At 69.4% G+C, this 113581-nt stretch carries 101 protein-coding genes and 1 riboswitch (2 of these 102 running past the window's edge); of the genes, 39 read left to right on the top strand and 62 right to left on the bottom strand.

Annotation, left to right across the window (positions count from 1 at the left end):
- A protein-coding gene (locus tag GGD82_RS12800) for a homoserine O-succinyltransferase (RefSeq protein WP_150062622.1) crosses the window boundary here: on the bottom strand, positions 1-280 show its 5' portion. 656 nt of this gene lie to the left of the window's left edge; only the first 280 of its 936 coding nucleotides appear in the window; the start codon lies at positions 278-280; its stop codon lies beyond the left edge, outside the window.
- A 61-nt stretch (positions 281-341) separates the two neighbouring features.
- Positions 342-449, bottom strand: a riboswitch (SAM-I-IV-variant riboswitch).
- A gap of 222 nt (positions 450-671) precedes the next feature.
- On the opposite strand from GGD82_RS12800, the gene tcuA reads away from it, so the two are divergent.
- The 3 genes from tcuA to GGD82_RS12815 are packed head-to-tail and all read left to right on the top strand — an operon-like array spanning position 672 to position 3790.
- Positions 672-1931, top strand: coding sequence for an FAD-dependent tricarballylate dehydrogenase TcuA (gene tcuA, locus GGD82_RS12805; RefSeq protein ID WP_246163911.1), 1260 nt, complete (start codon positions 672-674; stop codon positions 1929-1931).
- Complete coding sequence (gene tcuB / locus GGD82_RS12810; RefSeq protein WP_150062624.1) at positions 1918-3027, top strand: tricarballylate utilization 4Fe-4S protein TcuB; 1110 nt, start codon at positions 1918-1920, stop codon at positions 3025-3027. Before tcuA ends, tcuB begins: the two co-directional genes overlap by 14 nt.
- Positions 3002-3790 (top strand): cobalt-precorrin-6A reductase, encoded by a 789-nt coding sequence (locus tag GGD82_RS12815; protein WP_150062625.1) that lies wholly within the window; start codon positions 3002-3004, stop codon positions 3788-3790. The genes tcuB and GGD82_RS12815 overlap by 26 nt, the downstream gene beginning before the upstream one ends.
- Before the next feature lie 79 nt (positions 3791-3869).
- On the opposite strand, the gene GGD82_RS12820 is transcribed toward GGD82_RS12815, so the two are convergent.
- The 6 genes from GGD82_RS12820 to GGD82_RS12845 form a co-directional block, all read right to left on the bottom strand.
- Complete coding sequence (locus GGD82_RS12820) at positions 3870-4637, bottom strand: NAD kinase (protein ID WP_150062626.1); 768 nt, start codon at positions 4635-4637, stop codon at positions 3870-3872.
- Between the two features lie 187 nt (positions 4638-4824).
- Positions 4825-5412, bottom strand: a complete 588-nt coding sequence (locus GGD82_RS12825; RefSeq protein ID WP_150062627.1) for a hypothetical protein — start codon at positions 5410-5412, stop codon at positions 4825-4827.
- 12 nt (positions 5413-5424) lie between these two features.
- Positions 5425-6600 (bottom strand): succinyl-diaminopimelate desuccinylase, encoded by a 1176-nt coding sequence (dapE, locus tag GGD82_RS12830; RefSeq protein WP_221240791.1) that lies wholly within the window; start codon positions 6598-6600, stop codon positions 5425-5427.
- A gap of 52 nt (positions 6601-6652) precedes the next feature.
- Entirely contained in the window at positions 6653-7495 is an 843-nt protein-coding gene (dapD, locus tag GGD82_RS12835; RefSeq protein WP_150062629.1) for a 2,3,4,5-tetrahydropyridine-2,6-dicarboxylate N-succinyltransferase, read from the bottom strand.
- A 112-nt stretch (positions 7496-7607) separates the two neighbouring features.
- Positions 7608-8255 carry a hypothetical protein gene (locus tag GGD82_RS12840; RefSeq protein ID WP_221240788.1) on the bottom strand — a complete coding sequence of 216 codons (648 nt, stop codon included), beginning with the start codon at positions 8253-8255 and terminating at the stop codon, positions 7608-7610.
- Between the two features lie 263 nt (positions 8256-8518).
- Complete coding sequence (locus GGD82_RS12845; RefSeq protein ID WP_150062631.1) at positions 8519-10018, bottom strand: DUF4139 domain-containing protein; 1500 nt, start codon at positions 10016-10018, stop codon at positions 8519-8521.
- Between the two features lie 172 nt (positions 10019-10190).
- On the opposite strand from GGD82_RS12845, the gene GGD82_RS12850 reads away from it, so the two are divergent.
- The 3 genes from GGD82_RS12850 to GGD82_RS12860 all read left to right on the top strand — a co-directional run bounded on the left by GGD82_RS12850 (position 10191) and on the right by GGD82_RS12860 (position 13817).
- Positions 10191-11354, top strand: a complete 1164-nt coding sequence (locus GGD82_RS12850) for a peptidase C39 family protein (protein ID WP_150062632.1) — start codon at positions 10191-10193, stop codon at positions 11352-11354.
- Positions 11351-12814, top strand: a complete 1464-nt coding sequence (locus GGD82_RS12855) for a RimK family ATP-grasp domain-containing protein (protein WP_150062633.1) — start codon at positions 11351-11353, stop codon at positions 12812-12814. Before GGD82_RS12850 ends, GGD82_RS12855 begins: the two co-directional genes overlap by 4 nt.
- 364 nt (positions 12815-13178) lie before the next feature.
- Entirely contained in the window at positions 13179-13817 is a 639-nt protein-coding gene (locus GGD82_RS12860; protein WP_170284305.1) for a VPLPA-CTERM sorting domain-containing protein, read from the top strand.
- A gap of 127 nt (positions 13818-13944) precedes the next feature.
- On the opposite strand, the gene GGD82_RS12865 is transcribed toward GGD82_RS12860, so the two are convergent.
- From GGD82_RS12865 to hisG, 4 genes are read right to left on the bottom strand one after another with little or no spacing between them, the layout of a single operon-like run.
- A complete protein-coding gene (locus tag GGD82_RS12865) occupies positions 13945-14412 on the bottom strand; it encodes an arsenate-mycothiol transferase ArsC (protein WP_260178413.1) in 468 nt (155 codons plus the stop codon).
- A gap of 4 nt (positions 14413-14416) precedes the next feature.
- Positions 14417-14917 carry a UPF0262 family protein gene (locus GGD82_RS12870; RefSeq protein WP_246163918.1) on the bottom strand — a complete coding sequence of 167 codons (501 nt, stop codon included), beginning with the start codon at positions 14915-14917 and terminating at the stop codon, positions 14417-14419.
- A gap of 2 nt (positions 14918-14919) precedes the next feature.
- Positions 14920-16242 (bottom strand): histidinol dehydrogenase, encoded by a 1323-nt coding sequence (gene hisD / locus GGD82_RS12875; protein ID WP_150062636.1) that lies wholly within the window; start codon positions 16240-16242, stop codon positions 14920-14922.
- Positions 16232-16894 (bottom strand): ATP phosphoribosyltransferase, encoded by a 663-nt coding sequence (gene hisG / locus GGD82_RS12880; RefSeq protein WP_150062637.1) that lies wholly within the window; start codon positions 16892-16894, stop codon positions 16232-16234. The genes hisD and hisG overlap by 11 nt, the downstream gene beginning before the upstream one ends.
- Before the next feature lie 230 nt (positions 16895-17124).
- Between hisG and GGD82_RS12885 the strand changes: the two genes are divergently transcribed.
- A complete protein-coding gene (locus GGD82_RS12885) occupies positions 17125-17709 on the top strand; it encodes an EF-hand domain-containing protein (protein ID WP_170284306.1) in 585 nt (194 codons plus the stop codon).
- A gap of 44 nt (positions 17710-17753) precedes the next feature.
- Here GGD82_RS12885 and GGD82_RS12890 read toward each other — a convergent pair whose 3' ends face one another.
- The 5 genes from GGD82_RS12890 to GGD82_RS12910 all read right to left on the bottom strand — a co-directional run bounded on the left by GGD82_RS12890 (position 17754) and on the right by GGD82_RS12910 (position 25801).
- Positions 17754-18476 (bottom strand): gamma-glutamyl-gamma-aminobutyrate hydrolase family protein, encoded by a 723-nt coding sequence (locus GGD82_RS12890; RefSeq protein ID WP_150062639.1) that lies wholly within the window; start codon positions 18474-18476, stop codon positions 17754-17756.
- Positions 18473-19858 carry a carboxylate--amine ligase gene (locus GGD82_RS12895; RefSeq protein WP_170284307.1) on the bottom strand — a complete coding sequence of 462 codons (1386 nt, stop codon included), beginning with the start codon at positions 19856-19858 and terminating at the stop codon, positions 18473-18475. The genes GGD82_RS12890 and GGD82_RS12895 overlap by 4 nt, the downstream gene beginning before the upstream one ends.
- 85 nt (positions 19859-19943) lie before the next feature.
- Positions 19944-21362 (bottom strand): efflux transporter outer membrane subunit, encoded by a 1419-nt coding sequence (locus GGD82_RS12900; protein ID WP_150062641.1) that lies wholly within the window; start codon positions 21360-21362, stop codon positions 19944-19946.
- The gene (locus GGD82_RS12905; protein ID WP_150062642.1) at positions 21359-24481 is read right to left on the bottom strand and encodes an efflux RND transporter permease subunit; all 3123 of its coding nucleotides are present in this window, start codon (positions 24479-24481) and stop codon (positions 21359-21361) included. Before GGD82_RS12905 ends, GGD82_RS12900 begins: the two co-directional genes overlap by 4 nt.
- 15 nt (positions 24482-24496) lie before the next feature.
- On the bottom strand, positions 24497-25801 hold the full coding sequence (locus GGD82_RS12910; RefSeq protein ID WP_150062643.1) for an efflux RND transporter periplasmic adaptor subunit: 1305 nt from the start codon (positions 25799-25801) through the stop codon (positions 24497-24499).
- A gap of 238 nt (positions 25802-26039) precedes the next feature.
- Here GGD82_RS12910 and GGD82_RS12915 point away from each other — a divergent pair, with 238 nt between their 5' ends.
- On the top strand, positions 26040-27098 hold the full coding sequence (locus tag GGD82_RS12915) for an AbrB family protein (RefSeq protein ID WP_150062644.1): 1059 nt from the start codon (positions 26040-26042) through the stop codon (positions 27096-27098).
- Here GGD82_RS12915 and GGD82_RS12920 read toward each other — a convergent pair.
- The 8 genes from GGD82_RS12920 to GGD82_RS12955 form a co-directional block, all read right to left on the bottom strand.
- Positions 27095-27700, bottom strand: a complete 606-nt coding sequence (locus tag GGD82_RS12920) for a uracil-DNA glycosylase family protein (RefSeq protein ID WP_246163913.1) — start codon at positions 27698-27700, stop codon at positions 27095-27097. The genes GGD82_RS12915 and GGD82_RS12920 overlap by 4 nt on opposite strands.
- Before the next feature lie 10 nt (positions 27701-27710).
- Positions 27711-28613: a 4-(cytidine 5'-diphospho)-2-C-methyl-D-erythritol kinase gene (locus GGD82_RS12925; RefSeq protein ID WP_150062645.1), complete on the bottom strand. Its 903-nt coding sequence runs from the start codon at positions 28611-28613 to the stop codon at positions 27711-27713.
- A complete protein-coding gene (locus tag GGD82_RS12930) occupies positions 28610-30439 on the bottom strand; it encodes a tetratricopeptide repeat protein (RefSeq protein WP_170284308.1) in 1830 nt (609 codons plus the stop codon). The genes GGD82_RS12925 and GGD82_RS12930 overlap by 4 nt, the downstream gene beginning before the upstream one ends.
- 70 nt (positions 30440-30509) lie before the next feature.
- Positions 30510-32141 carry an electron transfer flavoprotein-ubiquinone oxidoreductase gene (locus tag GGD82_RS12935; RefSeq protein WP_150062647.1) on the bottom strand — a complete coding sequence of 544 codons (1632 nt, stop codon included), beginning with the start codon at positions 32139-32141 and terminating at the stop codon, positions 30510-30512.
- A 382-nt stretch (positions 32142-32523) separates the two neighbouring features.
- Positions 32524-33270 (bottom strand): SAM-dependent methyltransferase, encoded by a 747-nt coding sequence (locus GGD82_RS12940; protein ID WP_150062648.1) that lies wholly within the window; start codon positions 33268-33270, stop codon positions 32524-32526.
- 97 nt (positions 33271-33367) lie between these two features.
- Positions 33368-33652 carry a YjhX family toxin gene (locus tag GGD82_RS21595; RefSeq protein WP_221240789.1) on the bottom strand — a complete coding sequence of 95 codons (285 nt, stop codon included), beginning with the start codon at positions 33650-33652 and terminating at the stop codon, positions 33368-33370.
- Between the two features lie 391 nt (positions 33653-34043).
- A complete protein-coding gene (locus tag GGD82_RS12950) occupies positions 34044-34889 on the bottom strand; it encodes a fumarylacetoacetate hydrolase family protein (RefSeq protein WP_150062650.1) in 846 nt (281 codons plus the stop codon).
- 36 nt (positions 34890-34925) lie between these two features.
- Positions 34926-36299: an amidase gene (locus GGD82_RS12955; protein ID WP_150062651.1), complete on the bottom strand. Its 1374-nt coding sequence runs from the start codon at positions 36297-36299 to the stop codon at positions 34926-34928.
- Between the two features lie 208 nt (positions 36300-36507).
- Between GGD82_RS12955 and GGD82_RS12960 the strand changes: the two genes are divergently transcribed.
- Positions 36508-37713 (top strand): hypothetical protein, encoded by a 1206-nt coding sequence (locus tag GGD82_RS12960; protein WP_150062652.1) that lies wholly within the window; start codon positions 36508-36510, stop codon positions 37711-37713.
- 21 nt (positions 37714-37734) lie between these two features.
- Here GGD82_RS12960 and GGD82_RS12965 read toward each other — a convergent pair whose 3' ends face one another.
- Positions 37735-38442, bottom strand: a complete 708-nt coding sequence (locus tag GGD82_RS12965; protein ID WP_221240790.1) for a nucleoside deaminase — start codon at positions 38440-38442, stop codon at positions 37735-37737.
- 142 nt (positions 38443-38584) lie between these two features.
- Here GGD82_RS12965 and GGD82_RS12970 point away from each other — a divergent pair, with 142 nt between their 5' ends.
- Positions 38585-39361, top strand: a complete 777-nt coding sequence (locus GGD82_RS12970) for a hypothetical protein (protein WP_150062653.1) — start codon at positions 38585-38587, stop codon at positions 39359-39361.
- Between the two features lie 162 nt (positions 39362-39523).
- Here the strand turns inward: GGD82_RS12970 and GGD82_RS12975 are convergent, their stop codons facing one another.
- From GGD82_RS12975 to GGD82_RS12990, 4 genes are all read right to left on the bottom strand, one after another.
- Entirely contained in the window at positions 39524-40069 is a 546-nt protein-coding gene (locus tag GGD82_RS12975) for a hypothetical protein (protein WP_150062654.1), read from the bottom strand.
- A 149-nt stretch (positions 40070-40218) separates the two neighbouring features.
- Positions 40219-40686, bottom strand: coding sequence for a thioredoxin-dependent thiol peroxidase (gene bcp, locus GGD82_RS12980; protein WP_150062655.1), 468 nt, complete (start codon positions 40684-40686; stop codon positions 40219-40221).
- Positions 40687-40941: 255 nt separating this feature from the next.
- Positions 40942-41856, bottom strand: a complete 915-nt coding sequence (gene rpoH / locus GGD82_RS12985) for an RNA polymerase sigma factor RpoH (RefSeq protein WP_150062656.1) — start codon at positions 41854-41856, stop codon at positions 40942-40944.
- A 159-nt stretch (positions 41857-42015) separates the two neighbouring features.
- A complete protein-coding gene (locus GGD82_RS12990; protein WP_150062657.1) occupies positions 42016-43071 on the bottom strand; it encodes an RluA family pseudouridine synthase in 1056 nt (351 codons plus the stop codon).
- A 51-nt stretch (positions 43072-43122) separates the two neighbouring features.
- Between GGD82_RS12990 and GGD82_RS12995 the strand changes: the two genes are divergently transcribed.
- Both GGD82_RS12995 and GGD82_RS13000 read left to right on the top strand, forming a co-directional pair.
- Positions 43123-43506: a hypothetical protein gene (locus GGD82_RS12995; protein WP_150062658.1), complete on the top strand. Its 384-nt coding sequence runs from the start codon at positions 43123-43125 to the stop codon at positions 43504-43506.
- Positions 43503-43967 (top strand): M67 family metallopeptidase, encoded by a 465-nt coding sequence (locus GGD82_RS13000; protein ID WP_150062659.1) that lies wholly within the window; start codon positions 43503-43505, stop codon positions 43965-43967. Before GGD82_RS12995 ends, GGD82_RS13000 begins: the two co-directional genes overlap by 4 nt.
- Before the next feature lies 1 nt (position 43968).
- Here the strand turns inward: GGD82_RS13000 and GGD82_RS13005 are convergent, their stop codons facing one another.
- From GGD82_RS13005 to GGD82_RS13015, 3 genes are all read right to left on the bottom strand, one after another.
- Complete coding sequence (locus GGD82_RS13005) at positions 43969-46806, bottom strand: ATP-binding protein (RefSeq protein ID WP_150062660.1); 2838 nt, start codon at positions 46804-46806, stop codon at positions 43969-43971.
- Complete coding sequence (locus GGD82_RS13010; protein ID WP_150062661.1) at positions 46803-47465, bottom strand: biliverdin-producing heme oxygenase; 663 nt, start codon at positions 47463-47465, stop codon at positions 46803-46805. The genes GGD82_RS13005 and GGD82_RS13010 overlap by 4 nt, the downstream gene beginning before the upstream one ends.
- Before the next feature lie 104 nt (positions 47466-47569).
- Positions 47570-48292: a cytochrome b/b6 domain-containing protein gene (locus GGD82_RS13015; protein WP_170284309.1), complete on the bottom strand. Its 723-nt coding sequence runs from the start codon at positions 48290-48292 to the stop codon at positions 47570-47572.
- A 226-nt stretch (positions 48293-48518) separates the two neighbouring features.
- On the opposite strand from GGD82_RS13015, the gene GGD82_RS21440 reads away from it, so the two are divergent.
- On the top strand, positions 48519-49700 hold the full coding sequence (locus GGD82_RS21440; RefSeq protein ID WP_150062663.1) for a LysM peptidoglycan-binding domain-containing protein: 1182 nt from the start codon (positions 48519-48521) through the stop codon (positions 49698-49700).
- A 70-nt stretch (positions 49701-49770) separates the two neighbouring features.
- On the opposite strand, the gene GGD82_RS13025 is transcribed toward GGD82_RS21440, so the two are convergent.
- Positions 49771-49992, bottom strand: coding sequence for a hypothetical protein (locus tag GGD82_RS13025; protein WP_150062664.1), 222 nt, complete (start codon positions 49990-49992; stop codon positions 49771-49773).
- A gap of 316 nt (positions 49993-50308) precedes the next feature.
- Between GGD82_RS13025 and GGD82_RS13030 the strand changes: the two genes are divergently transcribed.
- The gene (locus GGD82_RS13030) at positions 50309-51034 is read left to right on the top strand and encodes a hypothetical protein (RefSeq protein WP_150062665.1); all 726 of its coding nucleotides are present in this window, start codon (positions 50309-50311) and stop codon (positions 51032-51034) included.
- 144 nt (positions 51035-51178) lie between these two features.
- Here the strand turns inward: GGD82_RS13030 and GGD82_RS13035 are convergent, their stop codons facing one another.
- Both GGD82_RS13035 and GGD82_RS13040 read right to left on the bottom strand, forming a co-directional pair.
- Positions 51179-51541: a DUF1318 domain-containing protein gene (locus tag GGD82_RS13035; protein ID WP_170284310.1), complete on the bottom strand. Its 363-nt coding sequence runs from the start codon at positions 51539-51541 to the stop codon at positions 51179-51181.
- Positions 51542-51579: 38 nt separating this feature from the next.
- Positions 51580-51780 (bottom strand): YnbE family lipoprotein, encoded by a 201-nt coding sequence (locus tag GGD82_RS13040; protein ID WP_246163914.1) that lies wholly within the window; start codon positions 51778-51780, stop codon positions 51580-51582.
- 277 nt (positions 51781-52057) lie between these two features.
- Here GGD82_RS13040 and GGD82_RS13045 point away from each other — a divergent pair, with 277 nt between their 5' ends.
- Complete coding sequence (locus tag GGD82_RS13045; RefSeq protein WP_150062667.1) at positions 52058-53662, top strand: calcium-binding protein; 1605 nt, start codon at positions 52058-52060, stop codon at positions 53660-53662.
- On the opposite strand, the gene fmt is transcribed toward GGD82_RS13045, so the two are convergent.
- From fmt to GGD82_RS13090, 9 genes are all read right to left on the bottom strand, one after another.
- On the bottom strand, positions 53649-54587 hold the full coding sequence (gene fmt, locus GGD82_RS13050) for a methionyl-tRNA formyltransferase (RefSeq protein WP_150062727.1): 939 nt from the start codon (positions 54585-54587) through the stop codon (positions 53649-53651). The genes GGD82_RS13045 and fmt overlap by 14 nt on opposite strands.
- Before the next feature lie 17 nt (positions 54588-54604).
- Positions 54605-55126, bottom strand: a complete 522-nt coding sequence (def, locus tag GGD82_RS13055; RefSeq protein WP_150062668.1) for a peptide deformylase — start codon at positions 55124-55126, stop codon at positions 54605-54607.
- Positions 55127-55325: 199 nt separating this feature from the next.
- Positions 55326-55985 carry a response regulator gene (locus GGD82_RS13060; RefSeq protein ID WP_150062728.1) on the bottom strand — a complete coding sequence of 220 codons (660 nt, stop codon included), beginning with the start codon at positions 55983-55985 and terminating at the stop codon, positions 55326-55328.
- A gap of 203 nt (positions 55986-56188) precedes the next feature.
- On the bottom strand, positions 56189-56617 hold the full coding sequence (locus GGD82_RS13065; protein ID WP_150062669.1) for a SufE family protein: 429 nt from the start codon (positions 56615-56617) through the stop codon (positions 56189-56191).
- A 112-nt stretch (positions 56618-56729) separates the two neighbouring features.
- Positions 56730-57596 (bottom strand): division plane positioning ATPase MipZ, encoded by an 867-nt coding sequence (locus tag GGD82_RS13070; protein ID WP_281292740.1) that lies wholly within the window; start codon positions 57594-57596, stop codon positions 56730-56732.
- 118 nt (positions 57597-57714) lie between these two features.
- Positions 57715-59814, bottom strand: a complete 2100-nt coding sequence (locus GGD82_RS13075) for a molybdopterin oxidoreductase family protein (protein WP_211364785.1) — start codon at positions 59812-59814, stop codon at positions 57715-57717.
- Between the two features lie 260 nt (positions 59815-60074).
- Entirely contained in the window at positions 60075-61475 is a 1401-nt protein-coding gene (aroA, locus tag GGD82_RS13080) for a 3-phosphoshikimate 1-carboxyvinyltransferase (protein WP_211364778.1), read from the bottom strand.
- Positions 61476-61673: 198 nt separating this feature from the next.
- Positions 61674-62378 carry a Crp/Fnr family transcriptional regulator gene (locus GGD82_RS13085; protein WP_246163916.1) on the bottom strand — a complete coding sequence of 235 codons (705 nt, stop codon included), beginning with the start codon at positions 62376-62378 and terminating at the stop codon, positions 61674-61676.
- Between the two features lie 485 nt (positions 62379-62863).
- Positions 62864-63628, bottom strand: a complete 765-nt coding sequence (locus GGD82_RS13090) for a substrate-binding periplasmic protein (RefSeq protein WP_150062672.1) — start codon at positions 63626-63628, stop codon at positions 62864-62866.
- A gap of 176 nt (positions 63629-63804) precedes the next feature.
- Here GGD82_RS13090 and GGD82_RS13095 point away from each other — a divergent pair, with 176 nt between their 5' ends.
- Positions 63805-64920, top strand: a complete 1116-nt coding sequence (locus tag GGD82_RS13095; RefSeq protein WP_150062673.1) for a toxic anion resistance protein — start codon at positions 63805-63807, stop codon at positions 64918-64920.
- 26 nt (positions 64921-64946) lie between these two features.
- On the opposite strand, the gene urtE is transcribed toward GGD82_RS13095, so the two are convergent.
- The 7 genes from urtE to uca form a co-directional block, all read right to left on the bottom strand.
- Positions 64947-65645 (bottom strand): urea ABC transporter ATP-binding subunit UrtE, encoded by a 699-nt coding sequence (gene urtE, locus GGD82_RS13100; RefSeq protein WP_150062674.1) that lies wholly within the window; start codon positions 65643-65645, stop codon positions 64947-64949.
- A 16-nt stretch (positions 65646-65661) separates the two neighbouring features.
- The gene (gene urtD / locus GGD82_RS13105; protein ID WP_150062675.1) at positions 65662-66405 is read right to left on the bottom strand and encodes an urea ABC transporter ATP-binding protein UrtD; all 744 of its coding nucleotides are present in this window, start codon (positions 66403-66405) and stop codon (positions 65662-65664) included.
- Positions 66402-67631, bottom strand: a complete 1230-nt coding sequence (gene urtC / locus GGD82_RS13110; protein WP_150062676.1) for an urea ABC transporter permease subunit UrtC — start codon at positions 67629-67631, stop codon at positions 66402-66404. Before urtC ends, urtD begins: the two co-directional genes overlap by 4 nt.
- 3 nt (positions 67632-67634) lie before the next feature.
- Positions 67635-69590: an urea ABC transporter permease subunit UrtB gene (gene urtB, locus GGD82_RS13115; protein WP_150062677.1), complete on the bottom strand. Its 1956-nt coding sequence runs from the start codon at positions 69588-69590 to the stop codon at positions 67635-67637.
- Positions 69591-69654: 64 nt separating this feature from the next.
- A complete protein-coding gene (urtA, locus tag GGD82_RS13120; RefSeq protein WP_170284311.1) occupies positions 69655-70950 on the bottom strand; it encodes an urea ABC transporter substrate-binding protein in 1296 nt (431 codons plus the stop codon).
- A gap of 94 nt (positions 70951-71044) precedes the next feature.
- Entirely contained in the window at positions 71045-72865 is a 1821-nt protein-coding gene (atzF, locus tag GGD82_RS13125; RefSeq protein ID WP_150062678.1) for an allophanate hydrolase, read from the bottom strand.
- Positions 72866-72876: 11 nt separating this feature from the next.
- Entirely contained in the window at positions 72877-76473 is a 3597-nt protein-coding gene (uca, locus tag GGD82_RS13130; RefSeq protein ID WP_150062679.1) for an urea carboxylase, read from the bottom strand.
- A 197-nt stretch (positions 76474-76670) separates the two neighbouring features.
- Here uca and GGD82_RS13135 point away from each other — a divergent pair, with 197 nt between their 5' ends.
- The gene (locus GGD82_RS13135; protein WP_150062680.1) at positions 76671-77570 is read left to right on the top strand and encodes a LysR family transcriptional regulator; all 900 of its coding nucleotides are present in this window, start codon (positions 76671-76673) and stop codon (positions 77568-77570) included.
- An 18-nt stretch (positions 77571-77588) separates the two neighbouring features.
- Here GGD82_RS13135 and atoC read toward each other — a convergent pair whose 3' ends face one another.
- Both atoC and atoS read right to left on the bottom strand, forming a co-directional pair.
- Positions 77589-78977 (bottom strand): acetoacetate metabolism transcriptional regulator AtoC, encoded by a 1389-nt coding sequence (atoC, locus tag GGD82_RS13140; protein ID WP_150062681.1) that lies wholly within the window; start codon positions 78975-78977, stop codon positions 77589-77591.
- The gene (gene atoS / locus GGD82_RS13145) at positions 78974-80830 is read right to left on the bottom strand and encodes a two-component system sensor histidine kinase AtoS (protein WP_150062682.1); all 1857 of its coding nucleotides are present in this window, start codon (positions 80828-80830) and stop codon (positions 78974-78976) included. The genes atoC and atoS overlap by 4 nt, the downstream gene beginning before the upstream one ends.
- 427 nt (positions 80831-81257) lie before the next feature.
- Between atoS and GGD82_RS13150 the strand changes: the two genes are divergently transcribed.
- From GGD82_RS13150 to pta, 6 genes are all read left to right on the top strand, one after another.
- A complete protein-coding gene (locus GGD82_RS13150; protein ID WP_150062683.1) occupies positions 81258-81911 on the top strand; it encodes a CoA transferase subunit A in 654 nt (217 codons plus the stop codon).
- 4 nt (positions 81912-81915) lie between these two features.
- Complete coding sequence (locus GGD82_RS13155; RefSeq protein WP_150062684.1) at positions 81916-82572, top strand: 3-oxoacid CoA-transferase subunit B; 657 nt, start codon at positions 81916-81918, stop codon at positions 82570-82572.
- Between the two features lie 47 nt (positions 82573-82619).
- Positions 82620-84071 (top strand): short-chain fatty acid transporter, encoded by a 1452-nt coding sequence (locus GGD82_RS13160; RefSeq protein WP_150062685.1) that lies wholly within the window; start codon positions 82620-82622, stop codon positions 84069-84071.
- Positions 84072-84236: 165 nt separating this feature from the next.
- Positions 84237-85409, top strand: coding sequence for an acetyl-CoA C-acetyltransferase (locus GGD82_RS13165; RefSeq protein WP_150062686.1), 1173 nt, complete (start codon positions 84237-84239; stop codon positions 85407-85409).
- 110 nt (positions 85410-85519) lie between these two features.
- Positions 85520-86761 (top strand): acetate/propionate family kinase, encoded by a 1242-nt coding sequence (locus tag GGD82_RS13170; protein WP_150062687.1) that lies wholly within the window; start codon positions 85520-85522, stop codon positions 86759-86761.
- The gene (pta, locus tag GGD82_RS13175) at positions 86758-88575 is read left to right on the top strand and encodes a phosphate acetyltransferase (protein WP_150062688.1); all 1818 of its coding nucleotides are present in this window, start codon (positions 86758-86760) and stop codon (positions 88573-88575) included. The genes GGD82_RS13170 and pta overlap by 4 nt, the downstream gene beginning before the upstream one ends.
- A 161-nt stretch (positions 88576-88736) precedes the next feature.
- Here the strand turns inward: pta and GGD82_RS13180 are convergent, their stop codons facing one another.
- Genes GGD82_RS13180 through GGD82_RS13190 form a run of 3 tightly spaced genes read right to left on the bottom strand, consistent with a single transcriptional unit; the run spans position 88737 to position 91556 of the window.
- Positions 88737-89732: a DctP family TRAP transporter solute-binding subunit gene (locus GGD82_RS13180; RefSeq protein ID WP_150062689.1), complete on the bottom strand. Its 996-nt coding sequence runs from the start codon at positions 89730-89732 to the stop codon at positions 88737-88739.
- A gap of 46 nt (positions 89733-89778) precedes the next feature.
- Positions 89779-91059, bottom strand: coding sequence for a TRAP transporter large permease subunit (locus GGD82_RS13185; protein WP_150062690.1), 1281 nt, complete (start codon positions 91057-91059; stop codon positions 89779-89781).
- Positions 91056-91556 (bottom strand): TRAP transporter small permease subunit, encoded by a 501-nt coding sequence (locus GGD82_RS13190; protein ID WP_150062691.1) that lies wholly within the window; start codon positions 91554-91556, stop codon positions 91056-91058. The genes GGD82_RS13185 and GGD82_RS13190 overlap by 4 nt, the downstream gene beginning before the upstream one ends.
- Before the next feature lie 533 nt (positions 91557-92089).
- Between GGD82_RS13190 and GGD82_RS13195 the strand changes: the two genes are divergently transcribed.
- Positions 92090-93127, top strand: coding sequence for a LacI family DNA-binding transcriptional regulator (locus GGD82_RS13195; RefSeq protein WP_150062692.1), 1038 nt, complete (start codon positions 92090-92092; stop codon positions 93125-93127).
- Between the two features lie 41 nt (positions 93128-93168).
- On the opposite strand, the gene GGD82_RS13200 is transcribed toward GGD82_RS13195, so the two are convergent.
- Complete coding sequence (locus GGD82_RS13200) at positions 93169-94203, bottom strand: L-idonate 5-dehydrogenase (RefSeq protein ID WP_150062693.1); 1035 nt, start codon at positions 94201-94203, stop codon at positions 93169-93171.
- Between the two features lie 26 nt (positions 94204-94229).
- Positions 94230-95180, bottom strand: a complete 951-nt coding sequence (locus GGD82_RS13205) for a 2-hydroxyacid dehydrogenase (protein WP_150062694.1) — start codon at positions 95178-95180, stop codon at positions 94230-94232.
- A gap of 180 nt (positions 95181-95360) precedes the next feature.
- Between GGD82_RS13205 and GGD82_RS13210 the strand changes: the two genes are divergently transcribed.
- The 4 genes from GGD82_RS13210 to GGD82_RS13225 all read left to right on the top strand — a co-directional run bounded on the left by GGD82_RS13210 (position 95361) and on the right by GGD82_RS13225 (position 98050).
- Positions 95361-96131 (top strand): SDR family oxidoreductase, encoded by a 771-nt coding sequence (locus tag GGD82_RS13210; protein ID WP_246163917.1) that lies wholly within the window; start codon positions 95361-95363, stop codon positions 96129-96131.
- On the top strand, positions 96100-96663 hold the full coding sequence (locus GGD82_RS13215; protein WP_150062696.1) for a gluconokinase: 564 nt from the start codon (positions 96100-96102) through the stop codon (positions 96661-96663). Before GGD82_RS13210 ends, GGD82_RS13215 begins: the two co-directional genes overlap by 32 nt.
- A gap of 35 nt (positions 96664-96698) precedes the next feature.
- The gene (locus GGD82_RS13220; protein WP_150062697.1) at positions 96699-97589 is read left to right on the top strand and encodes an NAD(P)-dependent oxidoreductase; all 891 of its coding nucleotides are present in this window, start codon (positions 96699-96701) and stop codon (positions 97587-97589) included.
- A 128-nt stretch (positions 97590-97717) separates the two neighbouring features.
- On the top strand, positions 97718-98050 hold the full coding sequence (locus GGD82_RS13225) for a hypothetical protein (protein WP_150062698.1): 333 nt from the start codon (positions 97718-97720) through the stop codon (positions 98048-98050).
- Positions 98051-98316: 266 nt separating this feature from the next.
- On the opposite strand, the gene GGD82_RS13230 is transcribed toward GGD82_RS13225, so the two are convergent.
- On the bottom strand, positions 98317-98919 hold the full coding sequence (locus GGD82_RS13230; RefSeq protein WP_150062699.1) for a cupin domain-containing protein: 603 nt from the start codon (positions 98917-98919) through the stop codon (positions 98317-98319).
- Between the two features lie 453 nt (positions 98920-99372).
- Between GGD82_RS13230 and GGD82_RS13235 the strand changes: the two genes are divergently transcribed.
- From GGD82_RS13235 to GGD82_RS13265, 7 genes are all read left to right on the top strand, one after another.
- Positions 99373-100539, top strand: coding sequence for a branched-chain amino acid ABC transporter substrate-binding protein (locus GGD82_RS13235; RefSeq protein WP_211364779.1), 1167 nt, complete (start codon positions 99373-99375; stop codon positions 100537-100539).
- A gap of 115 nt (positions 100540-100654) precedes the next feature.
- Positions 100655-101575, top strand: coding sequence for a branched-chain amino acid ABC transporter permease (locus GGD82_RS13240; RefSeq protein WP_211364780.1), 921 nt, complete (start codon positions 100655-100657; stop codon positions 101573-101575).
- Positions 101576-101583: 8 nt separating this feature from the next.
- The gene (locus GGD82_RS13245; RefSeq protein WP_184013281.1) at positions 101584-102774 is read left to right on the top strand and encodes a branched-chain amino acid ABC transporter permease; all 1191 of its coding nucleotides are present in this window, start codon (positions 101584-101586) and stop codon (positions 102772-102774) included.
- Complete coding sequence (locus tag GGD82_RS13250; protein WP_150062700.1) at positions 102771-103559, top strand: ABC transporter ATP-binding protein; 789 nt, start codon at positions 102771-102773, stop codon at positions 103557-103559. The genes GGD82_RS13245 and GGD82_RS13250 overlap by 4 nt, the downstream gene beginning before the upstream one ends.
- Positions 103560-103564: 5 nt before the next feature.
- Positions 103565-104272 (top strand): ABC transporter ATP-binding protein, encoded by a 708-nt coding sequence (locus GGD82_RS13255; RefSeq protein WP_150062701.1) that lies wholly within the window; start codon positions 103565-103567, stop codon positions 104270-104272.
- Between the two features lie 42 nt (positions 104273-104314).
- A complete protein-coding gene (locus GGD82_RS13260) occupies positions 104315-105457 on the top strand; it encodes a M20 family metallopeptidase (RefSeq protein WP_150062702.1) in 1143 nt (380 codons plus the stop codon).
- A complete protein-coding gene (locus GGD82_RS13265) occupies positions 105454-106737 on the top strand; it encodes an amidase (RefSeq protein WP_150062703.1) in 1284 nt (427 codons plus the stop codon). Before GGD82_RS13260 ends, GGD82_RS13265 begins: the two co-directional genes overlap by 4 nt.
- Positions 106738-106831: 94 nt before the next feature.
- Here the strand turns inward: GGD82_RS13265 and GGD82_RS13270 are convergent, their stop codons facing one another.
- Positions 106832-108046, bottom strand: coding sequence for a putative manganese transporter (locus tag GGD82_RS13270; protein WP_170284312.1), 1215 nt, complete (start codon positions 108044-108046; stop codon positions 106832-106834).
- 277 nt (positions 108047-108323) lie between these two features.
- Between GGD82_RS13270 and GGD82_RS13275 the strand changes: the two genes are divergently transcribed.
- From GGD82_RS13275 to GGD82_RS13290, 4 genes are all read left to right on the top strand, one after another.
- A complete protein-coding gene (locus GGD82_RS13275) occupies positions 108324-109040 on the top strand; it encodes an ATP-binding protein (protein WP_170284313.1) in 717 nt (238 codons plus the stop codon).
- Between the two features lie 13 nt (positions 109041-109053).
- A complete protein-coding gene (locus tag GGD82_RS13280) occupies positions 109054-109953 on the top strand; it encodes an ion transporter (protein ID WP_150062706.1) in 900 nt (299 codons plus the stop codon).
- Positions 109950-110744, top strand: coding sequence for a potassium channel family protein (locus tag GGD82_RS13285; RefSeq protein WP_150062707.1), 795 nt, complete (start codon positions 109950-109952; stop codon positions 110742-110744). The genes GGD82_RS13280 and GGD82_RS13285 overlap by 4 nt, the downstream gene beginning before the upstream one ends.
- Before the next feature lie 569 nt (positions 110745-111313).
- Entirely contained in the window at positions 111314-111799 is a 486-nt protein-coding gene (locus tag GGD82_RS13290) for a response regulator (protein ID WP_170284314.1), read from the top strand.
- Between the two features lie 72 nt (positions 111800-111871).
- Here GGD82_RS13290 and GGD82_RS13295 read toward each other — a convergent pair whose 3' ends face one another.
- Together GGD82_RS13295 and GGD82_RS13300 are read right to left on the bottom strand one after the other, a co-directional pair.
- Complete coding sequence (locus GGD82_RS13295; protein WP_150062709.1) at positions 111872-112705, bottom strand: metallophosphoesterase family protein; 834 nt, start codon at positions 112703-112705, stop codon at positions 111872-111874.
- Between the two features lie 19 nt (positions 112706-112724).
- Positions 112725-113581 carry the 3' portion of a diacylglycerol/lipid kinase family protein gene (locus GGD82_RS13300; RefSeq protein WP_170284315.1) on the bottom strand. The gene runs 271 nt beyond the window's last position, so the window shows 857 of its 1128 coding nt (coding positions 272-1128); its start codon lies off the right edge, out of view — the gene reads right to left on this strand; the stop codon is at positions 112725-112727.

A 113581-nucleotide genomic window follows, 5' to 3' on the forward strand; every position in this document is an offset into this window, starting at 1 on the left:
CGTCCCACGGCCGGTAGAACGAGGCCATGTGGTCGGCGGCGGTGTGCCGGGCGACGTGGCTGCTGATGCGCACCAGGGTCAGTTCCACCTGCAACGGCGTCGAGCCGACCAGCCGCGCGAGCTGGGTTTCGGTGCTGATCTTGTTCGGCATCAGGTTGAGCAGGCCCACCCGCATGGGCCGGATATCCTGGCGGACCGCGTCGGTCTCGCGCATCACCACCACGCCTTCCGCCTCGAGAACACGGCGGGCGGGCAGATCGTCGGGAATCGTGATCGGCATGAACGCTTCGGCCCCTTGTTCGAGCGGGTGAGCTTCGATCCAGGGGGGCGGCTGCGGTGGCGAAGATCCGTTTGGTTGCCGGAACGGCCACATCCTTCCCTGCGGAAGCGCCACCTTGCCCGGATCGGCAGGTTGGCGTTGGGCATTGCCCCAACTCTGGATGTGGCTCTGGGTCTACCGTCTTGAACGCCGCGTGGCAAGAGGGTGGGCAAGAGGGTGGGCAAGAGGCTGGGCAAGAGGGCGGGCGGGGGCCGCTCCCGCGACTTTTTCCGTGACGCCGACGGAGCGGTGACGCACAACCGACGGCATGGCTTGCCCCCCGCCCCCGCCCCCGCAGTCCCCAGGCCGATCCCATGAGCCGGCCCCCGTTGCACCGGGCCCCGACGTCCTGGTGGCCGGCGGAGGGTTGGCGGCGCTGTGCGCGGCGCTCGCCGCGCGGCGGAAAGGCGCGCGCGTGTGGTTGGTGGACGCGGCCCCGCCCATCCTGCGCGGCGGCAACACGCGCCACGCCCGCAACATGCGGGTGGCGCACGACGGGCCCTCCGCGCTGGTCCCGGATGCCTACTCCGTTGCGGCCTTCGCCGCCGACCTGCGCCGGGCCGATCCGGCCGCCGACCCGGCCCTGGTGGAGACCCTGGCCGCCGATTCGGTGGACCTGCCGCGCTGGCTGGCGGGGCAGGGTGTCGCGTTTCAGCCGCGCGCCGACGGCATGATCCCCTATTCGCGCCGGACCGTGTTCCTGCTCGGCGGTGGCACGGCGATGGTGAACGCCCTGTACCGCACGGCGATGGCGCTCGGGGTGCGCGTGCGGCACGACACCCGCGTGGAGGCCGTGACGCCGGAGGGCCGCGTGACGCTGCGCCGGGGCGAGGCGCGCTCTACGGTCGCGGCCCACGCCGTTGTGGTGGCGACCGGCGGCTTCCAGGCCAACCGGCGCTGGCTGGCGGAGGCCTTCGGTCCCGACGCCGTCGGTTTCGTCAACCGGGGGACGCCGCACGCGGACGGTGCCCTGCTGCGCGCGCTGCTGGAGGCGGGCGCCGCCCCCGTCGGTGAGGCCGCGCACGCCCATATCGTCGCGGTGGACGCGCGCAGTCCGGCCGACGACGGCGGCATCGTCACCCGGGCCGACGGCATGCCCTGGGGCCTTGTGCTGGATCGGGACGGGCGGCCGGTGGACGACGGCGCGCACGAAACCGGCTCGGCGCGCTATTCGGCCTGGGGGCGGCTCGTGGCCGGCTGCCCCGGCGCCCTTGCCCATGTGATTCTCGACGCGGCGGGGGTGGCGCGCCTTGGCCGCCGGGTGTATCCCCCCGAGACCATGCCGGATACCGACACCCTCGCCCGCGCCTTGGCGCTCGATCCGGGCGCGTTGGCCGCTACGCTGGACCGCGCCGGACCGGCGGGCGGCCCGCCCTGGCATGTGATCCCCATCCGGCCCGGGATTACCTTCACCGGCCTGGGGGTGCGGGTGGATGCGGAGGGCCGCGTGCGCGACGGGGCGGGCGAGACGATGCCCGGGCTGTTCGCCGCCGGCATGATCATGGCCCCGGGGGTGCTGGGCGGGCGCTACCTGTCGGGCACGGCGTTGACGATCAGCGCGGTGTTCGGCCGGCGCGCGGGGGAGGCGGCGGCGCGCCATGCCTTCGCCTGACGATCCCCTTTTCGAAGAAGCGCGACGGCAGATGACCGTGTGTGTCGTCTGCAAGTTCTGCAACGGCTATTGCGATGTGTTCCGCGCCGCCGATGAACGGCCGGCGCTGACCGACGGCGACCTGATGTACCTCGCCAATCTGTGCCACCACTGCCGGACCTGCTGGTACGCTTGCCAATACCGCCCGCCGCACACCCTGGCCGTCGCGCTGCCGGCGGTGCTCACCCGCGTGCGGACGCGGTCGTGGCGCCGCTGCGTCGGGTTTGGGCCGCCGGGCGGCCCGGCGCTCCTGGCCCTGGTCGCCACGCTGCTCGTGCCGGTGCTGGCGTTGCTGCTGGTGCCCGCCGAGGTGCTGTTCGCCGCGCACAGCGGTCCCGGCGCGTTCCATGCCGTGATCCCGCGCGGCCCGATGGTTTGGGGCGCCGCCCTGGCCGTGCTGGCGCCGGTCGGACTGGTGGCGGTGGCGATGGCGCGGTTCTGGCGCATGATCGGTGGCGGATCACCCCGCGCCGTCTGGCGCGCCCTGCCGGACACCCTGCGCGCCATTCTCGCGCTGCGGAACCTGCGGGGCGGCGGCCCGGGCTGCAACGACCGCGACGACCGCGTTTCCAGCGGGCGCCGGCACGCGCATCACCTGGTGCTCTGGGGCTTCCTGCTGACCCTGGCCGCGACCCTGGCGGCGGCGGTGGCCCATCACCTGGTCGGGATGCGCGCGCCCTATCCGTGGATCAGCGCCCCGGTGCTGTTGGGCACCGTCGGCGGCGTGGCGCTGCTGGTGGGCATCGCCGGGATGGCCTGGATCAAGCACCGGTCCGATCCCGCCCCTGATGCGCTGGAAAGCCGGCCCGCGGAGTGGACCCTGCTCGCCGTGCTGGGCGCGACCGCGGCGACCGGGCTGGCGCTGCTGGTCCTGCGCGAGACCGCCGCCATGGGCCTGCTGCTGGCCCTGCACCTGGGGACGGTGCTGGCCTTTTTCGTCACCCTGCCCTTCGGGAAGATGATGCACGCCCCGTTCCGCGCGCTCGCCCTGTTGCGCACCACGATCGAACACCAAAGCTCGGACCGCCGTCATGACCGCACCACGCCTCCCGTTTGATCGCCCCTCTGCTGATCGTCGTCGAATCCTGGTTCTGGGCGGCACCACCGAAGGCTACGCGCTGGCCGAGGCGCTGGTGGCGGCGGACCGCTGGGACCCGGTGTCCTCGCTGGCGGGGCGCACCGCGACCCCGCGCCCGCCGGCCGGGACCCTGCGGGTCGGCGGGTTCGGCGGGCCGGAGGGGCTGGCGCGCTATCTGACGGCGGAGGGGATCGCGGCGGTCATCGACGCCACCCATCCTTTCGCCAGCCGCATGGGGTGGAACGCGGCCACCGCCTGCGCCGCCACGGGTGTGCCGCTGTTGCGGCTGGAGCGGCCGCGCTGGGTGCCGGGCGACGGGGATGCCTGGACGCTGGTTCCGGATTGGGAGGCCGCCGTGACCGCCCTGCGCACCCTGGGCGCGCGCCGCGTTCTGCTGGCCATCGGCCGCCAGGAGGTGGCGCCCTTCGCCGGGCTGGAGGCCGTGTGGATGCTGATCCGCTCCGTGCAGGCGCCCGACCCCATGCCGCCCTTCGCCCAGGCCGAGGTGCTGCTGGCGCGTGGCCCCTTCACCCAGGAGGACGAGGCCGCCCTGCTGCGCGACCGGCGCATCGACACCATCGTGTGCAAGAACAGCGGCGGCGTCACCGATGCCAAGCTTGCGGCCGCCCGGTCGCTGGGGGTGCGGGTGGTGATGCGCGACCGCCCGACGCGGCCGGACACCGCGACCGCCGCCACCGTGGCCGAGGCGCTGGCGTGGGTGGCGCGGTCTGAGACGGCCTGACGATGGCGGGGCTGGGCCGGAGAGTGTTGTTTTTGACGCACATCGTCGTCGCGATCTGTTCCAGATCGCTGGGGATGTGCTAGGGCGTGAACTGCTCGTTCAGGATGCGCTCTTCCAGATTGTGCTCGGGATCGAACAGCATGTGCAGCGTCACATCGCGGTTTTCCCGCACCTCCACCCAGTCCACATCCCGGACCTCGGTGTAGTCGGCCACCGCGCTGACCGGTCGCTTGGCGTTTTCCAGCACGTCGATGCGCACGGTGGCGGTGCAGGGCAGAACGGCGCCACGCCAGCGCCGGGGGCGGAAGGCGCTGATCGGCGTGACCGCCATGACGTTCGCGCCCATGGGCAGGATCGGCCCGTGGGCCGAGGCGTTGTAGGCGGTCGAGCCCGCCGCCGTACACACCAGCACCCCGTCGCAGATCATTTCCGGCAGGCGCACGCGGCCGTCCACGCTGATGCGCAGCTTGGCCGCTTGTCGGGTCTCGCGCAGCATCGAGACCTCGTTGATGGCCAGCGCCTCGACCGTGCGGCTGTCGTGGGTGCGGGTGATCATGCTGAGCGGATGGATCTCCACCGGCTGGGCGGCCCGCAGCCGCTCCATCAGCCCGTTGATGCGGAACTGGTTCATCAGAAAGCCGATGGAGCCCTGGTTCATGCCGAAGATCGGCGTGCCCAGGGTGATCGCCTCGTGCAGGGTTTCCAGCATGAAGCCGTCGCCGCCCAGCGCGACGATGACGTCGGCCTGGTCGGGTGGCACATGGCCGTAGCGGGTGCGCAGAAGGTCGCCGGCGGCGCGGGCGGCGTCGGAGTCGGCGTTGACCACGCTCAGGGTCCGGATGTCCATGGAGTCCCTCAGCGAGCCGGAGGATGGATGACCGCGCGGCGGCTCTGTGACCGCCCCCGCGCGGCCCTATCAAAAACCGGGGATCCGGGTTCTGTCCAGGGCCGTTTCCACCCCCGTCCTCGCGACGGGTGGGGCTTCCCACCGGATTGCGGGCGGTCCCGGTCGCGGGACACGGGCCGCGCAGCGGTCAGGGGCGAAGAATCATCGCCGAGGCCACGCTGAGCAGGAACAGGCCCAGCGTGATGTTGAGCAGTCCCATCCCGGCTGCCGCCCACCACGGCACGTCCAAGGCGTAGCGCGCCAGTGCGACGGTCATGGCCAGCAGGGCCACGACGATCACAAGGTTGATCAGTGTGGCCACCGCCGCCGGGATGGCCATCACGCTGAACAGCAGAATGAGCACCAGCAGGCCAAGGTTGATTGGCACCTGAAGCCAGTTCAGCGGCACCAGGAACCGGAACACCCGGTCGTCGAGGCCGATCATGGGTGCGAGCGACAGGATGGCCAGCGGGAACGCCACCCAATCGATGACGTAGGTGATGGTCTTGACCGTGATATACCGCAGCGGATCGACCGACACCGAGGCGTCCGCCGTGGCCAGCACGACCACGAGGGTTACCAGATACAGCGGCAGCAGCGCGATCGCGCCCCAGTACGACTTCAACAGCCCGGCCGGGGTCGCCTCGAAAAAGTCGAGTCCGGCCGGCTCCAGCCGCGCGAGCCGGGTCAGACCATACAGCGCCGCGGCGATGTCGGACGCACTCAGGGGCGGCATGGCGGAGGATCCTTAGCCCTGGAAATACCCGGCGATGACGCGGCGATAGATCTCGGTCAGCGCCTCCAGGTCGGCGACGGGCACCTGTTCGTCGGCCTGGTGGATGGTGCGCCCGACCAGCCCGAACTCCGCGACGGCCGCGATGTCCTTGATGAAACGGGCGTCCGACGTACCGCCGGAGGTGGAAAGCTCGGGCCGCCGGCCGGTCTCGGCCTCCACGGCGGCCACCAGCAGGTCCGACAGGGGGCCCGGCGGCGTCAGGAAGCTTTCCCCCGACACGGTCACGTCCATGTCGAACGATCCCGGCCGCTCCGCCTGGACGCCTTCGAACACCGCCTTCATATGCCGGATCAGGGACAGGCCCGTATGCTGGTCGTTGAACCGGATGTTGAACCGTGCCGTCGCCCGTCCCGGAATAACGTTGGTGGCCGGGTTGCCGACGTCAACGCTGGTCAGGGCCAGCGTCGAGGGCTGGAAGTGCTCCGAGCCGGTGTCGAGCGGTTCGGCCGTGATCGCGGCCAGCATGTCCATGAGGCGCGGAATGGGATTGTCGGCGCGCTGGGGATAGGCCGAATGCCCCTGCCGCCCGTGCACCGTGAGGGTGACGTTGAGGCTGCCGCGCCGGCCCACCTTGATCATCTCGCCCAGGTGATCGGGGCACGACGGCTCCCCCACCAGGCAGTGATCGACCCGTTCTCCCTCGCTCGCCAGCGTTTCCACCATGCGTTTGGTGCCGTTCAGGGCCGGGCCTTCCTCGTCGCCCGTGATCATCAGGCTGAGCGCGCCCGCCGGCGCATCGGCGCCGCTGTCGCGCAGATAGCGCGCGCAGGCCGCCACGAAGCAGGCCACGGCCCCCTTCATGTCGGCGGCGCCCCGGCCGTACAGCACGCCGTCGATGACCTCGGCGGCGAACGGGTCGCGGGTCCAGCCGTGGCCGACCGGCACCACGTCGGTGTGCCCGGCGAAGCATAGGTTCGGCCCGTTCTTCCCGCGGCGGGCATACAGATTGTCCACGTCCGGCGTGTCCGGGCGCGAAAAGGGCATGCGGCGGCAGCGGAAGCCCAGCGCGGTCAGCGCCGCCTGAAGCACGTCCAGCGCGCCGTCGTCGGTGGGCGTGACGCTCTGGCGCTGGATCAGCGCGCGGGCCAGAGGCAGCGGGTCGACGAGCGCCGCCGCCGTCCACTCCAGGACGGGCGCGGGACGCCGGTCCCCGTGCGGGGCCGGTGCGGGGGGAACGGGATTAGTCACGCAGCAGATCGTTGATCGAGACCTTGGCGCGCGTCTTTTCGTCCACGCGCTTGACGATGACGGCGCAGGCCAGATTGGGGCCGGGCGTGCCGTCGGGCAGCGGCTTGCCGGGCAGGCTGCCCGAGACCACCACGGAGTAGGCCGGCACGCGCCCCACGAACACCTCGCCCGTGGTGCGGTCCACGATCTTGGTGGACGCGCCGATGAACACGCCCATGGACAGCACGGCGCCTTCCTCGACGATCACGCCCTCGACCACTTCGGAGCGCGCGCCGATGAACACGTTGTCCTCGATGATGACCGGATTGGCCTGCAACGGCTCCAACACGCCGCCGATGCCCACGCCCCCGGACAGGTGCACGTTCTTGCCGATCTGGGCGCAGGACCCCACGGTGGCCCAGGTGTCCACCATGGTGCCGGAATCGACGTAGGCGCCGAGGTTCACATAGGACGGCATCAGCACCACGCCCGGTGCGATATAGGCCGAGTGGCGCACGGCGCAGGGCGGCACGGCGCGGAATCCGGCGGCCTTGAAGCGGGCCGCGTCCCAGCCCTCGAACTTGGACGGGACCTTGTCCCACCAGGTGGCGCCGCCGACGCCACCGGGGATCGGCGCCATGTCGTTCAGGCGGAAGCCCAGCAGCACGGCCTTCTTGAGCCACTGGTTGACCTGCCAGGCGCCGCCGATCTTCTCGGCTACCCGGTACAGCCCGGCGTCGAGGCCGTCCAGCGCGGTTTCGACCGCGCCGCGAATGGGGCCCGTCGTGGTGGGGTCGACGGTATCGCGGGCCTCCCAGGCGTCCTCAATCGTACGTTCCAGGTCGGTCAGGGTCATGGGATGGACATCCGTGCGGGTGAGCGGTCGGGACAAACCCTCACGGAGAGGGCCGCCCGACCATACCCGCGCCGCCGGTCAAGTCAACACAACCGAGACCACCGGCGGACGGTCATTGCCCCGATCCATCCCGCGCGACGACCTGTGCGGACGACCGCCGTCGCAGGGCTCCGGCCCCGGCCAGTCCCCCCAGCGCCGTCACCAGGAACCATGCCGCGGCGGGCAGGGGCGCGTGCGCCACGCTGCTCGACGTGTACTCAAGCTGGTCGAGGCCGAACAACGTGCTGGAAATGTCGGTGTACCGGCTGTTCGGCACACCGCCGGCGGCCGCAAAGATCAGGGTATCGATGTCGGTCCAGTTCGCATCGAACGCGGTCGGCCCCGACGTGTCCAACGTCAGGGTGTCGGTGTATTTCTGGAGACCGTCCCGCAGCCCCGTCACGGTGACCTCCAGCCCGTCGTTGTGGGCGGCCATCAGGTCCGTTCCGACGAAGGTGAAGGCCGTATCCCGCGTCAGAGACGCGGCGCCGCCGCCCCGGTTGATGGCGACGGAGCCGATATAGGGGTACGGCAGCAGGTTGTAGAGCGCGTTCGGCGGCGGAACCTCCGCCGGGTCATCAAAGATATAATCCGACGGACTCTCGGCATAGAAGGTGTCCCAGGCGAACCCCCCATAGCCGTCCGGCACGAACGTCGTCCCCAGTCCTTCAAACGACAGCACCGCCGCCTGCGCTGGCAGCGCCGCCAGTATAAGGGCCACAGCCCCTGCGAATCCTACGCCTATACGTTTCATACGCCTAATCCCTCCATCCAGGACATGTCGTTTCGATTGGAACACAACACGTCGGGCCTGCGCAAGCAATCCGATAACGGAGGGATCCCTGAGATCCTGTAAATCCGCCCGTTGGGGCCCCGACACCCGATCCACGGGGACCGCATGCGGGGCCCGGTGCGGGGCTATGCCCAACGGTTGATGTGAATTCGAGGGCCACGTCAAGAGAACGCCCCCGGTCGCGCCGCCGCTTAGAACTGCGTGCGAATCGCGTACGTCAGGCGCGTCTCGCCCTCGGCCGGCACCTCCAGGGTCCAGGCGACCCGGTTGGCGGACTCCCGCGTGCGTTCGTGGGATTCGGACAGCAGGGTCCGGTCTCCGGGCAGGTCGGCCTGCACCGTCACCGTGACCGGCTGGTCGGACTTGCCATTGTGGACGACGATTTCATGCTCGCTTTCCGTCACGCGCTCCCCGATGCGGCGGAAGGCCAGCCGGCGCCGTTCGGCGGTGATGTCGAAGTCGGTGCCCAGGCGCAGTGTGGCCTCCGCGCCCACGGCGGTGTGCCCGATCTGGTCGGCGCCCAGGAAGCGCGGCGCGCCGTCCGGACCGGCCTGCCACACCCGCACCGTGCCGGCCGGCAGCGGCCGGCCGAGCCCGGCGTCCTCCGTGTTCGTCAGCACCAGCCAGCGCGCGGCGTTCACCTCGTCTTCGTCGGTGCGCGCGTTGGCGTAGACCTCCGGCGACGGGGCCGGGATCACATAGCGCGGCGTGACCGTCACCCCCGGGGCGTCCACCAGGGCGACCTGCTTGGTCTGACGGTGCGCGAGACTGACGGGGCGCTCCACGGGATAGAAGTACAGCCCACCCTGGGCCTGCGGGGCGGGCGTCGCCGGCATCGCGGCCATGGCCAGACTGTCGGACCGCATGGCCATCTCCGGCCGAGCGCCGCCGCCACCGCCGGTGTTGACCGTGCCGGCGGCGAGTGTCAGGTGGGCGTCGTCGAACGACCGCCCGCTGGTGTTCGTCACCGTGGCCCAGCCGCGCAGATCGCCGCCGCTCAGGCTGTCGCCCAGATCCAGCGCGTAGTCAGCCTGCCAGTTGAGACCACTGGTCAGATAGGTGAGGTCGAGGGTTTCGTCTCCGCCGGCCTCGGTCGCCACGGTCGCCAGCAGCGTGGGTGACGCCCGCAGACCCTCGGGCAGGCTGTCCAGCACCAACTCGCCGGGCAGGCCGACGCGGATCGCGCCGTCCATCTCCAGAACGACGTCCTCGGCCACGGATAGTACCCGGGCGGTGGCGCGGCGCGGCGGCGCGTCCGGCCCCTGGTCATGGATCAGCAGGCCGATCTCCTGACCCACCGACAGCTCCAACAGGCGCTGCTGGCTGGGCACATCGGCGGACAGCGCCCGCTCCAGCACCCGCAGCGACCCCGCGTCACCGCCCGAGACCGTCAGGCGCACCGAGGTCGCATCGGCGCCATCGGGCACATCGGGGAAGGCCAGCACGCTCTCTCCGGCGGGCAGGGACGCGGGCCGCCGTTCCCGCACCACGGCGGTGCCGTTGTGCACCGTCAGAGCGACCGAACCGGGCCCCCCGGCCGGAACCGCGATTTCGGCGGCGTCGGCGGGCGGAGCGGCGGCGACACCGGTCATCAAGGCCGCGCCCAGGACGAGCGCGGACGCCATCGAGGCGCGGGGCACCCAGGGGCGGGGGGGCTTCGGGCGAGACTCAGGAACAGCAACGGGCGGCATGGAACCCTCTCGTCGTCTTGGGGTGGGGGGACGGGGCACCCCTGCCGGCGAACCGGTAGGCGAACCCACGATGCCGCCGACCCTGCCCCGCCTTCATGGCGATGGTGTGGTTACGGTCGCTGCGACACAATGCGGCGAGACGCGGGGTCGCCCCGCCCCAGGAGATGCCGCCATGCGGTCCGACGCCGATCCCGACCGTGACGCCGCCGCGCCGCCCGTCCTCCGGCCCGCCCGGCTGGAGGACCTGGATGCGCTGGTACGCCTGGAGGCCGCCGCGTTCGAAACCGACCGGCTGTCGCGCCGCAGCTTTCGCCGCTTCATCGAGCACGGCCGCGCCGATTGCACCCTGGCGGAGGTGGGCGGCCGGCTCCTGGGCTACGCCCTGATTCTCTTCCGCGACGGCACCGCGCTCGCCCGCCTGTATTCCATCGCCGTAACGCCCGACGCCCGGGGGCAGGGCATCGGCGCGCATTTGGTCCGCGCCGCCGAGGCCGCCGCGCTGGAGCGGGATTGCGTGCTGCTGCGCCTGGAGGTGCGGGCCGACAACGGACCGGCCCAGGCGCTGTACCGGCGGCTCGGGTATCGGCCGTTCGGGCGGCTGCGCGACTACTACGAGGATCACGCCGACGCGGTGCGGATGCAGCGCGCCCTGCGGGCCGTCGCGGCCTCGCACACCGCGCCGCCGTACTACGCCCAGACGACGGACTTCACCTGCGGGCCGGCGGCGCTGATGATGGCGCTGGCGGCGCTGAAGCCCGGCCAGCCGCTCGACCGCCGCACCGAGTTCCGGCTGTGGCGCGAGGCCACCACCATCTTCATGGCGGCCGGGCATGGTGGCTGCGAGCCGTTCGGGCTGGCGCTCGCCGCCGTCCGGCGCGGGCTGCGGGTCCGGGTGCACGTCAACCAGCCGCCGCCCTATTTCCTTGACAGCGTCCGGGATCCCGACAAGAGGGATGTGATGGTCCTGACCCAGGCCGATTTCGGGGAGCAGGCGGCGGCCGTGTCCATGCCGATCCACGAAAGCGCCCTGACTATGGCGGAGCTGAGGGCCGCGCTCGACGGGGGTGCGGTCGCCGTCCTGCTGGTCAGTCACTACCGCATGCTGGGCGACCGGGCGCCGCACTGGGTGCTGGTGTTCGGGCACGATGGCCGGCGGGCGCTGGTGCACGACCCCTGGGTGGAACCCGACGACCTTGAGACGCCGCTGGCCGCCGCCGACCTGCCGATTCCCTGGTCAGAGCTGGACCGCATGGCCCGCTACGGCCGCCGCCCGCTCCAGGCGGCCCTGATTCTGGAGCACACTGCCGCCCTGGCGCCGGAGTCCCCCGTTTCATGACCGATTGGCTTATCCTGATCGACCAACCCCGCGACCTGAGCCAGGGCGACACGCCCCACAAGGTCATGACCGTGCGGGAGTATCTGGCGCGCCCTCAGCTGTTCGACGGGCGCCGTCCGGGGGTCATCAACCTGTCGCGCAGCTATGCCTACCAGAGCAGCGGCTACTACGCCGCCTTGCTGGCCGAGGCGCGCGGCCACCGCACCCTGCCGACGGTCCAGACCATGCTGGAGCTGAGCCGGAAGGCGCTCTACAAGGCCGCGCTGCCCGATCTCGAGGAAAGCCTGAACGAGGGCGTCGGCAAGCTTGATGCGCCGCCGGCCGAGCCGTTCAAGCTGCTGGTGGTGTTCGGCCAGGCGGAGGTCGCCGGCTACGCCCGCTTCGCCCGGCTGCTGTTCGACTGGTTCCGCTGCCCGGTGATCGAGGTCGCGGTGCAGCCCGGGGCGTGGTGGCGCATCGACCGACTCCGTCCGCTGGCGCCGTCGCGCCTGAACGCGGAGCAGCGCGCGTTCATGTTCGAGCAACTCGGCCGCTACACCACCCGGGCGTGGCGCGGTCCGAAGGCCCGGGTGCCGGCACGCTGGTCTCTGGCCGTGCTGCACAATCCGCGCGACGCGATGCCGCCGACCAAGGTCGCCTCGCTGGAGCGGCTGGCGCATGTGGGCGCCCGCATGGGCATCGAGGTGGAGCCGATCCAGAAGGGGGATTTCGCCCGGCTGGCCGAGTTCGACGCCCTGTTCATCCGCGAAACCACCAACATCGACAATCACACCTACCGCTTCGCCCGCCGCGCCGAGCAGGAGGGCATGCCGGTCATCGACGACACCCAGTCGATGATCCGCTGCACCAACAAGGTCTATCTGAAAGAGGTGCTGGAAGCCGCCGGCCTGCCGATGCCGGACAGCCTCGTGCTGGCGACGCCCGCCGATCTGGCCCGGGCCGAGGAGCGGCTGGGCTTTCCTCTGGTGCTCAAGGTGCCGGACGGCTCCTTCAGCCGGGGCGTGCACAAGATCGAAAGCCGCGCCGCCCTGGCCGAGCGCGCCCGCGCCCTGTTCGCGGACACCGATCTGCTGCTTGCCCAGACGTTTATGCCGACCACGTTCGACTGGCGCGTCGGTGTGCTGGGCGGGGAGCCGCTGTTCGCCAGTCAGTACCTGATGGCCAAGAACCACTGGCAGATCATCAACCACCGCGCCGACGGCAAGGTGATCGAGGGCGGGTTCAAGACCTTCGCGGTGGAGGATGCCCCGGCCGAGGTGATCGATATCGCCGTGCGGGCGACCCGTCCGATCGGCAATGGCCTGTACGGGGTGGACCTCAAGCAGAACGAGCAGGGCGTGTTCATCATCGAGATCAACGACAACCCCAACCTCGACACCGCCATCGAGGGCGCCGTGCTGAAGGACGCCCTGTGGCGCCGCCTGCTGGAGTGGTTCCTCGCCCGCCTGGAACGGCGGTGACGGCGGTGTGCTGAGCGCCGGTCATACACCGGGCCCAAGTGCGAAAATAAAACCATTCCGATATATGAGTCAGGGCAGACGTCCGCCGTGGGGGGCGCGGCGTCCGTCCGGCTGGCATCGCACGGCCACGGGGGTGATCGGGCGCGGCGGCGCCCCGGTCCGGCGGGGTCCGCAATCTTTGCGGCATAATTTATGTAGTTTTTAATCAATATTGACACAGATATGCCCCTTTTTTTAGAATGCGGCCCGTTGGACGACCACAGCGGAGCACGGCTTCGCGCCATCCCTGCGGCTCCGGCCGGGTTGGGGGGGGACGTGGACGTTGCGTGGCATAGTGCAATACACACGATAGGGGAGAGAGCCTATGGCTATCCGGAGTTTAGTGGTGGGGGCGTGTGTGGCGGCCTCTGTGTGTCTGTCGGGGGCAGCGCACGCGGCCGTCTTCACGTATGGATCCGTGGCGACCGACACCAATCACGGCTCGTCGCTGGCGTTTAGCAGTGGGGGGGTGTCCGGGACCATCACGGCGGAACTGACCGGAATCGGCAGCGGGATGGCCTCGCCGGCCATCATCGAGGAGGTCGGGGACGGCCTTGGGATTCGGAGTTCGTGGATCGACCCGGATGACGATATTGACTCCGAGGGCTTCGAGGAGACGATGGTCTTCACGTTTGATCGTGTCGTGCAGTTGGACTTCATCACTTTCGGCGATGTCGACAGTGACGATGACTGGACCATTTCGGTCAACGGCACGACGGTGAATTCCCAGAGCGATCCGTTCTATTTCAGCAACTACTTCTCGAACATCTGGGCGGACACATTTACGGTGTCCGCGTTCCGGGATGGGCTTCTTGGCCTCAATGCCGATGACAGCTTTACCATCCAGAGCTTCGGTGCGTCGGTCGTCCCTCTGCCGGCGGCGGCCTGGTTCCTGCTGACGGCGGTCGGTGGTCTGTTCGGCGGCCGGTGGCTGAGGGGAAGCCGCGGCGCGGCGGCGGCCTAACGGCGGCGATCCTGAGCATCCGCGCGTCGGGCGCGTAACGATCGGCCTGTCCCTGGTGTCCCTTCGTGGGCACTCTGGGGCGGGCCGGTTTCGTTTCGAGGGGTGGTCGCGCTCCCCCTCGTGGGGCCTACACCTGCCCCATGGGTGGAACGGGGAACTGCTCCAGGATGCGGCGTTCAAGCTGGTCGCGGATCTGGCGATAGGCGTCCAGGCGGGTCTCGCGGTTGCCCTCCACCAGGGACGGGTCGAACGTGTTCCAGAACAGCACCTCGCAGTGCATGGTCCGGGTCATGTCGACCGCCTTGTGCTGGGCCTCCGGCGACAGCGAGACGATGACGTCGAAGTTCTCGTCGTCCAACTGCTCGAAGCTGCGCGGCTTGTGCTTCGTCAGGTCCACGCCGATTTCGTCCATGACCGCGATCATGAAGCCGTCGGTGTCGTGTGGCCGCACCCCCACCGAATCGACCCACACCCGCGCGCCGTGGTAGCGCCGCAGCAGCCCCGCCGCCATGGGCGAGCGCAGGGCGTTGTGGGTGCAGGCGAACAGCACCGCGCCGGGCAGGGTGAGCGACGGCGTGACGGGGGGGGTAACCAAGGGCTTACGCCTTGATGTGGAGCACGCAAATCAGGGTGAACAGCCGGCGCGCGGTGTCGTGGTCGATCTCGATCTTGCCGTCGAGCCGCTCGCGCAGCAGCGCGCTGCCCTCGTTGTGCAGGCCGCGCCGCCCCATGTCGATCGACTCGATGCGCGACGGCGAGGCGCCGGACCGGATGGCGCCGTAGTAGCTTTCGCACACCATGAAGTAGTCCTTCACGATGCGTCGAAACGGTTTGGTGGAAAACATAAACCGGTGCAGCGGGTCGTCGTTCTCGGCGCGCACGTCCAGCACCAGCCGGTCGTCCTCCAGGCTCAGGTGCAGCACATAGGGCCCGCGCGCCCCCTTCAGGCGAAAGCAGTTCTCCTCGATCAGGTCGAAGATCGCGACCGCCCGTTCGTGCTCCACCTCCGGCTTGCGCCGCACCAGGGTCGTTTCGTCCAGGCGCACGTCCACCAGCCGTTCATCCGGCCGAAACGTTCCGGGGTCGCCGCCCAGACCCATCATCACGCGGTGTCCCGCACGTCCGGCCGCGCCATGTTCAGGCGGATCGCGACCGACAGACCGTGGGCCTGCAACCCCTCCGCCTCCGCCAGCCGGACGGCCGAGGGACCGAGGGTGGACAGGGCGTTGGCGTCACAGCTCAAGAGGCTGGTGCGCTTCATGAAGTCCAGCACCCCCAGCCCCGATGAGAACCGGGCCCCGCGCGAGGTCGGCAGGACGTGGTTCGGGCCGCCGACATAGTCGCCGACCGCCTCGGGCGTGTGCCGTCCCAGGAAGATCGCGCCGGCGTGGCGCACGCGCGCCGCCAGGGCGTCCGGCTCGCCCACGGCCAGTTCCAAATGCTCCGGCGCTATCTGGTCGACCAGGGGCGGGGCCTGCTCCATCAGGTCCTCGACCACGATGACGGCGCCGTGCCGCTCCCAGCTTTCGGCGGCAATGGCGGTGCGGGGCAGGGTCTTCAGGTGGCCCGCGACGGCCTGCATGACCGCTTCCGCGAATCCCGCGTCGTCGGTGATGACGATGGCCTGGGCGGCGGCGTCGTGTTCGGCCTGGCTGAGCAGGTCGGCGGCGATCCAGGCCGGATCGTTGGCGCCGTCGGCCACCACCAGGATCTCGGACGGGCCGGCGATCATGTCGATGCCGACGGTCCCGAACACCTGCTTCTTGGCGGAGGCCACATAGGCGTTGCCCGGCCCGACGATCTTGTCGACCGGGGCAATGGTGCCGGTACCGTAGGCCAGCGCGCCCACGGCCTGGGCGCCGCCGATGCGGTAGATCTCGTCCACCTCGGCGAGCCGCGCCGCCGCCATGACCAGCGGGTTGATGACGCCGTCGGGTGTCGGCACCACCATCACCAGCCGCCCGACCCCGGCGACCTTGGCCGGGATGGCGTTCATCAGCACGGAGGAGGGATAGGCCGCCGTGCCGCCCGGCACGTACAGGCCGACCGCGTCCACGGCGGTGTGGCGCTGGCCCAGCCGCACGCCGGCGGAGTCGGTGAAGGCGATGTCCTGCGGCTTCTGATGCTCGTGAAAGCGCGTGATGCGCTCCGCCGCCACATTCAGGGCGGCCAGCGTCTCCGGATCGACCTGTCCGGCCGCGCCGTCGATGGTCTCGTCGTCCAGGCGCAGGGTGTCGGTGGTCAGATGGACGCGATCGAAGCGCTGCGTGTACTCGATCACGGCGGCGTCGCCGCGCGCGCGCACGTCCGCCAGGATATCGGCGACCACCGGGTCGACGCTGGTGTCGAACTCCGCGCGGGCCGCCAGCAGGGTGGCAAATGCATCCTCGAAATCGGGGTCTATCGTGTTCAGCTTAACGGGCATTGTTGACGGCCTCGGCCAAAGCATCGATCCAGTGGTTCATCTCAGCCGCGCGGGTCTTCAGGGCCGGCCGATTCACGATCAAACGCGACGTGATGTCGGCGATATGTTCGATCTCGACCAGGCCGTTGGCGCGCAGCGTGGAGCCGGTCGAGACCAGATCCACGATTCGCCGGCACAGCCCGAGCGCCGGGGCCAGTTCCATCGCGCCGTTCAGCTTGATGCATTCGGCCTGGACCCCGCGCGCCTGGAAGTGTCGGCGTGTCACCTCTGGATACTTAGTGGCGACCCGCACGTGACTCCAGCGGCTGGGGTCATCGCGGCCGCTCAAGGCCTTCGGTTCGGCCACCGCCAGCCGGCAGGCGCCGATTCCCAGATCGAGCGGCGCGTACAGCTCGGGATAGCCGAACTCCATGATGACGTCCTGGCCGCACACGCCCAGATGCGCGGCCCCGAACGCCACGAACGTCGCCACGTCGAACGAGCGCACCCGGATCAGGTCGATATGCGCATGATTGGTATGGAACCGCAGCGCGCGCGAGTCCGGATCGGTGAAGGCGGGTTCGGGCTCGATGCCGACCGCGCGCAGCAGGGGCATGGCTTCGGACAGGATGCGGCCCTTCGGCAGGGCAATGACCAGAGTATCCCGGGGCATGAAACGGCTCGACAGGTGGAGGACGGCCTTCTGTGTAGCACGGCCATCCCCCCCGATGCCAAGAAACCCGGCCGCATCGGGCCTCGGCCCCTGGCGCCCCCCCCCTTGCGCCGGACTCGTTTCGATATCAAATCTTTTAGGCTTTGATGTACGGACCGCGCGGACTCCGGCGGGTCCTCCGCCGGATGCCGCCGCGTGTGACGCGACACCAGACGACAGGGAACCGGACGATGGTTGTCGATGCGATCTCCAGCGGCCTGTTCGATGCCTTCGGCCTGCGGGACCGCCTGGATCAGGTTGTGGCCGCGCGCTTCGCCCGCGCCGATGCCGACGGCAGCGGCGGATTGAACCGGGCCGAATACGGCCGCCTGGCCCCCAATGCCAACGCTACGGCGGTGGATGAGGCGTTTGCGGCGCTGGACAGGGACGACAGCGGCGCGATCAGCGAACCCGAATTCGAGGCCGCCGGCCGTGCCGGCCTGTCCGGGACGCTGTCGCCGGACATGGTCTCCGTCCTGCTGCTGGCGCAGGAAGAGGCCCGCCAGACCGGCCTGACGGGGGTTCTCAGCGACGCCATCACGCCGCGCGAGGAGGACTCGACCCCGATCGATACGGAGGGGCTTCTGGCCACCGGCGCCGGGCTCGGCGCGACCGGACGGGGTGAGGCCGGAACGGGCGCTCCCGAGCCGACCATCGCCGCCCCGGATCCTGAGACGGATCCCTTCGCCGCCCTGACCGCGACCCTGGTGGACACCGCCGAGGATGACGAGACCCTGACGGCGGAGACGCTGGGGACGGAGAGCGAGGGCGCGTAACGCCGGGTCTGGGCGCGCGGCCCGCATAGGGGCCCCATTTGGGCCTAGGCCGCGCCCGCGGCCCTCCGGCGGCCCCTGGCCGCAGCCCGCGTAAGGGCGTGATACAGCCCGACCTGACGCCCCTGGTAGAACAGCAATTCTGGATGCCACTGCACGCCCAGCAGGAAGCGGGGACCGCGCGCCTCGATGGCCTGGACGATGCCGGCCCGGTCCCGGGCCGCCACATGCAGCCCGGTTCCCAGGCGGTCGACGGCCTGATGGTGCAGGCTGTTGACCCGGATCGACGACCGCCGCAACAACCGGCGCAGTCGGCCGCGCGTTGCGAGTGTCACCTGCTTGCGCGGCAGCACGGTGCGATGGCGCGGCGCGTCGGCGAAGGCGCGGTGGATGTCCTGGTGCAGCGTGCCGCCGCGTGAGATGTTCAGAAGTTGGGCGCCCCGGCAGATGCCGAGCACGGGCAGCCCCCGCACCGCCGCCCGCTCCAACGCCGCCAGTTCGAATCGGTCGCGCGCCGGATCGATGCGCACGTCCAGGCGCACATCGCCGCCGTAGACCCCGGCCGCGATGTCGTCGCCCCCGCCGATCACCAGACCGTCGAGCCGATCCACTCGCGACGGCGAAACGGTCGGCGTCAGGCGGTGCGGTCGCGCCCCCGCCCGCCACAGCGCCAGGGCGTGCAGCGGCCACAGCCGAGCGCCCCGGCAGCCGGCCGACGTGGTCACGCCGATCCGGGGCCGGCGCCCGGTGTGACTCGAACGGCGGCTCATCGCGACAGCTCCTCCGGCAAGCGGCCGTTGCGGATCATGTAGCCGACCGTATAGAGCAACCCCAACCCCGCCATCGGATCGTCGGCCGTGAACAGTTCCGGCCGGGCGGAGGCCGCATTGCGCCAGCGCGCCACCAGCCGCTCGCGCGCCGTGGTCGGCAGCAAACCCTCGCTCAAGGCCGTGCCCAGCGTGCCGGCTGCCTTGCCCCAGGCGCCGTCGCGCGCGCGCGCCCGTGCGTCCTGCCACGCCGATTCCAGGGCGTCGAAGCGGCCGGTGTCCTCGGCCAAATCCTCCACGGCGCCCAGGATCCACAACAGCGGCACCTTGGTCCGCTGGCCCAGCTCGACCGGCGGCGGCTCCGGCACTGCGCCGTCCACGGTCAGCCGGTACAGCAGCCAGGGATAGTCGAGACCGGATTCGATCGACTGGAACAACCCACCCCAGAAGCGCGGGTTGACCTCGATCAGGTGCGGCCGGTCGTCGGCCGCGCCGCTCCAGCGGAAATCGAGCTGAACCACCCCGGTCCAGCGCAGTTCGGACAACAAGGCGTCCGCCGCCGCCGGCATGGGGCCGGGGGCCACGGTCTCGCGCAGCACGCCGAACCCACCCGCGCCGGGAAAGGTCTCCAGGTTGCGATAGGCCATATGGGCGCGCATCACGCCGTCCTGGTACAGCGCGGTCAGGCAATAGTCCTCGCCGGGCGCCAGGCCTTGCACCAGGATCGGCCGGTCCGGATCCAGGCGGCGCGCCTCGTCGAAGGCGGCGTCCATATCCTCCGCCGCATCCACTTTGGCGATGCCGCGCCCGCCGGTGGCGGCGGGCGGCTTGACGAACACCGGGTAGCCGATGGCGTCGCCGGCCGCGCGTGCAGACGCGGCGTCTTCGACCATGCGCGTTGGCGGCGCGGCCACGCCCAGGCGCTCGACGGTGCGGGCGAGCCGGTCCTTCGGGAACACCTGATCGATGAGGGCGACGTCCGGTGCCGCCACGCGCACCCAGGGTGGGAAACGGTCGGCGGCCCGGGCGATGGCCGTGGTGTCCTCGTGGATCGGCATCAGGACGGTGGGGCGCCCGTCATCGGGCACCTCGGTGCGGACGGCTTCGATCAGGGAGTCGAGATAGGCCGCCTCGTCCTCCACCTTCGGCGCGTGCAGGAAGGTGTGGGCGACATACCGAGAGAACGACAGCGCCATCATGGGGCTGTCGTCGCACCCGATGACCTCGATTCCGCGCCGGCCCAGCGACCGCGCGACCGCCAGCGCCATCAGGCTGCGGCCGTGCGTCACGATGACCCGCTCGGCGGGCGTGGCGGTGTCGGCCGCAGACTCGCCCCCCTGGGTGGAGGTCTCTGGAGTCGTGGTCGTGGGGGTATCCTGCGTCATGATCCTGCCTTTCGTTTCCGGACAAACGCGGGGATCGCGGCGCGGTTCCATGACAGGTTCGGGGCGGTCCCGGAGATGCCGGGCGCTATACCGCGCCGCCCGGACCGGGCACCGGGGCGCCGACGGCGGCGTACAGATCCGCGATGGCGCGGGCCTCGGCGCCGTCGGCTTCGACCCGGGCCTGGCGGTTGTCGAGCAGCGTCCGCTCCGCATCCAGCACGTCCAGGAATCCGACCAGCCCCTGGGCGTACAGGCCCCGGGCCTCGGCGGCGGCGGTCTCGCTGGCGGCCACCGCCTCGCGCAGGTCGGCCGCGCGGGCGCGCGCCGCCTCCAGCGTCGCCAGGGCGGTCTCCACCTCGGCCACGGCGTTCAGCAGGGTGGCGCGGTAGACCAGCAGGGCCTCGCGCGCCTGGGCCTCGGCGGCGGCGATGTCGGCGTCGCGCGCGCCGCTGTCGAACAGGGGAATATCCAGCGTGGCCGCCAGGGTCGCGACCAGCGACCGCACCACGTCCCCGGTGCCTAGCCCGGCGGTCGACAGGGTGAGCGTGCCGGGCAGGCTGAGCTGAGGATAGAGCGCGGCTTCGGCCAGGCCGATCTCCGCCGTGGCGCGGGCCAGGTCCGCCTCCGCCGCGCGCACGTCGGGGCGCGCCCGCAACAGGTCGCGGGGCAGTCCGATCGGCGGCCCCCCGGCGTAGGCGGGCACCGCCACCGGCTCCGGTCCAGCCTCCACGGCGGGCGTTGTCACATCCTCGAGGCGCCCGGTGAGCACGCCCAGCGCGGCCTGCGTTCCGGCGATTCCCTCCCGCAGTGGGCCGCGCCGGGCGCGGGTGGAGGCCACCTGTGCCTCCGCCCGGCTGACGTCCAGCGCGGCGGCGAGCCCGGCGGCATAGCGTTGGCGCACCAACCCCAGGGTCTGCTGCTGGAGGTCCAGCGAAGCGTCGATCAGGTCCAGGCTGGCCCGGTCGCGCGCCACGTCCAGATAGCCGCGCACCACATCGGCCGCCACCTGCCGGCGCAGGTCGTCGCGCAGCAGGGCGCGGCGGCGGGCCTCCGCTTCGGCCGCCTCGACCGCGCGGCGCTGCCCACCGAACAGGTCCGGGATCCAGCCGAAGGCCAGCCCGGCGCGGGCGGCGCCCGACAGGGTGTCGGTGTTGCGGCGGGGATCGCGCGCCAGCACCGCGTCGGCGTCGCCCCCCACGTCGGCGTCGAGCGTCGGGCCGCCGCGGGCTCGCGCCGTGCCGATGCGCGCGCGCGCCTCCGCCAGCCGTTCCCGCGCGGCGGCGATATCGAGGTTCCCCTCCAACGCTCGCGTCACCAGGGCGTCGAGGCGCGCGTCCCCGAAGCCGCGCCACCATGCGGTGTGGTCGGCCGCTGCCGGGGGCAGGTCCGCCGCGCCACCGTAGGCCGCTGGGGGATCCATATCCGGCGCGGCATAGTCCGGCCCGGCCGTGGTCAGGCACCCCGACAGCAGCACCGCCGCGCTCATGGCGAACAAGGCCCTCATTCCGCCGGAACCTCCTCGCCGCGATCGGGAATGGTGGCGGCCTGGATCAGCTCCCGGTCCAGACGGTCGCCCTCGGCGGCGCGCGGTTTCACCAGCCGCGCCAAGCCCAGGTAGGCCAGCGGCGTCAGGTACAGCGTCACCAGCGCCGCCAGCCCCAGCCCGCCGAACACCACCCAGCCGATGGCGCCGCGTGCCTCCGCCCCCGGACCGGTGCTCAGGATCAGCGGCAACCCGCCCAGGATGGTCGACACCATGGTCATGATGATGGGCCGCAGCCGCACCGAGGCCGCCAGGGTTACCGCCTCGCGCACCGACCGGCCCTTGTCGCGGAGCTGGTCGGCGAACTCCACCACCAGAATCCCGTTCTTGGCCATCAGACCGATCAGCATCACGAATCCGATCTGGGAGTAGATGTTGAGCGATGTCCCCGTGACATGCAGCGCCATCACGGCGGCGGCCATGCCGAACGGCACCGTGGTCATGACCACCAGGGCCGAGACCATGCTTTCGAACTGGGCCGTCAACACCAGGAAGACGACCACCAGCGCCAGGGCGTAGGTCACGGCGACGTCGTGGCCGGTGTCCTCCAGAGCTTCGGCCTCGCCCAGCGGGATCATCTCCACGTCGTTGGGCAGGACCTCGGCGGCCAGGGTCCGAATCTCCGCCAGCGCCTCGGCGAGGGGCACGCCGGGCGCAATTTCGGCGTCGATGTCGATGGCGCGGCGCTGACGGCGGCGGTCGAGTTCGGCTGGGATGCCGCCCTCCTCCAGCGTGATGAGCCCGGAGAGCGGCACCAGCGCTCCGGCGTCGGAGCGGACATACAGGTTCGCCAGATCGCCGGGATCGTTGATGGCGCCGCCCTTCGATTCCAGCAGGATCGGGATCGCCTCGTCGTCCATGTTCAGGTCGGCGAGGTCGTCGCCGTCGATCATGGCGCGTAGCGTGTCGGCCAGGGTGTCCAGGGAAATGCCCAGGTCGGCCGCCGCCCGCCGATCCAGCCGCACCGACAACTCCGGCTGGGTGGGCTGATAGGAGATGTCCGGGCGGCTCAGCGTGGTGGCGCGGTCCTCAATGGCGCGCGTCAGGGCCTGCGCCGCCTCGAACAGATGCGGGTAGTCGTTGCCGATCAGCGCGACCTCCATGCCGCCGCCGCTGCCGCGCAGCCCGAGCGAGTTGGAGGCATAGACCCCCGCGCGTACCCCGGGCAGTTGGGACAGGGGGCCGCGCAGGTCGTTCATGATCGCCTGCTGGCCGCGCGCACGCTCCGACCAGGGGGCCAGGGGGGCGATCACGAACACCCGATTGGGGTCCCAGCGGCCGACGATGGTCAGAGCGCGCTCGACCTCGCCGGAGGCGATGAAGGGCGCCAGGATGGTCTCGATATGATCGGCCTGCCGGCCGGCGTAGCTCAGGTTGGCGCCGTCCGGTCCGCTGGCCGAGATGAACAGCACGCCCCGGTCCTCGGGCGGCAGAAGCTCGCGGTCGAGGTCGCCGTAGAGCAGGGCGCCGCCCGCGCCGAACACCGTCACCACCGCCAGCACCACCAGTGGCGCCCCCAGCACCGCCGCCAGGGAGCGGTCGTACAGCCGCGCCAGGGCGTGCCCGGCGCGCCCCACCACGGACGGGGTCCCGCTGGGTTTGATGTCCGGCAGGCGCGCGGCCAGCGCCGGCACCAGCGACAGCGCCACGAACGACGAGATCGTCACCGCGATGGCCAGGACGTAGCCGAACTCCTCGAACAGGCGGCCGGTCAGCCCGGGCAGGAACGAGATCGGCACGAACACCGACACCAGCGTCGCCGTCGTCGCCACCACGGCGAAAAACACCTGGCGGGTTCCCAGCACCGCCGCCGCGCGGGCGCCCAGCCCCTGGGCCTTGCGGCGCTGCACGTTCTCGAGCACGACGATGGAATCGTCCACGATCATGCCCGTGGCCAACACCAGCGCCAGCAGCGTCAGGATGTTGATCGAAAAGCCCAACAGCCAGATCGCGGAAACGGTGCCGACCAGGGCGATCGGAATGCTCACCGTCGGGATCAGCGTGGTGCGCAGGGATCCCATGAACAGCCACAGGGTGGCGACGACGATCGCCACCGCCAGCGCCAGGGTGGTCAGGACCTCCCGCACCGACCCCTTGATGAACACGGCATCGTCGGAGGTGACCAGGATCCGCACATCGGTCATGCGGTCGTTCAGGCGCTCGACCGCCGCCCGAACCCCGTCGGAAATGGCGATGGTGTTGGACCGCGCCTGCCGGATGACCCCGAGGCCGATGACCTTTTGGCCGTTGAGGCGGAAGACGCTGGTCTCGTCCTCCGGTCCGAACCAGACATCGGCCACATCGCCGATCCGCACGGTGTCGCGGATCACCAGGGCCTTGACCTCATCCGCCGTGGCGACGCGGGCGTCGGCGCGCACGATCAGGTCCATGTCGCGGGATTTGAAGCTGCCGGCCGGCACGTCCATGGGGGCCGTGCGCAGCACCGCCGCCACGTCGCCCACTGACAGGCCATGCGCCGCCAGCCGCAACGGATCGACCACCACGCGCAACTGGCGTTCCCGGTCGCCGTAGAGCGAGACATCCGCGACCCCGGGCACGGACAGCAGGGCCGGCACCACGTCGGTGTCGGCCACGCGGGTCAGCGCGTCCTCCCCCAGGGTGTCGCTGGCGACCGCCAATCGCAGCACCGGGTCGGCGTCGGCGTCGGCCTTGACGACGGTCAGGTCCTCCACGCCGTCGGGAAGCTGCCGTTCCACGCGGCTGACGGCCTCGCGCACGTCGGCGGCGGCGTCCTCCAGGTCGATGCCCGGATGGAACTCGGCTCGGATGCGGAAATTGTTCTCCTCGCTGGAGGAGCGCAGGCTGCGCAGCCCCGACACCCGGGCCACGGCGGCCTCGACCTCGCGGGTGACCTCGGCGTCCATGGTCTCCGGCGCCGCGCCGGGGAAATTGCCCTGGACCGACACGATGGGCCGGTCCACGTCGGGCAGCTCGCGCACCTCCACGCCCAGCATGGCGGCGACGCCGGCCAGGGCGATCAGCAGGTTGAGCACCATGACCAGAAGCGGCCGGCGGATGGCCAGCGAGGGCAGGTCGGCGCGCGTTTCGGGCTCGGCCATGGCGGGGGATCCGGTCTAGGTTCCGGGCGGCGTCGGCAGGGGGTCGGCCAGGGAGACGTCAATGCCGGGGCGCATGCGTTGGATGCCTTCGACGACCACGGGCTCGCCGTCCTCCAGCGCGCCCTCGACCAAGGTGATGCCCTGGCGCCGTTCCACGATGCGCACGGACTCGCGGGCGGCCTGACCGCCGCGGATGACCCACAGATACGGCCCCTCGGCCCCCCACTGCACGGCGATTTCGGGCACAAGCGGATAGGTCTGGCCGGTCAGGTTCACATGCACGACGAAGCTCATGCCGGGCCGCAGGGTGTCGTCGGTGTTCTCGACCCGGGCGCGCAGGGTCACCGAGCGGGTCGTGGTATCGATCCGGCTGCCGATGTCCACCAGCCGCGCGGTCCGTTCGGCCTCGGGCGATCCCCACGGCGCGATCGTTACGGACTGTCCGACCGCCACGCGGCCCAGCACCGTCTCGGGCAGGGCGAAGCGCACCAGCAGGGCGCTGCGGTCGTCCAGGGTGGTGATGGCGTCCTCGGTCGTCACGCGGTCGCCGATATCGATTTCGGTGATGCCCACATGGCCGGCGAACGGCGCGGTCATGGTGCGGTCGTCGAGTGCCACCTGGGCCTCGCGGCGGGTGATGCGGGCGGCCTCCAGCGTCGTGCGCGCTTCGTCCACCGTGGAGGCCGGCACGGCCCCGCGCCCGGCGGTCTCGTAGCGTTTCAGAAGGCGCTTGGCCTCCGCCACCCGGGCCTCGGCGAGATCCAGCGCGAGGTTCTCGCGGCGGGCGTCCAATTCCAGCAGGATGTCCCCCGGCGCCACGCGCTGGTCGGGGCGGAAGCCCACCGCGACCACCTCGCCCGCCGACGCCGGATGCAGGGTGGCCGAGCGGATGGCCTCGCCGGTGCCGATGGCCTCCAGGTTCGTGGTCTGCGGGCGCATCACCACGGGTTCGACCACGACCGGCGGGCCGGCGCGCGTGGCGGACGCCGCGTTCGGACCGCCGGTATCGCCGGCCGCCAGAATCGGTCCTCCGTACTGATAGGCCACCGCCGCGGCCCCCAGGATGGCCACGGCCAGCAGGCTTTGAACGGCCATGCGCATGGGAATCCCTTGCCCCAAGACCCGGTGGCGCGGCCCGGCGATCCGGAGCCGGGCGCTGAACAGGTGCTGCCGTGAACATAAGGTCTCCGGGCACCCTGGTCGAGGTATCGCGTCGCGGTTTGGCGTCGCGATGTCCCGGGCCACGCCGCGCGCGTCCTTCAGGGGCAGCGTCACGGAGCGCGTGTCGGCGTTCTGCACCAGAAACGCCCCCCATGTCACGACCCACCGTCCTTGCTCTCCGAACCGGGGCCCGGATCGCCAGCCGCGCTGCGTCGACCATGCTCCCCGCCGCACACGATCCGGATGCACTTTAGTCCCTTGATTTCGCGCGGCGTCTAAGCCCGCATCACGCGCATTGGGCTGATGTCATGAGGATCCGATCGAGTCTAGACTGCCGTGTCCCGTCCGGCCGAGGCAAGGAAAATGGCCGGCGTCGGCGCGACCCGGGAGCCCCAGCATGATCCGTCCATCCGCCCTGAAACAGCCGCTCGGCCGCTTCGCGCTGGCTCTTGGGGTCGGGCTGGCCGGCGGGCTGGTGGCGGCGGCGGTCGGATTGCCGGCGCCCTGGCTGATGGGCAGCGCGGTGGCGGTGTCGCTGGTCGCCCTGGCCGGCGTGCCGGTGGCCATACCGGCGCTGGCCCGCAACGCGGCGTTCGCGATGATCGGGATGTCCATGGGGTCGGCTATCACCGTCGAGACCCTGCGCTCTGCGGTGCACTGGCCCCTGAGCCTCGTGGTCATGGCCCTGTCGTTGGCCGTGGCGATGGTTCTGGGGGTCTGGTACCTGCGCCGGTTCGGTGGGTTCGATGGCGCGACGGCGGTGCTCGCCACGGCGCCGGGCGGGCTGGCGTTCTCGCTCGCGCTGGCGACCGAAGGGCACGGCGATGTTCGCCGGGTGACCGTGAACCAGTCGCTGCGCCTACTGACGTTGACCGCGATCATGCCGCTGCTGGTCGGCACCGCCGCCGCCCCGACGCACGGGGCCGCCGCCCGCACTTTGGCTCTGGACTGGACCCTGCCGACGCTGGTGACCGCCTGTCTGGCGGGCGGCTGGACGGCAACCCGCCTGCGGGTCCCGGCCGGCTTTCTGTTGGGCAGCATGGCGGTCAGCGTGGCGGCGCACATCGCCGGCGTGGTGGAGGGGCGCCCGCCCGCGTGGCTGCTGGCCCCGGGCTTCGTCGTCACGGGCGGTGTGATCGGGACGCGCTTCCTGGGCGTGACGCGGGCCGACCTGTGGCTCGGCCTGCACACGGCGTCGGTGACGGTGCTGATAGCCCTGGGGGTCACCGGCGTCGCCGCCATCGGCGTCGCCTGGGCGCTGGCCCTGCCGCTCGGTCAGGTCTGGGTGGCCTATGCGCCGGGTGGGGTGGAATCGATGGCGGCGATGGCGCTCGCGCTGGGGTACGATCCGGCCTACGTCGCGACCCACCATGTGGCGCGGCTGATCGTGCTGACGGCGCTGTTGCCGCTGCTGCTCCGGCTGGCGGAGGGGCGGCGGAGCCGGGACCGGCGTTAACGGTCCAGCAGCGCCGCGACGCGGGCGCGCAGCACCGGCAGCAGCGTGCTCTCGAACCAGGGATTGCGGCGCAGCCAGGCCGTGTTGCGCCAGCTCGGGTGCGGCAGGGGCAGATGGCCCGCCCGCTCCAGAAACCCAGCGAAGCCGCGCACGGTCTCGGTCATGGTCGCGGCCCGGGCGGCGCCGAGGTAATACGCCTGGGCGTACTGCCCGACCAGCAGGGTCAGGGCCACCTGGGGCAGCCCGGACCGCAGCGGCGGATGCCACAGCGGGGCGCACTCGGGTCGGGGCGGGGCGTCGCCGCCGCGCGGCAGGCGGCCGGGATAGCACAGCCCCATGGGCACGATGGCGATGCGGGTTTCGTCGTAGAAGGTGGCGCGGTCGACCCCCATCCAGTCGCGCAGCCGGTCGCCGGAGGGATCGTTCCAGGGTACGCCGGTGGCGTGGACCTTGGTGCCCGGCGCTTGCCCCACGATCAGCAGGCGGGCGGTTGCCTGGGCGCGCAGCACCGGACGCGGCCCCATCGGCAAATGCGCGGCGCACAGGGTGCAGGCGCGCGCCGCCGCGACCGTGTCCTCAAGGGAGGGCGCCCCATCCGTCACGCCCCACCTGTCAGGCTTCGGCGTCGAGCGCCCGGGCGTCGGTGATCAGCCGTGTGCGCTCGATCCACCAATCCGGCCGTGCCTCCGCGATGATCTGGCGGGCGGTCTCGGCCTCGTCCTCGCCGCCGAACAGGGCGAAGCAGGTGCCGCCGCTGCCGGACATGCGGGTGAGCAGCGCGCCGGCCTGATCGGTCAGCCGCTCCAGCGCCTCGCTCACCTCGTCGGCGACGGTGCGGGCTGCGGTCTCCAGGTCGTTGCGCCGCCCGGCCAGATCGTTGGCCAGCGCGAGCGCGTTGACCGGCGCGTCGTGCAGCGGCGCCGGGCCGGAGTAGGGACCGTTGCGCAGGCCGAAGACCTCCTTGGTGGGCACCGGCACGCCCGGGTTGACCAGCAGCATCGGCACCGGCGGCAGGGCCGGCGCGGGGGTCAGCACCTCGCCGATGCCGGAGACGTTGGCAGCCCGTCCGTACAGGCAGATCGGCACGTCCGCGCCCAGGGTCAGGGCGAGGTCGAGCATGGCGCCGTCGTCCAGGTCCAGATTCCACAGGCGGTACAGGCCACGCAGCACGGCGGCCGCGTCCGCCGAGCCGCCACCGATGCCGCCGGCGGTCGGCAGGCGCTTGATCAGCGTCAGGTGCGCCCCGGTCTCGATGCCGGCGACGTCGGCCAGCGCGCGGGCGGCGCGCAGCATGAGATTGTCCTCGGGATCCAGGCCGTCCAGGGCGTCGGCGCGCGGCCCCTCCACCGTCAGAGATAGGGTGTCGGCCGGGGTCACGACCACGGTGTCGAACACGGCGGCGAAGGCCATCAGGCTGTCGAGCCGATGATAGCCATCGGGACGCCGGCCGATAATATGCAGGTACAGGTTGATCTTGGCGGGGGCCGCCAGTCGCACGGAGGTGTTCTGGTTCACGGGCGCGACTCCCCGGCGGCCGTCAGACCGATGCTCAGTTTCTCCTCGATGCCGGGTACGGCGTCCTCTCTCGGCTCCAGACTCAGCGCGCGCTCCCACTGGAACCGGGCCTCGGTGCGGCGGCCGACGCGCCAATAGGCGTCGCCGAGATGGTCGTTGATGGTCCAGTCCTGCGGGCGCAGCGCGACGGCGCGTTCCAGTTCCTCGACCGCCTCGTCGTAGCGGCCGAGCAGGTAGTAGCCCCAGCCCAGGCTGTCGACGATATAGCCGTCGTCGGGCCGCTGGCGCACGGCCTCGCGCACCATCTCCAGAGCCTGTTCGATGTTCTCGCCCCGGTCCATCAAGGAATAGCCGAGGTAGTTCAGGACCTCCGGCTGGTTCGGCTCCAGCTCCAGCGCGCGCTCGAAATCGGCGCGCGCCGCGTCCCAGGCTCCGGCGCGCTCATGGGCGATGCCGCGCCGGTACAGGATGGGCCAGACGGCGGCGGGGTCGGTCTCGCCGGCCTCCAGGCGGGTCAAGGCCACGCGATAGGCGTCCGCCGCCGCGGCGAAGCGGTCGGCGCGGCGCAGCAGGTCGCCCTTGTCCACCAGCGGCTCGACCTGCTCCGGGTGCGCCTCGGCCAGGGCGTCGTAGTGCGCCAGAGCCTCGTCGATGCGGTCCAGGCGCTCCAGGTTCTCGGCCCGATAAAGCTGCACCACGTAATCGAGCGCCGCGTCATCCCGGGAGTCGATGCCGTCGAGCACCGCGTTGGCGGCCTCGAACCGCTCCATCCGGCGCAGCGTCTCAGCGATGCCCAGGGCCGCGCGCGGGAAGTCCGGCTTCACCGCCAGCGCCATGCGCATCAGAACGATGGCGGTGTCGGAGCCCTGCCCCTGATTGACCACCAGACCGATGTGGTAGAGCGCCTCGGCGAAGCCGTCCGACGGGGTCGTCAGCAGATCCGGCACGCCGGCCGCGCCCTGGGCTTCCAGGCGGGCGGCGAGGTCCGTCACCGCCAGCGGCACCGGCCCGCCCGCGATGTAGGTCCGCACCATCTCCAGCGCTTCGTCGGTGCGGCCCTGGTGCACCAGAAGCATCGCCATCAGTTCGAGCGGCCGGGCGTTGTCGGGCGGCCCGTCCTTCAGGTAGGCGTCAATCAGCGTCGCGGCCCGGGCCTTGTCGCCGCCGATGTCCGCCAGCAGCGCGGCATGCAGGTCCACCAGCCGGCGGGCCGAGACCATCTCGCGCGCCGGGTCCAGATCGCGCAGGGCGTCCTCCAGGTTGCCGTCGCCCAGGTGTGCCCAGGCCACCAGCAGCGGCTGCAACAGCCCGTTGAGGCCCTGCGGCTCCAGCGGCCACAACCAGCCCACCGCCTGATCGGGCCGCCCGTCGCGCATGGCGGCGGTGGCCATCAGCAGGGGCGCGAAGTCCTCGCCGCTCATGGCGACGACGGCCTGATGGGCGACGTCCACCGCCTCGTCGAACCGGCCGTCCGCCATCAGGTAGTAGTACGCCCGGCGCATCAGCATGGTGTTGCCCGGGTCGGCCTCCAGCGCGGCCGAAAAGTGCGTGGCCGCCGCGCTGATATCGTTGGCGTACTGCGCGGTGCGGCCCGCCAGATACTGCCCCAGCGCGCGGCCGGACGGCCGGTCTTCGTCGTCCGTGGTCGCCGTGCTCTCCGCGTCCTCGGCCGCGTCGGCCGGGGGCACGGCGTCGGAGGCGGTGGCGAGCACCGCGGTGCGGTCCTGCGCGGCGCCGTCGGCGGCGACCGGATGGGCGCAGGCGGCGGGAGTCAGGGCCAGAGCGGCGCCGACCGCCACCAGCGCGGCCCGCGCCGGCGATCGCATCCGTCTCGCTGACCGAAGGTTCGTTGCTGACTCCGCCATTCAGTGCTCCTGGGCAGGCAATGCGCCGGGTTTACATGTTGGGATAATTGGGACCATCCCCACCCTGCGGCACCACCCAATTGATGTTCTGGGTCGGATCCTTGATGTCGCAGGTCTTGCAGTGCACACAGTTCTGGAAGTTGATCTGAAGACGCTGGGCGCCGCCCTCGCCGTCCGCCACGAACTCGTACACCCCGGCCGGACAGAACCGAGCCTCCGGTCCCGCGTACGTGGCGAGGTTCACCCGGGTCGGCACGCTGTCATCCTTCAGCGTCAGATGACAGGGCTGGTTTTCCTCGTGGTTGGTGTTCGACAGATACACCGAGGACAACCGGTCGAAGCTGACCTTGCCGTCCGGCTTGGGGTAGGCGATGGGTGTGCAGTCGGCCGCTTTCTTGAGCGCGGCGTGATCCTCGTGATGGCTGAGCGTCCAGGGCGCGTGTCCGCGCAGGGCATACGCCTCGATCGCGGAGTAGGCAAGGCCGCCCCACAGGCCCCACTTGAACGACGGCCGGATGTTGCGGACCTGCTTCAGTTCCTGGCCCATCCAGCTTGTCTTGAGGGCCTCCTGATAGCCCGCGACCGGGCCGGTGGCCTCGGCCTTCAGGTGCTCGAACACCGCCTCCGCCGCCAGCATGCCGGACTTCATCGCGGTATGCGTGCCCTTGATCTTCGGCACGTTCAGGACGCCGGCCGTGTCGCCCACCAGCACGCCGCCCGGGAAGGTCAGCTTGGGCATGGACTGCCAGCCGCCCTCGGTCAGCGCACGGGCGCCGTAGGCAATCCGGCGGCCGCTTTCGAAGATCGGGCGCATCTTCGGATGCGTCTTCCACTGCTGGAACTCGTCGAACGGGCTCAGATAGGGATTGCGGTAGTCCAGCCCGACCACGAATCCGACCGAGACCAGATTGGCGCCGAAGTGGTACAGGAACGAGCCGCCGTACACGTCGCGCGGCACCGGCCAGCCGATGGTGTGCACGATCTGGCCGGGTGTGTGGACGGAGGGATCGACCTCCCACAGCTCCTTGATGCCGATGCCGTAGGTCTGCGGCTGCACGCCCTCACGCAGATTGAAGCGCGTCATCAGGCCCTTGGTCAGCGACCCCCGGCACCCCTCGGCGAAGATCGTCTGGCGGGCGTGCAGCTCCATCCCGGGTTCGAACTGCGGAGTCGGCTCGCCGTCGCTGCCGACACCCATGGCCCCGGTGGCCACGCCCTTGACCGCGCCGTCCTCGGTGTACAGCACCTCGGCGGCGGCGAAGCCGGGGTAGATCTCCACCCCCAGGGCCTCGGCCTGCTCGGCCAGCCAGCGGCACACGTTGCCCAGGCTGACCACGAAGTTGCCCGCGTTGTGCATCTGCGGTGGGGTGGGCAGCCGAAGGGCGCCGCCCTTGGTCAGGAACAGGAAGCGGTCCTCGCCGGCGGCCTGATCCAGCGGCGCGCCCTTGTCGCGCCAATCGGGGATCAGCTCGTCGAGCGCGCGGGGCTCGATCACCGCGCCGGACAGGATGTGCGCGCCGACCTCGGAGCCCTTTTCCAGGACGCACACGCTCAGATCATGGCCGCTTTCGGCCGCCAGGGTCCTCAACCGGATCGCCGCAGACAGCCCGGACGGACCGGCGCCCACGATGACCACGTCAAATTCCATCGCTTCGCGTTCCATGACATCTCCCCTCGCCCGCGCGGGCGCGGGCCGTCCTGCCTGCCGGCCGGTGCATTCGAGGCCCGGCCTTATGTTCGTGCGCGCATCGGCTGTGCGGGGCGCGCATTCCCCTATAGCATAGGCCCCTATAGCACAGGAGAGTTTGAGGCACCAAAATCTACGCTGCGGTGCCGCACCCGCCATTGGTGTTCTGGCGTCCGGTGCCGAACACGCTCACCGGTCCTGTCCGGTCGCGGATCCTGGTCGCGTGACCGCAAGGAAGCCGGGGCATTTCGGCCTGGTGCGGCGCACGGCGGCGTCGAGCCCAAGGCGTCCTTGACACCGGACGTCATCCCCATGTTCAAGCGACCAGAGGCCGCTCGAACTGGGTGTGTAACGAGTCTTATCGCGCCATCAGCGCAAAGACGCCCCATCCCACGTATTCACGTGTGTAGGCGGCGTAGCGTGTGGGTTCGGACGACAGATGGCGTCGCACGTCCTGCGCAAAGTCATCGTCGGGATTGTCTTCAAGCCAGCGCCGCATGGTGAGCCATTTCGCGGCTTCGTACCTGTCCCACCCTTCGAGGTCCGCCAGAACCATTTCCACGACGTCGTAGCCCAGATCGCCGAACCACGCGAGCAACTCTGGAAGCATGAGAAAATCCGAGAGCGCTCCGGCATGGCATTCTTTGATTGCGGCCTCGCTCTGTGGCTTCCTGCGCCAATACGGTTCGCCGATGAGAAGGATCCCGTTGGGAACGAGGCTTTTCGACAGAAGCTCTATGGCACCCGCCACGCCCCCGCCAATCCATGTGGCCCCGATACAGGCGGCGATATCGACCTTCTCCTCCGCGACATAACCGGTTGCGTTGTCGTGGAGGAACCGAACCTGCCCCGCGACATCAAGCTCTTCGGCACGGCGTTTCGCCTGTTCGGAAAACAGGCGGCTCATGTCGACACCGGTGCCCGTAATCCCGAAATCGCGCGCCCACGTGCACAGCATCTCACCCGAGCCACTGCCGAGATCGAGCACGCGGGCTCCGGGCTCCAGGCGAAGCACCCGTCCGAGCGTGTCGTACTTATCGGGGGTGAAGGGGTTGTGAATCCGGTGTTTGCTTTCCGTAATGGTGAAAATACGTGGGATATCCATTGTTTAACGTCCTTGGAAGTCAGGCTGGAACGCGCCGTCGCCGGCCCGCGTCGGATCGCGATGCCGTCCGTTTGCGTGCTCCGGTCGGGTCTGGGTGTCACGTCCCCGGATTGTCGCGGTGGGCCGGCGCAGAGACGCGCCCGCGCGGCGAGATGCGATAGGGGCGGCCGGACGGGGACTCGATGAGAGGCGTGTGCCGTCGGCGGGTGAAGGCCGTCCGAGTGTCGTCAGACAGCCCTGTCCCCGCGCGTGTGACGCTGGTGACGGAGATGACTGTGGGGCCCTTACCCGGTGTGTGGCGACGGTGGCCATGCGCGCCCTGTGCGCGACCTCGGAATCCTGCGCCATGCTCGAGGCGTCTTGACGCACATCGTCCCCGCATATGGGGCGATCTGCTCCTGATCGCGGGGGATTTGCCCGCCGGGCCATACGGGCCCGAAGGGTCACAACGTGAAAACCACGGTGTTTGGGGCGTGAAACAGTCATGGATGTCTCGTGAGAAGGCATGAAAAAACACCCCGAGCGCAAAGCCCTCGGTGGCTCTCAATTCACCCGGCTCTCTGAAGGGTCAGAGAGCCTTATCTCACAAGCTCGAACATCCAGTCCTCGTGGGACGCGCGATGAGGAATCCATCGCTTCAGCCCCGTCACTCTAAGGTCCGCGCGCCGACAAAGCAACCATACCGTTTTCCAGTGTGGCGGCATCTGAGAGTTCGATTCGAACCGCTGTGTGCCCGATCCGATCCGTGCGCGGCGCCCATGCCGTGACCGACGTCAGGGGGCGGCCGTGACCGTCTGGCACTGCTCGCCCAGGCCGTCGATGCTCAGGCGCATGACGTTGCCGGCCGTCAGATACACCCGGGGTCGGCGGCCCATGCCGACGCCCGGCGGGGTGCCGGTGGCGATGATGTCGCCCGGGTGCAGGGTCATAAGCTGGCTGAGGTAAGATACCAGGAACGCCACGCCGTAGACCATGGTGGTGGTGGAGCCGTCCTGCATGCGCTGGCCGTCCACGTCCAGCCACAGACCGAGGGCTTGCGGGTCGGCGACCTCGTCGCGGGTCACCAGCCAGGGGCCCAGCGGACAGAAGGTGTCGCAGCTCTTGCCCTTGGTCCACTGGCCGGCGCGCTTGATCTGGTAATGCCGCTCCGAGACGTCGTTGACGATGGTATAGCCGGCGACGTGGTCCATCGCGCGCTCTTCGGTCACGTATTTCGCCGGGGCGCCGATGACCACGCCCAGCTCGACCTCCCAGTCGGTGGCGACCGAGCCGCGCGGCAGGACCACGGGGTCATTGGGGCCGTTGATGGCGCTGGTGGCTTTCATGAACAGCACCGGCTCCGGCGGGACCTCGCCCCCGGTTTCGGCGGCGTGATCGGCGTAGTTCAGGCCGATCGCCATCACCTTGCCGACGCCCGTGACCGGCGGGCCGAGGCGCCTGCCCTCCGCCACCAGGGGAAGGCTGGCCGGGTCGAGCGCGCGCAGGCGGTCCAGCCCGGCGTCGGACAGCACCGGTCCGGCGATGTCGTCCACATGACCGGACAGGTCGCGGACGCGGCCGTCCGCATCCAGAAGACCGGGCTTTTCCTGGCCCCGGGGGCCGTGACGGAGGAGTTTCATCGAAGCCTCTTCAAGGTATGGCGCCGCCCTATAGGGTCAGGGGGCTTGGCCGATGGCCGCTGTTCCCACGGCGCCCTCGACCGCCTGAGCCAGGGCCAACAGCCGCCGGTCGCCTCCGTGGGGACCAATCAGCATTAGGCCGACCGGCGCATCCCCGGGTGTGTGGCAGGGCAGGGAGAGCGCGCAGGCGTCCATCATGTTGACTACGGACGGGTTGCGCAGCATGCGCATGTTGATCGCGACGTAATCGGCCTCCGCCCGCAACGCATCGACCGGCGGCGCCACCGTGGGCACGGTCGGCCACACGAAGGCATCGAACGGCGCCAGGGCATCGTGAAACTGACGACTGAGGTCGATCCGCCCGCGCTGGACGTCCACCAGGTCGGCGGCGCCCATGGCCGCGCCGCGCTCGATCCGCACCCGCACGCGGGGATCGAAGGCCTCCGCCGCCTCGGCCAGACGGGTGCGATGGATGGCATAGGACTCCGCCGCCGAAAGCCCGCCTTGCGCGTTCAGGTCGGCCAGCGCCGCGATGGCGGGCACGGGCACTTCGATGATGCGCGCCCCGGCTTGCGAGAGCCGGTCCAGCGCCCGCGTGAACGCCGCCGTCACGTCCGCATCCATGCCGTCCAGCCCGACCGTCGTCGGCACACCCAGCCGCAGGCCGGCGACGTCCGAACCGGCGGGCAGAGGCTCCATCGGCGTGCCGGACAGGATGGCGTCCAGCATCGCGCAGTCATCCACCGTGCGCGCCAGCGGGCCCACCGAATCCAGGCTGTACGCCAGCGGAAACACGCCGTCGCGGGGCACCCGCCGCGCCGTCGGCTTGAACCCGACCAGCCCGCACACGGCGGCCGGAATGCGGCACGAGCCGCCGGTGTCGGTGCCGATCGCCGCGTACGCCATGCCGTCGGTGACCGAGACCGCCGCGCCGGAGGACGATCCGCCGGGAATGCGCCCGGTGGCGCGGTCCCACGGGTTTAGCGGTGTGCCGTGGTGCGGATTGAGACCCACGCCCGAAAAGGCGAACTCTGTCATGTTGGTGCGCCCGAGCACGATCAGCCCGGCGGCGCGCAGCCGGGTGACCACCAGGGCGTCGCGCTCGGCCGGGGCCGCGTCTGCCAACAGGCGCGACCCCGCGCGGGTGACCTGGCCGGCCTCGTCGAGCAGATCCTTGATCGAGATCGGCACGCCGGCCAGAGGATGGGGGTGCAGGCCGCTCTGGCGCAACTGGTCGAAGGCGTCGGCGGCCTGACGCGCGGCGGTCGCGTGCAGCTTCAGATACACGCGCTGGCCTTCGCCGGCGGGGTCGGCGATCCGCTCCAGGCAGGTTTCGACCAGCGCGCGGCTGGTCGTCTCTCCGGTGTCCAGGGCGTGCGCCAAGTGGCGCAGGCTCGGGGCGTCGGTCATACGCGGCGATCTCCCGTGATGGGGCTGTCAGGACCGGCAGCCTATCGGGCGCCGGAGATCTTGGGAAGCCCGTCCCCGCGCGGTGCTGGGGGCGCGCACCGCCGCGCGCGCATGGGCGGTTTCCTCCGGCGCCGATCCGTCCTAGGTAAAGACGGGGCCGGCGATCGTCGTCCGGCCGTCGCCGCGTGTGAGGACCGCGACCCCGCCCATGATCGAAACCTTGACCGTCATCACCGCGCTTGTCGGCGGACCGGCGCTGTTCCGCGCCGTGGTCGGCCCGGGGCGCGGCGCGCCCATGCCCGGCGACGACGAGCGCCGCCTGCGTCTCGCCGTGCGCGGCGGCAGTCTGGTGGCCATCGCCCTTCTGGTGGCCGCGCCCCTGGGCCTGTTCGGCGCCTGGGCGGCGGCCCTTGGCCTGTGCGCCCTACTCAGCCTGCTGCGACCGGACTGGATGATCCCCGGCCGGGGCGCTCCCAACGCGATGCGCGGCGCGGCGGGCTACGCCCTGCTGGCGCTCATCATGGCGCTGGCGTGGTTCGGGTTCACGCCTCAGCACGGAATGGGCCCCCATATGGGGGGCGGACACGGCCCCGGGGCCGGTGGGATCGGTGAGTTCGATCTGCTGGCCCTCGGTACGCTGTTGGTCGGTCGCGCGTGGCTGTGGTTCGGGCGCGAGGGCGCGCCGTTCTCCAAGAAGGCGCGGCGCTTGCACCGGGAGCGCGCGCGGGCCGGCCTCCACGACCGCAGCCACGAGGATATGGGACGCCGCGCGGGTCAGGCGTGGTGGGACCGTGTGTGGAGCCAGCGGCGCGCGCGTGAGGATGCCGATTTTGCGGAGGCCGAGTGGTCACCGGTGGATCCAGAGCCGACCCCGGAGCCCGAACCGCAGCCGGAGCCGAAGCGCGAACCCGCCTATGACCCGGCCGCCGCCGACGCGGCGCTGCGGGTGCCGGGGTACGATCCCGCCTTGCTCGGCGAGGAACTGGCCACGTTCCGCGACCACCTCCGCCTCATCGACCGTGTGGCCGTGACCTGGCCGAGCCACCCGGTGTCGGAAGCCCTGATCCACGTCTCGGTCATCCTGAACGAGACTCGCCGCTTCCTCCAGGCTCACCCGGACAAGTACCGCGATCTGCGTCCTATCCTGGTCGGGCACGCCGCCACCGCCGCCGACATTGCCCGGCTGGTGGACCGTATCAAGAGCACGGGCGAGACCATCGACGACGCCGACGGTGTGGCACACCGGCTGTTCGCGCTCGCCAGCCTGATGCGCGAGACCCGGCGCAAGTCCACCCAGGCCGAACGCGATCGCCTGAAGGCCAGCATGGCCGTGATCGACGACGAACTGAGCGCCCTATCCGCCGTCCAGGATCTGCGGGCGCGCATGGCGGCGGAGCGGCCGCAGAAGGGATAAGATGGGCTGCGTCCGAGGGACCTAGTACGCCACGCCCTCCGCATCGCGCCATGCGGCGAAGGCGGCCGTGGCCTCGGGAGTCTCCGCCCGGCGCACCACAACATCGGGGCGGTTGCGGTAGGGTAGCGCGACGGCGTCGTGCAGCGCCCGGTCCAGGAAGCCCAAGCCGCCCTCCTCCGCGTCGTAGCGCGTGGCCGCGAACACCAGCACCGGAATGCGCGCCCAAGCGAGCGCACCGTAGCACATCGGGCAGGGCTCCGTGCTGGAGTACAGCACGCAATGCGACGTCGCCCCGGTTTGCGGCCGCCGCGCCACCTCTCGCGCGATGCCGCTCAGGTGGACCACGCCCAGGTCCCGCGTCGCGGCCCGGATGGCGTGAATTTCCGCGTGTTCGGTGGGATCGTGGGTCAGCGTCACCCGGTTGCGTCCGATCCAGTGGCGCAGCACCCGGCCGGTCTCGTCGTCGATCTGGACCAAGACGGCGCCGAACGGGCCGCCGCCGTCCGCCACGGAGGCCACCGCCTCGGCGCAGGCCCGCCGGATCCAGGGGTCATCCTCCGCCGCGATCCCGGCGTAGGGGTCATCCCCGGCGTTGGCGGGGGAGGGAGCGGACGACCGCACCGGCGGCGGCCCGGGATAGGGCGTGCCGGCGGGCGGGAGGGGCGGCTTGGACTCACGATCGCACACGGTGGCGGACCCTTGTTTCCGGAAGGACGACGATCCGGTCACGCTATCCGGTCCCCGCCCCGAAGCAAACAGGCTCGTCTGCCGCCGCCTTTGCCATCGGGTTGCCACGGATCTGCGGTGACCTGGACGGGCTTCCGCCTCGGGGCGGTCGATGTCCCCCCCCCCCAGAGAAGGAGATTCCGTCATGGCACGCCACCGCACCCCGTCGCGCCCGGTTCGGTTTGCGCGGGCGCTGGTCCTTGCGGGCGGACTCGCGGGGGGCGGACTGCCCGCCCCGGCGGCCTGGGCCGATCCGCCGGACCAGCCTCGCGTGTGGCGGCCGGACGGGCCGGTCACCTTCGGTCCGACCCACGAGCATCGGGGCCGTTGGACGCGGCCCGACCGTCCGCGCCCGCATCCGATGCCGCAGAGCGTGGCGCCCTCGGGGGGCATCGTCGTTACACCGAACGGCGACCGGCCCCCGCCGGGTGTGGTGATCCTGCCTCAGGCGCCCCAAGATCGGCCGCAGTATCGGCCCCAACACCGGCCCCCGCACCCGCACCGGCCGCACGATTACGGCGGTTACGACCCGCGCCCATATTACGGCGACGGGGTGCGGCCCGCGCGGCCCTGGCCCGGCGATACCGATGCGTGGGGCAACCGGTACGAGGAGCCGCCGATCTACATCCGCTTCGGCATTCGGGATCGGCAGTTGATCGTCGACTATTTCGAGCCGTACCGGGACGGCCGCAAGCCGCTGCCGCCCGGGCTGGCCAGGCGGCGCGGCCACCTGTCGCCGGACATCGCGCGACGCGGCGGTGTGATGCCGCCGGGCGTGCGGTCCTACGCGCTGCCGTGGGAGCTGGCCGAGCGTCTGCCTCCGCCCCAGGCGGGCTTTGAGCGCGTGATCGTGGGGCGCGACGTGCTGCTGATCGAGAGGACGACCGGGCTCATCGCGGACGTGCTCCGCGATGTTCTGTGAGCCCGGTTCTGTGAGCCCGGCTCTGCAAATCGGGCGCCCCCCGTCCCGTCACGCGGCGGGGCCCCGCCCCCGGTCTTCCGAACCGGGGGCGGATCGGGGACGGGCGGGAGGCAAGCCGCCCCCGCGCCTGGATGTCCCTTCACCGTGTCCTCGTGCTCGACGTTACCGCCCCATGAGCTGGAGCAGCAGGCCGGCGCGGTCGTTCGTTTGAGCGAACGGCTCGGCGGCGTACTGGATCATCACCATGGTCATCGGCATATCGCCGAAGGTCAGCTCCGGGATGGTGCCGTTTTCCACGGCCTCCGAATCGGCCCAGGTTTCGCCGCGATAGCCAAACGCGCCGTCGGGCTTGTCATAGATCGTGCCGTCCGCGCCGTACTGCGCCACAAGCGCGGCCTGAACGGCGGCGTAGTCATCGGCGGTGGCGTCGGGGACATGAACCTCGCACAGGGCGTTGCCAAACTGGTCCCCGACGGTGACCACGACCGGCGCGCCGTTCCAGGTCCCGGCATAGGCCGTTTCGCCGAACGGATTGGCGATCGGGCCCTCGTGGATCGCCAGGCCGGCGTCCTCGGCCTGACCGCTCAGGGCTGCCGGGCACAGCGTGGCCGCGCCCTCCACATACGGAGCCTCGGCATGAGCGACGGAGGCAACAGCCATGACGGTGCCGAGCGCGATGCCGGCACCGAAAAAGGATTGAACGCGCATAAACGTGACCTTGTTTGCCAGTGTTGACCGCCCCCACACGACAAGACCGGGTCATGTAGGGGACGGCCCGTCCGGCCGCAAGGGGCGTTTTGGCGGCGGGGCTATGGGGTGGCGGGACGGGGGAGGGGAGAACCGGACCCGGCGCTCCGTTACGCCAAGCCGCGCACGGCGTCCAGCACCTTCGCGGCGTGGCCGGGCACCTTGACCTTGGGCCAGACCTGACGGACCACGCCGGTTCCGTCGATCAGCACCGTGGTGCGCTCGATGCCCATGTAGGTCTTGCCGTACATGCTTTTTTCCTTCCACACGCCGTAGCGCTCGCAGACATCCCCCTCCGCGTCCGAGGCCAGGGTGAACGGCAGCTCGTACTTGGCCTTGAACTTGTCGAGCTTGGCGACCGGATCCTTGGAGACGCCGACGATGACCGCACCGGCGGCCTCGAAGTCGGCGATGGCTTCCTGGAAGGCGACGGCCTGCTTGGTGCAGCCCGACGTGTCGGCCTTGGGGTAGAAGTACAGAACGACCGTCTTGCCCTTCAGGTCGGGCAGCGACACCTGTCCGCCGCCGTCGGTGGGCAGGGTGACCTCCGGGGCGGGCTCGCCGATCGTGACGCTCATGCGGATCTCCTCTCTTTGTTCTACGGATCGGCCCTGAACCGGACGCGCCCGCGTCAGGGCCTTCGCTGCTTTGCGGCGCCGACGCGGGGGCGCCGGACGGTGCCGCGTGGCGGATGAAACACACGCCCCGTCACAGGCATATGGGTTCAAAGGTATATGGGGCTTGGTGCCGGACAGAAAAACGGCGGGAGACCGAGTCCCCCGCCGCTTCCGAGATGGCGGTCCAAGTGCGAACCCGGGACCGGACGACAGGACTTACGCCATGGCAGGTTCCAACTCGCCCCCCGCCGGCGCGGTCGGCGCCGGCACGGCCTTGTGCATCCACTTCTGCAGCTTCTCGAAGGCGCGCACCTCGATCTGGCGCACCCGCTCGCGGGAGATTCCGTATTCCCGGCTCAGGTCCTCCAGGGTCATCGGATCCTCGCTCAGCCGCCGCTCCGTCAGGATGTGGCGTTCGCGCTGGTTCAGGGTCTCCATGGCCTGCTTGAGCAGGTCGCGGCGCTGGCTCAACTCCTCGGAGTCCGCCAGCATCGCCTCCTGGCTTTCGCCGTCGTCGACCAGCCAGTCTTGCCACTCGCCCTCGCCATCCAGGCGGACCGGCGCATTCAGCGAGTGGTCCGGGCTGGCCAGACGGCGGTTCATGTTGACCACGTCCTGCTCCGGCACGCCCAGCTTGGTGGCGATGGTGGTCACACTTTCGTGCGGCAGGTCGCCGTCTTCCATGAGCTGAAGCTGCCCCTTCATCTTCCGAAGATTGAAGAAGAGCTTTTTCTGGGCCGCGGTCGTCCCCATCTTAACAAGAGACCAGGAGTGCAGGATGTATTCCTGAATGGAGGCCCGGATCCACCACATGGCATAGGTCGCCAGGCGGAACCCGCGTTCGGGGTCGAACCGCTTCACGGCCTGCATCAGGCCGACGTTGCCTTCGGAGATCACCTCGCCCATCGGCAGGCCATAGCCGCGATACCCCATGGCGATCTTGGCCACCAAGCGCAGGTGGCTCGACACCAGCCGGTGGGCCGCGTCGGGGTCTTGGGACTCCTGGTACCGCCTGGCCAGAAGGTACTCCTCGTCCGGGGCCAGCATGGGGAACTTGCGGATGTCCTGGAGATAGCGCGACAGGTTGCTCTCAGGTTCCAAGCCGAGCAGGCTGCCAGTTGCATTCGCCATCGGTCGCTCTCCTCTTCGCCATCGCGGCCGGCGCCCCGTGCGGGGTGCTGCGGCGCCGCTGTCACCATGCCGGTGGACCGTTGCTGCCCGTCCGGCTTCCTTTGAACTAATCCTAACGAGGCCCCGGTACCCGAGTCCACCGAAATGGTACCAAATTGGTCAGGAATTGGAATGAAAATTCTGTAACGTTTCCAGGGTTGCCAGGATTTCCGCGATATCCAGGGGGATACGCGATTCGAAGTGCATCGGTTCACCCCGCGTCGGATGCATGAACCCCAGCGCTACGGCATGCAAAGCCTGACGCGGGAGCCCGATCAATCGAGTCATGATTTCCGGGGGCAGGGGGGGCGGTCGGCGCGCCGATACCGGTCCCCCTCGTCCGGAGGGGTTGCGTCGTCCATAGGTTTGATCGCCCACCAACGGGTGGCCGATGTGATCCATGTGCACGCGGATCTGGTGGGTCCGCCCGGTGGCAAGGCGGCATTCGACCAGCGCCAGGGCGGTGCTGCCGTAGGCGCGCAGCGTCTGATAGCGGGTCAGCGCGGCCTTGCCGCCCGAGGTCACCACCGCCATTTTGGTGCGCTGGGTCGGATGCCGGCCCATGGGGGCGTCGATCTCGCCCCGCGCCGGACTCGGCACACCCCACACCAAGGCGTGGTAGGTCCGGTGCAGGGTGCGGTCGCCGAACTGGAGTGCCAGGGCCTTGTGCGCGGCGTCGGTCTTGGCCACAACCATCAGGCCGCTGGTGTCCTTGTCCAGCCGATGGACGATGCCCGGCCGTCGCACCCCGCCGATCCCCGAGAGGCTGTCCCCGCAATGCGCCAACAGGGCGTTGACCAGCGTATGATCCGGGGCCCCCGGTGCCGGGTGCACAACCAGCCCCGCTGGCTTGTCGAGCACGATCACCGCATCGTCCTCGAAGACCACCGTCAGCGGGATCTCGCGCGGCAACGGCACGGGGTCCACCGGCGGCGGCTCGGCCAGCCGCACACTTTCCCCGCCGCGCAGGCGCCGACTGGGATCGGTCTCCGGTGCGCCGTTCAGGGTCAGGGCGCCCCCCTCGATCAGGGCCTTCAGCCGCGAACGTGAATGCCCGCCGTGCGCGGCCGTCAGCCAGCGATCCAGGCGCATGCCCCCGCCATCCGCCGGTACGGTGCTCGCGAACACCGGCGGTGCCTCCCGTGATAGGACGGTCGCGTCGTTGCCCTCGCCCATGCTCTGCCTCTATACCGTCCATGCGTGATTAACGATCGGGAGGCCAATTCGATGCGTGCCGTCAAGACTTTGGTCGCGGTTATGGGCCTATTGATCGTGCTCGGCCTTGGTCTGCTTATCTACGGTGTGCTTCGGACCACGGATCGGCTGGAGGCCTCGCGGCCCGTGCCGTCGACGCCGAGCGCGCCGGCATCGACGCGGGCCCCAGCCTCCCCCCTGGCGCCGTTCGATCCGGTGTACCTGGGCGAGCCGGCTGGCAGCCGCCTTGAACACCTGACCGCCGACGGCCGGGGCCGCCTCATCCTGGGCGTCACCGGGGGCGGTGTGCCGGATCGGGTGATCGTCGTGGATCCCGCCGAGGGCCGCCGCCTGGGCGCGATCCGGCTCGACGCCGTCCCGGCGTCACGCGAGTCCGGCGCTTCGTCCGCACAGTGATCCCGGCTGCGCTGAGTCTGTCCGCTGCGGCGCGCGCCGTGATCGTGGCGGCGGCCCGGAGCGCCTGGCCGCGCGAGGCCTGCGGCCTGCTCAGCGGCGCCGACAGCGCCGACGGGACGGTGCGGGTCGATGCGGTGCACCCCACCGCCAATGTCGCGCCAGCCGACCGGCCGGACCGGTTCGAGGTGGACCCGGCCGCCCGCTTCGCCCTCATGCGGCGCCTGCGCGGCGGCCCGTCCCGCCTGATCGGCCACTTTCACAGCCACCCCGGGCATCCCGCAGTGCCCAGCGAGACCGACCGTCGCGCGGCCTACGAGCCCGATCTGCTCTGGCTGATCGTCGGGCTGTCCGGGGCGGATGATCCCGCGCCCGTGCTGGCCGCCTGGGCCGTCCAGCCGGGATCCCGTTCCGGCGAGCCGGCGGAGGGGTTCCACCCCGTGGACCTGCGCGCGACGGGCTGACTCACTCGCCCTTCGGCCGGTTCACCGGCGCGTCGCCGGTGTTGTCCCGGTCCACCACGCGATGGCGCGGCAGCGAGACATGCACCGTGGTGCCCGACCCCGGGTTGGTCGTGACGGAGAGCCCGCCGCCGTGCAGGTCGATCAGCCCGCGCGCCAGCGCCAGTCCGAGGCCCCGGCGTGGCTCCAGCACGCCGGTGCCGTGGGTTAGGGCGGCGTCCAGCGGCCGCTGCAAGGCCATCAGGTCGTCCTCGCCCAGGCCCAGGCCCGTGTCGCTGACGGAAATGCGCGGCTCGCCCCCCCGCTCCATGGTCAGGCGCACCATGACCGAGCCATCGGGCGGACTGGCGCGCAGCGCGGCGTTGATGAGCGTCCACAGGGCGTTGCGCAGGGCCGACGCATCGCCCTGGATCAGGATGCGCTCGTTCGGCAGGTGCCAGTCCCAGGCGATATCCGCGCCCCGGCCGCTGTTGCGCAGGCCCTGGCAGACCTCGCCGACCAGAAGGGTCAGGTCGAACACGCTGCTCGACGCCATTTCGCCCACGCCCTCCAACCGGGCCACGTCGAGCAGCTCGTTCAGTAGGTCGAGCAGACCGCCGCTCATGGCGCGGATCTCGCCTGCGTATTCGCGGTAGCGGTCGTGGAGGCCCGGTGTGTCCGGTGCGTCGCCCGATTCGAGCGAGCCCGCGAAACCCTGGATGGCATGCAGCGGCGCGCGCAGGTCGCGGGCCAGATGGGCCAGGAACTCGGTCCGGCCCCGGCTGCGGGCCAAGGCCTGATTGCGGGCGACGCCGAGCGCCCGCTGCGTGCGGTACACGCTCGTCACGTCGTCGAATGTGAACACGACCCAGGACCGCGCCACACCGTCGCGCGCCACCGCGAATAGCCCCCGGCGGACGATCTGCAAGGTGCGATGCCCGGCGTCGCCCGACCACCATTCGACCTCCAGCGTGCCGCCCTGCGGCAGGTTGGCAATGGATGCGGGCAGGCCGAGCGCGGTCAGCACGTCCACCACGCGCCGGCCGGCGATGTCGGCGGCATCGACGTCGAAGCGGTTGCAGAACGCGGTGTTGGACAGCAGCGCGATCTCGTGGTCGCTGGCCCCAACCCCTGGGGACCGGTTCGGGGCGGGGGCGGCCAGCAGCGCGCCGTTGTCGGCGAGATCCAGGCCTTCGACCATGGCCGAGGCCCGACGCTCGAAGTCTGTGGCCAGATCCTCGATGGCGGTGTTCATGGCCGCCGTCCCGGTCGTTCCGTCCTGGGATTCCCTCGCCAGGGTTTCGGCCAGGATCTCCGTCAGGCCGCGCATGAGATCCAGGCTCCAGGCCTCCCAGGGGCGCGACTGGTCGAGGACGGTCTGACGCCACAGGTTGAACGACTTGCGTGGCGAGACCCGGTTGGACGCGCTGTCCACCTCCACCGGCTTGTTGGGATCGCCGCCCCAGTGGACCTCGTGCACGACCTCATCGCGGAAGCAGGCCAACGCGATCAGAGGAGTGCGCGACACCACGCCCACCAGGGCGCCGCAGCAGCCGAGCGGGCCGAGGTCGTCGAACAGCCCGGATTCGGCCAGATCGTGGCAGGCGAACACGCCGGCCTCGGCTTGGGCGGCGGCCCGCTCCAGCACGGTCGCCATGAGAGCCAGCGGCGGGGTGTTGCCGGTGGTGGCCGTGCGGCCCGGCGCATGAACGACCAGCCCGTCGCAGCGCAGCACGTCGGCGAGGCGGGGTGCGCCGAAAAACAGTCGGTCCAGCAGGTGGCGCCCCGACTCCTCGGGGGCGCGCCGGGCGAGATCCATGAAGCGCGCGTTGCGCCGGGCCTGCCGGGTGCGTTGCAGGCTCAGGATATCGCTAATCCGGTTGGCGATGCGTTCCGTCAGCCGGTCGACCGCCTCGCGCCGGTGCCAGGGCATGGTTTTCGGCCGCATGTTGTGGCAGGCGATCAGCCCCCACAACGCCCCGTCTACCACCAGCGACGTCACCAGGGTGGCTCCGACGCCCATGTTGCGCAGGTATTCAATGTGATAGCTCGACACGCTGCGCAGCACCGCCGGGCTCAGGTCCAGCGGCCCCGTGTCCGGATCCACGGCCTCCGTGCTGCGCGCCATCGGTGCGGGGGCGCCGTGGACGTCGGCGATCACCCGCAGCCGGTTGGTGAGATACAGCCGGCGGGCCTGCGCCGGAATGTCGGAGGCCGGGTAGCGCAGGCCGAGGAACGGGGTCAGGTCCGGGACCCGCGATTCGGCGACCACTTCGCCCGACCAGTCCGGATGGAACATGTAGGCCATGACGCGGTCGTAATCGGTCAGGCCCGCGACCGCGCTGACCGCCTGATCCAGCAGGCGGTACAGGTTCTCGCCCTCGGTCAGGGCGGCGATGGCGAACCCCTCGGCCTCGAACGTGCGTTCGGCGTCCTCCTCGTCCGTGTCGGAGGACGCCTCCAACTCCACCAGCACACAGGGCTCGCCCGCCCGGGCGAGGCGGTGCGCCGTGCCCCGCAGGCGCTTGCCCTTGAGGCCGGGCATTGGCGAGCGGGCATAAAAGCCCACCGGCGCGCCGCCGACGCGGTGCCCGCCCCGGCTCGCCATCAGATCCGTCAGGACCATGACGGCTAGATCGTCCAGCAGCCCCCGGATCGATTGGCCGAGAACGGCCTCGCAGGGATGGCCGAGAAACGGGTCGGTGTTCTGGCTGGCCTGTGTAATCCGCAGCGACGGGCCGAGCAGGACCAGAACGCACCCATGCCCCTGCACCCGTTCGAGCAGGTGGATGGGCTCGTTCTCGCATTCGCTCAGGTCGACCGTCGGCAGATCGGGGAACCCGTCCGTGGGGCGTTGGGTCATCGCGGCCGTTCAAACCAGAGAGTGAAGACGGAGAAGGTGTGAACCGCCGCCGCGACCGCCGCGTCGGCCGTCGCGGGGTCCGCGCCCGCGCGGTCAATGAGCCCGCCGACCCGCCGCCAGTGGGCGCCCAGGTCCACCCCGGGCGAGCCGAGAAACCGCGTGGCGCCGGTGATCGGGCGGGGCAGGGCGCCCTGAAGGTGGCGGGCGAGGCCGCGTCCGCCCAGGCGGGAGCCTTCCAGAACATACAGCACGCCGAGGGCGGCACCGGGTGTTGCCGGCAGGTCGAGGGTCGGGGGCGACGGGCGGGGGCGGCCCGGGGCCGCTGCGGCGCTGTGATCCGCCAGATCGGCGAGGTCGCGGGCCAGCGCGTCGCGGCGCGAGGTCCAGTCAAAGCCCTGCGCCGCGAACCAGGGTGCGGCCGGGATCAGCACCTGCGTGTCCGCAGCCTCAAGGAGGGCGTCGAATCGCTCCAGGATCGCGCCGTAAGCGGCGGCGCTCAGGGACGGCGCCAGCAGGAGCCCGAGGGCCGAGGTCTCGTGCAGCGCGTCGTGAACCTCGCGCGTGGCCGTGCGCAGCCGAGCCATCAGGGGCTCCGTCTGCGGATCGGCGGGCGTCGGCGGATCGGTCGGGGCAGGGGCGAGCGCCAGGGAATCGGTCACGGAGCGGCCCTTGGAACAGGGGTGGAGCGGCCGGAGGCTCCTACGCTAGCAGGCGGGGTGCGCCTGTGCCATGACCAACTGGACCGGGGCGCGCCCGTCCCCGGTTACATCAGCCGGTACAGGCCCCACGCCGCGCCGGCCGCCACAAGCGCGACCAGCCATCCCAGCCAGGGCCGGGCCAGACGCGGCGCCTGGGCGGTCGAATGCGCCGGCAGAGTCTTGCGGCCGAGAACCATCGGCCGGATGAGGTTCTCCCGCTTGACGATCAGGTAGAAGAACGCGGCCAGGATATGCACGCCCGCCAGCGTCAGCAGGGTGTTGAAGATCACGCCCTTGTGCAGCCCGGTGATCGTCTCCGACAGGTCGGCGCTCACGAACGACCGCAGCGGCCCGGAGACGAAAGCATAGGTGTTTTCGCTGGCGAACAGTCCGCTGACGGCCTGAACGGTCACCGCCAGCAGCAGCAGGATGACCATGATCGCGCCGGCGGGGTTGTGGCCGAGCGCTTTGTCCGGCGCCGGTCGGAACATCTGCGCCAGATAGCGCACGACCGCCCCGGGACCCCGGACGAACTGGGCGAAGCGCGCCGTCTCGCTGCCGATGACGCCCCAGATGAGGCGGAACACGATCAGGCCGATCACCACATGGCCGGCGATGAAGTGGACGGTGAACTGCCCCTCCTCGCCGCTCCACCACGCCACGCCCAGTGCGATGGCGAGCGCCCAGTGAAAGGCGCGGGTCGGGATATCCCAGATGATGACGGAGCGGGGCGCGGAAGGCGCCGCATTGGCGGGGCCTTCCGCGGTGGTGTCCTGTGATCGGACCATGGGGCCTTCTTCCTCGTCAGCGATGCGGTTGTCCGGGACTCGGGAATCGGTTGACCCCGGCGCGTCCCCGCGCCCATATCGATTCATATCCGGTGTGTCCAGCCTTTCGTGCCTGGAATGCGCGTCGGTCGGGGTTGACGGGCGGTCATCGGGGTGCGTCCGAAGGCAATGGGGCCGGCCGGAACGGGGCGGGGCGAACGGGCCCAACGACGGGGGAGAATGAGCCGTGGACACGCGTCTCCTGGTGGGTGTCATCGTGGCTACGGTGGTTGCCGTGGCGATCATCCTGAGTGTGCACGGCATCCGGTCGATCCCGTCCGACGGCGATGCGGACCGGGCGGTGGCGGTCGGGTCGGCGGCCGAGCCGGCGGGGACGGATGTCGTCGGCGAAGCGTCCGCGCCCACCAGGCCCGGCGGCGCCTTCGGCCGGGCCGTGGATGCAGCCCGCGACACCCTCGCCGGGGTCGATACGAACGCCGCGCCGGATGCCTCCGTCCCCGCCGACGCGGGGGGCGGAACCGTCCCCGGTCAGGTCACGCCAAGCGGCGCCCCCGCGGATCCGGACGCGCCCACGTTCGACGTCGTCCATGTCGAGCCGGGAGGGCACGCGGTCATCGCCGGACGGGCCGCCCCGGGGGCCACGGTGACGATTCTCGACAGCGGCGCCCCTCTCGGTGCGGTCACGGCGGACGGCGCGGGGCAATGGGTGTTCGTGCCGGAGGCCCCGCTGACTCCGGGGGATCGGGAGCTGTCGTTGGAGGCCCGGGGCGGTCCGTCCGCCCAGACGGCCGAGGCGGGGAGGGGGGCGTCGGACGTCCGCCGGTCGGCCACCGTGGTGGTCCTGTCGGTGCCGGCGCGCGACGGATCGGGCCCCGTTGTGGCCTTGGAGGCGCCGCGGCTCGGCGGCGGCACCGGCCGGCTGTTGCAGGGGCCGGCCCCGAATACGGCCCAGGGAACGCTGCAGCTCGGTCGTGTCGACTATTCCAGAAGCGGCGTCCTGGCCCTGTCGGGCACGGCCGCGCCCGGCGCGGTGGTGCAGCTCTACATGGACAACGCACCGGTGGCCCGGGTGACGGCGGACGCCTCCGGTGCCTGGAGGGCGCGCCCGGACACCCGGTCGCTGGCGGAAAAGGTCTACACCCTGCGCGTCGATCAGATCCGGCCCGACGGGCGCGTCACGGCGCGGGTGGAACTGCCCTTTCAGCACACGGATTTCACCTTCGCACGGGGCGATGAAGGCGAAACCCTGCTGGTGGTGCAGCCGGGCAACAACCTCTGGCGCGTGGCCCGCACGGTGTACGGCCAGGGCACCGACTACACCGTGATCTACGAGGCCAACCGATCCCGCATCCAGGACCCCGATCTTATCTATCCCGGGCAGGTGTTCCTGATTCCCACGTCAGACTGAGTCCCTGGCACCGTCGGGCCGGATCTTGTTTTCGTCGGCTCTTATGGTCTCCCAGTCTTTTTCCCGGCCTTTATTTTTTCATGGTGTCTTTCATGTCGTTGTAGGCGTCGCCCACACCGGTCATGTTGTTTTCGGCGCTGTCGATGCTGCCGGCCGCGCCATCGCTTTTCGACTTAAGGGTCGACAGCGCGTTGTCGATGGCCGTGGTGGCGGCGTTCGAGCCGGTCACGTTGGTGACGGACCGGACCAAGTTCGTCGCGCCGTCCAGCATGGCGGACATTTTGAGAAACATCGGCGTTTCCTTCTGGCCTGAGGTATCGGAGCCGGATCGCCTCAGGACAGATGAGATCCTGAGAGTTTCTGCAGGGTACGCATGCTGGCGCAGTCTCGCAAGGTGACCGGACCTCTGCATTCCTTTTCGATGGCGTTTTTTAACGGACACCGTCGCTGTTCCCGGACCGGCGGGCGCTCCCTTCCCGGGTGCCCAAAAGCCGCGGTCCGTCTCGAACGGCGGGCGGGTGCATTGACGGATGCGCGGCGCAACGCCAAGATCGGGCCGACCTTGGCTTTCTTCAGGCCTTTCTTCCGTTCCCGATGGATGGTGTTCCATGCCCCTGGGCCGCCCGCGTCGTCGTCGGCGCTCTGGACGCGCGTTTTTGATCCTGTTCCTGCTGCTGGTGATCGGCGGCGCGATCGCGGCTGGTCTGTGGTACGGCTATCAGACCCTCAGCCAGACTCTGCGCGACCGGATCGTCGCGCTCGAACAGCAGGTGACGCGGCTGGAGGCCGCGCGCGATGCCTCGGAGCGGGAACGCGGTGCGCTGTCGGTCGATCTGGAGGAGGCGCGCGCCAGCCTGCGCTACATCGAGACCCGTTACGAGCGGGATGTGCCCTCCGGCGAGGCGCAGGCGCTCCACGAGTTGGTCGTGCAAATGCTGAACCAGGGCGTGGATGCCGAGCGGCTGGCGTTCCTGATCCGCTCCGCCGCGACGCCGGCCGTCTGCGATGCGCGACCGACCACCAAGCAGTTCATGGTCGCGGTGCCCGGTCTGGCGCTGAATGATGGCGCGGTGACGTTCGCCGACGGGCGCATCACGGTGTCGGCGGACGGCCGGTTCGCGACCGACGAACAGGGCCGAACCGAGGCGTGGTTCGATACCGCCAAGCCGGTCCGCGTGCGCTTCGCCCGCCTCGGCGGCGGGACCGATGAGGTGGAGGGGATTCTCCCGCTGCATCACAGTATGGTGGTCGGGGAGAACGAGCTGCGCTTTTCCGTCGTGCCGGGGCGTACCGGCTTCGCCGAGGTCACCGGGGTCCGCTGCGACTATCCCTGACCAAGCGGGCCCTGACCAAGCGGGCCCTGACCAAGCGGGCCCTGACCACGCTGGCCCTGACCACGCCGGGAACGGGCGCCGTGACCGGGACGGAAATCGGGGTCCGTGGGATGTGAACGGACCCCGCCGGTGACGGCCCCTTGGTTAAGGACAGCCGCCGTAGCGCGCCTGAAGCTTTTCGCCCGAGACGACCCGCACCTGTTCCACGGTGGTGCCGCTGTCGCGGGCCACGGTCTCGTATGTGGCGAGTCTCTGGTTGTTGATCGCCTGAACCTTCTGTTGCACGGTGCCGTCGCTGGAGCGCGCGTGCAGCAGCCCGTCGGGCCGCTCGCACACCAGCCCGTTGGCCCGCATCTGGTCCAGGTTCTGCGCGCGCGCCGGTCCGGGGCCGCCGAGCACCACCACCGCGCCGGCCAGCAGCGCCAGCGCGGTCCCCGCGCCGAACCGCGCCAGGCGGCGGCGCCCGTGGATCGAGGCCGGGGTGGCGGTCGGTGTGGTCCGCGTCATGGGGTCGTCCTCCCACTGTCGTCTTACAAGCCGATTCATCAGAAGATATCCGGACGCTCGTCCAGAACGTCCTCGACGTCTTTTTCCAGACGCACCCGGACGTCCTGCTCGATCTTGACGTTGAGGTTGATCACGATCGGTTTATCCGGGGCCTCGACCTTCACGGTGGGCTGGCAGGCGCCCAGGATCAGCCCCAGGATAAGCCCCGGGGTCAGTCCGAGCGCCAACCGACGGGCCACGGGTGGGGCCCGTCGGGAGAGGCCCGTCGGTGCGGGGCCCATAGGGGCGGGATCGATGCGCTGCATTCCCATTCCGGCCTTTCGTGCCATGCCGACAAATCAGACTCACCATATCCACTGTCGGCGCCGATTGTGGCGCGTCCGGGGCCGGGGCGCAACACGCGCCGGGTAACCACCAATTAAGGACGGGCGCCGTACCCTGCGCACTGGAGACCGGACGCCGTGGACCCCGACCCCTCGCGCGGGCCGGGCGTCCGCGCGAGCAAAGGGGGTGGCCATGAGCCGCGAGCTGTTTGACGCCGACTATTATCTGCGCACCTACACCGATGTGGCCGCCGCCGGGGTCGACCCCTACCAGCACTATATGACCCTCGGGTATCAGGAGGGCCGGAATCCGAACCGTTGGTTCGACAGTGCCTACTATCTGACGGTCAACGCCGACGTGGCGGAGGCCGAGATGAATCCCCTGACGCACTATTGGACCACCGGCGCGTCGGAGTTGCGCGATATCGGCCCCTTGTTCCAGACCCGGACTTACGTGCTGAACAGCCTCGACCTGGCCGGGACCGGGATCAATCCGTTGCAGCACTTCATGCAATACGGCCTGGAGGAGCGGCGCACGCCCTGCAGCTTCTTCGACCCGCTCTACTACGCCACCACCTATCGCGACGTTAGCCCGGCGGCCATCAATCCGTTCCTGCACTTCGTGCTGTATGGACAGTATGAACTGCGCAACCCCAGCGCCGCGTTCAACTCCCTCGCCTACGCCACGGAACACCCGGAGTCCATCACCAGCGGCTATTCCCCCTACGAGCATTATATGCGCTTCGCGCGGCCGGAGGGGATCGAGCCGCCGACGGGGGACGGCGCCGACACCGTCACCGGCGACCCCGCCGATTTCGATGCGTCCCAGACCGGCACCGACGGCGCGGACAGCCTGACCGGTACCATCGGCGCCGATCTGCTGATCGGGGCCGGCGGCGACGACATCGTGATCGGCGGCGAGGGCAACGACAGCCTGGAGGGCGGCAGCGGGAACGATACCCTGGATGCGGGGCCCGGCGACGATACGGTCGTGGGCGGTCCGGGCGACGACATCCTCAGCGGGGGCGACGGCGCGGACAGCCTGAACGGCGGCGACGGCGCCGATGAGATCGGCGGCGGTCTGGGCGACGATACCCTGATCGGCGGCAGTGGCGCCGATACCCTGGACGGGGATTCGGGCAATGACCGGCTCGAAGGCGGTGGCGGGGCCGACCGGCTGGCGGGCGGTGAGGGCGATGACGTCCTTCTGGGTGGTCTGGACAACGACACCCTGGACGGCGGGGCCGGCGCGGATTCCCTGGCGGGCAACACCGGTTTGGATGTGCTGATCGGCGGCGCGGGCGCCGATACGCTGGACGGCGGTCCGGATGGCGACAGCCTGTTCGGCGGGGCCGACGCCGATGTTCTGCTCGGCGACGCGGGCGACGACACGTTGGACGGCGGCGCGGGGGCTGACAGCCTGTCCGGCGGCCTGGGGAACGATATCCTGGATGGCGGGCTCGGGGCCGATACGCTGCAGGGGGATTCGGGCGCGGACATCTTCGCGTTTAGCGCGCACGGCAGCGACAACGCGGATGTCGTGAACGATTTCATCAGCGGTACGGACACGATCCAACTCGCGTCGTCCGTCTTCACCGCCCTGGGCGGCACGATTGCGGGCAAGTTTACTTCGGTGGACGATGCAGCTGACGCCGACGCGAACGCGACATACGTTCTGATCTATCAGAAGGATACGGACGAGCTATACTACGACACCAATGGCGGCGACCCGAGTGGCCTGTCGTTGATCGCGACCCTGGGCAGCGCGCCCGCCGCCGACGACTTCACGCTGGTGTAACCGTCCCCTCGGCCGCGCCGCCCCCCAGAACGGTTGCCGCCGGGATGGGGCGGCCGCGCAGGAAGGCGTCCGCGTCCACCGGTCCCTTGCCGGCGCGCTGGAGGCACTCCAAGCGGACCGCTGTGCCCTCCCCGCAGGCGACCGTCAGGCGGTCGTCCAGCGTGGAGCCGGGCACGGCACCCGCCCGCCCGGGGACCGGGGTGGCGAGCAGGACCTTGATGCGCTCCGCCCCCCGGTCGAAGAACGCGCCCGGAAACGGGCTCAGCGCCCGGATGCGGCGGTCCACCTCGGCGGCCGGCTGCGTCCAGTCCAGCCGCGCCTCCGCCTTGTCGATCTTGGCGGCGTAGGTGATCCCGTCCTCGGGCTGGGGCGTCGCCGTCAGGGTTCCGGCCGCGAGCCCCTCCAGGGCCTCCAGGATCAGCGGCGCGCCCTGGGCGGCGAGCGCGTCATGCAGGGTGGCGGCGGTGGTCGTGGGGCCGATCGGTACGGTGCCCGTCAGCAGCATGGGGCCGGTGTCCAGGCCCGCCTCCATCCGCATGATGGTGACGCCGGTTTCCGCGTCTCCCGCCATGATCGCCCGCTGAATGGGCGCGGCGCCCCGCCAGCGCGGCAGAAGCGAGGCGTGAATGTTGACGCAGCCCAGGCGCGGCGCGTCCAGCACCGGGCGGGGCAGGATCAGCCCATAGGCCGCCACCACGGCGATGTCCGCGCCCAGGTCGGCGAACGCCTGACGGTCGGCGGGATCCTTCAGCGTGGCGGGATGGCGGACCGGCAGCCCCCGGGCCTCGGCGGCCTGCTGGACCGGCGAGGGGCGGGGCTTCTTGCCGCGCCCGGCGGGACGAGGCGGCTGGGTGTAGACGCACACCACGCGGTGGGCGTCCGCCACGGCCTCCAGCGCCGGAACCGCGAAGTCCGGCGTGCCCATGAAGATGACGGAGAGACTCACGCCGCCAGGGTCCCGCTCTTCTTCCGCTTCTGCAGCTTGCGCAGCATCATGTTGCGTTTGACCGTGCTGAGGTGATCGACGAACAGCGTGCCGTTCAGGTGGTCGATCTCGTGCTGGATGCAGGTCGCCAGCAGGCCGTCGGCCTCGATCTCCTGCGTCACATTGTCCCGGTCCAGGTAGCGCACCCGCACCCGGGCGGGGCGCACGACGTTGTCGTACATCTCCGGCAGGGACAGGCAGCCCTCTTCATGGACGTTGGTGTCCTCGGACTCCCAGACGACCTCGGGATTGGCGAGACGCATCGGCGCCGGCGGGTTCCCCTCGCGCGCGACATCCACCACGATCACTCGCTTCAACACCCCGATCTGCGGCGCCGCGAGCCCGATGCCGGGCGCGGCGTACATCGTCTCGAGCATGTCGTCCATCAGGCGCGCGATGTCGGCATCGACGGCCTCGACGGGGTCGGCCTTCCGCTTCAGGCGGGGGTCGGGGGCAACGATGATGGGCAACACGGCCATGACGCAGTCCTCGGAACGCGGCGGATCGGGCACCGAGCGGTCACCGTGCGGCGTCCGCCCTGAGAGTCGGCGGTCCCTCACGCGCGACGGCGCGCAAAAGACATCGCCCTGGCGAGATAAGATGAGTTGCGCGCGCGGTCAACCCAGTCGGCCGCGCACGTCGGCCACACCCTTCGGACCGCCATCGGTCCGCAGACGGTTAGCCGGAGACGCCCTGCTGAATGGCCATCGCCACGGCCTGGGTGCGGTTGGCGGCGCCGATCTTCTTGAAGATGCTGCGCATGTGCGACTTGACCGTGATTTCGGTCAGGCCGAGGTGCAGGCCGATCTCCTTGTTGGATTCGCCGCGCACCAGCAGCGACAGCACCTGAACCTCGCGGTTGGTCAGGTCGGCGAAGCGTCCGCCCGCCTGTTGCGAACTCGCCGCGGCCTCGCCTTCGCCGCCGCCCGGTCCCAGCAGGTGGGCGGAGAAATAGGGCTGGCCACTGAGGATCAGGCGCAGGGCGTGGACGAACGACGCACCGCTCATCGCCTTGGGCAGATAGCCCGAGGCGCCCAGTTCCATGGCGCGCAGGACGTCCTCGCGCACAACCTGCCCGGTGATGATGACCACGGGCACGTCGGGGCAGGCCTTGCGGAAGGCGCTGACGGTTTCCACGCCGGCCATGCCGGGCATCTTGAGGTCAAGCAGCAGGAGATCCGGCACCCGATCGGATGCCATCTGAAGCGCGCCGTCGAAGTCGACGGCTTCAAGAATCTCAACGTCTTCCGCCAGATCGGTCAGGAACGGCCGGATGCCATCCCGGAGCAAGGCATGGTCATCGGCCAGCAGAACACAGACCGACCGGGCCTTGTTCATCGACGGGTCCTCAGGGAGCATGCGTCGCCAGCCTTTCAACCCGAACGTTCCGCCCGGAGGCTCCAGCAAACGGACTGCGTTCGATATTAAACATTCACAAACGATACCATATATATCCACCGTTCGCAGTGCAGCGTCAACCCTGCGCGGGGGGACGCCCCCCCCGTTCGAAGGAGGCGCGGTCCGGTGGTCGGAGGGTCGCGTCAGCTCGTGAGGCGGGTCGCTTCCGCCTGGATGCGCTGGATCATGGCCGTGACCCCGTTGCGGCGGTTGGGGCTGATATGTTGATCCAGGCCGAGGCGCTGCAACTCGGCCTCGGCGTCCGTGGCCAGGATCGCCTCCGGCGGGCGATCGTTGAACAGAATCATCAGGATGGCGATGAGACCCTTGACGATATGGGCGTCCGAGTCGGCTCGGAAATGGATCGTCGTGGTGCCCTCGGCCGCGCGGGGTTCGGCGGTCATCCACACCTGACTCATGCAGCCGCGCACCTTGTTGGCGTCCACCAGGTCGGCCTCGGGCATGGGCTCCAGGGTGCGGCCGAGGTCGATGATGTAGCGATAACGGTCTTCCCAGTCGTCGAGCAGTTCGAAGGTCTCGGACAGGGTATCCAGGGTCATGGTGTCGGTCATGGGAGGGCGGGTCCACCTCTTTCGGGGGCATGCGAGGAACGAGTGTCTCAGAGGGGATGTAGTCCGGATCGCGGCGGACGAAAAGCCCGCGCCGGGACCGCGTGGCGTTTCGTCAGCCGGTGGCGGCGGAGGGCAGGGCCGCCTCGGCGGAGTCCGGGGCGGCCTGGGGCACCCCGAGGGCGTCGAGCAGGCGGCGCAATTCCTGCCGGGCGGCGATGTGCGACATGGACAGCGTGATGTCGGTGCCCTTTTCCCGCAGGTCCAACAGGGTCAGCCCCTTCAGGTACATTTCGCGGTAGATCACCCGTTCGCACAGGCCCTCGATGAGCTGGAAGCCGATCCGCCGCGACAGGTCGCGCAGCAGGCCCTCCATGTCGCGCTTGTTGCGGGCGTCGAGCTGCGACAGCCGATTGCGCAGCACGACCCAGTGGATCGACCGGCCGTCCCGCTGGCCGCGCTGCTTTTTGATGTCCCACACCATCTCGCTATAGTGGCTGGGGCGCAGGATGCGCATGGTCTCGGGGTCCACCTTGGCCAGCACGTCCAGGTCGATGAAGCTGTCGTTCAGCGGCGTGACCAGGATGTCCGCGTGCGTGTGTCCGGCCCGCGACAGGTGATTGTCCGCGCCCGGGGTGTCGATCAGCACCAGATCGCACTCCGCCAGCAGGCCGCCCACGGCGTCGTCGAGGCGGTTGCGGTCGCCCGCCTCCTGGCCGGTCAGGTGAATGGACTGGTGGATCGGCATCGGCAGGCTGAGTTCGAAGCGGCGCGCGTACGACTCCCGGTTGGTGACATAGGTCGTCAGCGTGCCCTGGCGGGCGTCGAGATCGATGCTGCCGACCGTGAAGCCGGCCCGCAGGAAGCCGATCAGCAGATGCATGGCCACGGTGGACTTGCCGGAGCCGCCTTTCTCGTTGCCGACCACGACGACGCGCGGGGCCTGCGGCTCCTGGCGGTGCATTTCGGGGGTCATGGTCATGGGCGCTCGCGCCTCCCGCTGAAAAGGGACCCGCCGAAAAGGGGGGGGCAGACGAGGGGCCCACGGAAACGGCACCGGCCCCCGTCGCCGGTGCCCGAGGGGCGGCGGGATTGCCGGCTCATGCCACGGTCGCCGGGCTGGCGGGGGCGACGGGTGGCGCACTGACTTCGGCCGGCCGCAGCCACACCGCCGTGTCGTGGAAGGCCGCCCCACCGTTCGGCGGCCCCGGGTCCGCGCCCACCAGGGTGTTGATGCCGCGCCCCTCGACGAAGGCCGTGTTGGGCCACAGCCCCTCGGCGACCACCGTGCCCCGTTGCAGGCCGTCAAAGCAGCGCGCGTGCAGGGCAACGCTGCCGCGCGCGTTGCCAAGCCGGACCAGCGCGCCATCGACCACCCCGGCGGTGACGGCGTCGTCCGGGTGCACGAACACCGTCGGCCGGCGCTCGACCTTGCGGCCCGTCGGCGTTTCGTTGAACGAGGAATTGAGGAAACTGCGCGCTGGCGCGGTGACGAGCCGGAACGGATGGTCGGCGTTCGGCGCCTCGGTCACCGCGAGCTGATCGGGCAGGTCGGGCATGATGGCGGCCTGTGGGCCGCGCCACGCGGCGTGGAAGCGGAACCGTCCGTCCGGCTGGCCGAACCCGAAGCCGCCGGTGAAGTGATGCACGTCGAAGTCGGTGGTGCAGTCGTGGCCGCCGTTCGCCGCCAGAACCTCCGCCGACGGCAACCCGGACAGGCTCAGGGTCTCCTCGACCAGGGTGCGGCTGTCCATGGCGTTGGCCGGGTGCTCCGCCACATCGAGCCGCGCCATCAGGTCGCGCAGCACGTCATGATTGCAACGTGCCTCGCCCAGCGGGTCGATCGCCTTCAGGCCGACCTGAAGGAAGGGATGGGCGCCGGCCCGGTACAGATCGTCGTGCTCCAGGAAGGTGGTCGCGGGCAGCACGACGTCGGCCATCCGCGCGGTGTCGGTCATGATCTGCTCGTGCACGCAGACGAACAGGTCCTCGCGGGCGAAGCCCTCGGCCACCCTGGCGCTCTCCGGTGCCACCACCATCGGGTTGGTGTTCTGGATCAGCATCGCCGTGACCGGCGGTCCGCCGGCCAGCGCGCTGCGGTCGCCGGTCAGAATGGCGCCGATGCGCGACTGGTCGAGCCACCGCTGGGTGCCGTCGCGCTCGCTCTCGGCGGTGATGAGGTTGGTGTCGACGGGCATCAGGCCGGACATGCTGTACAGCGCCCCGCCGCCGCGATGCGCCCACGCCCCGGTGATGGCGGGCAGGCAACTGACGGCGTGCATGGCGGCGGCGCCGTTGCGCTGGCGCGTGAAGCCGTAGCCGACGCGCAGGAAGGCGCGCGGCGTGCGGCCGTACAGATGCGCGAAGGCCTCGATCTCGGCGGCGGACACGCCGGTGATCGCCGCGGCCCAGTCCGGCCCGCGGTCCTGAAGGTGGCGGCGCAGGCCCTCCGGATCGTCGGTGTGCGCGGCCATCCAGGCCTCGTCCGCGAGGCCGTCGCGGAACAGCACATGCATCACCGCGCAGGCCAGCGCGGCGTCCGTGCCCGGGCGCAGCATCAGGTGCACGTCGGCCTGGGCGGCGGTGGCGTTGCGGTACGGATCGACGACGACGAGCTTGGCCCCCCGGCCCTTGCGCGCCTTGGCGACCCAGTTCATCACGTTGACCTGGGTGTGCACGGCGTTGAGGCCCCACAGCACGATCAGGTCGCTGTCGGCCATCTCACGCGAATCCACGCCCCATTTGTGACCCACGCCCGCCTTCCAGCCGGCGTCGGCCAGGGCGATGCAGATGGTGCCCTGCTGTAGCGAGGTGCCCAGCAGGGTGCGCAGCCGCTCCATGCCGTCGCGCTGGACCAGGCCCATGGTGCCGGCATAGTTGTAGGGCCAGACCGCCTGCGGCCCGTGGCGCCGCGCGGCGACGCGGAAGGCGTCCGCGACCCGGTCCAGGGCCTCGTCCCACCCAATGGGCTTGAACCGGCCGGAGCCCTTCGGGCCGTCGCGCAAAAGGGGCGTGGTCAGGCGATCGGGGTTGTGGACCCGCTCAGCATAGCGCGCCACCTTGGCGCAGATCACACCCTCGGTGTAGGGATTGACCCGGCTGCCGCGCACCCGGCCGATCCGGTCCGGGGCAAGGCGGTCCACCTCCAGCGCGCACGCACTGGGGCAGTCGTGCGGACAGGTCGACCGCACGGTGGTCATGGCCGACTCGGTCGGCGTGGTCAGGGCGGACGCGGACGCCCTTTGGGAAGCGGTCAGGGACGCCATCGACCTCGGCCTTCGCAACGGGGGCAGCGGGGCAACCGGGAGCACGGTGCCAGCCGTTCCAAGACTTGTGGCATGTCTCCCCTTACACCCCAAGGGGTAGCCGAGGCCGAGTGTATAGCGCCGGGGGTCGGGTCTGCAATGGTCAACCGTGCGAGTCGCGCACCGGATCCCGCGGAGTCGCGCGAGCGCGGGCTCTAGCCGACCGTGACCCCGATGCCCAGGTCGGCCAGCCGGTCGAAGAACGGCGGGCAGGTCTTGGACACGCAGCCCGGATCCTGCAGGCGCACGCCCTCGGCCGCGACTCCCAGGACCGCCAGCGCCATGGCGACGCGGTGGTCGTCGTGGGTGGCCATCACGCCGTGGGTCGGGCGTCCCGGATGGACGGTCAGGCCGTCCGGCCGCTCCTCCACCGTGATCCCCAGGGCCGTCAGGGCGGCGCAAATGACGGCGATGCGGTCGCTTTCATGCTTGCGGATATGGGCCACGCCATGGATTGCGATGGGGCCGTCGGCGAACGGCGCGAGGACGGCCAGGGTCAGCGTCGCGTCGGACAGCGGGCGCATGTCCACGTCGATGCCGCCGGTCAGCCGGCCCCCGGTGGGACCGGCGACGGTGACCGCGTCCGGCCGCCGCGTGACCCGGCACCCCATGCGCTCCAGCACATCGATGAAGCGCAGATCCGGCTGGCGGGTGGCGGTGCCCACGTTGGTGACCGTCACCGTGCCGCCGGTCACGGCCGCCAGCGCGAAGAAATAGGTGGCCGTCGATGCGTCGGCCTCCAGTGTGACGTCGGCCGGCCGATAGCCGCCGGTCTCCACCCGCATCTCGGACAGGTCGGCGTCGGCTTCCACGACCGCGCCGAACTGCTCCATCATGTCCAGCGTCATGGCCACGTAGTCCCGCTGCACCACGTGATCGTCGATGATGACGTGCACCCCGTTCAGGGCCATCGGACCGGCCATCAGAACGCCGCTGATGAACTGGCTGGACAAGGCCCCCGATAGCCGCACCGGCCCGCCCAGCAACGAGACGCCGCGTACCGTGAAGGGCGGCGCGTCCGGGGTCTCCGGGCAGTCGATGTCGGCGCCGAGCTGGCGCAGCGCCAGCAGCAGCGGCGCCATCGGGCGGCCGCGCATCTGCCGGCTGGCGTCCACGGTGAACGCGCCCGGCCCGCCGGCGGCCAGCAGGCCGGGCAGGAAGCGCGCGGTCGTCCCGGCGGAGCCGATGTATAGCCGAGCCTCCGGGCGTGGCCGACGCCGACCGAGGCCGTCGATGGTGACCGTGGTGCCGTCCACGCTGGCGCCGGCGCCCAGGCGGCGCAGGCTGTCGAGGCACCAGAAGCTGTCGTCCGAGCGCAACAGGCCCGTGAGGACGGAGCGCCCCTCGGCCATGCCTGCGCACAGCAGGGCGCGGTTGGTGTAGCTTTTGGAGCCGGGCAGGGCGATCTCCGCCGTGATCGGCTGCCGGTGCGGCGCGATGTCGACATGCGGCACCCCGACCAGCGCCGACCAGGGGGACAGGCCGGAGCCCTCTGCTTCCGCCATGGCCGCGTCCACGCCTTCCGTGGGGCGCCCGCCAATGTCCGCTGTCGTCATGGTTTTTCCCGCCTGCGTTCGGTCGGGCGGTCTGGCCGCCGCTGTCTCAATCCGGGCCGGAGTGTGGCGGCGCCGCGCGGCGGTGGCAAGCGCGTCATGGTGCGCACCAGGGCCTGGGCCCGGGGGCATGCTTACGGGGGCATGCTCAGGGGGGGCATGCTCACAGAGGCGCGCCTGGGGGACCTGGTGCGCCCGGCCTCAACTGTCGGCGAGGCGGGTTAGGGCCTCAACGTCGCAGTCGTAGCGGTTCTGCCCCACTTCGGTGAGGATGCCGGTGCGTCGGAACTCGGCCACGATGCGGCTGGCGGTTTCGGTGGTCACGCCCAGCATCGCACCCATGTCCTCGCGCCCGAACAGCATGCACTGCTCGCCGCCCTGTCCCTCGCGCAGCAGCAGGAGCAGGCGGGCCACGCGCGCCTTGGCGTTGCCGGTGGACAGCCGGGTGAGCCAAGCGTCGGCCTGCTGCACCGAGCGTTGCCAGCGCTGCATGAGCTGGGCGTGCATGCGCGGCGTGTTCTCCGACAGGCGGGTGACCACCTCGCGCGGAATGCGGCAGGTGGCGGTCTGGCGCAGGGCGATGGCGGTGTGCTCGTACTCCAGGCCGAGCAGCGCTTCCAGCCCGGCGGTATCCCCGGCGCGCAGCAGGCGGACGATGCGTTGGCCGCCGTCGGCGAGATAGCTGACGAGCTTCACCAGACCGGAGCGGATCGTATAGACGGCCTGCCCCGGGTCGCCGACGTGGTAGAGCGCCGTGCCGACCTCGAAATCGATCTCGTCGATGGGCAGGTGGATCAGCGCGAAGTCCTGCTCCCGCAAATCCGCGAACAGCGCGGTTTCACGGATCCCACACCCAAGACATTCCGCCTGACCGCGCCAAGCCGCTTCGATCGCTTTCCCACGCACCAGAGACTCCCGTCCGTCCGACATCGCGTTCGCCCCAAGACACGCGCCCTGTACGTGGGGCCCCATAAATTGGGGCCCCATAAATTGGGCCCCATGAGTCGGGTCCCAAGAGTTGGGCAGGGCGAGACGGATCGGAGGACCAACCGCCTGTCCGCAATGGTTCAACGTGAAAGACTAGCGCAGGACGCAATCAGCGTCCAACCATCGCGGGGGCATAGGTGTGGGGACCGGACGGGGCTCGGATGGAGGGCAGGCGGGGCTGGGCCAGCCTATCCGATCAGGGCATGGCCCAGGATCGACCACAGAATCAGCATGACGAAAAGGGCGGAGAGGGCGAGGCCCTCGCGGATCATGGCGGTCAGGGACATGGTGCTGTCTTCCGCTCGGCGGCACGCCCCATGCGTTCCGCTTTCGTTCTCTGAAGCGGAAGAGAACACAAAGAGAACGATGCGTCAAGCCGTGCGGATGGACGCGGGATGGCCCGCTCAGCGGCCGAGATAGCCCGCCACGATATCCTCCAGGGTGCCGTCCGCGCGTGCGGACTCGATCGCCGCGTCGATGCGCGCCATGGTGTCGGCATCAACCGAGGCCTTGCTCAGCAGCAGGTGCACGGGCGTTTCCAGCACCGTCAGGCCATGCACCGCCACTTTATCGCCGATGCCGAGGTCCCGGGCCGAGCGCACGTCGGCCACCGGATCGCCCAACGTGGCGTCGAACCGCCCTCGCGACAGCATGACCAGCATGGTCCGGCCGTGGTCGACCACGTGGAACCCGGTGTTGAGCGCCGGATCGGCGCGCAGGGCCTCGACGGTCTCCCCATAGTAATAGTCGTTCCACAGGCCGATGACCTTACCGTCCCGCAGCATCGCCTCAAGGGAGTCGGCGCCCCGGATCCCGGCATCGTCGGCGCGCACCATCAGGCCGACCGTTTCGTGCCGGTACGGGGCGCTGTAGTGCGCGTAGGCCGCGCGCTCATCGGTGTATGCGGCAGCCATCGCCCCGTCCACCGCGCCGATCTCGATGCTCATGAGCAGGCGCGCCCAGGGCACGGTCTTGAACGTGACGGTGCAGCCGGCGCGGTCCATGATGGTCGTGACGAGGTCGATGTCCAGGCCCTTGGGTCCGTCCTCCCCCTCCATCTGATAGGGCGCCCAAGGCTCCCAGCCGATCGTCAAGGCGCACGCCCGGACGGCGCCCGATCCGACGGTCAGGGCCACGGTCAGGCATGAGACGGCAACACACCACCGCATGACATCATCCCCCTCTGTGTCTGGCGTCTCCCTTGGAACGGGGCTCTTGGCGCGGCCCTTTTTGTCACGGGGCCGATGATGACACGCCGACCTATGGCGCGCTACAGTCTCCCCCTCCACATCTCCACCCCACTATTTTTATTTTACCTCCACGTCACGGCAGGGAACGCGAGTCCATGAGCGGGGTCATTCATCTGGGCGGACCGGCGACCGACGCCATCGAAACCCTTGGCACCGAGGGCGTGCGCCCGCCCGATCCGGCCGACGCCGCCACGGCACGGCGCATCGACGAGATCATGGCCGAGATGGACGGCATGGATCCGGACCGGTTCGCGGTTGGGCCGTCGCGGCTGGCCGCCGACTACAGCGACCGGGTGCTCGCGCACGTCACCGCCTCGGAGCTGGACGGGGTGCACGACAAGCTGGTCGAGCTGCAACTGCTCTACAAAGGCCTCGGCGCAGACCGGCTGCGCAAGGACAACCACGGCCTGCTCGGCAAGATGATGTTCAGCTTCCAGAAGGAGCTGGAGCAGTTCCGCCAACGCTTCGAGACCGCCAAGACGACCGTCGACCGGGTCGTGGCGCAGTTGGAGAAGGACCAGCGGGAAAGCGCCATCGCCATCCAGACCCTGGCCACCATGGGCACCGAGGTCACGGGCGCGTTCCGCGAGCTGGCTCTGCACGTCGAGGCCGGCCAGCGCAAGCTGGAGGACTGGCGCGCGCAGGGGCCGGCCAATGCCGGCACGCCCGATGCGTCGGGCAGCGAGACCGACCAGCTCATGGACGCCATGAAGCAGCGGGAGTGGCAGGAGCGCCTGGACCACTGGGACCGGGTGGTGACCAACCTGACCAAAACGCGCTCGATTATGGGAACGACCATCCCGACCGTTTATCAGACCCTGAAAATGGAACGGGTGGTGATGGAGGAACTGGGCACCGCCCTGACCCAGTTCATACCGGCGATCCGCCAGCAGATCGCGTTGTTCGTCCAGCAGGCCCGCCAAGGCCGCCGCCTGGAGAACCTCAAGGCGACGCGGGAGATGACCGACGAGATTCTGCGGCAGGTGGCCGGCCAGTTGGAGGAGAACGCCGACCTGCTGAACGAACAGATGCGCGAGGGCGGGGTCTCGACCGACGTGCTGCTGACCATGATGGACAGCGTGGCGGGCTCGATCGAGCGCCTGGACCAGCAGGCCCGCGAGGCGATGGACTACCGCCGCGAAAGCCGCGCCAAGCTGGAGGACGCGACCCGCGCGTTCGCGGACCGGGTCGCCAAGGTGGCCACCCGGTAAGACGCGCCGGATTGGGCCGCACCCCGTTACGCGATCCAGAACACCTGGGCGGCCTCGTCCTTGGAGATCGACGCCTTGTCGTGGCGGGCGGTGATGCGGCCGCGCTCCATGAACACCAGCTCGTCGGCGAGGTCATAGGCGAAGTCCAGGTACTGCTCGACCAGAACAATGGCCATGGTGCCGCGATCGCGCAGCAGGGCGATGACCCGGCCGATCTGCTGGATGATGTTCGGCTGGATGCCCTCGGTCGGCTCGTCGAGCAGCAGGAGCTTGGGCTTCAGGATCAGCGCGCGGGCGATCGCCAGTTGCTGCTGCTGCCCGCCGGAGAGGTCGCCGCCCCGGCGGTGCAGGAAGTCCTTCAGGATCGGAAACAGGTCGAAGATCTCGTCCGGGATGACCCGCTCGGCGCGGGGCAGGCAGGCGAAGCCGGTCTCCAGGTTCTCCTTGACCGTCAGAAGCGGAAAGATCATGCGCCCCTGGGGGACGACCCCGACCCCCTTCTTCGCGAGGTCATGGGCGCTGGCGCGACCTACATCCTCCCCGTCGAGCATGAGGGTGCCGCCGGAGCGTGGATGGCTCCCGCTGATGGCCTTCAGCAGCGAGGTCTTGCCCACCCCATTGGTGCCCATAACACAGGTCACCGTGCCCGCCGCGGCCGTGAGATCAACATCATACAGGATCTGCGAGCCGCCGTAGTGCAGCGAGAGATTGCGGACATCCAGCATGGCGGATCGGGCTCCTTCAGCGTCCCAGGTAGACGTCGATGACGTCCTGATTGCGGGTGACGTGGTCGAGGGAGCCTTCCGCGAGCACCGACCCTTCGTGGAAGACCGTCACCTTGCAGTCCAGGCGGCGCACGAACTCCATGTCGTGCTCGACCACCACCACGGCCCGGGTCTTGGCGGCCTCCCTTAGCAGGTCGGCGGTGTGCTCGCGCTCGCCCAAGGTCATGCCCGCCGCCGGCTCGTCGACCAGCAGCAGCTTGGGGTCCTGCGCCAAAAGCATGCCGATCTCCAGCCACTGCTTCTGGCCGTGGGACAGCTCGCCCGCCTTGCGCCGGATCTGCTCGGCCAGGCCGATTTCACCGGCCAGGTCCTCGACCCGTGCGACGTCCCGGCGTTTCGGGGTGTAGAACAGAACGGCCAGCGGCGCGCGGGTGTTCTTGAGCGCCATCAGCAGGTTCGCGAACACCGTCTGATCCTCGAACACCGTCGGACGCTGGAATTTGCGGCCGATGCCGGCGCGGGCGATCCTGGCCTCGTTCATGCCGATCAGATTGCGGCTGACTTCGCCCCACAGAACCTGCCCTTCGTCGGGCTTGGTCTTGCCGGTGACGATGTCCATGAACGTCGTCTTGCCCGCGCCGTTCGGCCCGATGATCGCCCGCAGTTCGGCCGGCCCGATGGAAAAGGACAACCGGTTGATCGCCTTGAAGCCGTCGAAGGTGACGGAGATGGCGGCGACTTCCAGCAGGGCGCCGTTCATTGCTCGGCCTCCTTTTCACGCAAGGCGCCCGTGTCGGGGCCGAGGGCGGCGCCATGGCGGTTCGGCGACAGGCGGTGGCTGACGAGGTCCACGAGGCCGCCGAGGCCCTTGGGCGCGAACAGCGTCACCAGCACGAAGGAGAACCCGAGACCCACCTGCCACCAGTCGACCCATTTGACGGTGTAAAAGCCGAGGGGGAGGTCCGGGGCCTGACCACCGGTGAACCATGTGGACAGCAGCGAGACCACGCAGGCCCCGATCACCGCGCCGTACAGGCGCCCGCGCCCACCGATGGCCACCCAGACCGCGAGATAGATCGAGGCGATGGGCGCGATTTCGGCCGGGTTGATGATGCCCGCCTGCGGGTAATAGAGCGCGCCGCCCAGGGCCGCGATCACCGCCGTCAGGACGAAGACGAACAGCTTGAAGCCTTCGACCGGGTAGCCGAGGAACCGCACCCGGGCCTCGTCGTCGCGAATGCCGCGAATGACGGATCCGAACGTGCCGGAGACGACGAAGGCGGCGACGACATAGGTCAGCAGCAGGGCCAGGGCCGAGGCCCAGAAGAACCAGATGGAGACGGTGGCCTGCGGGATGGCGTCGGCGCCGGGCAGGTTCTGCAAACCGGACAGCCCGTTGTTGCCGCGCAGACCGCTGTCGTTCTGGAACAGGTACAGCGACAGCGCCAGCGTCATCGCCTGGGTCAGGATCGACAGATAGACGCCGGTGACGCGGGAGCGGAAGGCCAGCCACCCGAACACCAGAGCCAGCAGCCCCGGCACCAGCACCACCAGCGCCATCTGCGCCCAAAAGCTATGGGCGAACATCCACACCATGGGCAGGTCGGCGGCGCCGACGACGCCGAAGATCTGGCCGGCGATGGCGTCGGAGATCTCCCCCGGGGTCGGGGGCAGGGGGGCGGCGGCCAGACTGTCGAGAACGATCAACTCGGTGCGCGCGTACATCAGCCACATCCCGATCATGTAGCCGCCCAGCCCGAAGAAGGCGAAATGGCCGAGGGACAGAATGCCGGTGTAGCCCCAGACCAGATCCATGGCGATGGCCACCAGGGCGAGGCACGCCGTCTTGCCCAGGGTTTTGATGAAGGAGGTCGAGAGCGCGCCGATCCCATAGGCCTCCGACAGCACGGTGACGCCCAAGGTGAAGACCACCAGCACGGCGAGGAAGACCGGCAGCGACGGGGTGGTTCGGAATAGAGTGCGCATGGCTCAATCCCCCGCCGCCCGGCCCTTGAGGGCGATGATGCCCTTGGGACGGAACTGAATGAAAATGATGATGAAAATGATCATGTAGGTCTGCGCCGCCAGGGTGTTCGAGGGGTTGAACCACTCGATGCCCTTTTGCAGGAAGCCGATCAGGCCCGCGCCCAGCAGGGTGCCCCAGATGTTGCCGACACCGCCCACGACCACGGTCATGAAGCTCTGAACGATGTAGTCCTGGCCGAGTTCGGAGGTCACCTTGGCGTACAGACCGATCGCCACCCCGGCGATGCCGGCGATACCGGAGCCGAACCCGAACGTCAGCATGTTGACCCGGCCGGGGTTGATCCCCATCGAGGCCGCCATGCGGGGGTTCTGCGTCACCGCGCGGGTTTCCAGCCCCAGGCGGGTCTTCTGCATGATGAACAGGAAGATCCCCAGGAAGATCAGCGCCAGCACGAAGATGGCGATGCGGATGTAGGAGATGCCGACCACGTCGTTCAGCACCAGCGCGCCGTCCAGCCAGTCCGGCGCGGTCAGCGGCCGGACCTGGGTGCCGAAGACGTTTTTGGCGATCTGCTGCAGGGCGATGGAGACGCCGAAGGTCGCCAGCAGCGTCTCCAGCGGGCGGTGGTACAGGCGCCGGATGATCAGCCGTTCCATCGCCACACCGGCGCCGAAGGTGACGGCGAAGGCCAGCGGGATCGCCACCAAGATCGAGACCGTGTAGTCGGGAATGACCTGCTGGACCACGTACCCGGTGTAGGCGCCCATCATGATGAACTCGCCGTGGGCCATATTGATGACCCCCATCACGCCGAAGGTGATGGCGAGGCCGATGGCGGCCAGGAAGTAGATGGAGGCCAGGGACAGGCCGTCGAGGGACAGGTCCAGCACCTGATTCCAGGCCACGGTGTGGTTGATGGACCGCAGCGTCTCCTCGGCGGCCGTGGTCACGGCGGCGGAGGGCTCGGTGTAGACCTCGGCGAACGGGGTCTCTTCCACAGCCCGGGCCTCGGAGAACTGGGGATCCCAGGCCGGCACGTCCCCCTGAGCCGCCAACGTGGCGTAGGCCCGGTCGCGGGCCTCCTGGGTGTCGAGCGCGGCCACCGGGATCCCGGCCACCTGACCGTTTTCGATCCGGGCGACCAGGGCGCTCTTGCGCTCGTCGGCGGTCGGCGGCGGCGTGGCGAGCCCGGCCTCGACCAGCAGGGCGAAGGCCTCGGCGACCGGAAGGTCCGCGCTGCCGGCCCGCAGCCGTCTCTTGACGTTGGCGTCCGGCGGCAGGTCCGCCGCGTAGACGGTGGTGGTGGCGATCAGCGGATTGAGGGCGGCGCGCACATCAAGGAAGAGGGAGCCGCGGAAGTGTTCGATCGCCGCCACCCGCTCGGCGTCGGCCGCGCCGAAGGTGATGGTCAGCAGCCGCTCGGTGCGTTCCTTCTCGGCGCGGAGAACGGGGTCCGTCTCCTTGGTGATCGACCGCCGCAAGGGCGCGAGATGCGACGCCTCGCCACTGCGGGCGATGGCCTCCAGGGCGGTGCGGCGCTGCGCCGGATCGGGATCGTCCAACTGGAACGTCACCAGGGCCGCCGCGATCATCGCCTGAATGCCGGAGTTGGGCTTCAGTTGGTCGAGGTCCCGGGTGCTGTAGACGCCGACGTCGGCGCCGGTCTCGAAGTCAAACAGGCGTTCGGTCGACCGATCCACCGGCTCGCCGTAGAAGAACAGGCCGTCCTCCTCGCGCTGCCACATCTCGCGGTCGCGCCAGCGTTCCAGCACCAGACGCGCGGCGGGCAGATCCGAATCCGCGATCGCGTCGATGACGGGGCCGATGGTGCGGCGGGAGGATTTCTCCAGGGCCTCGCGATGCTCTTGCAAGACGTCCTGGATAGTCATGTCCTGTGCCTGCGCCGTCGCGGAGCAGAGAACGAGCAAAAGGGCGGCGGTGATCAGTCGGCGGATCATGGATCACCTTTCAAGAGTCTGGAAAGAGGGGCGGAAAGCCCGCCCCCCTCACGTCTGGATCCGATCAGTAGTTGGATTTGATCTGCACGCAGGTTTCCGTCTTGGTGTTGTACATACCGCAGCCCAGGTTCTTCCAATCGGACGTCAGAACCGCGCTTTCGGGCAGGTAGTCGGTCCAGGCATCGCCCGGCACCGGGTCGGTCTCGGACACGATGTCGAACTGTCCATCCGCCTGGATCTCACCGATCAGGACCGGCTTGGTCAGGTGGTGGTTCGGCAGCATCTCGGCGGTGGAGCCGGTCAGGTTGGGGAAGGTCTGCCCGACCATGGCGTCGGTCACGGCGTCGACGTCGGTGGTGCCGGCTTCCGTGACCGCGTTCACCCACATGTTGAAGCCGATGTAATGGGCCTCCATCGGGTCGTTGGTCACCCGCGAGTCATCGCCGATGAAGGCGTGCCAGGCGTCGATGAAGGCCTCGTTCTCGGCCGTGTCGGCGGACATGAAGTAATTCCAGGCCGCCAGATGGCCGACGAGATTGGTGGTGTCGAGGCCGGACAGCTCTTCCTCGCCGACCGAGAAGGCCACCACCGGAATGTCGGCGGCGGACACGCCCTGCGCCGCCAGCTCCTTGTAGAAGCCGATGTTGGCGTCGCCGTTGATGGTGGAGATCACGCCGACCTTCTTGCCATCGGCGCCGAGGGCCACGACGTCCGAGATGATCTTGGACCAGTCGGAATGGCCGAACGGGGTGTAGTTGACGAAGATGTCGTCCTTGGCGATGCCCTTGGAGGTCAGATAGGACTCCAGGATGTTGTTGGTGGTGCGCGGGTAGACATAATCAGTGCCAAGAAGCGCGAACTTCTCAACGCCCAGCTCTTCGAGGAAGTAGTCCGTCGCCGGAATGGCCTGCTGGTTCGGCGCGGCGCCGGTGTAGAAGACGTTCTTGGATGACTCTTCGCCCTCGTACTGCACCGGATAGAACAGCAGGCCGTTCAGTTCCTCGATGACCGGCAGGATCGACTTGCGCGACACCGAGGTCCAGGCGCCGAAGATCACATCGACGTCCTGGACGGTCAGCAGCTCGCGCGCCTTCTCCGCGAACAGCGGCCAGTCGGAGGCGGGGTCGACGACCACCGGCTCGATCTCACAGCCAAGCAGGCCGCCCTTCTTGTTCTGCTCGTCGATGAGCATGAGCATGACGTCCTTGAGCGTGGTCTCGGAAATCGCCATGGAGCCGGACAGAGAATGCAGAACGCCAACCTTGATCGGACAGGTTTGATCCTGGGCCATCGCCGAGGACGTCATCACCGTCGACGCCAGTAAACCGGTACAGAACGCGATCTTCAGAGCGTGTTTCATGTCTGGTCTCCGTTTTGTGAAACCGCGTGTTCGAGGCCGCCGCTTTGTGATGTGCGACGGCCGGGGTCGGTTTGCCAGATGGGCGGGACGACCTTCACGACGGCGAGGATGGGGTTCGGCTGGCCTGATAGGCGCGCCAGCACCCGAACCGGGAAATGTCCACGGCGCCTTTCAGACCTTCGGCTTCCACGATGAAGCCCCGGGGGGTCGTGCCATCGGCCAGGAAACAGGTGCCGATCCCCAGGGGCGCGGGTATGCCGGCGACGAACCGGGCGAAGGATTCGACCGGGACGGCCCAGACCTCGGTGTCGATGGCCACACCCTCGCCCTCGGCCACCCGCAGCAGGCCGGGGCGCTCAGGCGGGCCGCCGGCCAGGGCGTACAGCCGGTAGTCGGGCGTGGTGGTCCCTGCCCGCAGGAAGCGGGCCCCGTGTCCGGTCAGTTCGGGATTGAGCGCCATGCCGGACAGATGCGCGCCCACCACGACCAGCTCGATCTCGTCGTCGGTGGCCCGCTCCGGGGCGGCGCCGGGCGCGGGCACCGGGGTCTGGCTGTGGCCGATGGGGATGTCCGCCGCGGCCTGGAGGCGGGCTGCCAGGGCCGACAGCAGGCCGTCCCGTCCGCGCGGCGCGATCAGGGTGAGGCCCGCCGGAAAGCCGTCGGCGCGAAACCGGGACGGGACCGCGATGGCGCACAGATCGAGGAGATTGACGAAGTTGGTATAGGTGCCGAGTTCGCTGTTCGGGCCGATGGGATCCGCCGCCAGATCGGCGACCGAGCGCGGGCGCGGATAGGTCGGCACCGCGAGCACGTCGACCGCGTTCCACAGGGCCTCGGTCTGGCGGGCCAGATCTTTCAACTGATAGAGACCGGCGAAGGCATCGGCCGCCGAATAGGCCGAGGCGCCTTGGACGATCTGGCGTGTGGTCGGGTGCAGCACCTCGGGCCGCTGTTCCACGATCGCGCGGATGGCCTGATAGCGCTCGGCGATCCAGGGGCCGGTGTAGAGCAGGCTGGCGACCGCGAAAAAGGGCGCCATGTCGACTGGTGTCGGCGCGGTCGCGAGCTGCCCTTGAAGGTCCTCCAGCGCGGCGTCGAAGGCCGCTTCGGAGAGGGCATCGCCGCCGAACTGGCGGCCGGCGGCATCGGGCACGCCGACGCGCAGGCCCGGGGGCACCGCCGAGGGCCTGCGCGACGCCGACGGGTCGCGCGACCAGGGGTCGGCGGGGTTGAAGACGCTCATGACGCGGTAAACCGCCTCGGCATCCGCCACGGTTCCCGCGAACACCGAGATGGTGTCCAACGTCTGGCAGGCCGGGACCACGCCGTGCGAGGACAGCGTCCCCAACGAGGGTTTCAGGCCGACCACGTTGTTGAGACCGGCCGGCACCCGACCCGAACCGGCGGTATCGGTGCCCAGCGCGAAGGGCACCACCCCTTGGGCAACACAGACGGCCGATCCGGAGCTTGACCCGCCGGGGACGATCGCCGGGTCGAAGGCGTTGCGCGGCGGCGGATACGGGCTCCGCACCCCCACCAGCCCCATGGCGAACTGATCGAGGTTGGTTTTGCCGATCAGGATGGCGCCGGCGTCCAGCAGCCGCTGTACGGCGAACGCCGTCTCCTCCGCCGTGTGTTCGAAGGCCGGACAGGCGGCGGTGGTGGGCAGGCCGGCGACGTCGATGTTGTCCTTGACCGCGAAGGGCACGCCCCACAGCGGCTTGGTGTCGGGGTCATAGGGACCCAGCGCGGCGGCGGCTGCCTTGGCCTCCGCCTCGGGCACCAGGGTGATGAAGATGCCCGGATCGTCCACGACGGCGAGGCGGCCATAGACACCGGCCACGATCTCTTCGGGGGTCGCACCGGCCGCGTACGCGGCATGCAGCCGGGCGATGGTTGGAAAGTCCGTCACCATCCTGGTCCACCTCAAACGGTTTCGATCACGATCAACCGGTCGCCGGTCACCATGGGGCGGCCCGGCTTGGCGTGAACCTTGCCGACCCGGCCCGCCACGGGCGCAACAACGGTGATTTCGGTTTTCATGGCTTCGAGGATGACGACCGGCTGCCCTTCGGTGACGGTTTGCCCTTCCTCGACCAGCACCTTCCAGACGGAGCTGTGCAGCTCCGCCAGCACCGCCTCGCCGTCGACCTCCTCCAGGTCCTCGGGCGCCTCCTCGGCCATGGCGACGGTGGTCTCGTCCTCCTGCCAGCGGGCGACCTCGGCGGTGAACGCCGTGAGCTGCGCGGCGCGGAAGGCGGCGATGCTCTCCTTCTCGGCCTCCAGAAAGGCGTGGTAGGCGCCCAGGTCGAAGACCTCTTCGTCGATCCGGATGGTGCCGCGCCCCTCGCGGAAGTCGTCGCGCAAGCGGTCCAGCTCGGCCTCCTCGACCGGGTAGAACCGGACCTGATCGAAGAAGCGCAGCAGCCAGGGCTCGCCCTTGGTGAAGACCGGGTTTTTCTGGAACTTGTTCCAGATCGGCAGGGTGCGGCCGACGAGCTGGTAGCCGCCCGGGCTGTCCATGCCGTAGATGCACATGTAGACGCCGCCGATGCCCACGGTGCCCTCGGCCGTATAGGTGCGGGCGGGGTTGTATTTCGAGGTCACCAGTCGGTGGCGCGGGTCGATCGGCACCGCGCAGGGCGCGCCCAGGTACACGTCGCCCAACCCCAGCACCAGATAGCTGGCGCTGAAGAGGATCTCCGCGACCTGCTCGCGGCGCTCCAGGCCGTTGATGCGCTGGATGAAGTCGACGTTGTTCGGCATCCAGGGGGCGGACGGCCGCACCGTTTCCCGGTAGCGGGCCTGGGCGTCGAGCGTCGCGGAATCCTCGAAGGCCACCGGCAGATGAAGGACGCGGGTCTTGACCTTCATCGTGTCGATGTCGGGCAACTGGTCTTCGATCGTCAGCAGGGTGGCGATCAGGTCCTGCTGGTGCAGGCGGCGGCTGTCGTAGTTGATTTGCAGCGACCGCACCCCGGGCGACAGCTCCAGAATGCCGGGGATGGCGCGGGCCGTCAGCGCCTCCATCAGGGCGTGGACGCGGAACCGCACCCGCAAATCCAACTCGTTCGGGCCGTATTCCAGCAGGATGTATTTGTCCCCGGCCTGGCGGTAGGCGACGGCCGGGACCGCGCCCTCCGCCGGCCGTTCGGCCAGGATGGCGGCCGACGCCGTCGTGTTCGACGTCAGGGCGGGTACGGTGGGCGCGGGCCGCGCGGCCAGGGGGCTCAGGGTGGCGATGGCGTCATCCTGCGCGCGTTCCAGCGCCAGCGCGTCGTCGAACGTCATCGGGGTGAAGCGGATGGTGTCGCCCGGCTTGGCCTGCCCGATCTTCCACAGTTCGGCCTTGGCGATCGTCGCCGGGCAGACGAAGCCGCCCAGAGACGGCCCGTCGCGGGTCAGGATCACCGGCATGTCGCCGGTGAAGTTGATCGAGCCGATGGCGTATTCGGTGTCGTGAATATTGGACGGGTGCAGACCCGCCTCGCCGCCGTCGCTGCGCGCCCAGGTCGGCTTGGGGCCGAGCAGGCGGATGCCCAAGCGGTTGGAGTTGTAATGCACCTCCCAATCGGTGCCGAAAAACATGTCCACGGCGGCGTCGGTGAAGAAATCCGGCGCCCCATGCGGCCCATAGAGGACTCCCACCTCCCAGTGCGTGCCGTAGGTGGGGACCAGATCGGCCGGCGCGGGGGCTGGGGATGGGGCGTCATCGGGGCGGCGACCCAGCTCGATCAGGTCGCCGCGCAGCAGGGTGCGGCCCCCATGTCCGCCGAACTTGCCAAGAACGAAGGTCGACCGGCTGCCGAGATACAGCGGCACGTCCAGCCCGCCGGCGAAGGCTACGTAGGTCCGGCAGCCGGTCAGCGCCTTGCCGATGGCCAGCACCTGCCCGGCGGTCACCGCAATCGGCGCCCACATGGCGACGGGTTTGCCGTCCAGGGTGGCCTCGGCCTGCGCCCCGGTGAGGGCGATCACGGTGTCGGTGTGAAACTTCAGCGTCGGCCCGACCAGGGTGCACTCCAGGCTGGCGGCCCGGTCGTCGTTGCCGACGATGCGGTTGCCCAGCCGGAAGGCGTAGTCGTCCATCGGTCCCGACGGCGGAACCCCGATATCCCAATAGCCGACGCGGCCCGGGTCATCCTGAACGGTGGTGTAGGTGCCGGGCTGGAGCACCTCGACCGCCTGCGGGTGATAGGTCAGCCGGGACAGGCTTTGCGTGGACACCTGTCCGGAGACGAACACGTCAGAGGCCGCGATCTCACGCAGATAGCCCAGATTGGTGGCAATGCCGGCGATGCGGGAGGCGACGAGCGCGGCCTGAAGGCGTTCGATCGCCGCCGCGCGGGTCTCTCCATGCACGATCAGCTTGGCGATCATGGGATCGTAGTACGGCGAGACCGTATCGCCGGTCGCCACGGAATTGTCGACGCGGATGTTGTCCGGAAAGGCGACCTCGGTCAGTTCACCGGCCGAGGGCTGAAAGCCGTGCGCCGGGTCCTCGGCATAGATCCGGACCTCGATCGAATGTCCGTTGGGTGTGGGCAGGGCGGACAGATCGGGGGGCGTGCCGGCGGCGGTCTGGATCATCCAGGCCACCAGATCGATGCCGAGCACCGCCTCGGTGACCGGGTGCTCGACCTGAAGGCGGGTGTTGACCTCCAGGAAATAGAACGCGTCCCGGCCGAAATCGTAGATGAACTCGACCGTGCCCGCCGACTGGTAGCCGACGCTCCGCCCCAGGCGTTCGGCGGCGGCCAGCATGGCGGCGCGGGTTGCCGTCGGCAGGTTCGGGGCGGGCGTTTCCTCGATGACCTTCTGGTTGCGGCGCTGCAAGGAGCAGTCCCGCTCGCCCAGGGATACGACCTGACCCTGGCCATCGCCGAAGATCTGGACCTCCACATGGCGGCCGCTGTCCACGCAGCGTTCCAGGAAGACGCCGGCATCCTTGAAGAAGTGGAGCGCCTGCCGCTGCACGACCTCGAAGGTCTCCGCCAGGGCGTCGGCATCGGCGCACCGCGTCATGCCGATGCCACCGCCGCCCGCGGTCGATTTCAGCATGACGGGATAGCCGATCCGCGCGGCGGCGGCCTGCGCGTCCTCCAGGCTGTCCAGCAGGCCTGTGCCGGGCACCAGCGGGACACCGGCCGCCTCGGCCAGCTCGCGCGCGGTGTGTTTCAGGCCGAACTGGCGGATTTGCTCCGGCGTTGGGCCGACGAACGCGAGGCCGGCCTTGGCGCAGTCCTCGGCGAAGGCCGCGTTCTCCGACAGGAACCCGTAGCCGGGGATGATGGCCTCGGCCCCTTCCGCCAGGGCGGCCGCCAGGATCAGGTCCCCGCGCAGGTAGGTGTCGGCCGCTTTGTCGCCCGGCAACCGGACGGCGGCATCGGCCAGCGCGACATGCGGACTGGCGTGATCGGGATCCGAATAGACCGCGACGCTGCGAATCCCCATGGTCCGCAGGGTGCGGAGGATCCGAGCGGCGATTTCCCCCCGGTTGGCGACCAGGACCGTTTTGAACATGGCAGATGCCCCTCGAATGCTCTGACGCCCCGGCTCTTTTTTGCGCGGACGTCCGATCCGCGCGAACCGAGACGGATGACGCCGATTCCGCACAAAAGCGATGCGCTCAGCCTTTCAGGTTGCCGTGTTCAATCAAACTGCTATTAATTCAGCCAGGCGGTTCCGAAAATGCACCACCCGCTGTGAAGGTGTGCAAAATGAAGCACTTATACACGTTCGAGCTGATCGAGGCCGTGGCGCGCTGCGGATCTATGCGGCGGGCGGCGGAGGACATGAACCTCACCGGCTCGGCCCTGAACCGGCGGATCCGACGCTTTGAGGCCGAGTTCGGTGCCGAGATCTTCGAGCGGCTGCCCAGCGGAGTCCGGCTCAACAGCGCGGGCGAGATGGTGCTGTACCACTACCGCACCACGCGGTCGGATCTGGCCCGGGTCAAGGGCCAGGTCGCCGATCTGGCGGGGGAGCGGCGCGGCCATGTGTCCATCGCCTGTTCCCAGGCGGTGACGCCGTACTTCCTGCCCGAGCAGATCGCGCAGTACCGCAAACAGCACCCGGGCGTGACCTTCGCGGTCAAGGTGGGCGATCGCACCCAGGCTGAGCACCAACTCATGAGCTTCGCCGCGGATTTGGCTCTGGTGTTCGAGCCCGCCTATCTGGTGGAGTTCGAGGTGATTCAAAGCCTGCCGCAGCGCGTCCATGCGGTGCTGGCGGCGGACGATCCGTTGGCCACGAAGACCGAGGTGCGCCTGAGCGAGGTTCTGGACCGGCCCTGCGTCATCCCCTCGACGCAATACGGTGTGCGGCACTTGCTGGACATGGCGGGGCGCAAACGCCGCCGGCCGCTTGAGCCCGTGGTGGAATCCGACAGCTTCGATCTGATCCGCCACTACGCCCTGCACGAGCGCGCCATCGGCTTTCAGATTCCGATCGGGCTGAAGGCGCCGCAGGACGGGGCTGTGGTGTTTCGCCCTCTGGACGAACGCGACGTCCCGGCCGGCACCCTGTTCCTGGGGCAGAAACAGGGCCGCACGCTGCCGGTGGCCTCGGCGCGGTTCGGGATGCAGGTGGCGGAGAGGATGGCCCGCCTGGGCGGATAACGCGACAGGCCCGGTTGGTCACGAAATATCGTAGTCGTGCAGCTTATACAGCAGCGCGCGGCGGCTGATGCCGAGTTGCGCGGCCGTGCGCGCCCGGTTGTCGTCGTTCTCCGCCAGCGCCCGCTGAATGACGTGGGACTCGAACGTGCGCACCATCTCGCGCAGCGGCCGGATGGGGTTGTCCGCGCCGAGCGGGTGGGCCTCGAACACCGGCGTCGAGCCGCACGCGATGCTCTCCGGCAGGTCCTCGGGCTGGATGGCGCTGGTGGTGCTCATCACGACCGCCCGTTCCACCGCGTTGGCCAGTTCGCGCACGTTGCCCGGCCAGGGATACGCCTCCAGGCACTCCAGCGCGGCCGGATCGAAGCCGCGCAGTTTCACGCCGTTGTCGGCCGCGAAGCGTTCCAGGAAGTGGTCTGCGAGCAGGCGGATATCCTCGCGCCGGTCGCGCAGGGGAATGGTCTTCAGCGCCACGACGTTGAGCCGGAAGTACAGGTCCTGGCGGAACGTACCCTCCCGCACCATGGCCTCAAGGTCGCGGTTGGTGGCCACGATCACGCGCACATCGGTGCGGATCGGTTCCGTGCCGCCGACCCGTTCGAACTCGCGCTCCTGCAACACGCGCAGCAGCTTGACCTGAAGCCCTGGCGACATCTCCCCGATCTCGTCCAGGAACAGCGATCCGCCGTCGGCCTGTTCGAAGCGGCCGCGCCGTCGGGTCGCGGCGCCCGTGAAGGCGCCCTTCTCGTGACCGAAGAACTCGCTTTCCAGCAGGCCTTCGGGGATGGCGGCGCAGTTCACGCGCACGAACGGTCCCGTGGCGCGGGGGCTGCCATAGTGCACGGCGGCGGCCACCAGTTCCTTGCCCGTGCCGCTTTCCCCGTGGATCAGCACCGTGGCCTGACTGCGCGCCACCTTGGCGATGGTCTGGCGGAGGTCCTTCATGGCCGGGTTGGCGGTCAGGATGCCCTCGGCGCCGTAGCGGTCCGACAGCTCCCGGCGCAGCGACGCGATGTCGGCGCGCATGGCGCTGATCTCCAGCGCGCGGCGGACCAGCAACCGGATTTCGTCCAGGTCGAACGGCTTGATGACATAGTCGAAGGCGCCGTCCTTGACCGCCTGCACGGCGGTGGCGATCTCGGCGAAGGCGGTCATCAGGATGACCGCGCTGCTGCGGTTGATCTCCAGAATGGCCTTCATGGCCTGAAGACCGTTCATCTTCGGCATGCGGATGTCCATCAGCACCACATCGGCGTGGTGCTGGCGGAAGGCCTCCACGGCGTCCTGGCCGTTGGCGGCGGTCGTCACGGTCAGGCTCTCGTTGGAGAGCACCGCCGTCAGCATGGACCGGATGGCCTCGTCGTCGTCGACCACAAGGGCCGTGGCGGGTGTTTCGGCGGCGGTCATTCCGGTTTCTCCTGCGCGTTCGGCGCCGTTATCGGCAAGACGATGGTCACCACGGTTCCCTTGCCCTCCGTGCTGTCCAAGCGGATCGACCCGTCGTGACTGGCGATGATGCGATGGACCATGGCCAGACCGAGCCCGGTGCCTTCGGGTTTGGTGGAAAAGAAGGGGTCGAAGACCTTTTCCAGGTTCTGCGGGGACAGCCCGACCCCATCGTCGCGCACGGTGATCGTCACCCGATCCGCGCCCTGGCGGCGGGTCGTGATGGTGACGCTGCCTTCGGCGTCGATGGCCTGCAGGGCGTTGATGATCAGATTGAGCAGGGCCTGCTTCAGCGCCTCGCCGTCCGCGTCGATCTCCGGCATGTCGTCGGCCAGATCCAGCTCGATGCGGGCCTCCGACCGGCCCTGGGCCAGGAACACCATCTCCTTGGCGATCTGGTTGAGCCGGACGCGACCGATGCGGGGCGGCCGGGGGCGCCCGAACGCCAGCAGTTCGGAGATGATGTGGTTCAGGCTGTCCACCTGCCGGATGATGAGCGGCCCGTACTCCTGCCAGTCCTGGGTGCTCTTGCTTTCCGCCAGATACTGCATGAAGCCGCGGATCGACGTCAGCGGGTTGCGGATCTCGTGGGCGATCCCGGCGGTCAGCTCGCCCAGCGCGGCGAGGCGGTCGGCCTGCATGACCTGCACCATCAGGCGGTCGCGCTCGCTCACGTCCTTCAGGACCACCACGGCGCCGATGCGGTGGCCGTCGCCGTCCCGCAGCACGCTGGAGGAGGCGGTGATCTTCAGGCTCGGGTCGCTATGGGGCATGCGCAGGGTCACGCCGATATGGGTGCGTCCCGTTTCCAGGGTGTCCAGCAGCACGCTGTTCATGTCGGTGCCGTCCACGAACAGTTCGTGGTACGGGCGCCCGATGACCCTGTCCGCCGAGACCGAATAGAGCGCCTCCGCCGCCGGGTTGAAGGCGGTGACCCGCCCCTCGACATCGATGGCGACGATGCCGTCGGCCACGCTGACCAGGATGTTCTCGGTCAGCGAGCGGGCATCGAGCAGGTCCTTGGCCATCGCGTTGATGGCGTCGACGATGGCGCCCAGTTCGTCGCGCAGGGGCGGGATCGGCCGACGCAGGTCCCGCTTCAGGTGCTGCAAACCGTTGACGATGACCCCCACGTCGTTCGACAGGCTGCGCGAGGTTGCCTGGATGATCAGCAGCGCCACCAGCAGGCCCCCGAGCGCGCTGAACAGGACCGCGCGGTCGATGACGCTTTGCTGGCGTTCGACCGCCTCGGTGAACTCGTTGGCCCAGATGTAGCCGTGGACCTCGCCGTTGCGGACGATCGGCCACATGGCGTTGAGCACTTGCCCGCGCACCAGACTGCCGAACGCAATGTCCGGGGTTCCCGTCGCCATGACCTGCCGCCCGGGATGGTCGGGGGCGATCGACTGGCCGATGGTGGTGTCGTACAGCGGGCTTGGCCCGTAGGTGACGATCACGTCCAGGCGTTTCGAATAATAGCCGACGCCGATGCCGGCCTCTGCCTGCGCCACCAGATCCGTCACGGCCTCCAGCCGGGTGTTCAGATACGCGATGGCGGCGTCCCGGTCGTCCCAGCCGGACGGCAGAGCCGCGATCAGGGCATCGAACCCGCCCGCCCCCAGCTCGAAATCGAGGATGCGGGCCAGGGTGAACAGCTTGTTCTGCTTTTCCTCGATCAGGGCCTGCCGGCCCTGATGCTCCAGGACCCCGCCCACGATCAGGATCGGCAGCAGAACCACCACCAGGGACGTCAGAATCAGGCGGTGCCGCAGGCTGCGCACCGAGAACCGCCGCAGGACCTTCCAAGGACGCACGTCAGACCTCTGTCGAAAGACCTAATCCTTTGGATCTGGAAACCTCCAAAGGAACCAAGTACACTATAGGGCAGAGATAAGCATACGTAAACTAGTGCACAAAAAATTGCGCAGGTGCGCAAAAATTTTCACACGACTCCAGGTTTAATTCCCGAACATATAAAGTCACCACTGCGAATTTTTCTTCACACCCGCGCAGATAACTTCGCGTTTTCTGCCCTTCATTCTGAGTCCGCAACGCCGCGAAATCCCCGTAATCCATTGTTTCAGAACGATAAATATGGGGTTGCGTATTCTGGCACGTCGTTTGCGGATGTGGGCCCATCACTTCATCCCGGGGTGATGGGTCCGACGAACCAGGCGACGCTTGCGAACGCCCGGCAGCCGACCCACCGCCCCGTTGTCTCCCTCGAAGCGAGGAAACGTCATGTGCAAGGTCTGCTCACTGTCCAGGGCCGTGGATCAGATCCCCAACGGGGCTTCACTGTTGATCGGTGGGTTCATGGGCGTCGGGTCGCCGCATCGCCTGATCGATGAACTGGTGAAACAGGGCAAACGGGACCTGACCGTCATCATCAACGACACCGCCCGTCCGGACTTCGGTGTCGGCAAGCTGGTGGATGCGAAGGCCATCCGGCGCCTCGTCACCTCTCACATCGGCCTGAACCCGGAAACCCAGCGCCAGATGCTGGCCGGCGAGATGGAGGTTGATCTGGTTCCGCAGGGCACCCTGGCCGAGCGTATCCGCGCCGGCGGCACCGGCCTGGGCGGCGTGCTGACCCGCACCGGCGTCGGCACCGTGGTTGCCGAGGGCAAGTCGACCGTGGACGTCGACGGCGAGACCTTCCTGCTCGAACGCCCCTTGGTCGCCGACTTTTCGCTGATCCGGGCGTGGCGCGCCGACCACCTGGGCAACCTTCAGTACGAACTGACGGCGCGGAACTTCAACCCGGCGATGGCCATGGCCGGCGCCACCGTGATCGCGGAGGCCGGCGAGATCGTCCCGGTCGGCATGATCGCGCCCGATCAGGTCGAAACCGTCAGCGTCGTTGTCGATACCCTCGTCTCCCGGGAGGACTGATCCCATGGATACCAAGAACCTGATCGCCCAGCGCGTGGCCCAGGAACTCAAGGCCGGTGACCTCGTCAATCTCGGCATCGGCTTGCCGACCCTGGTCGCCAACTACGTCCCCGCCGGAACGCAGATCTTCTTCCAGTCCGAGAATGGCGTCATCGGCATGAAGCCGCTGGACATCCCCAACACGTCCTCCGACTCCCTGACCGACGCCGGCGGCATGCCGACCAGCGTGATCCCGGGCGCGGCCGCGTTCGACAGCGTGGCGTCGTTCGGCTTCATCCGCGGCGGGCATCTGGCGGTGACCGTGCTCGGCGGCTTGCAGGTCGACGAGGCCGGACAGCTCGCCAACTGGATGGTGCCCGGCAAGATGGTACCCGGTATGGGCGGCGCCATGGACCTCGTCTCCGGCGCCAAGCGCGTGATCGTGGCCATGACCCACACCGCCAAGGGCGCTCCCAAGATCCTCAAGGCCTGCACCCTGCCCCTCACCTCCGTGCGCCGCGTGGCGCTGATCGTCACGGAGATGGCCGTGATCGAGCCGACCGAGGATGGCCTGATGCTGCGTGAGGTCGCCCCCGGCGTGACCGTCGACGACGTTTTGGCTGCGACCGAGGCGCGCCTGATCGTCGGTGAGTCCACCCCCACCATGGCGGTCGCCGCCTGAGGTCCCTCCATCCGTCCTGCACGGATGTCGCGTACGGAGCCGAGTCAATGTCAAAGCATGTCGCAGCCGCGACGGCCGGAACCGCGTCCCTCGACGCGGACGACGAAACCCCGAGCCAGGGCGGTCTCGCCCGGCTGGCCTATGCCTTCACGCAATGGGCCGAGAAGTGGTTCCCCGATGCCTTCATCTTCGTGATCCTGACCACCCTGGTGGTCACGGTCGCCGACCTCGCCATCGGCGCGGGTCCGCTGGAGATCGCCGAGGGTTTCGGGTCCGGCTTCTGGTCGCTGATCCCCTTCACCATGCAGATGGCCATGGTGGCGATCACCGGTTACGTGGTCGCGTCCTCCCCGCCCTGCACGCGCCTGATCGCCAAGCTGGCCAGCGTGCCCGGCACCGGCCCGCAGGCGGTGGCCTGGGTGGCGTTTGTCTCCATGGCGTCGTCCTACCTGAACTGGGCGTTGAGCCTGGTGCTGGGCGGCCTGCTGGTGCGGGCCCTGGCGCGGCGTGGCGAACTCCACATGGACTACCGCGCGGCCAGCGCGGCGGCCTACCTCGGTCTCGGCTCCACCTGGGCGCTGGGTCTCAGCTCCTCCTCGGCCATGTTGCAGGCGAACGCGCTGTCGCTGCCGAAGTCGATCTCCGAGATCAGCGGCGTCATTCCCCTCAGCGAAACCATTTTCCTGTGGCAGTCGGTGGTCCTGTATTTCGTCCTCATGATCATGTCGATCCTGGTGTTCTACTTCGCGTCGCCGCGTGGCCATCACGTGAAGACCGCCGAGGACATGGGCGTGGACGTCCGCAGCGAGATGGCCACCGAACAGGCGCCGAGCCGCCCCGGTGACTGGTTCGAATTCACCCCCGTGCTGCCGATCCTGATCGTTCTGCTGGCCGTGGGCTACTTCTGGGGTCAGTTCTCCGAGAAGGGTCTGTTGGCCACCGTCTCCAGCCTGAACAACTACAACTTCTTCTTCCTGATGCTCGGCCTGCTGCTGCACCGGAACATCCGCAGCTTCCTGGTCGCCGTCACCAAGGCCGTGCCGACCGCCGCGGGCGTGATCATCCAGTTCCCGTTCTATGGCGCCATCGCCGCCATGCTGACCCATGTGGTCGGCTCGGACGGGGCCTCCATCTCGCACCACCTGTCGCACCTGTTCGTCAGCATCGCCAATGGCGACACCTTCCCGGTCATCATCGGCATCTACTCGTCGGTGCTGGGCTTCCTGGTGCCCTCGGGCGGCGGTAAGTGGATCATCGAGGCGCCCTATGTGCTCCAGGCCGCCAAGGACATGCACGCCCACATGGGCTGGGCCGTCCAGATCTACAACGCGGCCGAGGCCCTGCCGAACCTGATCAACCCGTTCTGGATGCTGCCCCTTCTCGGCATCGTGAAGCTTCAGGCCCGCGACATCGTCGGCTTCACCTTCACCCAGCTCCTGATCAGCGCGCCGGTGGTCATGTTCCTGCTGTGGCTGTTCGCGGAAACGCTCGCCACCTGAGCCGAGCGCCCGACCGGGGGAGGGGACGGCCACCGCGTCCACCCCTCCCTCCTGGCCCTCCCGTTTTTTTCGTTTTTCCCGTCGTCCGTCTGCTGCCCGGGTGCGCACCCCGTGCCGGCCTCGGCCCCGTGTGTGCCCGCTTCAGCCCTGTCAGTGAGGTCTTCCATGAATTCGATCGTGATCGCCAGCGCCGCCCGCACGGCCGTCGGAACGTTCAACGGCGCGCTGGCCTCGGTCCCGGCCCATGTTCTGGGCGAAACCGCGATCCGCGCCGCCCTGACCCGCGCCAAGACCGAGGCCGCCGAGGTCGACGAGGTGATCCTGGGCCAGATCCTGTCCGCCGGTCAGGGCCAGAACCCGGCCCGTCAGGCCGCCCTCAACGCCGGCATCCCGCAGGAAAAGACCGCCTACGGCATCAACCAGCTCTGTGGCTCCGGTCTGCGCGCCGTCACCCTGGGCCTGCAGGCGATCCTGTGCGGCGACGCCAAGGTCGTGGTGGCCGGCGGCCAGGAGAGCATGAGCCGCGCCCCGCACTGCATGCACCTCCGCGATGGTGTCAAGATGGGCGGCCGCGAGGTCGTCGATACCATGATCCAAGACGCCCTGACCGACGCCTTTCACGGCTATCACATGGGCGTGACGGCGGAGAACATCGCCACCCGCTGGGGTCTGACCCGCGAGGCGCAGGACGCCTTCGCCGCCGGCTCGCAGCAGAAGGCGGAAGCCGCGCAGAAGGCGGGCCGCTTCGCCGACGAGATCGTTCCCGTGACCATCAAGACCCGCAAGGGCGAGATCGTCGTCGACACCGATGAGCATCCGAAGGCGGGCGTGACCGCCGAGGGCCTCGCCAAGCTGCGGCCGGCGTTCGCCAAGGACGGCACGGTGACGGCCGGCAACGCCTCCGGCATCAACGACGGCGCCGCCGCCGTCGTGCTGATGACCGAAGAGGCCGCGGTCGCGCGTGGTGCGACTCCGCTGGCGCGCATCGTCTCCTGGGCCACCCGGGGCGTTGACCCCGCCATCATGGGCACCGGCCCGATCCCGGCTTCGCGCGCCGCGCTGGACAAGGCCGGCTGGACCGTGGGCGACCTGGATCTGATCGAGGCCAACGAAGCCTTCGCCGCCCAGGCGCTCGCCGTCAACCACGACCTCGGCTGGGATCCGGCCAAGGTGAACGTCAACGGCGGCGCCATCGCGCTCGGCCACCCGGTCGGGGCCTCCGGCGCCCGCGTCCTGGTGACCCTGTTGCACGAGATGCAGAAGCGCGACGTCCACAAGGGTCTCGCCACCCTGTGCATCGGCGGCGGCATGGGCATCGCCGTCTGCGTCGAACGCTGATCGGCCCTCTCCCGGGCGTCGCCTCCTTCCTGGGGGCGGCGCCCTTTCCTACGCCGGTTTCCCCGCCCTTCCGCGCTCCGTCTCCCCCTGTCGTTCGAGGAAGCATCCCGATGCGGTCTGACCTGATTCTGGTGATCAACTGCGGCTCGTCGTCGCTGAAAAGCGCGCTCTTCACGACGACGCGCGCCGAACCCTTGATGCGCGGCCTCGCCGAGTGCCTCGGGACGCCCGAGGCGCGGTTGCGGCTCGTTGAGAACGGCGACCGCATCGACATCCCGCTTGCCCCCCACGCGGACCACGCCGCGGCGCTCGATCCCCTGCTGGGTCACCTGTCGGATCGGCACATGCTGGCGCGGGTCGGTGCCGTGGGCCATCGGGTGGTGCACGGGGGCGAGACCTTTACCGAGTCCGCCCTGCTGACCGACGCGGTCCTCGCGGACATCGAGGCGTGCGCGGCCCTGGCGCCGCTGCACAACCCCGCCAACCTGAGCGGCATTCGCAGCGCGCGTGCCGCTCTGCCGCACCTGCCGCAGGTGGCGGTGTTCGACACCGCCTTTCACCAGACCATGCCGCCGTCGGCTTATCTGTACGCGCTGCCGCGCGACCTGTACCGACGCTTCGGCGTGCGCCGCTACGGCTTCCACGGCACCTCGCACCGGTATGTGGCGGGGGAGGCGGTGCGCCTGCTCCGGCTGGCGCCGGACGACCACGGCCTGATCGTCGCCCATCTGGGCAACGGCGCCTCGATCACCGCCGTGCGCGACGGCCGCAGCGTCGACACCACCATGGGCATGACTCCGCTTGAAGGGCTGGTGATGGGAACCCGGGCCGGTGACGTGGACGTGGGCGCGCTCGCCCATGTGGCCCGGCAGCGGGGCGACACCATCGCGGACCTGGAGCGGATCCTGAACGCCGAAAGCGGCTTGTTGGGCCTGTCCGGCCTGTCGGGCGACTGCCGCGCGTTGCAGGCGGCCGCCGAGGCCGGGCATCGCGGCGCCATCGAGGCGCTGGACGTCTTCATTCACCGCATCGCCCGGCATATCGGCGCCCTGGCCATGTCGCTGGATCGGCTGGACGCTTTGGTGTTCACGGGTGGCATCGGTGAGAACTCCGCCTTCGTGCGCGGCGCCGTGCTCAATCGTCTGACGGTGCTGGGGTTCGAGCGCGATCCGTCGGATGACGGCGCGCCCCTGGACGGCGGCGCGCGGATCCTGTCGCGGGGGCGTGGTCCGGTGACCCTGGTCATTCCCACCAACGAGGAATGGATGATCGCCCAGGACACGGCGACCCTGGCCGGATTGACCCGCGGACCCGTTGTCTTGAAGACCGCCGAGGTGAGGGTCTCGGCATGACGGCCCCGATGATGACCGGTCCCCGCACGCTATTCGTGGTGCCCACGACGCCGGACAGTCCGGCGACGGCGGTGGCGCTGGGTCTGGTGCGGGCGTTCGAGCGCGCCGGCCACGACGTCGGCTATGTCCGGCCGGTGGACAACCCGAACACCCCGGCCGGATCGCCCGACCCGGCCTTTCGTGTCGCGCGGGTTCACTGCGGCGCGGCGATTCCCGATCCGCTGCCGGCCCGTCAGGCGGAGGGCATGATCCGCGCCGGTGCGATGGCGGCCCTTCTGGACGCCGTCGTGCAGCGGGTCGAGCAGGCCCGGCGCGGTCATGCGCTGGTGGTCGTGGAGGGGCCGGCGCCGATGCGCGGCCATCCCCTGATCGGCGATCTCGACCGGACCCTGGGCCGCAATCTGGCCGCCGAGGTGATCCCGGTGGTGCCGGGCGACCGGGGCCGCGTCGAGGAGGTGGTCAACGCCGTCGCCGATGCGATCTACCGTTTCGGCGGGGCGGATGCGCCGCCCCCGGCGCAGGTCATCGTGACACCGGCCCCGGGCGCGGGCCGGGCGGCGGCGCTGCGCGCGGCCCTGGACGCCGCCAGCCTGGCCAGCCCCTGTCTGGTGCTGCCGTCGCTGGACGAGGACCGCAACGGCCTGCCGATCACCGACACCCTGAACGGGCTCGGCCTGGGCACCGGCCCGTCCATCCCCGCGGAGGTACGGGCGCGCGTGGCCCGTCACATGGATCACCTCGCCGACCTGATGGCGCCGGGCCTTGTGATGCAGAACCCCACGGTGCGACGGACGGCCGGGCTGACCCCGCCCATGTTCCGCTACCGCATGGTGGAGGCGGCGCGTGACGCCGACCGGCGCATCGTGCTGCCGGAGGGCGAGGAGCTCCGAACCCTGAAGGCGGCCGTGCTCTGCGCCGAACAGGGCATCGCCCGCTGCGTGCTGCTGGGCGATCCGGCGACGATCCGGGCCAACGCCCGCGCGGCCGGTCTGACCGTGCCCGACACGCTCGAGATCGTCGATCCCACCGCGATCCGGGCGCGCTACGTCGCGCCGCTGGTGGCCCTTCGCAAAAGTATGACCCCGGAGCGGGCGGAACAGGCCCTCCAGGACACCGTCGTGCTCGGCACCATGATGCTGGCCGAGGACGATGTCGATGGGCTGGTGTCGGGCGCGGTCCACACCACCGCCGACACCGTCCGGCCGGCGTTGCAGCTCATCCGCACCGCACCGGGGGCCAGCCTCGTCTCCAGCGTGTTCTTCATGCTGATGCCCGATCAGGTGCTGGTGTACGGCGATTGCGCCATCAATCCAGACCCGACGGCGGAGCAGTTGGCCGAGATCGCGATCCAGTCGGCGGACAGCGCCGCCACCTTCGGCATCGAACCCCGCGTGGCCATGATCTCCTACTCCACCGGCACGTCCGGCCAGGGCGATGATGTGGACAAGGTGCGGATCGCGACGGCGTTGGTGCGTCAGCGGCGACCCGACCTGCTGGTGGATGGCCCGTTGCAGTACGACGCCGCCACCGTCGCCAGCGTCGCCCGCAGCAAGGCCCCCGACAGTCCGGTGGCCGGGCGCGCGACGGTGTTCGTGTTCCCGGACCTCAACACCGGCAACTGCACCTACAAGGCCGTGCAGCGCGCTGCCCATGTGGTCAGCGTGGGGCCCTTGTTGCAGGGCCTGCGCAAGCCGGTGAACGACCTGTCCCGGGGCGCGCTGGTGGACGACATCGTCTACACGATCGCCCTGACCGCCCTTCAGGCCGGTGGCCCCCGGCGGGCCGAGACTCAGGATCTGGCCGCAACCGGCTGAGCGCCCCACTCACCCCCGGATCCCGACGTGTGGGACGGTCGGCGCTTCCCCACCCCCATACGCAAAAACGGCGATGAGTCCTGCTCATCGCCGTTTCACGACCGTCCGTCGCCGACGTTACACTGGCCGACGCATAGACGGACTTCAATTGCGGACCCGACCTACTGGGCGGCCAGGATCTTGGTGATCATGTCGTCGCCGAACTTCGCCTTGTAGCTGTCCCAGGTGGATGCGACGGCGGCCTGGAAGGCGGCCTTGTCCACGTCGGTGTTGATTTCCATGCCGCGCTCTTTCAGATCGGCGAGGATGCTGGCTTCCTTGTCGATGCTCATCTGGCGTTGGTATGCGGTGGCCTCCTGCGCCACGTCCACGATCACCTGCTGCTGCTCCGGGGTCAGCGCATTGAATTTCTTCAGATTCATGGCGATGAAAAGCATGGAATAGGAGTGCTCGGTCATCGACAGGTAGTCCTGGACCTCGTCGTAGTGGAACGAGTGGGTGATGGGGATCGGGTGCTCCTGGGCGTCCACCACGCCGGTCTCAAGCGCGGTGTACAGCTCCGACACCGGCAGCGGTTGGGGATTGGCGCCCAGCAGCGCGAACATCTCGTTCAGCGCGGCCGAGTTGTTGGTGCGGATGTTCAGGCCCCGCACATCCTCGGGCTCGCGGATCGGGCCGCGCGAGTTGGTGATGTTCCGGTAGCCGTTTTCCGGGAAGCCAAGGCCCTTCATGCCGAAGTCCTCGAAGTCCGCCAGGAGGGACTGCCCCACCTCGCCGTCGAGGACCTTATAGGCGTGCTCCCGGCTGGTGAAGATGTACGGCAGCAGCAGCCCGCCGACCTGCGGCATCAGACCGTCGACGTTGTTCAGGCCGGACATGACGATATCGACAATGCCGGACCGCGTGCCGGAGATCATCTGCTGATCGTTGCCGAGCTGGCCGTGCGGGAAGATCTTCACCGTCACCTCGCCGTCCGTGCGCTTCGCCACCTCGTCGGCGAAGTGCTCGGCCAGGGCCTGCTGCAGGTCGGTGTCCGGGGCCGCATGGGCGAACTTCAGTTCGGTCGCGGCCAAGGACACACTGGCGGAGGCCAACAAGACGGCGGCGACGAGGGGAGCGGCCAGGGGGGCGGCCAGCGGGGCAAACGGGAACCTCATGACGAATCCTCCAGATGTCGGTTGACGACTTGTCGTGTGTCCCCTGTCAGCCCGCAATGAGCCGCATGGGGACAATGATAAGCTCAGGGAAGATGATGAACAGGATGAGAAGGAGAGAGTACACGCCGACAAAGGGCAAAATACCCACGACCGCTTTTTCGACCCGTATTTTGCCGACGCCGCAGACGACGTTCAGCACGGTGCCGACGGGCGGGGTAATCAGTCCAATGCAGGTGTTCATGATGAACATCAGCCCGAAGTACACCGGATCGATACCGGCCGTCCGGACCACCGGCATCAGCAGCGGCACCAGGATCAGCACAGTCGGGCTCAGGTCCATCACCATGCCGATCGCCAGAACGAGCAGCATGATGGCGGCCATCAGCAGGCGCGGGCTGTCGATCAGCGGCGCCAGCACCTGCGCCAGCTCCTGCGGCAACTGGGCGACGGTGATCAGCCACGAGGCGACCATGGCGCTCCCGACCAGGAACATGATCATGCCGGTGGACTTGCTGGCGGAGATCAGAACGTGGAAGAACTTCGCCCACGTCAGTTCGTGGTAGACCAGGGTCGAGACCAGCACCGCGTACACGGCGGCCACCACGGCGGCCTCGGTCGGGGTGAAAATGCCGAAGCGGATGCCGATGATGATGATGAAGGGCAGGCACAGGGCCCAGATGCCGTCGCGCAGGGCCGCCCGCCGCTCCTGCTTGTCGGCCTTCGGCTTGGCGTCCATGGGTTCGTTGCGAACCAGGACGCTCCAGGTGATGAGCAGCGCGGCGCCCATCATCAGACCGGGCGCGATGCCGCCCATGAACAGCTTGGTGATCGAGATGTTGCCGGCCACGCCGATCAGGATCAGCGGCACGGACGGTGGAATGACCGGCGCGATGATGCCGCCGGCGGCCAGCAGGCCGGCCGAGCGCCCCTCGGGATAGCCGGCCCCCTTCATCATGGGGAACAGGATGGCGACCAGGGCCGCGGCGTCGGCGGCGGCGGAGCCCGACAGGCCGGCCAGCACGACGGCGGTGAACACGGCCACGTAGCCCAGGCCGCCCTTGCGGTGGCCCACGTAGGCCATGGCGAGGCGGACGATCCGCCGCGACAGCCCGCCCGAGGCCATGACCTCGCCGGCCACCAGGAAGAACGGAATCGCAAGAAGGGCGAAGCTGTCGACGCCGTTGACCAGGGACTGCGCCAGGATATCGGCGCTGAACAGGTCCATGTGCAGCATCAGGGCGACCGAGGCCAGCAGCAGGGCGAAGGCCACCGGGATGCCGAGCAGGATGCTGACGATCAGCACGGACAGAAAGATGACGAGGGTCATGGCGCGACCTCCTCGTCCCCCGACAGCAGGGTCCAGCCCACTATCAGGACCCGAAGGACGCCGATCACGGCCATCAGGGCGCCCGCCACGGCGCCGGCCAGATACATGGCGCCCACGGGAATGCCGCTCAGCGGCGAGATGTTGCCCCAGTTGTCGATGGTCTGACGGAACGCGCCTAGGAACAGCATGCCGCTGGTCAGGATCACGACGGCCCAGACGACCATGCGCAGGAGGGCGCGCGGGACGCGCGGCAGCGTTCGTTCGATCATGCGAAGGTCGAGGTGCGCCTCGTCGCGCAGGCACACGACCGCACCCAGCATGATGATCCAGACGAACAGGAAGCGTGATGCCTCGGCGGTGGCCAGAATGCCGCTGGAGAACCCGTAGCGCAGCACGACGTTGACGAACACGATCACGATCATCACGACCATGCTGGCGGCCATCGCCACATCGATACCGCGCCAGGCCCACCACAGGGCGGTGCGAAGGAGGCTCATGACAGGCCTCCCGTGTCTTCGGTCGGCGGCGACAGCGGTCACCGGCTCGGGGCCGGACCTGCGCGTGCTCATGGGTCGTCCCCCCAGGGTTTGCGCGGGTCCGTCTGCGGGGCCCTGCGCGGCCATCGTTCGGGCGACGGCTGGACCGCTTGGGGCCGCCGGGCGTGACCGGGGATCCCCATTGCGGTCTCTGTCGTAACGGTCGGAATGGTATCGATAACATTTGATGCTGGCAAGTCAAATATGAAGCCAACGTTACGGGCATGCGATCTGGTCCTTTGGTGCGCCCAAATAGCGCAGTCGCTTTGTATCAAAAGACTCAGTACCCTTCGCGCCTGCAATATGAACGCATTCAATAGGGTCTTCGCGCCCAATGTGCCCTTCACGTTGCGTTATCGATAACCCTTGACCACGGTCGCGTTCAGAGGCACACTGGACTCCGCAAACAGTGTGCGCCGTGAAAGGTTGTCATGTCCGAGCGCCCAACCGGACCGCGTAAATCGCGGGAGGCGCGTGCGCGCAAGATGCCGACCATGGCCGATGTTGCGCGGCGGGCCGGCGTTTCGGCCATGACCGTGTCCCGGGCCCTGAAGGACAAAAGCGCCGTCACACCTGAGACCCGCGACCGGATTTTCCAGGCGGTCCAAGATCTTGGCTACGTTCTGGATATGTCGGCCGGGGCGCTGTCCTCGAAGAAGACCGGATTCGTCTCGGTTCTGATCCCGTCCCTGAACAACTCCAACTTCTCGGACACGGTCCAGGGCATCAGCGAGATCCTCGACACCGAGGGCATGCAGGTGCTGATCGGGACCACGAACTATTCCCGCGTGCGCGAGGAGCAGGTCATTGCGACCATGCTGCAACGGCGTCCCGAGGGGATCATCGTCACCGGCGGCACCCATACGGCCCGTGCCCGCTCCATGCTGGAAACGGCGGGCATTCCGGTGATCGAAACATGGGACCTGCCGGTCGCGCCGATCGGGCATGTGGTGGGGTTCTCCAACGCCGCCACGATCGAGGACCTGATGGCCCGCCTCATGTTCTGGGGCTATCGCCGCGTCGCCTTCATCGAGGGCGAGCCCGGCGACGACACCCGGGGCCACGACCGCCGCACCGGCTATGAGCGGGCGGTGCGGGCGCTGGGGCTGGAGCGATCGTGCGTGATCTCCGTCGGGCGGCCGCCGGTCACGGTCGAGCATGGCGCCCAGGCCGTCGTGCGTCTTATCGAGACGTGGCCGGAGGTGGAGGCCGTCATCTGTGTGTCCGATCTGTCGGCGTTGGGCGCCATCATGGAATGCCATCGGCGCGGCTGGGATGTGCCGGGGCGTCTGGCCGTCGCCGGCTTCGGCGACTTCCAGGTGGCGCGCCACTGCTGGCCGTCGATCACCACGGTGTCGGTGGGCAGCCTTGCCATCGGCCAGGAGACCGGGACCCTGATGCTGCAGGCGATTGCCGCCATGCGCGCCGGCACGCCGCTACCGCCCCGGCGTATCACCATCCCGCACACGGTGATCGAACGCGACAGCACCGCGCGCCAGCCCCACCCGGCCGAGACCGCCCCCGCCCCGTGATCCGGGGGAGGGAGCGGCCCTGAAGGGCACGGTGTGCCGCGTCACCCGAAGGCGAGTTGCACCTTCATGGCGGTGTGGCGGTCGCCGGCGGATTGGAACGCGGCTACCGCGTCGGCGGCGGGGAAGGTCGCGGTCAGCAACGGCGCCAGCGGCACCCGGCGGGCGCCGATCAGCTTACCGGCCCAGGCGAACTCCTCGTGGAAGCGGAACGAGCCGCACAGCTCGATTTCCTTGGCGACGATCTGGTTCTGCGGCAGCGTGACCTCACCGCCGAGGCCAAGCTGGATCAGGCGTCCGCGCGGCCGGATGACGTCCAGCGCCGACCGCATGCCGCTTTCGGTCCCGGAGGCCTCGATGACCGCGTCGAACGTTCCCTTGTTGGCCCCATAGGCGGCCAGCGCGTCGGCGTCGGTTGCCACGTTGATGGTGCGGTCGGCGCCCACGGCGCGGGCGCGGGCCAGGGCCTCGTCGACCACGTCGGTGGCAACGACCTCCAACGCACCATGCAGCTTGGCGGCGGCCACGACCAGCGCCCCGATGGGGCCGGTGCCCGTGACCAGGACGCGCTTGCCGATCAGGCTGCCGGCGCGGTTGACGGCGTGCAGGGCGACGGAGAATGGTTCGGCGAACGCGGCCTCACCGGCGGTCACATCGGCGGGCAGAACCTCGCACTGCCACGCCTTCGCGACCAGCAACTCGCTGAAGGCGCCCTGGATGTGCGGCATCCGCATGGCGCTGCCGTAGTAGCGCATGTCGAGGCACTGGTTGTACTGGGCGCGGCGGCAGTATTCGCAGGTGCCGCAGGGGCGGCTCGGGTTCACCGCGACCAGATCCCCCACGGACACGCCGGTGACGTCCGCGCCGACGGCGGCGATGCGGCCGGCGACCTCGTGGCCCAGGATCATGGGCTCGGCGATCCGGACGGTGCCGAACCCGCCGTGATTGAAGTAGTGCAGGTCGGACCCGCAGATGCCCCCCGCCTCGATGCGGATCAGCACATCATCGGGACCGGCGGTCGGCGTCTCGCGCTCCTCGATCCGCAGGTCCTTCGGGCCGTGACACACAATGGCTTTCATGACAGCGACTCCTGTCCGACGCGGGATCAGATGACCGGGGTGAGAAGGGGCTGGCCGGCGAAGTGCGCCGCCAGATTGTCGTGGACCAGCTTACCCATGGCCTTGCGGGTCTCGACGGTGCCGCTGGCCTGATGGGGTTGCAGCAGCACCGAATCCAGGGTCAGGAACCGGGGGTCCAGGTTCGGCTCGTTCTCGAACACGTCCAGGGCGGCAAAGCCGAGGGCCTTGGTCTCCAGCGCCTCCAGCAACGCCCCCTCGTCCACCGTCGAGGCGCGGGCGATGTTGACCAGCAGGCCCGACGGGCCCAGCGCGTGCAGCACGTCGCGGCCCACGATGCCACGGGTGGCCGCGCCGCCCGTCAGCGTGACGAACAGCACGTCCGCGCGCTGGGCCAGCGCCACCGGATCCGACACGAACGTCCAGTCGGTGGGGAGGCCGTCGCGCGGGGCCAGATCGGTGTAGGCGATGTCCATGTCGAAGGCGGCGCAGCGGCGCGCGACCTCATGGCCGATCCGGCCCATGCCCAGGATGCCGACGGCCTTGCCGTGCACGCGGGTCTTCAGCGGCAAGAGGCCCTGCGCGGCCCAGGATCCGGAGCGGACCCAGGCCTCGCCCGGGACGATGCCGCGCGACGCGGCCAGCATCATGGCGACGCCGAAGTCGGCCACGTCCTTGGTCAGCACGTCCGGCGTGTTTGTCACCCGGATGCCCCGGGCCTTGGCGGCGGCGATGTCCACGGCATCGTAGCCCACACCGTAGACCGCGATGACCTCCAGGTTCGGCAGCGCGTCGATCAGGTCGCGCCCGGCGCCCAACTCGCCGCGCGTGGCGATGCCCCGGATCCGATCCGCGCGCTCCCGCACGAAAGCGGCCTTATCGTCCGCTTCGAAGTACCGATGCATCGTGAAGCGCGCCTCCAGCGCCTCCACGTCCCACGCGGGATAGGGACCGATCTGGAGAATGTCAGGCTTGGACACGCCGCCCTCCGAGGGTTGGGGCCACGGCCTGTGGTCGGTGGGTGTGGCCGGTGTTTGTGACTTGACTCGTTTTATGACGGAGCCCTATGTTATCGATAACACGCCGGCATGCAAGATCTGATTTGGAGCCCGGCAGCCCAACACGCCAGTTGGGGCACACCCGTTTCAGGAGGGACGACCGTGAGCGCATCCAACCTGTTCGACCTGACCGGCCGACGCGCGCTGGTGACTGGGTCGGGCCAAGGCATCGGGTTTTCGTTGGCCCGAGGGCTCGCCCAGGCCGGCGCCGAGATCATTCTGAACGATATCGACCCGTCGCGCCTGGAGGGCGCCGCCACGACTCTGCGCGACGCCGGTGTTATCGTTCACACGCTGCCCTTCGACGTGACGGCGCCGGAGGCGGTCGCGGCCGCCATCGATGGCTTCGAGGCCGAGACCGGGCCGATCGACATCCTGGTCAACAACGCCGGCATGCAAGTCCGCGCCCCGCTGGAGGCGTTCCCGGTCGAGCGGTTCGACGCGCTGATGCGGCTGAATCTGAACGCGGTGTTCTACTGCGGGCAGGCGGTGGCCCGGCACATGATCGGGCGTGGGGCCGGCAAGATCGTCAACATCTGCTCGGTGCAGACGGCGCTGGCGCGGCCCTCGATTGCGCCGTACACGGCCTCGAAGGGCGGGGTGGCCAACCTGACCAAGGGCATGGCGACCGACTGGGCCCGCCACGGCCTTCAGATCAACGGGCTGGCCCCGGGGTACTTCAAGACCGAGCTGACCTCGGCCCTCGTGGCCGACGAGGCGTTCACCGTCTGGCTCAGCGCCCGCACCCCGGCCGGCCGCTGGGGCGACGTTGAGGAGTTGATCGGCGCCTGCGTCTTCCTGGCCTCGCCCGCCTCCAGTTTCGTGAACGGACACATTCTCTATGTCGACGGCGGCATCACAAGTTCGGTTTGAGCGGCGCCCCATCGTGGTCGTCATGGGCGTGTCGGGGTCCGGGAAGTCGACCATCGGCGCCGCCCTGGCGCAACGGCTGGGGGTTCCGTTCCTCGATGCGGACGATGTCCACCCGGCCGCGAACGTCCGGAAGATGGCCAGCGGCGTCCCGCTGACCGACGCGGACCGCTGGCCCTGGCTGGGCGCGCTCGGCGCGGCGATGCGGGAGCATGCCGACGCCGAGGGCGGCGTGGTCTCCGGATGCTCGGCGCTCAAGCGGGCATACCGCCAACGCCTGATGGACACCATCGGCCGGCCGGTGCTGTTCCTGGTGCTGGACGGTTGCCGCGAGACCCTGTTTGCCCGCATGAGCGCGCGCGGGGACCACTACATGCCCCCGGGCCTGCTCGACAGCCAACTGGCGGACCTGGAACGCCCGGACGCGGCGGAGCCCGCCCTGACCCTGTCCATTGAACAGGACGTCGATACCCTGGTGGAGGAGGCGATGGCGGCGCTGGCCGTCCTGACGCCATCACCATCCCCCGCGTCCTGACACCCAATCGCCCAGCCCCCGTTCGGGAGGACTCCATGGCAGACTCAGTGAACACCCGCGTCGGCGTCGTCGGCGTCGGCATCATGGGCACCGCGATCGCAACCCGCCTGCTGGACTGCGGCCTGACCGTCACCCTCTACGACCGCAGCGAAGAGAAGGTCGCCGCCATGGTCGCCAAGGGCGCCGTTGCGGCCGCCTCGGCGCGCGCGGTCGCCGCGGCGTCGGACGTCGTGATCCTGTCGCTCAACAATGCCGCCATCGTCGAGACCGCCGTGTTCGGCCCCGACGGCGTGGCCGAGGCCGCGTCGCCGGACAAGCTGCTGGTCGATATGTCGTCCATCGATCCGGAGTCGACCAAGGTCCTGGCCGCGCGCCTGAAGGACGACTTTGGCATGGCGTGGCTCGACAGCCCCCTGTCCGGCGGCGCGCCGGGCGCGGTGTCGGGCACGCTGGCGGTGATGGCCGGCGGGACGGAGGAGGACTTCGCCCGCGCCCGCCCGGTCATGGATCACCTGTGCGCCAACTTCACCCTCATGGGCCCGTCGGGCGCCGGGCAAACCACCAAGCTGGTCAATCAAGTGCTGTGCGCCGTCGGCTTCCAGGCCATCGCCGAGGCCACCCAGTTGGCGCTCAACGGCGGCGTCGCCGTGGACCGCATTCCGGCCGCCCTGTCCGGCGGCCGCGCCGACTCCCGACTGTTGCAGGAGTTCATGGCCAAGATGGGCGCGCACGATTATTCGCCCACGGGCCGCCTGGACAACATGCTGAAGGATCTGGAGGCCGTGCAGGCCTTTGCGGCCAAGACCCGCACCGGCATGCCGCTCACCGCCCTGACCACGGAGATCCACCGCCTGTTCGTGGCCGCCGGCAAGGGCGGCGACGACAACGCGGCCCTGATGAAGCTGTTCAACGGCCCGGCCGACTAGCCCCGATCGCTCCCCAACAAACGCCTCATTCCAAAAGACCGGTGTCGCGCGGCGACACCGGGGGGACGGGTGCCCTCCTGCATGCGCCCCAACGGTTCCAGCCACCCCGGTTCCAGGAGACCGCATCCATGATTACCCGTTATGCCCTGTTCGAGGGCTCCGTCCATCCGTCGCGCGAGGCGGATTTCCGCACGGCTGTATTGGAGACCATCGTCCCGTGCTGGACCGCGTTCCCGGGGGCGCTGGATGTCCGGGTGACCTTCACCGACGCCCGCGACGAGGGCGCGCCGATCTATCCGCTGATCCTGGCGATCAGCTATCCGGACACAGAGGTTCTGGAGCGGGCGCTGGCCAGCGAGGCGCGGACGCACGCCATTGCCGCCACCAACGCCGTCATGGGCGAGTACTTCACGGGTCGCATCCATCATCACGTGACGCAGGCCCACGTTTATCCGCTCTGACGCCTCTCCGCAGACGGGACCGGGCCGGCCTACCGCCGCCGCACAGATGGGCGAGCGCGCGCTGAGGCACGCGCATCGGCGTGGAACTGGGCGCGGACATCATCAAGACGGACTGGCCCGGCTCCGCCGAGGCGCTGCGCCACTTCCCCCATCGCCGTCATGACGGCGGTCTGGGCTATCATTCACGAGGGCGCGAGCGTCGATGAGGCCGTGGGTGGCGTCGCCGTGTCCGCTGCGTGAGGCCGGGTCGTATCAGCCGGGCCGTATCAGAAGGTGGTCGGCGTGTTGACCCAGAGAATGCGGGTGACGCCCTCCGCTTTGTTGCGGTAACTGTGCGGCAGGTCCGAGTTGAAGTGGAAGGAATCGCCCGCCGCGAAGGTGTACGTCCGGCCCCCGATCATCATCTCAACCACCCCTTCCAGCACATAGCCGATTTCCTCGCCGGCGTGGGTGATGTCGCCCCCGCTTTCGGCGCCGGGTTCGAGCACATGAATGTTGCCATCGACGATCTGCCCCGGTAGGGCCGGCGCGAGCCGCTCCAGGCGGATCGCCGGTCGGTCTTCCGCGCGCCGCACCAGGACGGCCGGCCGCTCCCCTTCCCGGTACACCGTGACGCCCGACGCCTCGGCGGCCGAAAACAGCTCGGCGATGGAGGTGTCCAGCGCCGCCGCGATCCGATGCAGGATGCGCAGCGAGGGCGTCGCGTGATCCGTTTCGATCTTCGACAGCATGGACATGGAGCAATTGGCCTTTTCGGCCACGTCGCGCAACCGCAGCTTCTTCTGGCGCCGGACCGCGCGCAGGCGGGCGCCCAGGTCCTGAAACTGCGATGGATCGTCCGTGCGGGGAGTCTGAGGGGGGGGTAACACCGGCGTCGAGTCCTTAACAGCCCATGGGGGTCCGCGCGCCGACGACGGTGGAACGGGCGTTGTTCCCCGTTCGTCCGGTGGTCGCGCCACCAAGTCCGAAGCCCCGCATCAGTTTCCCTTAATTCAAACTGGTTGAATAGTCAGGCCTTTTCAAGGCAGCATTTTTAAGTCGTGAAATATAATATAGCGACCAAAAATAGGCAAGGTGCCTGTGGCATAAGACAAGTTTTTATAATTTTTTCAGTACGTTAGCGTGTGCGCACAAAATTCGGTCATCGTCGTCCGCCTGTCTTCTTTTTCGGCAAAACCGTACATCCGACATTAAAACCGCTTGATCTGGGTGAAATCATCGGCCACCGTCGTTGGTGTTGATACGGGCCGGCCGCGGCGACGACGCCGGGAACGATGCGGTTCGGATACGCTCTGCCACGCTTCGAACAGGACAGCCGATCGATGAAGACTCCCCTTCGCAAGAGCATGGGCGCCGCCCTCGCGGTCGCCGTGGCGCTGACCACCGTTCCCGCCGTCGCCAAGGATACCGTGAAGATCGCCTTCATTGGGCCCCTGACGGGCGGCGTGTCCGCGCAAGGCCTGGGCGGCCGCAATTCCGCCGTCCTGGCGGTGGCGCTGCGAAATCAGGACGAGGATGCGGCCTACACGTACGACCTCGTCTCGCTGGATGACGAGTGCAAGCCGAATGTCGGGGTGCAGGTCGCCACCAAGACCGCCGCCGATCGCCATGTCATCGGGGCGATCACGCACTACTGTTCCGCCGTCGCCATGGGCGCGGTGGACATCTACCACAAGTTCGGCCTGCCCGTGATCGTCTGGGGCGCCGTGCTGCCGGACATCACCTACGGCAACGACTATGCCGAGGTGCACCGCGTCAACGGGACCATGATCAACCAGAACGAGGTCGCGGCCCAGTTCATGCTGGACCACGGCTACAAGACCTGGGCGGTCATCCACGACACGACCGACTACGGCAAGGGTCACAACAAATACTTCTCGGAGTTCCTGACCAAGGGTGGTGGCGAAATTCTCGGAACGTTCGGCGTGACCGCCGATCAGCGTGACTTCACCGCTGAGTTGACCAAGATCAAGGACCTGGACCCCGACGTCATCTACTTCGGTGGTCTGACCCCCCTCGGCGTCCGCATCCGCCAGCAGATGGACAAGCTGGGCATCGACGCGCAGTTCCAGGGCACCTCCGGCATCGTGTCGGAGTCCTTTGTCGAGGGCGTGGGCGATCTGGCCGAAGGCACGGTGGCCTTCCGCGAGGGCGCGCCGGCCGAGAAGCTGCCGGGCGGTCAGTTCTTCCTGAGCGAGTATGAAACGGCGGGCTATGACGAGCCGGCCGAGGCCTATGGCCCGTTCGCCTTCGCCGCCACCAACCTCTTGATGGACGCCATCGAGGCGGTCGGTCCGGACCGCAAGGCCGTCACCGAGTATCTGGCCGACATCGAGAACCACGAGTCCATCACGGGGCCGATCTCGTTCGACGACCACGGCCAGAACACGGTCGCCGTCATCACCAAGTACGTGGTGCAGGACGGGACCTGGACCGTGTGGGAGGACAGCGCCTACGCCAGCGGCGACCGCGCCCTGGCCCGGCCGTGACCCCGTAACCGGGGGATCGCCAGATCCATCGCGGCGCGGGCACCTTGGTCCGTGCCGCGAAGCCCTTTGTGACTCCGCCCGCTACCTTCCGCCTTCAGACGACGGAGCGCCGTCCATGGACATCGGCCTGCTGGGGCAGTACCTGGCCAACGGGATCATCCTTGGCACCATGTACGCCCTGGTCGCCGTCGGGTTCACGCTGTTCTTCGGCGTGCTCGACGTCATCAAGTTCTCGCACGGCGATGTGCTGATGCTGGGGGCCTTCACCGGCTTCACGGCCTTTCTGGGCCTGGAGTTCGTCGGGGTCACCGACCCCTGGGTGCAGGTTCTCGTGGTGACCCTGGTCGCCGTCGCCGGCACCGCCTTCATCGGCGCCGTCATCGCCCGCTACCTCGTGCTGCCGCTCAAGGCGGCGCCGCCGCTCAATATTCTGCTCATCACCCTGATGCTGGGCACGGCGATCCGCGAGGCGGTGCGGCTGTTCTACCCCAACGGCTCCAATCCCAAGCCGTTTCCCGCCTTGCTGCCGGACGCCTCCACCGACCTGGGCAACTTTACCCTGCGCGCGGACAGCGTGATCCTGGTGGCCGTTGGCCTCGCGGTCATCGTCGGCCTGCACCTGCTGATCAACCGCACCCGCCTGGGGCTGGCCATCCGCGCCGTGGCGCAGGACGAGGAAACCGCCCGGATCATGGGCATCAACTACACCATGATCGTGCTGGTCACCTTCGCCATCGGGTCGGGCGCCGCCGCCTTCGCCGGCATCATGAACGGCCTGTATTACAACGAGATCAATTTCGGCATGGGCCTCCTTTTGGGGCTGATCGGGTTCTCCGCCGCCATCGTCGGCGGCCTGGGCAACCTGTACGGCGCCATTCTGGGCGGGTTCCTGTTCGCCGCCTTGCAGACCATCGGTGCCGTCGCCCTGCCGTTCGCCAGCGCCTACAAGGATGTGTTCGCCTTCGGGGTCGTCATCGCCGTTATGGCTTGGAAGCCCACCGGCCTGATTGCCGAACGCACCAGTGATCGAGTGTGAGCCCCGCCATGTCCACAGACACCCAGACTGCGCCGCGCCCGACCTGGCTGGGGTTGCCGCCCCTGGCCGTGGGCCTGCTGGTCGTCGTGCTCGCCAGCGCCTACGCCTGGCTGTTCCTCCATGCCGAATCCCAGGTCGTGGTGCTGGTGCTGCTGGCCGTGGCCGCCCTCGCCGCCGTCGTGGGCGGGCGCACCGGCGCCGACCGTGTGCTCGCCACCGCCATGAGCCAGCATTCGCGGGCCATGAACGGCGCCATCGTCGCCGGCCTGCTGGCGGTGATCGCCCTGTTCGCCACCGATCACTTCCCGCTGCTGATGCTGACCACGGTGCTGCTGTACATGACGGCGGCGCTGGGGCTGAACATCCAGTTCGGCTACGCGGGCATGGTGAACTTTGCCGGTGCGGCCTTCTTCGGCATCGGCGCCTACACCGCCGCCGTCATGACCACCCAGACGGGCCTGCCGCCGCTGCTGATCCTGATCCTGGGCGGGGTGATGGCGGCGCTGATCGGCTTCGTCCTGGTGATCCCGGTGGTGCGGACCCGCGGGCACTACGCCGCCGTGGTGACCATCGCCTTTTCGGTCCTGTTCAAGACGTTCCTGGAGGTCAACGACATCCTTGGCGGCCCGCAGGGCCTGATGGTGGATTCCATGAAGATCCTCGGGTGGGACTTCAACGCCAGTCCGGTCCTGTTCGGGGTCGAGATGTCGTTCTACCTGAACTACGCGCTGCTCGGCGCGGCGTTGGCGGTCCTGGCCTTTGTGTTCACGCGGCGGCTGGAACGCTCCTGGGTGGGGCTGACGCTGGACGCCGTGCGGTTGGACGATACGGCCTCCGCCTGCTTCGGCATCGGCATCACCCGGGCCAAGGTGCTGGCCTTCACCCTCGGCAACGTCATGGTCGGAATGGCCGGCGCGCTGTACGGCATGATGATCAGCTTCATCGCGCCGACCAGCTTCACGTTCTCGGACAGCCTGCTGCTGGTCGCCATCGTTCTGTTGGGCGGCATGGGCAGCCCCTGGGGCACGGCGCTTGCCGCCTTCATCGTGATCGTGCTGCCGGAGAAGCTCCAGATCATCCAGGAGTACCGGTTCCTGCTGTTCTCCGTTCTGGTGATCGCGATGCTGCTGTTCCGTCCGGATGGTCTGCTGCCGCGCACGGTGCGGGCGTACATTCCGGGCTGGAGGGCCAAGCCATGACCCGACCCACGACCGACGCGGTTCTGGAGATCGACGCCCTGTCCAAGACGTTCGGCGGCGTGACCGCGCTGGATGCCTTCACCATGAGCGTCCGCCGCGGCGACATCGTCGGCCTGCTCGGTCCCAACGGGTCGGGCAAGACCACCAGCTTCAACGCGGTGACCGGCATTTTCCCGCCCTCCGGCGGGACCGTGCGCTTCGACGGCGCGGACATCACCGGCCTGTCGCCGCAGAAGGTCTACGCCGCCGGCATCGCCCGCACCTTCCAGCGCTCGCGGCTGTGCCTGCCGCTGTCGATTTTCGACAACATCATGATCGGCAACCACGGCCGCCTGACGAAAGGCCTGTGGTTCAATCTGATGCGCCGCCGGGCCTTCCGCCGGGAGTTCGAGCAGGGCTACGAGGACGCCCGCGCCCTGGTGCGGACGTTCTCGACCGCCCTTGCGGATCGTCTGTTCGAGCCGGTCGGCGCGCTGCCCATGATCGAGCGTCGCCGCATCGAGATCTGCCGCGCGCTCATCAGCCGGCCCCGGCTTCTGCTGCTGGACGAGCCCTCCGCCGGGATGACGCACGACGAAACGACCCAGCTCATGGACGACATTCTCGACGTGCGCGGCCGCATCGAGGGGCTGTCGATCATCATCATCGAGCACGAGATGGGCGTGATCGAGCGCATCACGGACCAGTGCGTGGTTCTCAACTACGGGCGCAAGATCTGCGAGGGGCCCTACGCCCACATCGCGGCCGATCCCGAGGTTCAGCGGGCCTACCTGGGGGCGGAGTGAGCACCATGACCGGCATCACCATCGAGAACCTCTCCACCGGTTACGACAAGGCCGACGTCCTGCTCGACCTGTCGCTGACCGTGAAGCCCGGCACCATCACCTGCCTGCTCGGCTCCAACGGCGCGGGCAAGACCACGGTCATCCGCTCGATCCTGGGCCTGACGCCGCCGCGCCGGGGCACCATCCGCCTCGGGGACACCGACATCACCGGGATGGCCACCCATAAGGTCATAGCCCAGGGGCTGGCCTGCATCCCCGAGGGTCGGCGCATGTTCCCCAAGCTGACGGTGGAGGAGAACTTGCGGCTGGGGGCCTATCAGGTGTCCGACGAGGCCCTCATCCGCGCCCGCATGGAGACCGTGTTCGAGACCTTCCCGCGGCTGGCCGAACGCCGCGACCAGTTGGCCGGGACCATGTCCGGCGGCGAGCAGGCCATGGTGTCCATCGGACGCGGGCTGATGAGCGGGCCCAAGATCCTGCTGATCGACGAGCCGTCGCTGGGCCTGTCGCCGCTCTACGTAAAAGAGAACTTCAAGATCATCGACGGGATCCGTGACCAGGGGGTGACCGTGTTCCTGGTGGAGCAGAACGTCCGCCAGACCCTGGGCATCGCCGATTACGGCTATGTCCTGTCCGGCGGTCGGCTGATCGCGGAGGGCACGGCCGAGGCCCTGAAGGCCAGCCCCGAGGTTCACGCCGCCTATTTCGGCTGACGCGACCTCTTTCCTACCCGATTCCCCCCCTGGAGACCCTGAATGGCAAACCCCCTCGACGTGGTGGACGTGACACGCCGACTGATCGCCTTCGAGACCATCAACCCGCCCGGGTCCGAGCGCCCCTGTGCCGAGTATCTGCGTGACCTGCTGGAGGACGCCGGTTTCCGCACCGAGCGGCACGATCTGGCCCCCGACCGCGCCAGCCTGATCGCCCGGCTGGGCGACGGCTCCGGCAAGCCCCTGTGCTTCACCGGGCATATCGACACGGTGCCCCTGGGGGCGCAGGCCTGGACCCGCGATCCCTTCGGCGGCGAGATCGTCGACGGCCGTCTGTACGGGCGCGGGGCCACCGACATGAAAAGCGGGGTCGCGGCCTTTGTCTGCGCCAGCATCGCCGAGGCCGACCGCCTGCGGGACGGCCCCGGCGTCGTTCTGGTCATCACCGCCGGCGAGGAGACCGGCTGCGACGGCGCCGTAGCGTTGGCGCGCGACGGCCGGCTGGGCAAGGCCGGGGCCCTGGTGGTGGCGGAACCTACCGCGAACGCGCCGTTCGTCGGCCACAAGGGCGCCCTCTGGCTGACGGCGCGCACACGCGGCGTCACCGCCCACGGGTCGATGCCCGAACACGGCGACAACGCGATCTACAAGGCGGCCCGGGCCATTGCCCGCCTCGCGGACTTCGATTTCAACATCAAGCGGCACCCGGTGTTGGGCACCCCCACCCTGAACGTCGGCAGGGTGCAGGGCGGCATGAACGTCAACTCCGTCCCGGATCGGGCCGACATCGGCCTCGACATCCGCACCATACCCGGCATGGACCACGCGGCCCTGCGGGATACGCTCGCGGGGTATATGGGCGAGGGGGCAGAGGTGGATGCGATGGTCGACCTGAACGGGGTCTGGACGGAGCCGGCCACCCCCTGGCTCGCTGCCGCCGCCGCCCGCGCCAACGCCGTGTCGGGCCATTCGGCCGAGCCCGCCACGGCCGCCTATTTCACCGACGCCTCCATCCTGACGCCAGCCTTCGGCGGCATTCCTACGCTGATTTTGGGGCCCGGCGAGCCCGCCATGGCCCACCAGACCGACGAATACTGTCGCGTGGACCGGCTGACCGAGGCCGAAGAGATTTTCCGCGCGCTGATCGCCGATTGGCAGGCCGGCCCCACGGGAGCGCCATCATGACGGCGGGCGCTCCGGCGCCCTGCGACCTGACCGCGCGCGAGGCCGCCGCGCGCCTCGCCGACGGCCGCCTGACCGCCGAAACGCTGGTGCGGTCCTGCCTCGACCGCATCGCGGCCCGTGAGCCGGAGGTCCAGGCGTGGCAGGCGATGGATCCCGATCGGGCGCTTGCGCAGGCGCGGGAGATGGACGCGCGCGGCCGGCCCGGGCCGCTGCACGGCCTGCCCATCGGGGTCAAGGACCTGATGGCGACCACCGATCTGCCCACCACCTGCGGCTCGCCGATCTATGACGGCACCGTGCTGCCCTACGACGCCGCCTGCGTCGCGCTGGCGCGCATGGCGGGCGCTGTCGTGATGGGCAAAACCGTCACGACCGAGTTCGCCGCCTTCCACCCCGGCAAGACCCGGAACCCGCGCAACCCGGCCCACACGCCCGGCGGGTCCTCCAGCGGGTCGGCGGCGGCCGTGGCGGCCGGCATGGTGCCGTTGGCGTTCGGAACGCAGACCGCCGGCTCCGTCATCCGGCCGGCTGCCTTCTGTGGGGTCGTCGGCTACAAGCCGACCTTCGGCACCATCGAAACCGCGGGCGTGAAGGCGCTCGCGCCGGCTCTGGACACCATCGGGGTGTTCGCCCGCACCGTGTGCGATGCCGGGTTCCTGGTGGATGCCGTTACCGGTACGGATCGGCCAGTGACGGTGCCGGACACGCCGCCGACGGTCTGGCTGTGCCCGTCGCCGGTGTGGTCCGCCGCCGAGCCCGACCTGATTCAGGCGTGGGATGCCGTGGTCGAGGGCTTGGGGCGCGCCACCCGGGTCGAAACCCTGACCCTGCCCGACGCCTACGCCGAGGCCCCGGCGGCACAGGAACGCATCATGGCGTATCAGGCGTTTCGCGCGTTGGCCCACGAGTGGCGGGCGCACCGCGACCAGATCAGCCCCGCGCTGCGGGACCTGTTGGAGATGGGCCGCACGATGCGCCGTGAGAGCCACGAGGCGGACATGGCGCTGTTGCGGCGCCTGAGGGCCGGCTTTGCGGACGTTTTGCCGGAACACGCCGTTCTGTTGACCCCGAGCGCGCCGGGCCCGGCCCCCCACCGGGAGACCGGCACCGGCAGCCCCGTCTTCAACCGGCTGTGGACGCTGTTGGGGGCGCCCTGTGTGACCGTTCCCCTGCCGGGCGGGGTATCGGACCTGCCGCAGGGCCTTCAGGTCGTGGGGGCTCCGCACGACGATCATGCCGTGCTCGCCGCCGCCGCCTGGCTGGAACAGCGATTCCGATAAAGCCCACGGTGCCAAAACGGGGTCCGCCCCGCCTTCGACCGGTGCGGTCCGGTCCAAGGCGGGGCGTGTCACGCCAGACGGCCCAGGCTTTATTTTACCCCACGATCATGTAGCAGCCGTAGGCGACGATCACCGCCGGAATGGCGCTGTAGAGGGTGGCCACGGCCGCCGCCTTGGGGGCCACCGCAATGGCCGGGAACAAGGCGTCGCCGTCGTTGGAGATGGCGTTGCCCAACTGGGCGGAGAGCGGCACCGCCCCGGCGAGGTAGAGCGACGTCACGAGGATCTGCGGGCCGCAGCCGGGGATGAGCCCGATGAGCACGCCGACGAGCGGCACGATCGGCGCGGCGGCGGCGAACCAGGCCGCCAAATCGAGGTTGAAGCCCGACACCGCCAACTCGAACCCGGCGAAGGCGACGATGACCCAGGTGGTCACGAAGCTGGTGGTGTCCACCACGGCGCTGGCGCCGCCATCGGTCTCGACGTCCCCGCGACCGCGCAACACCCAGAGGGCGAGGGCGCCGACGGCACCCACGACACCCAAGGCGAACACCGGCGCCACACCAAGCGCGGGCTCCACCCAGGCGTCCGGGTCCATCTGGAACGACAAGGCCAAGCCGATCACTACGCCCGGCGCGAGGATCCACAACCACGCCCGCTCGATCACACGTGCCACGGTGCCCACGCCCGCTACCGTTGCGGTGTCCGACCGGTCGCCGCCCGCCGCGCAGTCCATGGGCTCCGCCGAACCGGTGGGGGTGCGGGGCCGCATGAAGCCCTGGCCGTGCACGGCGTCGATGATCCAGCCGGAGAGGACGCCGACCACCATGCCGACCACGAGCACGAGGGCGGCGACCTCCGGAGCGCGGGCGAGGAGGAGGAACATCGCGTCGCCCATGGTGGCGGTGAGGGTCGCCACCACGCCGCCGAAGCTGAGGTGCCCGCGTGTGTACTGCGTCAACGCCACGATGGCGCCGCCGCAGCCCGGGAACGCGCCGAGAAGCGACGCGATGGGCACCTGCCAGCGGGCGTTGCGGCGCAAGAGCGTGCCCAACTCGGTGCCGAGCCCGCGTTCCGCCACGCCCACGAGCATGAGCGTGCCGGCCACGAACACGGCGACTGAAAGGTAGGCGTCGGACAAGGCCTGGAGCAGAATCCCGGCACCGCCCGGCACGGCGAGTGCAGCGGCGACAAGGCCAGCCGGCACGAGCGCGCGCTGAGCGATGGGCGAGAGGCGGCTCTGCGGCCCCGCCCCGCCCTGCGGAAGGGTGGACACGCGGCGTCCGGCGGCGGCGATCCAGGCAGTCATGGTGGGCACCCCGTTGTTGAGAGTGACTTGCAATATTAATAGCGTGTCCACGGCCATCGATCCAATGGAATCAATCGTTCATCGCCTTCGAAAAAATCGATTAATTCCCGCCCGCGTTCCGGTCGCAACTTTCGGGGTGGGCAGCGCGACCCGTCCGCGGGTAGAGTTTACGGCAGCCGCAAACCTCTGGATTTCGGGTGTGTCCACAGGTGCGTCGGGCGTCACGGTCGGCCGTGACCCGGGTTCGGTGTCAGCGGCTTCGAAAGGGGAGAACGCAATGATCGACACGGCAGCCGACCGGGCCGGATCGGATGGCCTGACGGTTCTGGCGGGCGTGGACGTCTGGACCGGGCAGGATGGTCTGCTGCCCCGCCTGCTGACGCCGCCCAATCGGGGGTTCCTGATGACCGGCGCCGTCGATCAGGCGCCTGCGATGGCGGAGCGCGCGCGGGCGGTGGCGCGAAACGGCGGCCTGGCGGCCCTGATGCGGGCGCACGTGGCGTGGCAGGTCGATCTCGCCGGTGCCATTGCGGCCGCGTGTACGGAGCACTGGTCCGGCCTTGAAACGCGCCGCGACCGGGTGCGTCTGGCGCTGCACGAGGCCGTGGTCAACGCCTTGATGTACGGCTGCCTCCGGATTGTGTCGCGCCAGCGGGAAACGCGGGTCGGCTGGATGAACCAGACCTCGTCCATCATGGCGGCGCTGGCGGACCCGGCCCGCGGCGGGTTGCCTATCCTGGTCACGGTAGAGGCCGATCCGGATGCGTGGCGCTTTCGGGTCGAGGACCCCGGACCGGGTTTCGAGGTGCCCCCGCCCGATGACCGGGGGCCGTGCCTGTCGCCGGAGGGCCTCACGGCGGCCCACGGGCGCGGCATCGGACTGATGCGTGCCGTTTGCGACACGGTGGACTGGACCGAGGGCGGACGGGTCGTCACCCTGAGGATCCGTCGCGCCGAGGGTGGCGGCGGACCGGGTGCCTCCGGCGGTCCGTGAGCAGGGAGACGGCATGGCTTGTTCCACCGCGCCTCCGGCGCCCCATGCGGAGCCCGCAACCGCGCCGTCCTGCGCGTCCCCACCGCCTCCCACGCCGACCCTGCGTCGTCGTGTGGCCCGGCAGCTTGACCCGGGTCTGCGGGCCGAGCCAGGGCTGTCCCGCACGAACATGGCGGTGTGCGGGCTGATCGTGCTGGCCGTCTTGGTGGCCGTTCTGGGCACGGAAAAGCCCCTGTACGCGCGCTATCAGACCACCTTTCTGGGCGTCGAGGTCGGGTTGACCGGTCTGCTGGCCCTGGAATACGTGGCCCGCGTCTGGTGCAGCGTGGAGAACCCGGCCTGGGGGGGCTCCCGGTTGCGATATATGTGCACGCCGGCCGCGTGTCTCGATCTCGCGGCCGTTCTGGTGATCCTGACCACGGCGTTCGCGTCCGAGGGCTTTCTGATGCGGCTCGCCATGCTGTTGCGGGTGTTGCGCATCGCGCGGATCGGGCGGTTTTCCTCGGCGTTCGACACCCTGGCCGAGGCGGTGTCGTCGCGGGCGATCGACTTGGTTCTGAGCGTCGGGGTGTCACTCACGCTTCTCCTGCTGTCCTCGGCCGCGATGTATCTGGTGGAGGCGGACGTGCAGCCGGAGGCCTTCGGGTCGATTCCCCGCGCCATGTGGTGGTCGGTGGCCACCCTGACGACGGTGGGCTACGGCGACGTCTACCCCGTCACGGTGTTGGGCCGCCTGTTCGCCGCGGTGACGGCGATCACGGGCATCGGCCTGATCGCCATGCCCACCGGCATCCTGGCCAGCGCCTTCAGCGACGCGTTCCAGCGCCAGCGTCAGCGCGAGGCGAAGGCCGAGGCCGAAGCCCGCGCGTCGTCTGGCGCGTCGTCTGGTCCGGCCGGGTCGTCCGGCCCATGACCCAACCCCTGCCTTTGTCGGTTCGTCTCAAGACCCAGGTGAGCGGCCTGTACCGGGGCGCGGGCACGCGGGCGCGCCGCTTCCGCTATGGGCTGATGACCTTCGACATCGTCACGATCATGTTCATTGTGGCGACTCAGCCTCTGCCGGCGTCGCCGCTCATCCTGGTGTTGGATATTCTGATCGGCCTGATCGTGCTCGCCGACCTGATGGCGCGGCTGTGGATTTCTCCGCAGCCCGCCCGGCATCTGCTGCACGCGACGACGCTGGCCGACATCGTCGTCGTGTTCTCGCTGCTGCTGGCGCCGCTGCTGGCGGGCAATCTGGCCTTTCTGCGCGTGCTGCGGTTGGTGCGGCTGCTGCATTCCTATCAGGTGCTGCGCGACCTGCGCCAGGAGACCCCGTTTTTCCGTCACAATGAAGAGGTGATCGTCAGCCTCATCAATCTCGTGACGTTCATCTTCGTCTTCACGGCGCTGGTCTTCGAGCTTCAGAGCGAGGCCAACCCGGCGATCACGGGGTATGTCGACGCCCTGTATTTCACCGTGGCGACCCTGACCACCACGGGCTTCGGCGATATTACCCTGACCGGGTCGTCCGGCCGGGTTCTGTCGGTCGTCATCATGGTGGTGGGGGTCGCGTTGTTTCTGCGTCTGGTGCAGACGGTGTTTCGACCGCGCAAGGTCCGGCACACCTGCCCGTCGTGCGGACTGTCTCGCCACGAGCTTGATGCCGTGCATTGCAAGCATTGCGGCGAGACCCTGCGAATCAAGACCGAAGGCGACTCGTAAACCCAGGCGGCGATGAGCCTGACTCATAGCCGCCGTGTTTTTCACGCCATAAGGCGCGACGGCCGGTCGGCCTTGCCGCGCTGAGATGAGGCCAAGCTGAGGCAGTTGGCCTCACCTCAGCTTGTTAGAATCCGGACCCGGGCCGACCGAGAAATCCGAGCGCCGCGGTCGGACAAAAACGCCTTTTGCGGGTGCGGCTGGCGGTCGACGGGCGGTCGACGGTCGGTTCTGGGCCGTCCGGCGACCAGAGGAAACGCGCCGTTTCTGGACACGCGCCTCCGGTTCACGGGGCGGGGCGGCTCTCGGCACTCTTAATCCGAGAATGCCGCTGTGCCATAACCAATGGCGCGGTTGCAGCGTGGGGGCATCCGGCGCATACTTCCGCGTACGGTTCGATCCGGGCGCCATCCGAGCGGCCCTGCCGCCGACGTGGGGCGCTCCAGTGAGAGGGACCGGTGAGAGTTGGCAATGAGAGTGGCCGGAGAGAGTGGGCAGTGGGAGTGGATAGAGTGCCCAATCGCGCGATGTCCAAGAAACGGGACCAAGTTAAAGAACATCTTCAGGAGCTTATGGAAAAGCTCCGGGTCCTTGTTATCGACGACAACAAGTTTTCGCGGTCCCTGCTGAGCACGCAGTTGGCCGGGTATGGCATTCGGGATGTTGTCGAGTGTGCGGATGGTGTTGAAGGACTCAAATACCTTCAGAACCAACCCATCCATCTGATCCTGCTGGATTACGAGATGACGCCGCTGAACGGGGCGGAGTTTTCGCGTCTGGTGCGGCGGGATCCGTCGATTCCCAATCCCGAGGTTCCGATCATCATGATCTCGGGGTATTCGGATCTCGCGCACGTGAAAGAGGCGCGGGATTCCGGTATCAACGAGTTTCTCGGCAAGCCGGTGTCCGCCGATATCCTGTACCGTCGCATCGGCCACACGCTGCAGAACCCCCGGCCGTTCGTGCGGACCGATCATTACGTCGGGCCGCAGCAGCGGGAGGAACGCTCGCTTCGGCCGGCGGACCCGTCCCACTCATCGGCCGGCAACGACGACTGATCGGATCGGACGACTGGCCGGATCGGTCGGCCGGATGCGGCCGGTGTGGTGCATCCGGCCGGGGGGAGCCGCTCAGGCGGCCTGCGTCCAGCGCCCGTCGTCGCGCGCGAAGGCGCGCATCGCCACCGACTCGAAGCCCGCGCCGGTCCAGGCCCGCGTGGCGACGGCGATGCGCGGCGGCTGCGTATCAAGCGTCACGACATTGTAGCCGTTGGACTCGTCGCGCAGCCGCGTCGACGTGGCACTGCCCGCCTGTGCCACCACCATGGGCCAGGGCGGCGAGGCGGAGCCCGGCGTGGGGACGGTGACGAGATCGGCGTGGGTGCGGTGCAGGTGGCCGCTCAGCAACAGATCGACCCGCGCGGCGGCGAAGGCGCCCAACGCCCGCTCGGCGTGGAACAGCATCGGCCCGTCGCGGTGCGCGGGCGGCAGCACGGCCGGATGGTGGGTGACGATCACGCGCACGCGCCCCTCGCCGTGCGCCGCCAGATCCCGGGCCGCGCGGGCGAGCTGGCGCCGGTTGAGGCTGCCCAGCGCCCAGTTCCAGTGCCGGACCAGCCGGCGGGCGGAGTTGAGGCCGAGCACCGCCATGACATCGTCCGCGACCACAGGCGACAAGTCCGACGAGATATGCCGGGAGAACCGCCCGTAGGGCCGCAGGAACCGGCTCATCAGGTTGAAGGCCGGCACATCATGGTTGCCCGGCACCACCAGCACCGGCCGGGCCAGCCGGTCCAGGAAGGCCCGGGCGGCCAGGAACTCGTGATGCCGGCCGCGCTGGGTCAGATCGCCGCTGACCACGACGAGGTCGGGGTCCTGGGCGATCAGGTCGGCCTCCAGCGCGGCGACCACATCCGGGTCGATGCGGCCGAAGTGCAGATCGGAAACATGGGCCAGGGTTCGCACGGCGCGACCTCGTTCGCGGTTACGGATGCGGGGCGACGGACGGAGGGGGTTCCGAGGATGTGGGGTTCACCGTCCCGCGTGCCAACAGCGCGCGGGCGTCCCCGTCCACCACGGCCAGCACGGCACGGGACTCGGCGGGCACCCAGACCCGCAGGGCCGCGGGCTCGATCCGGAAGGTGATCCGCCCCGGCAGCAGCACGACCTCGCCGTCCACCGTGGCGCGGAGCACCCGGCGGCGCACCGCCACCGTGAGGCGGCGGACGTTTTCGGTCAGAAGGTCGGCGTCGTCGCGCCATGTCCCGCCGACCATCACCCCGGCCGCGAGCCGCAGCCACTGCCACGCCGAGCGGTGACGCGCGACATAGAGCGCCAGCGCCCCATGCCCGAGGCTGTCGCGCCGGACCAGCAGGCCGGGCCGGTCGGAGTAGGCGTTGTCGGCGATGACCATGGCGTGCGCCTTGACGCGGTGAACACCCTTTTCCGTTGCCAGCACCGCCCGCAGGCGGGGATAGCGGCGCACCGCTGCGACGGTTCGCCAGATCAGGCGCCCCCACAGTACGGGAGTCATGGCGCCCCGGAACCGCTCGCGCTGGCGCGCCAGATTGGCGAACAGGCCGAGCACCACGTTGTTCAGGAACACCCGCTCGTTGACCCGGCCGATGTCGATGCGGCCCAACACGCCCTCGGCCAGCGCGGCCACGGCCTCGTCCGGATCCTCCGGCATGCCCAGGTCTCGGGCCAGCAGGTTCGCGGTGCCCAGGGGCAGGGCGGCCATCGGCGGCGCCGTCGCCGGATCGGGGCTGTCGCGCAGGGCCTGGGCCACCGCGGCCAGCGTGCCGTCGCCGCCGGCCACCAGAAGGGCGCGCGCGCCGTCCG

Origin of the sequence: Roseospira marina (assembly GCF_014197855.1) — a bacterium.
Classification (GTDB): domain Bacteria; phylum Pseudomonadota; class Alphaproteobacteria; order Rhodospirillales; family Rhodospirillaceae; genus Rhodospira; species Rhodospira marina.

Bases quoted from the DNA above. Each gene is read 5' to 3' on its own strand.
- GGD82_RS12930 (WP_170284308.1), bottom strand. From the start codon at position 30,439: ATGCGATCGCCGGCGCGGGCCGCGCTGGTGGCGGTCGGCGCCGCTCTG.
- GGD82_RS12855 (WP_150062633.1), top strand. From the start codon at position 11,351: ATGACCGATTGGCTTATCCTGATCGACCAACCCCGCGACCTGAGCCAG.
- GGD82_RS12890 (WP_150062639.1), bottom strand. From the start codon at position 18,476: ATGAGCCGCCGTTCGAGTCACACCGGGCGCCGGCCCCGGATCGGCGTG.
- GGD82_RS12825 (WP_150062627.1), bottom strand. From the start codon at position 5,412: ATGCCGCCCCTGAGTGCGTCCGACATCGCCGCGGCGCTGTATGGTCTG.
- GGD82_RS13150 (WP_150062683.1), top strand. From the start codon at position 81,258: ATGTGCAAGGTCTGCTCACTGTCCAGGGCCGTGGATCAGATCCCCAAC.
- urtD (WP_150062675.1), bottom strand. From the start codon at position 66,405: ATGAACGGCGCCCTGCTGGAAGTCGCCGCCATCTCCGTCACCTTCGAC.
- GGD82_RS13255 (WP_150062701.1), top strand. From the start codon at position 103,565: ATGACCGGCATCACCATCGAGAACCTCTCCACCGGTTACGACAAGGCC.
- GGD82_RS13015 (WP_170284309.1), bottom strand. From the start codon at position 48,292: ATGGTCCGATCACAGGACACCACCGCGGAAGGCCCCGCCAATGCGGCG.
- GGD82_RS13035 (WP_170284310.1), bottom strand. From the start codon at position 51,541: ATGACGCGGACCACACCGACCGCCACCCCGGCCTCGATCCACGGGCGC.
- GGD82_RS12935 (WP_150062647.1), bottom strand. From the start codon at position 32,141: ATGGAACGCGAAGCGATGGAATTTGACGTGGTCATCGTGGGCGCCGGT.
- GGD82_RS13235 (WP_211364779.1), top strand. From the start codon at position 99,373: ATGAAGACTCCCCTTCGCAAGAGCATGGGCGCCGCCCTCGCGGTCGCC.
- GGD82_RS12815 (WP_150062625.1), top strand. From the start codon at position 3,002: ATGACCGCACCACGCCTCCCGTTTGATCGCCCCTCTGCTGATCGTCGT.
- GGD82_RS12905 (WP_150062642.1), bottom strand. From the start codon at position 24,481: ATGGCCGAGCCCGAAACGCGCGCCGACCTGCCCTCGCTGGCCATCCGC.
- GGD82_RS12970 (WP_150062653.1), top strand. From the start codon at position 38,585: ATGGCACGCCACCGCACCCCGTCGCGCCCGGTTCGGTTTGCGCGGGCG.
- GGD82_RS13155 (WP_150062684.1), top strand. From the start codon at position 81,916: ATGGATACCAAGAACCTGATCGCCCAGCGCGTGGCCCAGGAACTCAAG.
- GGD82_RS13075 (WP_211364785.1), bottom strand. From the start codon at position 59,814: ATGACCACCGTGCGGTCGACCTGTCCGCACGACTGCCCCAGTGCGTGC.
- GGD82_RS12950 (WP_150062650.1), bottom strand. From the start codon at position 34,889: ATGAAACTCCTCCGTCACGGCCCCCGGGGCCAGGAAAAGCCCGGTCTT.
- GGD82_RS13260 (WP_150062702.1), top strand. From the start codon at position 104,315: ATGGCAAACCCCCTCGACGTGGTGGACGTGACACGCCGACTGATCGCC.
- GGD82_RS12820 (WP_150062626.1), bottom strand. From the start codon at position 4,637: ATGGACATCCGGACCCTGAGCGTGGTCAACGCCGACTCCGACGCCGCC.
- atoC (WP_150062681.1), bottom strand. From the start codon at position 78,977: ATGACCGCCGCCGAAACACCCGCCACGGCCCTTGTGGTCGACGACGAC.
- aroA (WP_211364778.1), bottom strand. From the start codon at position 61,475: ATGACGACAGCGGACATTGGCGGGCGCCCCACGGAAGGCGTGGACGCG.
- GGD82_RS13185 (WP_150062690.1), bottom strand. From the start codon at position 91,059: ATGACCCTCGTCATCTTTCTGTCCGTGCTGATCGTCAGCATCCTGCTC.
- GGD82_RS13195 (WP_150062692.1), top strand. From the start codon at position 92,090: ATGGCCGATGTTGCGCGGCGGGCCGGCGTTTCGGCCATGACCGTGTCC.
- GGD82_RS13170 (WP_150062687.1), top strand. From the start codon at position 85,520: ATGCGGTCTGACCTGATTCTGGTGATCAACTGCGGCTCGTCGTCGCTG.
- GGD82_RS12885 (WP_170284306.1), top strand. From the start codon at position 17,125: ATGGTTGTCGATGCGATCTCCAGCGGCCTGTTCGATGCCTTCGGCCTG.
- GGD82_RS13200 (WP_150062693.1), bottom strand. From the start codon at position 94,203: ATGAAAGCCATTGTGTGTCACGGCCCGAAGGACCTGCGGATCGAGGAG.
- GGD82_RS13135 (WP_150062680.1), top strand. From the start codon at position 76,671: ATGAAGCACTTATACACGTTCGAGCTGATCGAGGCCGTGGCGCGCTGC.
- urtB (WP_150062677.1), bottom strand. From the start codon at position 69,590: ATGATCCGCCGACTGATCACCGCCGCCCTTTTGCTCGTTCTCTGCTCC.
- GGD82_RS13180 (WP_150062689.1), bottom strand. From the start codon at position 89,732: ATGAGGTTCCCGTTTGCCCCGCTGGCCGCCCCCCTGGCCGCTCCCCTC.
- GGD82_RS13290 (WP_170284314.1), top strand. From the start codon at position 111,314: ATGGAAAAGCTCCGGGTCCTTGTTATCGACGACAACAAGTTTTCGCGG.
- GGD82_RS12845 (WP_150062631.1), bottom strand. From the start codon at position 10,018: ATGCCGCCCGTTGCTGTTCCTGAGTCTCGCCCGAAGCCCCCCCGCCCC.
- GGD82_RS13005 (WP_150062660.1), bottom strand. From the start codon at position 46,806: ATGACCCAACGCCCCACGGACGGGTTCCCCGATCTGCCGACGGTCGAC.
- atzF (WP_150062678.1), bottom strand. From the start codon at position 72,865: ATGGTGACGGACTTTCCAACCATCGCCCGGCTGCATGCCGCGTACGCG.
- GGD82_RS12940 (WP_150062648.1), bottom strand. From the start codon at position 33,270: ATGGATATCCCACGTATTTTCACCATTACGGAAAGCAAACACCGGATT.
- GGD82_RS13165 (WP_150062686.1), top strand. From the start codon at position 84,237: ATGAATTCGATCGTGATCGCCAGCGCCGCCCGCACGGCCGTCGGAACG.
- GGD82_RS12990 (WP_150062657.1), bottom strand. From the start codon at position 43,071: ATGGGCGAGGGCAACGACGCGACCGTCCTATCACGGGAGGCACCGCCG.
- GGD82_RS13065 (WP_150062669.1), bottom strand. From the start codon at position 56,617: ATGACCGACACCATGACCCTGGATACCCTGTCCGAGACCTTCGAACTG.
- uca (WP_150062679.1), bottom strand. From the start codon at position 76,473: ATGTTCAAAACGGTCCTGGTCGCCAACCGGGGGGAAATCGCCGCTCGG.
- fmt (WP_150062727.1), bottom strand. From the start codon at position 54,587: ATGGGCACGCCGGACTTCGCGGTTCCGGCGCTGGAGGCCGTGGCGGAC.
- GGD82_RS13265 (WP_150062703.1), top strand. From the start codon at position 105,454: ATGACGGCGGGCGCTCCGGCGCCCTGCGACCTGACCGCGCGCGAGGCC.
- GGD82_RS13220 (WP_150062697.1), top strand. From the start codon at position 96,699: ATGGCAGACTCAGTGAACACCCGCGTCGGCGTCGTCGGCGTCGGCATC.
- GGD82_RS12960 (WP_150062652.1), top strand. From the start codon at position 36,508: ATGATCGAAACCTTGACCGTCATCACCGCGCTTGTCGGCGGACCGGCG.
- rpoH (WP_150062656.1), bottom strand. From the start codon at position 41,856: ATGGCGAATGCAACTGGCAGCCTGCTCGGCTTGGAACCTGAGAGCAAC.
- GGD82_RS13160 (WP_150062685.1), top strand. From the start codon at position 82,620: ATGTCAAAGCATGTCGCAGCCGCGACGGCCGGAACCGCGTCCCTCGAC.
- GGD82_RS12975 (WP_150062654.1), bottom strand. From the start codon at position 40,069: ATGCGCGTTCAATCCTTTTTCGGTGCCGGCATCGCGCTCGGCACCGTC.
- GGD82_RS13070 (WP_281292740.1), bottom strand. From the start codon at position 57,596: ATGACCATGACCCCCGAAATGCACCGCCAGGAGCCGCAGGCCCCGCGC.
- bcp (WP_150062655.1), bottom strand. From the start codon at position 40,686: ATGAGCGTCACGATCGGCGAGCCCGCCCCGGAGGTCACCCTGCCCACC.
- GGD82_RS13025 (WP_150062664.1), bottom strand. From the start codon at position 49,992: ATGTTTCTCAAAATGTCCGCCATGCTGGACGGCGCGACGAACTTGGTC.
- hisG (WP_150062637.1), bottom strand. From the start codon at position 16,894: ATGCCCCGGGATACTCTGGTCATTGCCCTGCCGAAGGGCCGCATCCTG.
- urtC (WP_150062676.1), bottom strand. From the start codon at position 67,631: ATGCGCACTCTATTCCGAACCACCCCGTCGCTGCCGGTCTTCCTCGCC.
- GGD82_RS13245 (WP_184013281.1), top strand. From the start codon at position 101,584: ATGTCCACAGACACCCAGACTGCGCCGCGCCCGACCTGGCTGGGGTTG.
- GGD82_RS13240 (WP_211364780.1), top strand. From the start codon at position 100,655: ATGGACATCGGCCTGCTGGGGCAGTACCTGGCCAACGGGATCATCCTT.
- pta (WP_150062688.1), top strand. From the start codon at position 86,758: ATGACGGCCCCGATGATGACCGGTCCCCGCACGCTATTCGTGGTGCCC.
- dapD (WP_150062629.1), bottom strand. From the start codon at position 7,495: ATGACCCTGACCGACCTGGAACGTACGATTGAGGACGCCTGGGAGGCC.
- GGD82_RS12995 (WP_150062658.1), top strand. From the start codon at position 43,123: ATGCGTGCCGTCAAGACTTTGGTCGCGGTTATGGGCCTATTGATCGTG.
- tcuB (WP_150062624.1), top strand. From the start codon at position 1,918: ATGCCTTCGCCTGACGATCCCCTTTTCGAAGAAGCGCGACGGCAGATG.
- GGD82_RS12955 (WP_150062651.1), bottom strand. From the start codon at position 36,299: ATGACCGACGCCCCGAGCCTGCGCCACTTGGCGCACGCCCTGGACACC.
- urtA (WP_170284311.1), bottom strand. From the start codon at position 70,950: ATGAAACACGCTCTGAAGATCGCGTTCTGTACCGGTTTACTGGCGTCG.
- GGD82_RS21595 (WP_221240789.1), bottom strand. From the start codon at position 33,652: ATGCGGGGACGATGTGCGTCAAGACGCCTCGAGCATGGCGCAGGATTC.
- GGD82_RS12870 (WP_246163918.1), bottom strand. From the start codon at position 14,917: ATGGGTCTGGGCGGCGACCCCGGAACGTTTCGGCCGGATGAACGGCTG.
- GGD82_RS13250 (WP_150062700.1), top strand. From the start codon at position 102,771: ATGACCCGACCCACGACCGACGCGGTTCTGGAGATCGACGCCCTGTCC.
- GGD82_RS12900 (WP_150062641.1), bottom strand. From the start codon at position 21,362: ATGAGGGCCTTGTTCGCCATGAGCGCGGCGGTGCTGCTGTCGGGGTGC.
- GGD82_RS13225 (WP_150062698.1), top strand. From the start codon at position 97,718: ATGATTACCCGTTATGCCCTGTTCGAGGGCTCCGTCCATCCGTCGCGC.
- GGD82_RS12860 (WP_170284305.1), top strand. From the start codon at position 13,179: ATGGCTATCCGGAGTTTAGTGGTGGGGGCGTGTGTGGCGGCCTCTGTG.
- GGD82_RS13060 (WP_150062728.1), bottom strand. From the start codon at position 55,985: ATGAACAAGGCCCGGTCGGTCTGTGTTCTGCTGGCCGATGACCATGCC.
- hisD (WP_150062636.1), bottom strand. From the start codon at position 16,242: ATGCCCGTTAAGCTGAACACGATAGACCCCGATTTCGAGGATGCATTT.
- GGD82_RS13030 (WP_150062665.1), top strand. From the start codon at position 50,309: ATGCCCCTGGGCCGCCCGCGTCGTCGTCGGCGCTCTGGACGCGCGTTT.
- GGD82_RS12850 (WP_150062632.1), top strand. From the start codon at position 10,191: ATGCGGTCCGACGCCGATCCCGACCGTGACGCCGCCGCGCCGCCCGTC.
- GGD82_RS13270 (WP_170284312.1), bottom strand. From the start codon at position 108,046: ATGACTGCCTGGATCGCCGCCGCCGGACGCCGCGTGTCCACCCTTCCG.
- urtE (WP_150062674.1), bottom strand. From the start codon at position 65,645: ATGCTGGATGTCCGCAATCTCTCGCTGCACTACGGCGGCTCGCAGATC.
- GGD82_RS13095 (WP_150062673.1), top strand. From the start codon at position 63,805: ATGAGCGGGGTCATTCATCTGGGCGGACCGGCGACCGACGCCATCGAA.
- GGD82_RS13280 (WP_150062706.1), top strand. From the start codon at position 109,054: ATGGCTTGTTCCACCGCGCCTCCGGCGCCCCATGCGGAGCCCGCAACC.
- GGD82_RS13275 (WP_170284313.1), top strand. From the start codon at position 108,324: ATGATCGACACGGCAGCCGACCGGGCCGGATCGGATGGCCTGACGGTT.
- GGD82_RS13045 (WP_150062667.1), top strand. From the start codon at position 52,058: ATGAGCCGCGAGCTGTTTGACGCCGACTATTATCTGCGCACCTACACC.
- GGD82_RS13285 (WP_150062707.1), top strand. From the start codon at position 109,950: ATGACCCAACCCCTGCCTTTGTCGGTTCGTCTCAAGACCCAGGTGAGC.
- GGD82_RS13190 (WP_150062691.1), bottom strand. From the start codon at position 91,556: ATGAGCCTCCTTCGCACCGCCCTGTGGTGGGCCTGGCGCGGTATCGAT.
- GGD82_RS13090 (WP_150062672.1), bottom strand. From the start codon at position 63,628: ATGCGGTGGTGTGTTGCCGTCTCATGCCTGACCGTGGCCCTGACCGTC.
- def (WP_150062668.1), bottom strand. From the start codon at position 55,126: ATGGCCGTGTTGCCCATCATCGTTGCCCCCGACCCCCGCCTGAAGCGG.
- GGD82_RS13215 (WP_150062696.1), top strand. From the start codon at position 96,100: ATGTCGACGGCGGCATCACAAGTTCGGTTTGAGCGGCGCCCCATCGTG.
- GGD82_RS12895 (WP_170284307.1), bottom strand. From the start codon at position 19,858: ATGACGCAGGATACCCCCACGACCACGACTCCAGAGACCTCCACCCAG.
- GGD82_RS12915 (WP_150062644.1), top strand. From the start codon at position 26,040: ATGATCCGTCCATCCGCCCTGAAACAGCCGCTCGGCCGCTTCGCGCTG.